This is a genomic window from Ralstonia sp. Ralssp135, assembly GCF_047304345.1.
In the GTDB taxonomy this organism is placed as follows: domain Bacteria; phylum Pseudomonadota; class Gammaproteobacteria; order Burkholderiales; family Burkholderiaceae; genus Ralstonia; species Ralstonia chuxiongensis.
The window spans coordinates 172596-284924 of record NZ_JBGLYZ010000001.1; the positions used below are offsets into that span (position 1 = coordinate 172596).

A 112329-nucleotide genomic window follows, 5' to 3' on the forward strand; every position below is an offset into this window, starting at 1 on the left:
CCGTCCTGCCCGGACCTACCCCCCAGGAGAACCCGCATGGCCCTGCACCGCACTTTGGCCGCCGTCACCCAGCGCATCATCGACCGCAGCCGCGGCCCCCGCCAGGCCTATCTGGACGTCACCCGCAAGAACGCCGGCCGCAAGGTCGAGCGTACGCTGCTTTCGTGTACGAACCTCGCCCACGGTTTTGCGGCCATGCCAGGCGAAGCGAAGATCCGCCTGAAAGCGCTGGAACGGCCGAACCTCGGCATTGTCTCGGCGTACAACGACATGCTGTCGGCGCATCAGCCGCTGGAGGCGTTTCCGGCGTGGCTCAAGCAGGCCGCGCTGGATGCCGGCGGCACCGCACAGTTTGCCGGCGGCGTGCCGGCCATGTGCGATGGCGTCACGCAAGGGCAGGATGGGATGGAGCTGTCGCTGTTCTCGCGCGACACGATTGCCCTGTCGACGGCCGTGGCGCTGTCGCACCAGATGTTCGATGCGGCGCTGTACCTGGGCGTCTGCGACAAGATCGTGCCAGGGCTGGTGATCGGTGCACTGTCGTTCGGCCACCTGCCCGCCGTGTTCGTGCCGGCCGGCCCGATGACCACCGGCATCAGCAATGATGAAAAAGCCCGCACGCGCCAGCTGTACGCCGAGGGCAAGCTCTCGCGCGCCGACCTGCTGGAAGCCGAATCCAAGTCGTACCACGGCGCCGGCACCTGCACGTTCTACGGCACGGCCAACTCCAACCAGATGCTGATGGAGGTGATGGGCCTGCACCTGCCGGGCACCGCCTTCATCAACCCAAACACGCCGCTGCGCGAAGCGCTCACCCGTGAATCGGCGCGCCAGGCGCTCAAGCTCGTCTTCAGCGGCGACCAGTACACCCCCATTGCCGACGTGCTGAATGAGCACGCCTTCGTCAACGGCATCGTCGGCCTGCTGGCCACGGGCGGCTCGACCAACCACACGCTGCACCTCGTTGCCATGGCGCGTGCGGCCGGCATCCTGCTCACGTGGGACGACTTCAACGATCTGTCGGGCGTGATTCCACTGCTGGCGCGTGTGTACCCGAACGGCAAGGCCGACGTGAACGAATTCCAGGCCGCGGGTGGCCTCTCCATCGTGATTCGCGAACTGATCGATGCGGGCCTCCTGCACGACGACGTGACTACGATCATGGGCAAAGGCCTGCGCCGTCATTCGCAAGAACCCTTCCTGGACGGCGACAAGCTGGTCTGGCGCGATGGCGCTGCCGCCTCGCTCGATACCAACATCGTGCGCGGCGTGGCCGAGCCGTTCTCGCCGGACGGCGGCCTGCGCGTGCTCGATGGCAACATCGGGCGCTCGGTCATCAAGGTGTCGGCGGTCAAGCCGGAACATCGTTTTGTGGAAGCGCCGGCGCGCGTGTTCCTTGCGCAGGACGATCTGATCAATGCATTTAAGGCCGGCGAACTGGAGCGCGATTTCGTGGCCGTGCTGCCGTATCAGGGCCCGGCCGCCAATGGCATGCCCGAGCTGCACAAGCTCACGCCGACGCTGTCGGTGCTGCAGGAGCGCGGGTTCAAGGTCGCGTTGGTGACGGACGGCCGCATGTCGGGCGCGTCGGGCAAGGTGCCGGCCGCCATTCACATCACGCCGGAAGCGCTCAACGGCGGGCCGCTGGCGCGCGTGCGCGATGGCGACATCGTCGTGCTGGATGCCGAAGCGGGCACGCTCTCGGTGCGCGTACCGGAGGCGGAGTGGAATGCCCGCCAGGTCAGCGTGCCTGATCTGTCGCATTACCACGCCGGCGTTGGGCGGGATCTGTTCTCGGGTTTCCGCCGCAATGTGTCCGCGGCGGAAGAAGGCGCCTGCACGTTGTTCGTATCGGCAGGCGCATAAGCTGAAGGCAAACCGACCGGCCCCGCCCGATACGGGCGGCCGGTTGCGTCTACAGCACCGACTTGTCGATCGAGATACCCAGTTCACCGGCCATCTGCTCGACTAGCGCCTGAAGCCTGGCCACCTTGTCGGTCAACTGCTTCTGCTCCGCCTTCAGCGCTTCAAACTCAGACGGTGCGATGGACTCGTCAATGCCGTCGCCCTGCCGCATATCGGCTTGCGCAACTTCACCGCAGAGCAGGTGCATCCAACGGCTTTCTCGCTCCCCTGGCATACGCTGCAGCTTGACGACATAGGGCGGATCGTTCTCAGCCAGCTCATCCAGAAACGCTTCAACGGATGAAATATCGGCAAAGGCGTGGAACCGCGCGGCGTTCAGTCGCAGCTCGGCTGCGGTCTGCGGACCGCGCAGCAACAGCACGGTAAGCAACGCGACCGATTGGCTCGGCACACCAAGCACGCGGTTCATGTTGTGCTCGAAGCGCGGCACGCGGCTGCTGCTGCCTTCCATGACCAGGCTCATCGATTTCAGCCCGTCGATGGCCGTAAGGATCTCGGCTTCGGTGACGGACATGACCGGCGCACGTGCGGTTTTCTGATTGCAGCCGGCCGCCAGCGCATTGAGCGTCAGCGGATAAGTGTCGGGCACCGTGTGCTGCTTTTCGACCAGAACGCCGAGCACGCGTCCTTCAAGTGCGGTGAGGGTGCGGATGGCGCGACGCTGCACAGCGTCGGGATTGATATTCATGATGGGGCGGCGACGGATACGCTGGGTTGGGGCAAATCGAATCCCAACATCATATCCGGCACCCGCAGGCAGGAAGCCCTGCCTGCGCAACGACAGCGAAACTCAGCCTTTGGCCGGGCCGCGCACCAGCAACACCGGCGTGGTCGCCTGGCGGATGAACTTCTCGGCCACGCTGCCCAACATCGCATGCGCCAGCCCACGGCGGCCGTGCGTGCCGATCACGACCACATCGGCGCCACTGCGCGCCGCTTCGCCTTGCAGAGCGGCAGCCACATCCTCACCCACGTTCTGCGTTTCCACCAGCACCGTTTCCTGCTGCAAACCGGCAGAGGTGAGCGTTGCGGCGGTGTCGGCCAGCAGCGCGGTGCCGGCCTGGATAAACGACTTGCGCAGCTCGGTCGGGTCGTAATAGCCGACGTCAAACAGCATGGCCGGGCTGTCGACGATATAGACCGCGCGGACAGTGCTCTGGAATGCCTTGGCCAGGCGCACGGCCTCGGCCAGGGCCAGCTTGCTGGTTTCGCTGCCATCAATGGCGACCAGGATCTTCTTGTACATGGTTCAAGCCTCGCAGGGGAGTGGTTGTCGGAATACTGTGTTGACTGTGCTGACTGTGCTGGGGCAGCGTTCGGGCCACCCACACGCTATTCTGTGACATCGAACGCCCTTTTGCGTTGCGCCAAATCAGATGGCCGCGACCATGCGACGCAACAATGCACCGTCATCCGCCCGCTCCCGCACCTGAGTTGATTGCCGCTTACCGCAGCGCGCGGTATCGCGTCAGCGCACCGCAGGGCGACGTGCTGCTGCGCATCGATGCCGTCAACCCATGCGTGGCGGCTCTGCTTGCGCAAGCCAATGCACCGTGGGCCGTCTTCGTGACGGCGCATCAGCCTTTCTCCCACCCGGTGTCTGCCGATGAAAACGCTGCGCGGCAGGCCGAACTGCTGGCCTGGGCCATCGCGCGCGGCATGCCCTGGCTCTCTGGCGAAGGCGGCCCGCCGGAAGATGCCCCGGCGAACACGTGGTCGCCCGAGCCGAGCCTGCTTCTGTTCATCGAAGACCCGGCCATCGCCGACACCCTGATGCTCACGTTCGAGCAGAACGCCGTAGTGCTGTGCGATGCGCATGGATTTTGTACCTTGCGTTGGCACCCGTATCTGCCAGACTGATCTTGCACAAGGCACTTGTCGCACAGCGCTTTGCAGCACCGTAAGTGGCGCTTCCGATTCCTAAGTGCTTGCGTAGATACATCAGCAGGAGGTTCGTATGGAACTGCACATGCAATCGCATCATTGGGAGCGCCGCATGCCTGACTGGCTCGCCGCCAGCGTGGCCGGCCTCGTGGGCGGCGCACTGGTCATCGTGCTCGAATTCTTCTGGTCGACCATGGTGCTCAATGAAAGCCCATGGCGCCCGACCCACAAGATCGCCGCCATGGTCATGGGCCGGGGCGCACTGGAAGAGATGTCCCTGTTCAGCTACAGCATCGTCGTGACGGCGCTCGTGCTGCACTTCGTGCTGGGCGCCATCATGGGGATGATCCTTGGCGCCATCATCGCGCCGTTCCACTTCGATTCGAGCCCGGGCATGCTCGCGGCCGTTGGCGTGGTCTTCGGGATCGTGGCGTACGCGGTGAACTTCTACGGCATGACGGCCGTGTTTCCGTGGTTCGTGTCGGAGCGCGGCTCGGGGCCGCTACTGGCGAACCTGCTGTTTGGGGTGGCGGCGGCCATCACCTACGGCATGCTGGAGCGGCGCGTACGCGAACCGATGCACTGACACGCCCCTTTTTCCTGCGGCGCCGCAAGCTGAGCGGCGCCATCAGGAGGCGGCCGCCTCTGGCAACACATGCCGGAGGCGGCCGTTTTGCATTGCGGCGCAGCACGCAGATGCCACATCGGCGCTATCTGTACGCTGGGTGCGCCTCGTCCTTACGTTGCCTTGCACGATCCGAGTGCGCGACCTAGCCTGTCTTTAGCGTGTTGAGGGAATCCCTCGCCGGGAGGTGCCCATGGCCCTTGCGATTGCGCTCGTGCTGATCGTCGTGCTGGCGGTGGGGTTTCACTTTGCCAGCCCGTGGTGGATCACCCCGATCGCCTCCAACTGGGTGCGCATGGACGACACGCTGACGATCACCATCGTCATCACCGGCGTGCTGTTTGTCGCCATCAACCTCTTCGTCGTCGCAGCGCTCCTGCGCTATCGCCATCGCGATGGCCAACCCAACCAACGCGCCGCCTACGAGCCGCACAACACGCGACTGGAATGGTGGCTGATCGGCGTCACCAGTGTGGGTGTGGCAGCGCTGCTCGCGCCCGGCCTGTTCGTCTATGCCGATTACGTGCGCCCGCCAGCGAACGCCCTGCAGATGGAAGTGCTCGGCCAGCAATGGCAATGGCGCTTCCGCTTTGCCGGCCCCGGCGGCAAGCTCGGCACGACCGACGTGCGCTACATGAGCAACGACAACCCGTTCGGCATGAACCCGGCTGACCCGAACGGACGCGACAACTACCTGATCGAAACCCCCGAACTGCACCTGCCGATCAACCGCCCGATCCAGGTGCTGGCGCGCTCGCGCGATGTGCTGCACGACTTTTATGTGCCGCCGTTCCGCGCGCGCATGAACATGGTGCCGGGCATGATCACCACGTTCTGGTTCACGCCCACCAAGGCAGGCCGCTACGACATCCTGTGCGCGCAGCTCTGCGGTATCGGGCACTCCAACATGCGCGGTGTGGTGGTCGTGGAAGACGAGGCATCGTTTGCCCGCTGGCTCGCGCGGCAGACCACCTTCGAGCAGAGCCAGAAGGCGAAAGTGCAGGCCGCCCCCGCCGCTGCGGGCGGCAGCGCACAGGCTCTGGTGGAGCAAGGCCACACGCTCGCGCAGGCCAAAGGCTGCGTCGCCTGCCACACGGTGAATGGCACTCCTGGCGTCGGCCCGACATGGAAGGGCTTGTACGGCTCCACACAGACCATGGCCGACGGCTCAACCGCTGTGGCCGATGAAGCCTATCTGCGTGCCTTCATCCGCGATCCGAAAGCGCGTGTGGTCAAAGGCTTCGCGCCCATCATGCCGAACTTCGACCTGAGCGAGCAGGAACTCGCAGCGCTGGTGGCATACATCAAAGCGCAAGGTGGCGACGCTGCGGCGACCGCTGCAAAACCGTAGCGAGGAGAAACCATGTCCTACGGACACGCCGACGCCGACCACGCCCAGGGTCACGCACCTCAAAGCTTCTGGACACGCTACGTCTGGAGCCAGGACCACAAGGTCATCGCGGTGCAGTATTCGCTCACGGCCATCGCCATCGGGCTGGTGGGGCTCGTGCTGTCGAACCTGATGCGGCTGCAGTTGGGCTTTCCGGGCAAGTTCGCCTTTATCGACGCCAACCACTACTATCAGTTCGTCACCATGCACGGAATGATCATGGTGATCTACCTACTCACGGCGCTGTTCCTCGGTGGCTTCGGCAACTACCTGATCCCGCTCATGCTGGGCGCGCGCGACATGGTGTTCCCGTTCCTGAACATGCTCAGCTACTGGGTCTACCTGCTGGCCGTGCTGGTGCTGGTGGCGAGCTTTTTCGTGCCGGGCGGGCCCACCGGCGCGGGCTGGACGTTGTATCCGCCGCAGGCGATCCTGCCCGGCACGCCCGGCACCGAATGGGGCATTGTGCTGATGCTGGTGTCGCTGGCGATCTTCATCGTGGCGGCCACCATGGGCGGGCTGAACTACGTGACCACCACGCTGCAGGCGCGCACGCGCGGCATGACGCTCATGCGCATGCCGCTCACGGTATGGGGCATCTTTACCGCGACCGTGCTGGCGCTGCTGGCGTTTCCGGCGCTGTTCGTGTCGGCCATCATGATGCTGCTCGACAAGACGCTGGGCACCAGCTTCTTTGTGCCGGCGGTGGTTTCGATGGGGCAGCATCTGCCGCATGCCGGCGGCAGCCCGCTGCTGTTCCAGCACCTGTTCTGGTTCTTCGGGCACCCCGAGGTGTACATCGTCGCGCTGCCCGCCTTCGGCATCGTGTCGGACCTCATCAGCACGCACGCGCGCAAGAACATCTTCGGCTATCGGATGATGGTGTGGGCCATCGTCATCATCGGTGTGTTGTCGTTCGTTGTCTGGGCGCACCACATGTTTGTTTCGGGCATGAACCCGTACTTCGGCTTCTTCTTTGCCACCACCACGCTCATCATCGCCATCCCGACGGCGCTCAAGGTCTACAACTGGGTGCTCACGCTGTGGCATGGCGACATCCACCTGACCGTGCCGATGCTGTTTGCCATCGGCTTCATCAGCACGTTCCTGATTGGCGGGTTGACGGGGCTGTTCCTGGGCAACGTGAGCGTCGACATCCCGCTGTCCAACACGTACTTCGTGGTGGCGCACTTCCACATGGTGATGGGCGTGTCGCCGATCCTGGTGGTGTTCGGCGGGCTGTATCACTGGTATCCGAAGGTGACGGGCCGCATGCTGAACGACACGCTGGGCCGCGCGCATTTCTGGATCACCTTCATCGGCACGTACCTGATCTACTTCCCGATGCACTACCTGGGCTTGCTGGGCATGCCGCGGCGGTACTACGCGTATGAGGGCTACAGCTTCATCCCGCACTCCGCGCAGACACTGAATACGTTCATCACCGTCATCGCCATCATCGTGGGCGTGGCGCAGTTGCTGTTCCTCTTCAACCTGGCGTGGAGCCTCGTACGCGGCAGAAAGGCCGAAGCCAACCCGTGGCGGGCAACCACGCTCGAATGGCAGACGCCGCAGACGCCGCCCGTGCACGGCAACTGGGGGCCGACGCTGCCAGTGGTCTATCGCTGGGCATACGAGTACAGCCCGCCCGACCGTGTGGATGATTTCGTGCCCCAGAACGAACCGCCCACCGGCGCACCCGACATGGGTACCGAAGCGGCGCCGGGAACCGACATCCTCCACACCAGCGGGGTGCGCACATGACGACCCTGCCCCGCCACTTTGTTCCCGAAACCCCGCCTGTATTGCCCCACGCCGGGCGCATTGGCCTGCGCGTCTTCATGGCCGTGGTGACGGCGCTGTTCTCGCTGCTGATCCTGGCCTATGCCATGCGCATGCGCGAGCCGGATTGGATGCCGGTTCCTCACCCCGTGCTGCTGTGGTGGAACACCGGCGTGCTGGCGCTGGCCAGCGTGGCCATGGAACTGGCACGACGCGCGGGAGCACGCCGCACGATCTGGCTGCTCGCGGGCGGCGCGCTTGCCGCGCTGTTCGTCTTTGGCCAATGGGCAGCGTGGCAGCAACTGTCCGCCACCGGGCAAGGCGTGGCAGTCAACCCATCCAACAGCTTTCTATATGTGTTCACCGGCCTGCATGCTGCGCATGTCATCGGTGGGCTCGTCGTCTGGGCGGTGACGGTCGCACGCCTGCGCAAGAACGCCGAGCGCACCCAGCGTGCCGTTGCCCTCTGCGCGGCGTACTGGCACTTCCTGCTGGCCGTGTGGCTCGTGCTGCTGGCAGCAATGTGGTGGATCACGCCCGCATTCGTCAGCGCCATCTGCGGGCCGTTGTACGGAGCCACGCCATGATCAACCCCACGCTCCCCACCGACTCGGCCAACGCCTTGCCCGAAGGCTGGCCCGGCGTCGTCAACGACTGGTCGGGCGACCGCGAAGCCTTCAAGGTGCCGTGGGGCAAGGCCATGATGTGGATCTTCCTGCTGTCGGACACCTTCGTCTTCAGCAGCTTCCTGATCGGCTACATGACCGTGCGCATGTCGACCACAGTGCCATGGCCCGACACGGCCGAAGTGTTCGGCATGAAGATCGGCGGCGTGGAGGTGCCGTTGCTGCTGATTGCCATCATGACCTTCGTGCTCATCAGCAGCAGCGGCACCATGGCCATGGCCGTCAACTTCGGTTACCGGCGCAACGCCAGGCGCGCCGCCGCGCTCATGCTGGCCACGGCATTGCTGGGGGTCTGCTTCGTCAGCCTGCAGGCATTCGAGTGGACCAAGCTGATCGTGCTCGAAGGCGTGCGCCCCTGGGGCAACCCGCTGGGTGCGGCGCAGTTTGGCGCGTGCTTTTTCATGATCACCGGGTTCCATGGCTTTCACGTGACCTGCGGCGTGATCTACCTGCTGCTGGTCGCACGCAAGATCCGGCAGCCGGGCTTTGCCGAGCACGGCAACTTCCAGATCGTGGAGATCGCGGGCCTCTACTGGCACTTCGTCGATCTCGTCTGGGTGTTCATCTTTGCGTTGTTCTACCTGTGGTGAGGCAGCCATGAACCACACCGACCCATCCTCCACGCCAGCGGTGCCCGACACCCATGGCCAGCAGCACAGCATCAGCGTCTACCTGAAAATCTGGGGCCTGCTGTTCGTGCTCAGCACGCTGTCGTACTTGGTGGACTACTTTCGCGTGGAAGGGCTGACGCGCTGGGTGCTGATCGTCGTGCTGATGATCGCCAAGGCCGGGCTGATCGTCTCTGTGTTCATGCACATGATGTGGGAGCGGCTGGCGCTGGTGTACGCCATCCTGATGCCGCCACTCGCGTTACTGGTGCTGATGGTGCTGATGGCCGCAGAGGCACATCACACGTTCGGGATGCGCATGTTGTTCTTCCACTGAGCCGCCTCTCGGCTGTCGTTTGACCGGCCGCCCCAGGCCGGCCCCGCCTACCTTTTCCGTCCAGTATCAATCTGGTGAATGTCGCGCATTCACCAGCCGACTGGCGTGCCTCCTCGGTGCCCGCTACCTTCAGCGCACACCTACAAAAAACTGAGGAGACACCATGCTGCCCCACCCTTCAACCATCGACGTGCGAGCGTGGCTCGACGGCCAACGCTTTTCTGCCTTCCAGTGGCGCGTCGTTGCGCTGTGCTTTTTCATCGTCGCCATTGACGGCTTTGACACCGCCTGCGTCGGCTTTATCGCGCCGGCGCTCGTGCAGGACTGGCACGTCACCCCCGGCGTGTTGGGCACTTTGTTCAGTGCCGGCCTCGCGGGGCTGATGGTTGGCGCGCTCGCCTTTGGCCCATTGGCAGACCGCATCGGGCGCAAACGCACGCTGCTGATTACGGTGGCGGCGTTTGGCGTGGCCACCGTGGCATCGGCGTTTGCACCCAACGTGAGCGCGCTGATCGCGTTGCGGTTCCTGACAGGCCTCGGCCTGGGCGGGGCCATGCCCAACGCCATCGCCCTCACGTCTGAATACTGCCCGGAGCGCCGGCGCTCCTTCCTCACCACGGTCATGTTCTGCGGCTTTACGTTGGGCTCGGGCTTTGGTGGCATCGTCGCGGCGCAACTGGTGCCGGATTTTGGCTGGCGCAGCGTGCTGCTGTTTGGCGGCGTCGTGCCACTGGTGCTGGTGCCGTTGATGGCCTTCGCGCTGCCGGAGTCGGTGCGCTACTTGGTGTCCAGTGGTGCAGACAACACCGCAGTCGGCAAGCTGCTCAACCGCATTGCGCCGTTGGACGTCACGCCCGATACCCGCTTCGCGCTGCATGAGGCCAAGGCGTTGGGGTCGCCGGTGCGGCAGCTCTTCCTGCCGGCGTTCCGCACGGGCACGCTGTTGCTGTGGACGGTGTTCTTCATGAGCCTGCTGATCGTCTATCTGCTGACGAACTGGCTGCCGACGCTGATTCACGCGGGTGGCGTGTCGCTCGCGCTGGCGTCGCGCATTGCGGTGATGTACCAGGTGGGCGGCACCATCGGCGCGCTCATCATCGGACGGTTGATGGATCGGTATCCCGCGACGATCGTGCTGTGCGGCACCTACGGCCTGGGCGCCATATTCCTCGCCCTGACAGGCGTGACGCAAGGCACGATGCTCGCCTTTGCCGTCACGGGTGTGGGCTTCTGCATCAGCGGCTCGCAAATCGGCGCGAACGCATTCGCAGCGCAGTTCTATCCCACTGCCAACCGTGTGACGGGCATCAGTTGGGCACTGGGCGTGGGCCGTCTGGGTTCGGTGTGCGGTGCGCTGGTGGGTGGCGTCTTGCTGACGGCAAACATCGGGTTCCAGCTGCTGTTCCTGATCGTGGCGGTGCCGGCAGCAATTGCGGCGGTGGCCATCTTCCTATGCGGCAGCCAAGCCAAACGTACCGGCGGCGGGCAGGCATTGCCCGTTGCCCCGTAAGGCAAGTAAGCGTTCCGCCCTTTGAGGGTGGATTACGGACCTCAAACAGTGGAGTGTCGCTGTTTGAGGTCCAAAATTTCGACCTCCGAGCGCGGCGTTCGACAGTCCGAGAGTGGAACGCCAGCCTCAATCTGCCGAGCACGACGGTCCGAGGGCGGAGTGCGAGCCTCGGAGCACGGAAGGATCGAATGTTTCAGGGCGGAGCGCGAGCCTCCAACAGTCGCGTTCGAGCCTTCGAGACTGAAGCGTCACCCTCCAAGCGCGGCAATCGAATGTTTGAGAATGACGCACGCCCCTCTGACCGTGGAGTGTGTCCCTCAGAGGGCCATCGTCGAGCGATCGAGCCCGATGCTCGACCCTCGGACGTTGGAGCGCCAGTGTTCGAGCCTCAGTCCTGACGCTCCAAAGGTGGAATTCGAGTGTTCGACGGTGGAGCGCGATGCTCCAGCACTCGCAGGCAACGAGGCGGCATACCCTTGCAGCCTGCCTAGATCGCAAACATCTCGAAAAGCAACTGCCGCAGCCATTGATTGGCCGGCTCGCGGTGATTGCGTCCGTGCCACAGCACATTGATGGTGATATCCGGAATCTTGGCCGGGCACGGTGCCGTGGCCAGGTCAAACGGTTTGAGCGTGCGCGTGGCATAGGCCTCGGGCACCACCGCAATCATGTCGGTCGACTGCAGGATGTGCCCCAGCGCCACAAAGTGCGGCACACGCAGGCTCACCCGCCGCGGCATCCCTGCCCGCAGGATGGTTGAATCCACCATGCCGTGGCCCGTTCCCTCCGCCACGATCGACACGTGCTCGGCTTCCAGGAAGCTCTTCATGGTCATGCCGTTCTTGGCGAGCGGATGGCCCTTGCGGAAGAGGCACACATAGCGCTGCTTGAACAGCCTGCGCTGGAAGAAACCCGCCTTCAGGTCCGGCAGAAAGCCAATGGCGAGATCCACACGGCCGGCCTCCATCTCGTCGCGCAGCGTGTCGGCATGGTTGCGCACCGTGCTGATGGTCACCCCGGGGGCGTCCTTCTCCAGGCGGCGCATCAGACTGGGCAGAAAGTAGATCTCGCCGATGTCCGTCATCGCAATGGTGAAGGCACGTGTGCTCGTCTTGGGGTCGAACTTGGTCGTGGCGTTGAGCGAGTTGTAGATCGCCCCGAGCGCGTAGGCGATGGGCTCGGCGAGTGTCTCGGCAAAAGGCGTCGGCACCATGCCCTTCGATGTGCGGATGAACAGCTCATCTCCAAACAGCTTGCGCATGCGGTTCAGCGCATTGCTGATGGCCGGTTGCGAGATGCCCAGTGTTTCCGCCACGGCAGAGACACGACGTTGCCGAAGCAATTCATTGAAGACGACCAACAGGTTGAGGTCGATGTCCTGCAGTTCCACCGCGTGTCTCCTCGTGTTCTCGCATTATCACTGCGAGTGATATGAGACATCAGGTTGCTTCTATTTATGTATGTGGTCAAGCGAGCCATGATGCTTCCACACAGAAAAACGACTAGCCCGGAGACACGGCATGGACATCACCGTCACCCCACTGCAGCGCATTGTCAGCGCGCGCTCGGGCGATAACCTGCTCGAAGTGCTTCGCACCAACGAAGTCCCCATCTCGTATAGCTGCATGGCCGGCCGCTGCGGCACGTGCCGCTGCCGCGTCGTATCCGGCAATGTGGCGGTCACGGGTGGAGCCGATATGAACAGCCCCTCGGCCTCCGGCCAGATCGTGCTGGCCTGCCAGACCACGCTGGTGGAAGACTGCGCGATCGAATTGCCGGAAGTGGACGAGGTTGTCGTGCACGCCGCCCGGATCGTCAAGTCGAAGGTCGCGTCCATCGAAGACATGACCCACGACATCAAGCGCATCCGGCTGGACCTCGCCAAGCCGCTCGATTACTCGCCCGGCCAGTACGCCACGCTGCAGTTCACGCCCAAGCATGTGCGGCCGTATTCGATGGCCGTCGCCAACGAAGGGAACACCCTTGAGTTCCATGTGCGTGTGGTACCGGATGGCCGTGTCACTTCGTACATTGCCCGCGAGCTCAAGGTGGGCGATGACGTGCGCGTGAGTGGCCCGCTGGGCACGGCGTATCTGCGCCGCCGGAATGCAGACCCGATCCTTTGCGTCGCGGGCGGCACCGGCCTCGCGCCCATCCTCTCCATCCTGCGCGGTATGGCCGATGCGTGCATGACCAACCCGGTACACGTGTACTTCGGGGTGCGTTCACCCATCGACGTGTACGGCACGCATTGGCTGGATGCGCTGCGCGAGCGCCTGCCGAACCTGCACACGCACGTCGTCATCACGACATCCAATACAGACCACCGCTACCGCTCGGGCGTCGTGACCGACGCCGTGGCGAGCGACTGGTCGAGCCTTGTGGGCTGGCGCGCCTATCTGGCCGGCGCGCCCGTCATGGTGGACGCCGCGAGCCTGCTGCTGCGCCAGCGCGGCGTGCTGCCCGAACACATTTACGCGGATGCCTTCTACGCCGTTGGCGTCTGAAGCAGCACGCCCATTACAAGCCTCGGAGACACCCATGAAAGAGTCGACCCTCACGTTCTCCAGACCCGTCTGGAAAGACGATGGCTCCAGCCGGATTCCATTCCGCGCCTACACCGACGACGAGATCCACCAGCGCGAGCTGGAGCGCCTGTTCTACAACGGGCACTGGTGCTACGTCGGTCTGGAAGCGGAGATACCCAACGCGGGCGATTTCAAGCGCACGGTGGTGGGCGAACGTTCGGTGATCGTCACCCGTACACCGGACGGCGCGGTTGCCGTGGTGGAGAACGTCTGCGCGCACCGCGGCGTGCGCTTCTGCCGCGAGAAATCCGGCAACCGAAAAGACTTCACCTGCCCCTATCACCAGTGGAACTACGACCTGAAAGGCAACCTGATCGGCGTGCCGTTCCGGCGGGGCGTGAAGTCTGAAGGCAAGGTGCAGGGCGGCATGCCTGCCGATTTCGATCCGAAGGAGCACGGGCTCACGCAGCTCAACGTTGCCGTGCGCAACGGGGTCATCTTTGCCTCGTTCGACCATGACCTGCCGTCTTTGGAGGACTTTCTTGGGCCCACCATCCTTGGCTATTTCGACCGCGTGTTCGATGGTCGCAAGCTGAAGATTCTTGGCTACAACAAGCAGCGCATTCCGGGCAACTGGAAGCTGATGCAGGAGAACATAAAAGACCCGTATCACCCGGGGCTTTTGCACACATGGTTCGTCACGTTCGGGCTCTGGCGGGCGGACAACAAATCAGAGCTGAAGATGGATGCGCTGCATCGCCACGCCGCAATGATCTCCACACGCGGCACTGGTGGTAAAGGGGCCGTCACCAGCGGCGTCACCAGCTTCAAAGAGAAGATGACGCTGCACGACGACCGCTTTCTCGATGTCGTGCAGGAACCCTGGTGGGGTGGCCCCACGGCCGTGATGATGACCGTCTTCCCGAGCGTGATCATCCAGCAGCAGGTCAATTCGGTGTCGACGCGACACATCCAGCCCAACGGCCACGGCTCGTTCGATTTCGTCTGGACCCACTTCGGTTTTGAAGACGACACCGAAGAGATGACGCAGCGCCGTCTGCGCCAGGCCAACCTGTTCGGGCCCGCCGGCTTTGTCTCAGCAGACGACGGCGAGGTCATCGAGTTCTCGCAGGAAGGCTTCGAACAAAAGCCTGGCCACCGCACCGTGGTCGAACTCGGCGGCCGCGAAGTGGGCGACACCGACCACATGGTCACGGAAACGCTCATCCGCGGCATGTACGAATACTGGCGCAAGGTGATGGAGATCTGACATGGCTGACGCGACTGACACACTCGATTTCTCGACCTACCAGCAACTGCTAGCGCTTTACACGCGCTATGCCAGCGCCGTGGACAACGCAGCGTGGGATCAATGGACCGACCTCTTCGTCGACGACTGCACCTACAAGGTCCAGCCTCGCGAAAACTACGAACGCGGCTTTCCGCTCGCCACGCTGTCGTTTGAAAGCAAGGGCATGTTGAAGGACCGCATCTACGGCATCACCGAGACGATCTTCCACGACCCGTATTACCAGCGCCATGTGGTGGGCCTGCCCGAAGTCACGCACGTGGAAGGCGACTGCATTGAAGCGCAAGCCAACTACGCCGTGTTCCGCACCAAGCCCGATGCGCTGTCGACGGTGTTCAACGTCGGCCGCTACATCGACACCATCGTCCGCACCGAAACGGGATTGAAGCTGAAATCGCGCACCTGCGTGTTCGACAGCGAAATGATCCCGAACTCGATCATCTATCCGATCTGAGGTCTGCCCATGAGCAATACATCAACCACCACCTGGCTCAAGCTCATCAGCGTTGACGACCTGCCGGACGACGACGTGATTGCCGTCAGTGCGGGCGATGCAGAGATCGCGGTGTACCGCGTTGCCGGTGAAATCTTCGCCACCGACAACGTCTGCACGCACGGCCACGCGCGCCTGTGTGACGGCTTTCTCGACGGCTACGAGATCGAATGCCCGCTGCACCAGGGCAAGTTCGACGTGCGCTCGGGCAAGGCGATGTGCGAGCCGCTCACGACCGACGTGCGCACGTTCCCGATCAAGATCGAAGACGGCCACGTCTTTGTCGAGCTGTAAGGGGATGGCCATGACATCAACCACGCTGCAGACCGAGCGCGGCGCGTACTACGCGCAACTCAATGACAAGCAACTGGCGCCGCTGTGGGAATCGCTGCATTCGCTGGTGCCGCGCGAGCCCAAACCGCGCATCGTGCCCGCCATCTGGAAGTACAACGACGTGCGCCCGCTGGTCATGCAGGCCGGCGCCGTCATCAGCGCGGAAGAGGCCGTGCGCCGCGTTCTGATCCTGGAGAACCCGGGGCTGCCGGGCAAGGCCAGCATCACGTCCACGCTGTACGCGGGGCTGCAGTTGATCTTGCCGGGTGAGATCGCGCCGAGCCACCGGCATACGCAATCGGCGCTGCGTTTCATTGTCGAAGGCCGTGGCGCGTGGACGGCCGTCAACGGCGAACGCACCACGATGCACCCCGGCGATTTCATCATCACGCCTTCATGGACGTGGCACGACCACGGCTGCCCGACGCTTGAGGCGGGTGGCGAACCCGTCGTCTGGCTGGACGGCCTCGACATTCCGCTGGTGCAACAGTTCGACTGCGGCTTTGCCGAGAACTACCCCGAGGCGCAACAACCCGTGATGCGCCCGGAAGGTGACAGCTACGCGCGCTTCGGCCACAACATGGTGCCGGTGCGCCATCGCGTGACCGACCCCACATCACCAATCTTCAGCTACCCGTATGCGCGCACGCTCGAAGCGCTGGACACGCTCTACCGACACGGCGAACTGGACCCCTGGGACGGCGTGAAGCTGCGTTACGTGAATCCCGCCACCGGCGGCTGGCCGATGCCCACCATCGCCACCTTCATGCAGTTCCTGCCCAAGGGCTTTGCGGGCAAGACCTACCGCAGCACTGACGCCACCGTCTACAGCGTGGTGGAGGGTCGCGGCACGGCACGCATTGGCGACGTGCAATTCGAGTTCGAGCCGCGCGACGTGTTTGTCGCGCCGTCGTGGGCACCGGTGCAGCTCAACGCATCGGAGGATGCGGTGCTGTTCAGCTATTCCGACCGGCCCGTGCTGTCAGCACTGAATCTGCTGCGCGAAGCGCGCACCTGAAGAAAACCCATTCCATTGCTCTTGCGGCGTGCCGGAGGCACCGCCGCTGGTCTTGCACACCCGAACGATTTAGCCACCCGACAGAAGCCAACATGACCTACGTCTTCACGCCCCCTGCCCTCACCACCGTGCCCGTTGCAGGCAGCAGCGACCAATTTGCCGTGCGCCGCGTCTATTGCGTGGGCCGCAACTACGCCGCCCACGCCCGCGAGATGGGCTACGACCCCGACCGTGAACCGCCGTTCTTCTTCTGCAAGCCCACCGACGCCATCGTGCCGGTGGCGGATGGTCAAACGCTTGAACTGCCGTATCCCTCGCAAACGCTGAACTACCACTACGAAGCCGAGCTGGTGGCCGTGATCGGCAAATCCGGCGCAGACATCTCCGTAGACAACGCGCTCGACCATGTGTGGGGCTACGCCGTCGGGCTGGATATGACACGCCGCGACCTGCAGATGAAGATGCGTGAGATGGGCCGCCCATGGGAAATCGGCAAGGCGTTCGATGTCTCTGCCCCGATGGGGCCCATCCACCCGGCCAGCAAGATCGGCCACCCGCAACAAGCCGGCATCTGGCTGACCGTGAACGGCGAGACCAAACAGCGCAGCGATGTATCGCACCTGATCTGGTCGGTGGCGGAAACGGTGGCGTACCTCTCGCAGTTCTTCCGTCTGGAACCCGGCGACGTGATCTTTACCGGCACGCCGGAGGGCGTGGGGGCCGTGAAGCGCGGCGACAGCATCGTCATGGGCGTCGATGGCCTGGGCGAGCTGAAGGCCTGCATCGTCTGAGCGGGCGCGCCATGCAGCTCTACAGCTTCTTCAACAGCTCGACGTCGTATCGGGTGCGCATTGCGCTGGCGCTCAAGGGGCTGCCGTACGAGACGCTGCCGGTGAACATCCGCACCGGCGAGCATCGCGCGGCAGGCTATGTGGAGCACATCAACCCGTCGGCGGGCGTACCAGCGCTCATCGACGGCGAGATGCAATTGAGCCAGTCGCTCGCGATCATCGATTACCTCGATGTGCGCTACCCCGAGCCACGGCTCATTCCGCTCGAACCATTGCAGCGCGCACGCGTGCTGGAACTGGCCAACGCCATCGCGTGCGACATCCACCCCATCAACAATCTGCGCGTGCTGCGCTATCTGCAAGACGTGCTGAAGGTCACGCCCGAGCAGAAGGACGCGTGGTATCGCCACTGGATCGACGAAGGCATGGCGACCGTCGAGCGCTTGCTCGCGCGCTACGGCGCCGGCCCATGGTGCTTTGGGGATGCGCCGACGCTGGCCGACGTGGCGCTGGTGCCGCAGGTTGCCAACGCACTGCGCATGGGGTGTTCGCTGGAGCGGTACGAGCGCGCGATGGCGATCTACCAACACGCCAGTGCGCATCCGGGCTTCAAGGCAGCCGCGCCGGCACAACAACCAGATTTCGCCGCCTGATGCACGTCACGCATCGCTGAAAAACAATCACAACGGAGGAGACCACATGAACCTGCGCCACCTGGCGTTTCCCTTGCTGCTGGCAGCGCCCGCGCTTGCCGCCGCACAATCAGCAGCCCAGTCCGTGACGCTGTACGGCGTCATCGATACGGGCGTCGAATACGTCAATCGCATCGGCTCGACCGGCAATAGCGTCGTGCGCATGCCCAACCTGAGCGGCACGGTGCCCTCGCGCTGGGGCCTGCGCGGCACCGAAGACCTGGGCGGCGGCGCCAAGGCGCTGTTCACGCTGGAATCGGGCTTCGCGCCCGACAGCGGCACGAGCAACCAGGGCGGCCGCCTGTTCGGTCGGCAGGCGTGGGTGGGCCTGTCCAACAACTGGGGGCAGATCAGCCTCGGCCGTCAGTACACGATGCTGTTCTGGGCTTCGCTCGATACCGACCTGCTCGGCCCCAACGCGTACGGTTCCAGTTCGCTCGACACCTACCTGCCCAACGCCCGCGCTGACAACGCCATTGCCTACAAGGGCAAGTTCGGTGGGTTCACGGTCGGGGCGACCTACAGCTTTGGCCGCGATGCCGTCAACGCCGGGCCCAGCCCATCCGGCACCAATTGCGGTGGAGAGAACCCGGCTGACACCCTGGCCTGCCGCGAGTGGTCGGCCATGCTGATGTACGAGACCGGCAAGTGGGGCGTTTCCGCCGCGTATGACTCACAGCGCGGCGGGCCCGGCGCGTTTGCCGGGTTGACGTCAAGCGCGCTCAAGGATGACCGCATGGCGTTGGGCGGCTATGCGCTGTTCGACCGCGCGAAGGTTGGCCTGGGCTGGATCGGCCGCCGCAATGGCGCATCGGCCACGCCGCGCAGCGACCTCTTCTACGCCGGCGCCGCATACGACCTGACACCGGCGCTCACGCTCTCTGGCGAGGTGTTCCACCTGCGGTTCCACAACAGCGCCAACAAGGCATGGCTGGGGGCGGTGCGCGCCAGCTACGCGTTCAGCAAGCGCTCGTCGGTGTATGCCACGGTCGGCTATATCGACAACCGCGGCAGCCTGGCGCTGTCTGTAGATAGTGCCGCCACGGGCGCGGCACCCGCTGCCGGCGGAAACCAGCTCGGCACGATGGTCGGCATCCGGCACGTGTTCTGACCTGCCATGAAAAAGGCCCGCCACTCTGTACGAGCGGCGGGCCTTCAAACTGCAAAACCAGAACGGTGCCGGCTCAGCCGATGGCCGTAGCGTCCAGCGCCTGCGTGAAATCCGCCAACAGATCGGCCTCATCCTCAATGCCGACCGACACGCGCACGAGCGAATCGGCAATACCCATCGACGCGCGGCGCTCGGCACCCATTTCCCAGTAGATGGTCGGCGCCACCGGAATCACCAGCGTACGCGTGTCACCCAGGTGCGTGGCGCGCACGGCGTAGCGCAGGTGGTCGAGCATGTCGACGTAATCCGCGCCGTCCACCAGTTCGAAGCTCAGCAGGCCGCCGTAATGGCGGAACAGCTCTGTGGCGCGGGCGTGCTCGGGGTGCTCGGGCAGACCGGGGTAGTAGACGCGGGCCACCTTCGGGTGCACAGCCAGCGTTCGGGCCAGCTCCAGGGCGTTGCTGCAGGTGCGGTCAATGCGCAAAGCCATCGTTTCAGCGCCCACGGCAATGCGGTGCGCGGCATCGGCAATCAACGTCGCGCCCTGGTCGCGCAGGCCCTTCTTGCGAATCTGCTGGATGCCCTGCATTTCCGGCTTGGCCTTGCGGTATGCCGGGTAGATGTTCGGATACGCCGTCCAGTCGAACAGGCCGGTATCGACCACCGCGCCGCCCAGCGCGTTGCCGTGCCCGCCGATGTACTTGGACAGCGAATGCACCACCAGGCTCGCCTGCGCATCACGCGCGCGGAACAGCCACGGCGAGGTCATCGTGCCGTCGACCACGTAGATCAGGCCGCGTGCCTTGCACACCTCGCCAATGCCCTTCAGATCCGCCACCTGGGTGCGCGGGTTGGCAATGGTTTCCACGAAGACGAGGCGCGTGTTCGGCTGCACAGCGTCGGCCACGGCCTGGGCAGACGTGGCATCGACGAATGTCACTTCCACGCCCAGGTTGCGCAGCGTCTCGAACACGCTGTTGGTGTTGCCGAACAGGAAAGCGCTGGAGACCACGTGGTCGCCCGCGCGCAGCATGGTCGAAAACACCGCCATGATGGCCGCCATGCCGGTGGCGAAACACGCGGTGGCCACGCCCGCTTCCATCATCGTGATCTTGGCTTCCAGTGCGGCCGTGGTCGGGTTGCCCTGGCGCGCGTAGGTGTAGCCGGGCTTGCCCTGGAACACGTCGATCAGCTCGCGCGTATCGGTATAGCCGTACGTGGTGGACGTGTGCAGCGGCTTGTGGATGGCGTAGTGCTCGACGCCGGCTTCACGGTCGGCGTGCAGGAGGGCGGTGGTCAGTCCGGTCATGGCAAGGGCAGCAAGAAGGCGGGAAAAGCGAGGAGGCGCAGGAAACAGCAGGAAAGTCATGCATTATCGCGCGATTCCGGGGCCACCTGGGCGCCAGAACGCTGGCGGGCGTGGAACGTGGCTTGCTTCGCACCTCGCGTTGCAAGACTGACCGGATTCCACCTCTTGTGGCGAGCGCACCTCCTGCACCGTCCCAGCTCGGGCGGCGCCTTCTGATCTGCGATGTGGAGCGCGGCACCACGGGCATGTCTTCCAGACGGATGTCGCCAACGCCGTGGAATACGACAGCTTTCATGATTGACCCCTTGTTGGAAAACAGGACACCGCGCCTGCTGCACGGTTTCGCCCAAGGCACGCAACCCCGGTGCTTGCGCGCAAGCCGACCGCTCTTTTACGAACCGCGCACAGCCAGCACAAAGAGCAGCAACGTACTGGCGCACATGCACAGGGTCGCAACCCACGCCGTGCCATGCAGCAGCCGAGAGCTGCGGAACGGCCCCATCACGGACTTGCGGCGCGACATCAACTGCAGCATCACCATGACGGGCGTAGCCGCCACGCCATTGAGCACCGCAGCCCAATACAGCAGCTTGAAAGGCTCGATGGGCAGGAACACCAGCACCGTGGCCACCGCCATCACAAGCGCCAGAAACAGATAGAACTTGGGCGCGCGGTGCACCTTGGCCTCCAGGCTGCTGTGCCACTGGAAGGCCTCGGCAGCGGCATAGGCGGCGGAGCCCGCCAGCACCGGCACCGCCAGCAGCCCCGTGCCGATCACGCCCACGGCAAACAACGTCTGCGCAAAGCGCCCGGCCACGGGCTTGAGCGCTTCAGCGGCCTGGGCGCAGGTCTCGATTTGCGTGACGCCGTGCGTGTGCAGTGCGTAAGCGGCCGTCAGCATGATGCAGAAGGCGATCAGCGCCGACACCACCATCCCGACCGTGGTGTCGATGCGGATGCGTGCGAGCTGATCCTTCGCCTGCCAAGGCGCTTTCTTGAGCGGCGCTTCGTCTTCGGCCAGCCGCGTCTCTTCGACTTCGCCCGCGGCCTGCCACACAAACAGATAGGGGCTGATGGTGGTGCCGAACACCGCCACCAGCGTCATTGCATAGTCTTTCGACCAATGCAGCCGGGGCACCACGGTGTCGTGCAGCGCGTGCGCCCAGTCCACTTTCACGACAAAGGCCGTGGCCACATAGGCCAGCAGCGACAGCGCAGTCCATTGCAGATAGCGCGCATAGCGGCGGTACGGCATCCACACTTGCAGCACGAGCGTGAAGACGGCAAACAGGCATGCATACCATGCTGTCGAGCCCCCCAGAAGCAGGCGCACGCTGTCGCCCATGGCCGCGATGTCGGCACCCACGTTGATGATGTTGGCAAGCGTCACCAGCGCCACAAATGCATAGGCGAGCCATGGCGACTGATGCCGCCGGATGTTGGCGACCACGCCCCGGCCGGACACACGCCCCAAGCGGGCGCTGACGAGCTGGATGGAGATCATCAACGGCAGCGTTAGCAATAGCGTCCATAGCATGCCGGTACCCATTTGCGCGCCGGCCTGCGCATAGGTGGCGATCCCGCTCGGATCGTCATCGGCGGCGCCGGTGATCAGGCCGGGCCCCAACCGGCGGTACCACGGGGCGTCTTCTGCGGCAGGCACGTTGCGCTCAGCTGCGGTTATCTGTGGGCGAAGCGTCCGGCGTCTGGTCTCCGGGGTCGTGCAGCTTGTCACGCGTGATGCCGGGCGGCACCTCACCCTGACGCATGCGGCGCAGCGTGTCATGCCGGCTTTGCGGCTGGGGTGCCATGCTGCCGGAGCGGCCCACTTCCGCATTGGCTAGCCGGTCGCCTGGTTTGCGATGCGATTCGGCTTGTTCCCAATCGGCCTTGCGTTGTTTGGCGTCTCGGCTTCCCTTCTGTTGCTTGTCTCGCATGGTCGGCTCCGGTGTGCGGGTGCGGGTGTGCAAAATCAGCGGCGTTTGCGGATCAGGCTGACCTGTCCGTTGCGCTCCAGGATGGCGGCTTCTACATCATCGAGCGTGCGCGAGCCCAAGGTCTGGCGCACGCTCTCTTCCAAGTCGCCCACGGTGATGAGCGCTGCATCCATCTGGCCTTGGTCGAAGCGCCCTTCGCGATAGACCTCGCGCTCGCGGCCCGCGATGAGCCGGTCGAGCTTCGGCAGCCGCACGCAGGCCCAGCCCAGCAGGCGGTGCACGGCCACCAGCGCGAGCGAGGCCGACACCGTGGCCACAAACGGCGAGGCCCCGACAATCGCGCGACTCAGCGTCGCCCCGAGCAGCACGGCGACAACGAAGTCGAACGGCGCACGCTGCCCGAACGAGCGTCGGCCCGACAGACGCACCAGCGCCAGCCCGATGGCGAACACAACGACCGCGCGCATCGCGGTTTGCAGCGGGTTGAGATCCTTGCCTTCGCCAAACAGGAACAGCAGCGTGTCCATGGCGCCTCCCGTCGTCGATGTGGAGTCTGTTCCACCAGCAGAGCAAGCGGCGTGCCGCAGGGCATGCGCGCGAGAGTGCACCCCAAGCCACGTTCGAGCGCAATGGCATGCCGCGTGCTGAAAGCCGTGTATCCACTCTTTCATAGCGAGCCCGCCATGCCCGACCAGCCACAGCAGCAACCACCACAGCATCAGGACCGCCAGCCCGGCACCGAGGGCGACATGACGCCGCATCCCCGCGCAGAGATGGAGGATTACGTCGGCAGCGGCAAGCTGGCCGACAAGGTGGCCATCGTCACGGGCGGCGACAGCGGCATCGGACGCGCCGTCGCCATCGGCTTCGCCAAGGAAGGCGCCGACGTGCTGATCGCCTACCTGGACGAACACGACGATGCCAACCAGACCTGCCGCCTCGTACGCGCGACCGGCCGTCGCTGCGAAGCCATTGCCGGCGACCTGGGCGACGAAGCGCATGCCCGCGCGGTGGTCACGCAGGCGGCGGCCATGTTCGGCAAGATCGACATCGTGGTCAGCAATGCAGCAGAACAGCATCCGCAGCAGAGCCTGGCCGACATCGATGCCGTGCAACTGGAGCGCACGTTCCGCACTAACGTCTTTGCGATGTTCTATTTGATGCGAGCGGCGCTACCGCACTTGCATGAAGGCGCGCGCATCATCACGACAACGTCGGTCACGGCGTTTCGCGGCAGCGGGCACCTCGTGGACTACGCCGCCACCAAGGGCGCGATCGTGGCGTTCACGCGCTCACTGGCGCAGCAATTGGCGGACAAGGGCATCCTGGTAAACGCCGTGGCACCGGGGCCGATCTGGACACCGTTGATCCCATCCACCTTCGATGCCGAGCAGGTCGCCAAGTTTGGCAGCAAGGAGCCATTGGGCCGGGCCGGGCAGCCGGATGAAGTGGCCCCCTGCTACATCTTTCTCGCGTCTGCCGATGCGAGCTATATGACGGGGCAGACGCTGCATCCGAATGGGGGGGAGATCGTCAATGGGTGACGGGGTGACGGTGCTCCCCCCCTTCCACATCATCAAAACGCCGTCCGCATCCCAACCATCGCGCCGAGCTGGTTCACGCCCTTGGCGGGCGTGGTGCCGCCCCCTCCGCCACTGACGGAATACTGCGCGTTGGCGCTGTTCCAGAGATAGCCCGTCTGCGCGTACAGCGCAGTGCGCTTTGACAACGCATAGACGCCGCGCAACACGGCCATCGTTGCGCTACGGCTCTGATCGGCATTGACGATACGGAGCAGGCCGGCATCCAGCGTGAGCGCACCCGTTAGCGGATAGCTGCCGTTGACGAAGTACAGGTTGGAGCGCACGTCGCCAGCCGCGGCTTGCAGGTGGCGGCCGATCCAGCCGACGCCAAGCTTGGCGTTGCCGAGTTTCACGTAGCCGTTGGCGACGATGCGGCGGTCCTTGTCACCCGCATCGCTGAACGCGATGGGCGCGCTGCCGTTGAAGAACGATGCAGTGGCTCCGGTGCCGCCGCGCTGCTCTTCGTAGGCGCCGGCCACACCAAAGGTGGCAGCGTCGTACTTCACCATGGCCGACATGGCGCGGCACGCCGATGCATTGCCCGCTACCTCTCCCGCACAGGTGCCGGACGCCGGCACACCGCCCGCCGCATCGCGGCCGAACGAATACGTGGCGCCCACCGTGAGGCCGCTGAAGGTGCCCTTGTAGGCGATCGTGTTGTCGGTACGTGCGTTCGGAATGTAGGCATCCAGTGACCCGATGGCATATTGGCTGGGGCCGAGAATGTCAGCATCGGCCAGCGACAGAAACACCATGCTGTACTGCCTGCCCAGCGTGACGGTGCCGTAATCGCTTGCGAGCCCGACCCACGCCTGCCGGCCGAAGAGACGACCGCCCTGGCCGGAGGTGCCGGTGTCGGTGTTGAAACCGCTTTCCAGCGTGAACACGGCCTTCATGCCGTTGCCCAGGTCTTCAGCGCCGCGCAGGCCCCAGCGCGAAGGCAGCGTTCCCGTCACGGAGGGGATGCGCGTGAGGCCATTGCCGTTGGCATTGGCATGGCTCACGTATTCAATGCCGGTGTCGATCAGGCCGTAAAGCGTGACGCTCTGGGCGTTCGCGGTGCCGCTGGCGAGTGCGCACGTAGCCGCTGCCAGTGCGAGACAGTGCGTGCGCAAGGTGGTGGTTTGCATGTGGGGCCCCTCCTAGGGTCGAGCCGGTCCCGCCCCCCATGTCTGGCGAGCCGGCAGTTTGGAATGCATGGAAGGCGCCATCCGGGCGGACGGCGCGAGAAAGAAGAACCGCTATGTCAGTCCTGCACGCGCGGCCGCTTGAGCAGCAGCAACGCCGCCAGCGCCGCAACAACGGTGACGGGGATGCTCGCGCCGATGATGGTGGTGGCGTGCTGCCCCATCGCAAGCAGCTGGCCCGCCAGCAGCGGCCCGGCGATCGAGCCCAGCCGGCCCACCGCCACCGCCGCGCCCACGCCGGTACCGCGCACGACGGTCGGGTAGTAGGCTGCCGCCAGCGCATACAGCACCGACTGCGCGCCGATCACAAACAGCCCGGCCATGAAGGCCCCCGCCGACATCGACGCCATGCCGCCCGCAGCGGCCAGCAACGACAGCGCCGCGATGATGCCGACATACATGCCGGACACCACCCAGCGCGGGCGCGCCGCGTCCATCAGCATGCCGATACCCAACGCACCCGCACCGCCACCGATGTTGAACAGGATCTGCACCATGCCCACCTGCGGCCGGCTCAGCCCCTGAGCGGCCATCAGCGAAGGCAGCCAGTTGAGCAGGAAATACAGCACGATCAGCGTGAAGAAATAGCTGACCCAAAGGAACAGCGTGGCGGTCGTGCGGCGCTCGCCAAACAGTGCCCATGACACGGGCGGCGGCTGAATGGCACCACGCTGTGCGCCGTCGAACCGGCGCGATTCCTGCAGCGTCAGCAGCAGCGGCACCACCACCAGCGGGCCGAAGCCGCCCACGTAGAAGATGTGGCGCCAGCCGGAATCGCCCGCGCTCAACATGCCGACCACCGCGGCGATAGCGCCGCCAAACGGGATGCCGCAATACATGATGCTCACGGCGGTGTTGCGCAGGCGTGTGGGTACTGCCTCAGCACACAGCGCGATCAGGTTGGGCATGGCGGCACCCAGGCCGATACCGGTGGCCACGCGGATCATCAACAGGCTGTTGAAATCCCACACGTGCGCGGTGGCGATCGAAAAAATGCCAAACAGCGCCGTGGCCAGGATCAGCACCCGCTTGCGGCCGATGCGGTCGGCCAGGCGGCCGCCCAGCATGGCGCCCGGCAACAGGCCGAACGTGCCGGCACTGAAAGCCAGGCCCATCTGCCCGACCGATAGGCCGAACTCGCGCGCCATGCGCGGCGCGGCCACACCGATGGATTGCAGATCGAGCCCCTCAAGCAGCGCAACGATGAAGCACAGCCCGAGGGTCATGGCGACACCGGGGCCAACGTTCTCCCGGGTCAATGTCGTGGTGGTGGTTTGCATGGCATCTCCTTCCGGATGTTGGGCGGCCGTCATTGGCAACTGAAGCTCGAGGCGTCGTTGATGTTGCCGGTGCCCGTATAACGGGCGTTCTTCGGGTATGCGCACAGGGGGCGTGTGCGGTCGTGGCCAGCGGAATTCCAATCGCTGGGCACTTCGGTATTGGGCACGGCGTTGGCAGGGCCGCGCGCCGTGGCGACCACGCTGTCGGGCGCCACGCCGTGTTCCACCCAGGCCACCAGCGGCGTGAGCATGTCGAACTGGTCGGCGGTCGGGCCGCCCGCGCAGTGGTTCATGCCGGGCACCGGATAGAACCGCGCGAAGTTGCTGGCATCGCCGCCGTTGGCGGCTGCCAGGCGCTGGTACCAGTCGGTCGTGTCGTCGGACGAGAACACGGGGTCGCTCGTGCCGTGATAGACCATCAGCTTGGCGCCGCGCCCCTTGAGCGTGCCGAGGTTGGTCTCATCGGGCGGCGTCATGAACGACCAGGCGGATTCGGTGTACGTGGCGTCGGTGGCGAAGATCTTCGGCGCGTCGGTGTCCATGTTGAACGCCAGGCCATACGCGGTGAGTGACGTGATGGCGGACGCCGGCTGCGGTGTGGTCGTAAACACGAACGCCAGCGCTGCCGGGTCGAGCTGGATCGAGTTGCCCTGCTTCCAGGCCGCCCAGTTGCTGCCGCTGATGCCGGCGTCAAACGAAAAGCCCGAGTACAACGCCTGCCCTGCGCTGTTGTGCGCGCCGGCAAACAGATTGGTCATCACGGTCTTCTGCGCGGCGGTCAGGCAGGTGCCGTCACGTGCGCCGGTGCAGGTCGGCACATCGTTGGCGAGGCTGAATGCGGTCTGGCACGCCTTGAGGTTGTTGATCATGCCGTCGGCTGTGCCATCCAGCGCATCGCACTTGGCGAGCACGTGGCTGGCCACCATGGCGCGCTCCGTTGCGCTCAGGGACGTGGTGATATCCGGAAAGCCGGCGCCGGTGTTGGCCGTGGCCACCGTCGCCAGTTGCTGCGCGCTGTACACCTCGTTGATGGCCGCCTTGGGCAGATGGAAGCCCGGGTCGCCGGCCACGATGCCGTCGTACGCATTGGCCGACCGTGCGGCGGCCACCATCGCATGGCGCCCGCCGTTGGAGCACCCGCCAAAGTAGCTGCGGTCCGGCGTCTTGCCGTACACCTGCGCGATCATCGACTTGGCCATCGGCGTGAGCGTCGCGACGGCGTTGTAGCCGTAATCGAGGCGCGCCTGCGGGTCGCGCCCGAACAGCGGCACCTGGCTGCCGCTATGCCCGGCATCCGAACTGATCACGGCAAACCCCGAGCCCAGCGCACTGCTGACCGGCCCGCCACCCAACGCGCCCAACGCAGTGGCCACCGAGCCATCCAGCCCGCCGTTGGCCTGATAGAAGAAGCGACCGTTCCACGCCTTGGGCAGGCGCATTTCAAAACCGATGGCGTAAGTCTTGCCGTCTACCGGGCTCACGCGGGTGTTCATGGTTCCGGTGATCAGGCAATGCTCGGGCACGGCGTTGCCGCCCACGCTCAATGTGCCTGCCGCCACGGTGGAGATGGCGGTGATGCTGGTGTTGGCAAAACTCAGCTTGCCGGCAAAGCTCTCGCACGCGGTGGCGAGATTCAAACCGGTGGCAGGCGTGAGTTGTGGCAGTTGCGATGCTTGCGACGTTGATGCGTCGCCTGTGCTGTCGTCGTTGCAGCCGGCGCAGCTCAACGCGAGGGCGAGCGCGGCCAGCGCCATGCCCCGTGACATGACGGTCTTCATGAGTCTCCTCCTGGGTGGATGAACCAGTCTTTGCCGGTTGGTCGTATTGCTGCGTTGGGATCAGCCCGCGCGGATCACAGCGGGATCGCCATCGCGATACAGCGTGTCGACCCGCTCTGCACGGTGGCTAAGCACGGCACGCTGGTTGAGCGTGCCCTTGTCTGTGATCTCGCCACGGTCCAGCGACGGCGGCGCGTCAAGCAAGAGCAGCCGCGCCACGCGCGTGGCGCTGCCGGTGGCGGTGGCATTCAGTTCATGCAGCAGCGCCGAAAACGCGGCATGCACGGCGGGGGCGGCCAGCACCTCGGCCACACTTGCGGTGGGCGGCAGGCCAGACAAGCCGCGGCATCGCTCCATTTGCGGAAACACCAACAAGCCGATGTCGTCGCGGTTCATGCCGGCAATCACCACGTCCTGCACGTACGGCGCGCCCCCCGCAATCACGCGGGCACGCAGTGGCCCCACGCTCACGAAGGTGCCGGAGCTGAGCTTGAAGTCCTCCGCGATGCGGCCATCGAAGACGAGGCCTTTCTCGGGGTGCTCCGGATCGTAGAAACGCAGCGCGTCGCCGCTGCAGTAATAGCCGTCTTCGTCGAAGACCGGGGCGGCGGGCTCCTCGCCTAGGCGCCAGTAGCCACGCATGACGTGCGGCCCGCGAAAGCGCGCCTCCAGCTTGTCGCCCACCGGCACGAGCTTGAGCTCACACCCCGGCGCCGGCGTACCGACATAGCCGGAGCGCATGATCGGCGCGGTGGTGAACAGGCAGCACGGCGAGGTCTCGGTCATGCCCAGCCCGGCCATGATGCGAATGCGCTCGCCGCAGTGCTGGCCGGTCACGCGCTCCAGCCTGTCCCATGCCTCTTGCGACAGCCCGGCGCCACCAAAGAAGTAGAGCTTCACGCGCGAGAAGAAGGTCTCGCGCAGGGCCGGGTCCCGTTCCAGCGCCAGCGCGAGTTCTTCCCACCCCTTGGGCACGTTGAAATACGCGGTGGGCGCAATCTCGTGCAGGTTGCGCAGGGTCTCGTCGAATTTGCCCGGCACGGGGCGGCCGTCATCGATATACAGCGTGCCGCCGTTGTAAAGCACGATGCCGACGTTGTGGCTGCCGCCAAAGGTGTGGTTCCAGGGCAGCCAGTCCACCAGCACCGGCGGCTCCTTGGCAAATTCGGGAATGGTCTGGCGCAGCATCTGCTGGTTGCTGCACAGCATGCGGTGCGTGGTCGGCACAGCCTTGGGCGCGCGTGTCGAGCCGGAGGTGAAGAGCACCTTCACCAGCGTATCGGGGCCGGTTGCGGCCTGCGCGGCGTCCGCGGTCGTTACAGGCGTCTGCAGCAATGTGTCGAACGCCGTGGCGGTGCGGCCAGGCAGTACGCCGTCGCGCGTGATGACCTCCACGCCCTCCGGCACCACCGCATCGATGGCTTTGGCGAAGGCCGCGCCATCTGCCGCATAGACGAGCCCCGGCGTCAGCACGTCAAACACGTGGCGCAGCTTGCCAAAATCCGTCGACACCAACGCATACGGCGGCGACACCGGCGCATACGGCACGCCCGCCCACATCGCACCCAGCGCCAGCTGCAGATGCTCAAGATCATTGCCGGACAGAATCGCCAGCGGGCGCTCGGTGGAGACACCGCGATCCAGCAACGCCTGGCCGATGGCTCGGGTACGCTCGAGCATCTCGCGATACGTCAGCTTGATCCACGCGCCGTCTGCCCCTCGACGTGCTGCCAGCACACGATCCGGGTGGCGGTGCGCGCCCGCGACCAGGCAGTCGGTCATGCGTTGCGGATGCTCGGCAAGCGCCTCGGTATTGCGCACGTGCCAGACGGTGGCGTCGCGCTCGTCCGTCTCGCAACGCGCAGGGGCATCGCTCACGGCGACCTGCCTGTATGGGTGATTTGGCACACCTGCCGGGGGCGGCGTGTGATGCCCGGGTTGAACCTGCCGGCCTTGAGCCTGCATTTCGACGTGATTCACGTCTTGTCTCCTGAATGCGCCGCCCGTTTTATGGTTGTGGTGGGCGGCTGCCGAACTTCAGATCGGTTAAATCGGATAGTGGCGCGGCGTATTCTGCAAAGTGATCCAGCGCAGCTCGGTAAATTCCGCAATCGACGCCTTGCCGCCAAACCGGCCATAGCCGCTGCTCTTCACGCCGCCAAACGGCATCTGCGCCTCATCGTGCACGGTGGGGCCGTTGATGTGGCAGATGCCCGATTCGATGCGCTGCGCAACCCGCATGGCGCGCGACACATCGCGGCTGAACACGGCGGCCGACAAGCCGTATTCGCTGTCGTTGGCCAAGCGGATCGCCTCTTCATCGCCGTCCACGCGCGCCACCGTCACCACGGGGCCAAACGATTCCTCGTTATACAACCGCATGGCAGGCGTCACGCCATCCACAATGGCCGGCTGCACGATGGCGCCATCCATGTGCAACCCCACGGGCAGCGCAGCGCCGTGGGCGCGGGCATCTTCCACCAGCGCCTGCACGCGCTTGGCCGCATCCACGCTCACCATCGCGCCCAGTTGCGCGGTGGCGTCGGTCGGGTCACCCGCGCGAAGCGTGCGCGCCTTGGCGGCCAGCTTGTCGACGAGGGCATCGGCAACCTTGCGATCGACGATGACGCGTTCGGTCGACATGCAGATCTGGCCCTGGTTGAAGAACGCGCCGAAGGCAATCGCATCCACCGCAGCATCCAGGTCTGCATCGTCCAGCACCAGCACCGGCGCTTTGCCGCCCAGCTCCAGCAACGCTGGCTTGAGATGCCGCGCGGCGTGCTGCGCAATGATGCGTCCCACGTGCGTCGAGCCTGTGAAGTTCACACGCCGCACGGCCGGATGCGCGATCAGGCGTTCCACCACCTGGGCCGCATCGGCCGGCGCGTTGCTCACCACGTTGACCACGCCATCGCCCAGACCAGCCTCTTGCAGCACGGTGCCGATCAGCCGGTGCACGCCCGGACACATCTCCGATGCCTTGAGCACGACCGTGTTACCGCACGCCAGCGGCATCGCCAGCGCGCGCGTGCCCAGGATCACCGGCGCGTTCCACGGCGCAATGCCGAGCACCACGCCGCACGGCTGGCGCACGGCCATCGCAAAGTTGCCCGGCATATCCGACGGGATGACGCTGCCGTCGATCTGCGTGGTCATGGAGGCAGCTTCGCGCAGCATGTTGGCCGCCAGCATGACGTTGAAGCCGATCCAGTTGGGGCTGGCGCCGGTTTCGGCCGCGCCTGCACGAATGAACGTCTCGGTGTGCTGGTCCATCAAGTCGGCCGCCTTGAGCAAGCGCTTGCGGCGCTCACCCGGCGGCAGGGCTGCCCACGCGGGGAATGCATCGGCGGCGGCCTGCACGGCGGCGTCCGCATCCTCCAGCGTGGCAGCCGCCGCGCGCGAGGCGACCGCGTCGTTGACTGGGTTGCGGCGCTCGAAGGTGGCACCGTTTGCGGCTGGCCGGCTTTGACCGCCGATCAGCAGGGTCACAAGCTGAGTCACGTCAGGCATGGGTTCGTCTCCGGGGGCGTTGGAGGGAGCGGGTCAGGCGCGCTTGTATGCCTGCAGGCCCGGCTTGATCGACTTGTCGTCCAGGAACTGCTTCAGGCCCTGCTCGCGGCCGCCCTCCGGGTCCCGCAGCGTGGCCTGGTCAAGCTTGGCGTACAGATAGTCCTCGTTCTGCTCCCAGGTCAGCTCGCGGCTACGCTTGAAGCCGTGCTTGGCGGCACGCAGCACCACCGGGTTCTTTTCCAGCAGCTTCTCAGCAATCGCCACGGTGCGGGCGCGCAGATGGGCACGCGGCACGCTCTCGTTGACGAGGCCCATGGCGGCGGCCTGCTGGCCGGTGAAGGTCTCGCCGGTCATGATGTAGTAGAGCGCCTGGCGGTGGCCGACGGTATCCGCCATCGCCTTGCTGACGAGGTTGCCCGGCGGGATGCCCCAGTTGATTTCCGACAGGCCGAAGGTGGCCTCGTCTGCGGCAATCGCCAGATCGCACGCCACCAGCGGCGAGAACCCGCCACCGAAGCACCAGCCGTTGACCATCGCGATGGTCGGCTTGGCGTACATGCGCAAGAGCTTCCATTGCCACTGGCAGGCGTCGCGGCGGATCTTCTCCTGCAGGATCTCGGGGCCCGCGTCCACTTCGCGGAAGTATTCCTTCAGGTCCATGCCCGCAGTCCAGGCATCGCCCGCGCCGGTCAGCACCAGCACCTTGGCATCGGCATCCAGCTCCAGCGCTTCGAGCACCTGGATCATTTCCGCGTTGAGCGTCGGGCTCATTGCGTTGCGCTTCTCGGGGCGGTTGAACGTCACCCATGCAATGCCCTGGTCCACCTTCACGTCCACGGTCTGCCAGCGTCCTTGGTAATCAGCCATTTCCATCTCCTTGATCTGTCGGCTTGCTTCGAAACTCCCGCCGCCTGAAGTGCGGCGCGTCTCAGCTTGGTGCCCATTTAATATCAGGTAGCCTGATATCACAAGGAGATTATCATTGCCGTAAACCCTGATCCGAACGACACGTAGCAGAATGTGCGCATCTGCAAAGGTGCACACCCACTCACATCCATGGCGGCCACAAGAACCAAACGCAATACACCTCAGCCCGCGCACGAGGGCGCCCCGGCAACGTCTGCCCGACTGCCCTACCTGATCGGCCGCACCGACCGCATCGTCAAGCGCCGCCTTGGCGAGGCGCTGGCGCCGCATGGGCTGACGGTGCCGCAGTTCACCGCGCTGTCTGTGCTGCACGCGCGCGGCAGCCTGTCGAACGCGCAACTGGCGGAACGCTCGTTCATGTCGCCGCAATCGGCCAATGAAGTGGTGAAGACGATGGAGGCGCGGGGCTGGGTGACGCGCACGCCCGATCCGACGCACGGCCGCATCGTCATGCTAGGCCTGACCGATGAAGCGCTCGCGCTGCTGGCGCTGTGCGACGAGGCCGTCAGCCGGCTGGAGAAGGAAATGTTGCAGGGAATCGACGTCGCGCACGCGGCATTGCTGCACGATCTGCTGCTGCAATGTGGGCGGAATCTGCGCTGAGCGGGCGCCTTCAGTTGCCCCGGCCGCCGCCGTTATTCAATGTAATAAAGTCTGATCATAGGAACATTCTGATCGACACCCCTCGGCGATAGAATGGCTGGTCGCCGCCGTTCGAGCGGCCTTCGCCCCCTCCTTCAACGCACCGCGGTTCTGAAACGCCTCCATGTGGATTGTCCAACTCGCGCTGCGAAGGCCGCTGACGTTCATCGTCCTCGCCCTGCTGATCCTGCTGGCGACGCCGTTTACGCTCATGCGTACGCCCACGGACATCTTTCCGGAAATCGACATTCCGGTCGTCAGCATCATCTGGAACTACAACGGCCTGCCTGCCAAGGAGATGGCCGACCGCATCGTGTCAGTCACGGAGCGCAGCCTGACGACCACCGTCAACGACATCGAGCACATCGAATCGCAATCGTTGAACGGCATCTCGATCGTCAAGGTGTTCTTCCAGCCGACGGCCAACATCCAGACCGCGCTGGCGCAGATCGTTTCAGTGTCGCAAGCGCAGGTGCGGCAGTTGCCACCGGGGACGACTCCGCCGCTGATCATCAAGTATTCGGCGTCGAGCATTCCGATCCTGCAGTTGGGCCTGTCGAGCAACACGCTGTCGGAACAGGAACTCAATGATGCGGCGCTGAACTTCCTGCGCCCGCGCCTGATTACGGTGCCCGGCATCGCCGTGCCGTTCCCGTATGGTGGCAAGAGCCGGCAGATCACGGTCGATCTCGACACGCAGAAGCTCCTGGCGCAGGGCCTGACGCCCGTGGACATCGTCAACGCGGTGGGCGCGCAGAACCTCATCCTGCCGGCCGGCACGCAAAAGATCGACGCCACCGAATACGGCGTCACGCTCAACGGCACGCCCGGCAGCATCGCCGCGCTCAACGCCATTCCGGTCAAGACCAGCAACGGCGCCACGCTCTACCTGGGCGACGTAGCCCATGTGCGAGACGGTTTCTCGCCGCAGACCAACGTGGTGCGCCAGGACGGCCAGCGCGGTGTGCTGCTGTCCATCCTGAAGAACGGCGGTGCATCGACGCTGGATATCGTCAGCAACATCTACAAGCTGCTGCCCACCGCCGCGGCGGCGCTTCCGCAAGACATCAAGATCACGCCGCTGTTCGACCAGTCGCTGTTCGTGAAAGCGGCCATTGAAGGCGTGATTCGCGAGGCGCTCATCGCCGCGTGCCTGACGGCCGCCATGATCCTGCTGTTCCTCGGCAACTGGCGCAGCACGGCCATCATTGCGGTGTCGATTCCGCTGTCGATCCTGTCGTCGATCATCGTGCTGCATCTGCTGGGCGAGACCATCAACCTGATGACCCTCGGCGGCCTGGCGCTCGCGGTCGGGATTCTGGTGGACGATGCCACCGTCACCATCGAAAACATCGAGCGCCATCTGCACGAAGGCAAGGAGCCCGTCACCGCCATCCTGGACGGCGCCGCCGAGATTGCCGTGCCGGCCTTCGTGTCGACCCTCTGCATCTGCATCGTCTTCGTGCCGATGTTCTTCCTCACAGGCGTGGCGCGCTACCTGTTCGTGCCGATGGCCGAAGCGGTGATCTTCGCCATGCTGGCGTCGTATGTGCTGTCGCGCACGCTGGTGCCGACGCTGGTGATGATGCTCATGACCGGGCACACGCAAGACGCCAAGAAAGCCGACGCAAAACCGAGCACGTTCGGCCGCATCTACCGGGCGTTCAACACGCAGTTCGAGCACATGCGCGGCAACTACGCCGCCATCCTCGGCGGGTTGCTGGAGCGCCGCCGCGTGTTTGCGCTGTCGTTCCTGGGCTTCTGCGTGGCGTCGTGTGCGCTGTTCCTGGTGCTCGGCCGCGATTTCTTCCCCGATGTGGATGCGGGCCAGATTCGCCTGCACATGCGGGCACCATCGGGCATGCGCATTGAAGAGACAGCGCGCCTGGCCGACGAGGTGGAAACCACCATCCGGCAAATCATTCCCAAGAAAGAGCTGTCGACCATCCTCGACAACCTGGGCGTGCCCAACTCCGGTATCAACCTGTCATACAGCAACGCAGGCACCATCGGCACGCTTGACGGCGAAATCCTGATCGCCCTGCACAAAGGCGAGCGCAAACCCAGCGCCGAATACATCCGCCGCCTGCGCGAAGAACTGCCGAAACGGTTCCCGGGCGTGGAATTCGCCTTCCAGCCCGCAGACATCGTCAGCCAGATCCTGAACTTCGGCCTGCCGTCGGCCATCGACGTGCAGTTCTCGGGCGCCGACGTGGCCACCAACAAGCAGCTCGCGGGCATGCTGGCCAACCGCATCAAGCAGATTCCGGGCGCGGTGGATACACATGTGCACCAGCGCTTCGACCAGCCCACGCTGGCCTTGAACATGGACCGCACCCGCATCCAGCAGGTGGGCCTGGAAGGGCGCGACGTGGCGCAGAACCTGCTGGTGTCGCTCAGCTCGAGCTTCCAGACCTCGCCCACGTTCTGGTTGAACCCGATTAACGGCGTGGTGTACCAGGTGGCCGTGACGAGCCCTCAGTACCGCGTCGACTCCCTTGACGCGCTGCTGCGCACGCCGGTGGCGGGCTCGCGCGGTGGCACCGCACAGGCGGGCGGCCCGCAACTGCTGGGCAATCTTGTGCAGGTAAGCCCTGCCGTGCAACCGCAGGTCGTCTCGCATTTCAACATCACCCCCGTGGTAGACGTGTATGCCGCCGTGCAGGGCCGCGACCTGGGCGCCGTCGCCAAGGAAGTGCAGAAGGCCGTTGACGACATCCGCCCCAAACTGCCGCGCGGCGCGCAGGTGACGATTCGCGGCCAGGTGCAGACGATGGAATCGTCGTTCCTCGGCCTGGGTGTGGGGCTGGTGATGGCGATCGTGTTGGTGTACCTGCTGATCGTCGTGAACTTCCAGTCGTGGATCGACCCACTCATCATCGTGACTGCACTGCCGGCAGCGCTTGCGGGCATCGCCTGGATGCTGTTCGTGACGGGGACCACGCTGTCGGTGCCCTCACTCACGGGCGCGATCATGACGATGGGCGTGGCGACGGCCAACTCGATTCTGTTGATCTCGTTTGCGCGTGAGCGATTGGCCGAAGGCATTGCGCCTGTGCAGGCGGCGCTGGAAGCGGGTGCCACGCGCCTGCGCCCGGTGCTGATGACGGCCCTGGCGATGATCATCGGCATGGTGCCCATGGCATTGGGCCTGGGCGAAGGCGCAGAACAGAACGCGCCGCTTGGGCGCGCGGTGATCGGCGGTCTGCTGTTTGCGACCGTCTCGACCCTCTTCTTTGTTCCGGTGGTGTTTGCCAGCGTGCACAACAGATTGCAGCGGCGCGCCGCCCGGCGTAGTCACGATTTGCGGGGAAGCGAAGGACATGTCTGAACAAACATCCGGTGCCCATTCTGGGCCGCATTCTGGGTCGCATTCAGGGCACCTCGCAGGCGGCCCGCCGCACCACGTCGTCACGGTGGACCCGATCGAACAGGTCGACCGCGGCCCCGCCATGCGCCGCGCACGCTGGGTCGTGATTGCCGTGGTGGTGGTGCTGGCGCTGGGCGCTGCGCGCACGCTGGTCGGCCGCTATTACAACGCGCATGCGCTGGAGCGGCAGGTGAACGCGCAGACCAGCCGCTACGTCACCACCATCGCCCCCAAACCGGCCCACACCAATCGCGAACTGACGCTGCCAGGCACGCTGCAGGGCTACGTTGAATCGCCCATCTATGCGCGCACCAGCGGTTACGTGCTGCGGTGGTTCAAAGACATTGGTGCGCACGTCGACAAGGGCGAAGTGCTGGCGCTGCTGGACACGCCGGAAGTGGACCAGGAACTGAACCAGGCGCAGGCCACGCGCAACCAGGCCGCCGCACGCAAGGCACTGGCGCAGACCTCGCTCACGCGCTGGCAGAACCTGCGCCAGAAAGACGCCGTCTCGCAACAGGAACTGGACGAGCGCACCAGCGCCGCCAACCAGGCCCAGGCCGACCTGGCTGCCGGAGAAGCCAACGTGCGCCGCCTGCAGGAACTGCAAGGCTTCCGCCGCGTGGTGGCCCCGTTTGCGGGCGTGGTGACCAAGCGCAATGTCGATGTCGGCGCGTTGGTCAACGCCGGCAACGCGGGCGCCAACCGCGAGCTGTTTACGCTTGCGCAGACCGATCCGCTGCGCATCTACCTCTATGTGCCGCAGGCGTATTCGCAACAGGTGAAGGTCGGGCAGGACGTGGCCGTGACGCTGGCCGAGCTGCCGGGCCAGACCTTCCACGGCACCATCGCGCGCGCCTCCGGCGCCATCGACGCCACCACGCGCACCATGCAGGTGGAAGTGCAGCTGCCCAACAAGGACGGGCGGCTGCTGCCCGGCGCCTATGTGCAGGTCGCCATCAAGGGCAAAGCCACCGGCGACGAAGCCGGCGCCAGCGCGAAGGCAGACGCACCGGTTGCATTCACGGTGCCGACCAACACGCTGCTCTTCCGCAAGGAAGGCCCGCGCATCGCCGTGGCAGAAAACGGCCACGTCGACCTGCGCCCCGTCACCATCGGACGCGACTACGGCCGTACGGTAGAAATCATCTCCGGCCTGAAGGCGACGGACGCGCTGATCCTCAACCCGGCCGATTCCATCGAGCAGGGCGAAGCGGTCACCATCGTCACGCCGGCCCCGGCATCAGCGCCCGCGGCGTCTGCGCCGCACGCATCATGACCCGGTTGCGCACCACCACGCTGGCGGCATCGATGATCGCCGCGCTGGCCGGCTGCTCGCTCGCGCCGACCTACGAGCGCCCGGCCATGGACGTGCCCGCGCACTGGCAGACCGAAGCGCCCTGGCGCGCCGCGCAACCCGCCGACGCCGCGCCCAAAGGGCCATGGTGGCAGCGCTTCAACGATCCGCAGCTCGACAAGCTCGTCACGCAGGCGCTGGCGCACAACCAATCGCTCAAGGTTGCGTTGTCGAACCTGGAGCAGGCGCAGGCTCAGACGCGCGTGGCCCGCGCAAGCCTGTTGCCGACCATCACGGCCACCAACAACGACACGCGTACGCGCACGTCGTCGGAACGGCCGCTCTCGTCGTACACGAGCCCAACGATGTCAACGGTGCAGAGCGATTTCGTCCTGCGCGCCGACGCGAGCTATGAAGCCGATCTGTTCGGCCGCGTGCGCAATACCGTCGCCAACGCCGCCGCCAGTGAAGAGCAGGCCGGCGCCAATCTCGAGAATTTCCGCCTGCTGCTTGCCGCGCAGGTCGCCACCACCTGGTACAACCTGCGCGAAACCGATGCGGAAATCGCCGTGGTGCAGGAAGGTCTGGCGCTGCAGCGCAAGGCGCTCGATTTTGTTACCTCGCGGCACCAGGACGGCGTGGCGTCGGGGCTCGATCTGGCGCAGCAACAGGCGCTGGTGGACAGCACCGCCACGCAGGCCGAACTGCTGACCAAGCAACGCGCGCAGTACGAACACGCGCTGGCGACGCTGGTCGGTACACCGGCCCCGGCCTTCCATCTCGCCCCCGCGCCACTTGCAGGCACGGCGCCGCAGATTCCGGTGGCGCTGCCCTCCGACGTGATCGAACGCCGCCCAGACGTAGCAGCGGCTGAACGGGGCGCTGCTGCCGCCAACGCGCAGGTGGGCGTGGCACGCGCTGCGTTCTTCCCGAGCGTGATGCTCAACGGCGGCGCCGGTTGGGAAAGCCGCGATCTGGCGCTGCTGTTCTCTGCGCCCACGCTGCTGTGGTCGTTCGGCACACAGATCGCCCAGACGGTGTTCGACGCCGGCCGCACGCGAGCGCGTGTGGACTTTGCCAACGCGGCCTACCAGGGCGCGATCGCCAACTACCGGCAGACGGTGCTGGGCGCGTTGCAGGAAGTGGAAGATGGCCTTGCCGGGCTGCAATCGCTGGACCGTGCGGCAAACCAGGCGCGCCATGCCGTGGAAAGCGCCCGCAAGGTCTACGACATTGCGAGCGTGCGCTACGAGGGCGGGCTCGCAACCTCGTTGGACGTGATCACCGCGCAGCAATCGCTGTTGAACAACCAGCGCACGGCGGTGCAGATTCTTGGCCAGCAGATGACGACGAGCGTGTTTCTCGTCAAGGCGGTAGGCGGCGACTGGAACCACGCCGCAGCCGCGCCCACGGCCACGCGGTAGACGTCAGGCAACGCGGCGCAGGAAACCCGCGCCAACAAAGAGGCCACCCAGCCAGCTCAGCGTGAGTGCCACGGCAACGAGCAGTTCAAGCAAATCGGTGCCGTCGCCGGGCACGCGCAGCGCCAGCGCAATCACCGCGGCCATCAGCACACCCGCGGCCAGCAGGCTTACCAGCAGCGCGCCAAGCCCGGTCGACAACGTGCGCACGACCGGCGGATGCACATGCGCCGGCGGACACAGCTCTGACATGCGCGCACGCACATAGGCCGCCGTGCGGGTGCCGTCGGTGGCGTCGGCGTGATGCCGCATCACGTGCATCCAGGTTCGGGTGTCCAGCACCCCGGAACTCAGTTCCTGTGCAACGCGCCGCAAAGCCGCGCGTTCGCGTGCGTGGTCGGTGGCGTCAGAGGGCGTTTCATTGGGGGCGGGCTTGTCGAACACGGCCGGTGCCGCAGCAGGATCGGTCAGCCGCACCTCATGCCGATAGGTCACGCGCACGCGGCGCGAAAACCAGATGTACGCTGCCGAGCCGATGAGCAGCAGCGCCTCCGCTGCCAGCAGCAGCGTGATTGGCATGCGCCCTGCCGTACCGCCGGAGGCTTGTGTCGTCCACGCATGAATGCCGCCGCTCATGGCCAGCGTGGCCAGCAGTTGGAGCACGCCGTATCCGAGCCACACCATCGGAAACCAGCGCACACGCAGGAAGGCCAGGGTGACGAGCCCCAGCGGAAAGACGAGCCCGGCCAGCGCCGGCGCCGCCCGGGCTGGCCCACCGCTGGCCTCGCCGAGCGTGAGCATCATGCCCATCGCCAGCACGATCGCCAGCGCCGGCAGCGTGTTCAGCCACAGCAGTGTCACGAGCCAGCCGCGCACGCCGTACAGGCGATGCGCCCGTGCGCGCGCCGCCGAAATTGCCATCCAACTCTCTTGCATGAAGCTCCCCGACCGGGTCCGCCATGCGTCGCATGTGGCGCAGCATGACTTCTGAATTTTCGCGATTGTGTCACCGGGGGAAGTCAGTTGCCCCCCTCCAAAGTGGGGACAGCGGCACATTGTTGCCAATGTCTTGCTACATCCAATGCTGGCAAGGCTTTGCGGGTGATTAGTTGTTCTTAATTCAGATATTGAAAACGCTGAGTGTTGTATTGGCGCCTGTGCGCCAGCGCTCCAGCACCGCGAAGCCCTGCAAGTCCGCTCCGCATACCGGGCCGAACCTTTTGCATGTCATGTGGGCCACAATGCGCTCGCTGGTCTGGTCAGCCAGCGCACGCACCGCTGAGATCTTCGGCATCAAGATCGCGGCACCGTGCAGGCAGGCAAGTTTGCTGATCTGGTCATCTTCGACCCCGCCACCTACGCCGACCGTGCGAGCTATGAACAGCCGGGGCTGCCGCCCGTGGGCGTGCACTGGGTGCTGGTCAATGGCACGCTGGCGGTGGCCGACGGCAAGGCTGTGCCGGATGTTTTGGCGGGCCGGGCCCTACGCAAGCGAGCCGCTCAGATCACGTCGCCAAGCTCGCGCACATCGGTGCCGGTGCAGCACGCGAGTATCTCGGCGTCTTCCTTGCTGACGGACAGATAGACATGCCCGACTGCGCTGTCGAAGTACAGGCTGTCGCCGGGTGCCAGGCGGAAGGCGTCGCCGTTTTCGAAGCGCAGTTCGATCTCGCCGCCCAGCACGAAGACGAATTCCTCGCCGGGGTGGCGGATGTAATCGGGAAAGTCGTCGACCGAGCGCGCCCGGATGTGCGCGCGCATCGGCAACATGCGTTTGCCGGTCAGCGCGTCGGCCAGCATGCCGTATTCGTAATTCGGCGTGTCATAGATGACTTGGCCGCCCGAGGGCGTGAAGGTCGGACGTAATGGTCCGGCATCCGGCGTACGGCGCCGGCCGAGCAGTTGCTCGAACTCCAGCCCGAGCGCCTGCGCCAGCCCGGCGAACTTTTCATACGTCAATGCAATGTCGCCGCGCTCGGCCTTGGAGATGGTGGACAGCGCCACGCCAGAGCGCTCCGACAACTCTTGCAGGGTGAGCCCGCGCGCCTTGCGTGCCTCGCGAATGCGCGCGCCAACTTCTTGGTGATTGAGCTGCGCCGGTGCCTCGTCGATTGGATGGGCCTGGATAGCCGCTTTTGCGCTGGATGCCACGCATGTCTCCGGGTTTTCTCGTATACGAGAATTTGATTTTTCTCGTATACGATAACTCAAACCCTCCCCAGCCTCCAACCTAGGAGAGCAGCCCGTGTCGACACTCGCCCTCGACAGCCGCCCCGCGCTGTCACGCACGCAAGTCATTGCCGCCACCACCATCGGCACAGCGCTGGAGTTCTACGATTTCACGATCTACAGCTACTTCGCCATCCAGATCGGGCAACTGTTCTTTCCATCGGCGTCGCCGGTGAACCAGTTCCTCCTGTCGATCGGGGTGTTTGGCGTGGGCTTTGTGGTGCGGCCGCTGGGCGGCGTCATCATCGGTGCCTATGCTGACCGCGTTGGCCGCAAGAAGGCGATGGTGCTGACCATCATGATGATGGCGCTGTCGTGCGCGCTCATCGCCACGGCACCCACGTACGCCACGGCGGGCATCTTCGCGCCGATGATCGTGCTGGCCGCGCGCCTCATGCAGGGCTTTGCAGCGGGCGGCGAATTCGGGCCCGGCACCACGCTGCTGGTCGAATACGCCAGCGACCGCACGCGGGCGTTCTTTGCGAGCTGGAACTTTGCGGCAACCGCACTGGGGCTCGCGCTAGGCGCGGCGGTCGCCACGCTCATCAACGTGACGCTGTCCAAAGAGGCGGTGCTCGCCTGGGGCTGGCGGCTGCCATTCCTGCTGGGCATTTTTGCCGCGCCAGCCGGCATGCTGATCCGCCGCCGGCTGGAAGAAACGCTCGACCGCCGCGATGCGGCGCCCGGCCACGTCAAACCGCGGGGCGCGCTCAAGGCCGCGCTGACCACGCATCTGAAGCTGACCATTCTCGGCACCTTTGCAGAGCTTGGCGGCTCGGTGTCGGTTTACATCACCGCGTTCTTCCTGCCGAGCCACGCGGTGCGCACGCTGCACATGTCGCCCACGGCGGCGGTGGCTTCCGGCGTGGTCAGCTCGCTGGTGCTGTTTGTGGCCGCACCGATTGCCGGGCGCCTGGCCGATCGCTACACCCGCAAGCGCTTGCTGGTCACCTCGCGCATCATCATGCTGCTGGCGGTGTACCCGGCGTTTGCCTTCCTGGGCGCACATCCAACGCCGCTGGCGCTGTACGCGGTATCTGCATTGCTGGCGGTGTTCGTGGCCGCACAGATCGTGCCCGTGCTGGTGATGATCCCGGAGCTGTTTCCCAAGCATGTGCGCGCCACCGGCATTGCGCTCACGTATGTGGTGAGCGCATCGTTCTTCGGCGGGTTCTCGCCGTTCATCGCGAGCTGGCTGGTGGAGCGCACGGGCAACCCGCTGGCGCCCGCCTGGTATGTGGCCGCAGCATGCCTGGTGTCACTGGTGCCGGTGATCTGGCTGCGGGACCGCACGGGCGAAGCGCTTTAAAGGAAATGTTCATGTCGCACAACGACACACTCGTCAGCCGTTCTGCAGTGGAGCTGCGCCGGCTGATCGGCGCCAAGGAAATCTCGCCCGTCGAGTTGCTCGACGCCTGCATCGAGCGGATCGAAACCATCAACCCAGCCGTGAATGCCATCACGGCGACGTGCTACAGCCAGGCCCGCGACGCCGCCCGCGCAGCCGAGCGCGCCGTGCTCAATGGCGAACCGCTCGGCCTGCTGCACGGCCTGCCGCTGGGCGTGAAGGATCTGGAAGACACCGCCGGCCTGCTCACCACGTACGGCTCGCCCACCGCGCGCAGCAATGTGCCGACGCAGGATGTACTGCTGGTCGAGCGCTTGCGCGCTGCGGGCGCCGTGCTGGTGGCAAAGACCAACGTGCCGGAGTTCGGTGCTGGCGCCAACACGCGCAACCCTGTGTGGGGCGCGACAGGCAACCCGTTCAACCCGATGCTGAATGCGGGCGGTTCGTCCGGCGGTGCGGCAGCCGCGCTGGCGTGCGACATGCTGCCCGTCTGCACAGGCTCCGACACCGGCGGCTCGCTGCGCATTCCGGCATCCAAATGCGGTGTGGTCGGCTTTCGGCCATCGCCGGGGCTGGTACCGAATTCGCGCAAGAAACTTGGCTGGACGCCCATTTCGGTGGTCGGCCCCATGGGGCGCACAGTGGCTGAAGCCTGCCTGCAACTGGCCGCCACGGCGGGCCTGTCGGCAAGCGATCCGCTCAGCTTTCACGTCGATCCACTGAGCTTTGCCACGCCCGCGCCCATCGACCTGTCCTCGCTGCGCGTCGGCTGGACGGAAGACTTCGGCTGCTGCGATGTCGATGCCAGCATCCGCGCGGTCTTCCGCGAGCGCATTGCCGCCATCGCGCCGATATTCCAATCGTGCGAACCCGTGCAGTTCGATCTGGGCGAGGTGCATCGCTGCTTTGACGTGATCCGCGCAGAGAGCTTCGTCGCTGGCCTGCATGAGGCCTACACGCGCGACCCGGCCTCGATCGGCCCGAACTCACGCGCCAACTACGAGCTGGGCGCCGCCATGACGCTCGCTGACTGCGCGTGGGCCCAGGCGGAGCAAACACGCATCCTCAAGCGCTTCCAGGCGGCCTTCGGCGAGTACGACGTGATCCTGTCGCCGACGACGCCGGTATCGCCGTTTCCGTGGAGCGAGCTGTATGCCACGCACATCGACGGCCGCGCGCAGGAGAACTATTACCGCTGGCTGGCGCTGACGTACGTCGTCACGCTGACCACGCACCCGGCGATCTCATTGCCATGCGGTGTTGACCACGCGGGCATGCCGTTCGGCCTGCAGATCGTCGGGCCCTTCCACGGCGACCGCAAGACGCTTGCCGTGGCGCACGCGCTTGAGCAGGCTTTCGACGCGTCTGCTACGCTGCGGCGGCCGCGCCCGGACCTCGCCAAGCTCACGCAGCCGACGCCGGCACTTCAATCCATCATCACCGCGCCGCCGGTGTTCGATGCCGCCACGAGCGGCATGGGCACCTCGGCCGTCTGAACCTACAACGACCTCCTCGACATGACCGATATCCAACGCCTCCACACCAACGCCCGCATGAGCCAGATCGTGATCGCCAACGGCATCGTGCATCTGGCCGGGCAAGTGCCCGACGTCGATTTCAAGTCGGTGACGGAGCAGACCAACAACATCCTCGAGCGCATCGACGCCCTGCTGGCCGAAGCCGGCGTGGACAAGACGCGACTGATTTCCGCCAACATCTGGCTGACCGACGCCATGTACTTTGCCGAACTGAACGCCGCCTGGGAGGCCTGGGTGCCGGCCGGCCACGCACCCACGCGCGCCTGCGTGCAGTCAGGTCTGATGCGCCCAGGCATTGACGTCGAGATCGCCGTCACGGCGTTGGCCAAGGGTTAAGGAGCCGGTCGACATGCGCTTTGACACCCTTGTGCTGGGCGCCGGCATTGTCGGCGTATCGGTGGCGGTGCATCTGCAGAAACGCGGGCGCGCCGTCGCGCTTGTGGACCGCCGTGCACCGGGCTTTGAGACGTCGTTCGGCAATGCCGGGCTGATCCAGCGCGAGGGTGTGTATCCGTATGCGTTCCCGCGCGACCTGTCGACGCTGTTGCGTTATGCGAGCAATACGTCGGCGGACGTGCATTACCACCCGGGCGATCTGCCCCGGCTGCTGCCGTTTCTGTGGCAGTACTGGCGCAACTCGCACCCCACGCGGCACGCGGCGATTGCACGTGCGTATGCACCGCTCATCGCGCACAGCGTGAGTGAGCACCGCGCGCTGGCCGAAGCCGCCGGCGCCACAGGGCTGATCCGCCCCAGCGGCTGGATCAAGGTCTTCCGCAACGCGGCCACGCAGGACAAGGAAACGCGCAACGTCGAGCGCTGGCAACGCGAGTACGGCGTCGCCTTTGAAGCGCTCGACCCTGCGCGCCTGCGCACGGTCGAGCCGCATCTGGACACATCGCTGCTGGGCGGTCTGCGCTACACAGAGGCCGATTCTGTGAGCGACCCCAACGCGCTGGTGACTGCCTATGCGAAGTACTTCGAGCAACTCGGCGGCCGCCTGTTTGAAGCGGATGCCAACACGCTCACGCCCAACGCGCCGTGGCTGCTGCAAACCAAGGAAGGAGAGCTGCGCGCTGACAACGTCGTCATCGCCATGGGCCCCTGGGCGGACGTCATCACTTCGCGGCTGGGTTACAGCCTGCCGCTGGCCGTCAAGCGCGGGTACCACATGCACTACGCGCCCGCGCAAGGTGCGCAGTTGAACCATCCCGTGCTCGATGCCGACGGCGGTTATGTGCTGGCGCCGATGGCGCGCGGCATCCGCCTGACCACCGGCGCGGAGCTCGCACACCGCGATGCGCCCAAGACGCCCGTGCAACTGGACGCCGTCGAGCCAGTCGCCCGCAAGCTCTTTCCGCTTGCAGAACGGGTGGATGCGGAACCCTGGATGGGCGCCCGCCCATGCACGCCCGACATGTTGCCGATCATCGGGCCGGCGCCGCACCACGCAAACATGTGGTTCGCGTTCGGCCATGCACACCATGGCCTGACGTTGGGGCCGATTACCGGGCGATTAATTGCAGAAATGATGACGGGCGAGACATCCACCGTGGATGTTCGCCCGTTCCGTGCGCAACGCTTCTGGGATTCAGCGCGCTAGTTCAGCCCGCCCTGGCACAGGTACTTGATCGACAGATAATCGTCGAGCCCGTACTTGGAGCCCTCGCGACCGTAGCCCGATTCCTTCACGCCGCCAAAGGGCGCCGCCTCGCTGGCAAGCGCGCCTTCATTGATGCCGACGATGCCCGCTTCCAGCGCGCGTGATACACGCTCAATGCGGCGGATGTCTTGCGTGTAGAAGTACGAAGCCAGCCCGAACGGCGTGTCGTTGGCGGCCTGCACGGCTTCGGCTTCATCGACAAAGCGGAACAGCGGCGCAACGGGGCCGAACGTTTCTTCGCCGCACAGGGCCATGCTGCTGTTGGCGTCGGCCAGCACGGTGGGCGCATAGAAGTGTTCGCCAACTTCCGGCAAGCGCTTGCCACCGGCCAGTACGCGTGCACCGTTAGCAACGGCGTCCTGCACGTGGCGTTCGATCTTGTCGACGGCGCGAGCGTTGATCATCGGGCCGATCTGCGCATCCGGATCGGTGGCGGGTGCGACTTTCAGCGCGGAAACCCGCTCGGCGAGCATGGCGCCGAAGCGCTCATACACGCCAGCCTGCACGTAGACGCGATTCGGGCACACGCAGGTCTGGCCGCCGTTGCGGAACTTGGCCGCCAGCAAACCCGTGATGGCCGCATCGAGGTCCGCATCGTCAAACACGATGAACGGCGCGTTGCCGCCCAGCTCCAGCGACAGCTTCTTCAGCGTGCCGGCAGATTCACGCGCCAGATACTTGCCCACCGGCGTCGAGCCCGTGAAGGTGATCTTGCGCACGCGGCTGTCTTGCAGCCAACCGGCCACGGCCTCGATGCCGCGCTCACGCGAGGCCGAGATCATGTTCAGCACGCCCGGCGGCAGCCCCGCTTCCTGCGCAAGCTGCGCGAGTGCCAGCGCCGTGAGCGGCGTGTCTTCCGCCGGCTTGGCGACAACGGTACAGCCTGCCGCCAGCGCCGGCGCGATCTTGCGCGCAATCATCGCCAGCGGGAAATTCCAAGGCGTGATGGCCGCCACGATACCGACGGGCTCCTTGACGGCGCTCATGCGCTTGCCGCGCTGCTGCTGCGGAATCAGATCGCCGTAGATGCGCGTGGCCTCATCGGCAAACCAGGCGACGTACGAGGCGCCGTACATGACCTCGCCGCGCCCTTCGGCAAACGGCTTGCCCTGCTCCAAAGAAATCAGCCGCCCCAGTGCATCGGCATTGGCGACGATGGCCGCGTGCCAGCGGCGCAAGATGGCAGCGCGCTCGGCAGGCAGCGTGTCGCGCCATGCGGGAAAGGCGCGTGCTGCCGCGTCGGTGGCGGCACGCGCATCAGCAGCGCTGCTGTCAGGCACGTTGGCGATAAGGCTGCCGGTGGCGGGGTCCGTCACGGCAAAGCGCGCGCCGTCGGTGCCGTCCACCCACTGGCCGTCGATCAGGTTGTCGGTGCGCACGAGCCCCGTCTGGCGGAGTTGGTCGAAGCTGAAAGCCATCGTCGATTCCTTCAAGCCGCTCAACCGAGGTGCGCGGCAATCGCCTCGCCCACCTGCGTGGTGTTGGCCGTGCCGCCCAGATCCGGTGTGCGCGGGCCTTCCTTCAACACGGCTTCGATGGCCGCGACGATAGCGTCGTGCGCGGCGCGCCCTTCGCCCTGGCCTTCGGTCAGGAAATCCAGCATCAGCGCCGCCGACCAGATCATCGCGATCGGGTTGGCGATGTTCTTGCCATAGATGTCCGGCGCCGAGCCGTGCACCGGCTCGAACAGCGACGGGAACGTGCGATCGGGATTCAGGTTGGCGGAAGGTGCCAAGCCGATCGTGCCGGTGGTGGCGGGGCCAAGATCGGACAGGATGTCGCCGAACAGGTTGGTGGCGGCCACCACATCAAAGCGACCCGGCTGCAGCACGAAGCGCGCGGTCAGGATGTCGATATGTTGTTTGTTCAGCGTGACGTCGGGGTAGCTTTGCGCGACTTCATCCGCGCGCTTGTCCCACCACGGCATGCTGATGGCGATGCCGTTGCTCTTGGTGGCGAGCGTCACGTGCTTGCGCTCGCGGCTCTGTGCGAGGTCGAAGGCGAACTTCAGCAGCCGCTCCGCGCCCTTGCGCGAGTAGACCGACTCCTGGATCACGATCTCGCGGTCGGTGCCTTCGTACATGATGCCGCCGAGCGACGTGTATTCGCCTTCGGTGTTCTCGCGCACGACGTAGTAATCAATGTCACCGGGCTTGCGGTTGGCCAGCGGGCACGGTACGCCTTCAAACAGGCGCACCGGGCGCAGGTTGATGTACTGATCGAACTCGCGGCGGAACTTGAGCAGCGAGCCCCACAGCGAAACGTGATCGGGCACCGTGGCCGGCCAGCCGACCGCGCCGAACAGGATGGCGTCCATGCCCTGCAGTTGCTGCTTCCAGTCGTCCGGCATCATCGTGCCGTGCTGCTGGTAGTAATCACAACTGGCCCAGTCGATGTGCTGGGTTTCGAGGCTGATACCGAAGCGGCGCGCGGCGGCTTCGAGCACGCGCAGGCCTTCGGGCATCACTTCGCGGCCGATGCCGTCGCCGGGGATCACGGCGATCCGGTAAGTCTTGCGGGTCATGTCAGATCCGGTAAGAAGAGGAAGAAGAATCAGGCACCTTGCGGCGCGATGAACTCACGGGCGAGCTTGCGGGCGCCGTTGGCGAACATCAGGATATCAACACCGGTGGCGACGAAGGTGCAGCCCAGCTCCAGATAGTGACGTGCAAGCGCCGCATCGGACGTCAACGTGCCGGCGGCCTTGCCCGACGCAACAATCGTGCGCACGGCGTTGTCGATGGCAGCCTGCACATCCGGGTGGCCTGCATTGCCACGGTGGCCCATCGACGCTGCCAGATCCGCCGGGCCGATAAACACGCCGTCCACGCCATCCACATCGCAGATGGCTTCAAGGTTTTGCAGCGCGGTGACGGTCTCCGCCTGGACGAGCAGGCAGGCTTCGTCATCGGCAATCTGCAGGTAGTCGGTGCGGGCGCTCCAACGCGATGCGCGGCCCACTGCGCTGCCCACGCCGCGAATGCCGCGCGGGGGATAGCGCACCGCACGCACCAGTTCGCGCGCCTCTTCCGCCGTGTCGACCATCGGCACAAGCAGCGTGCGCGCGCCAATGTCGAGCAGGCGCTTGATGAGCGACGGATCGCCGTTGTACGGGCGCACGATGGGCTCGGCGCGGTACGGCGCCACGGCCTGCAGTTGCGCGAGGATCGTGCGTACGTCGTTCGGGGCGTGCTCGCTGTCGATCAGCAGCCAGTCGAAGCCGGCGGTGGCGCTCACCTCGGCCAGGTACGGATCGCTCATCGCCAGCCAGAAACCGATCTGGCGTTGCTTGGCGGCCAGCGCGGCCTTGAAACTGTTCGGGCGGTTAAGCGCGGGCGTTTGCATTGCGTTGGTCATGCGAAGGACGTGTTTCAGAAGTGGGCTCGAAGCTGATGGGTTCCACCTTGCCGAGCAGGAAGAGGTAATTCAGGATCGCCAGGCCGATCAGCGCGGCGGAAAACACCAGCGCCGGAATGAACGAGCCCGTGGCACCCACGATAGCGCCGGTGACGATCGGGCCAACCACGCCGCCCATGTTCGACACGCTGTTCTGCAGGCCTGCGACCATCGACACGTTGTTGCCAGGCGCCACGTCTGCTGGCAGCGCCCACACCTGCGACGCCGCTACGGTCGTGCCCGACTTGGCGATGCACAGCAGGATGACCGCCACCACGGCCGATTGCGCGAACGCGGCCAGCCCGATGCTCGAAGCCATCACCAGCCCGACCACGAGGAAGAGCTTGCGCGTGGCCGTGAGCGAGAGCTTGCCCGACGCATACACGCGGTCCGACGCCCAGCCTGCAAACACCTCAACAAACATCGACACGAACAGCGGCAGCGACGCCATGAAGCCCATTTCCATCAGGCCCATGCCGCGTTCCTTGACGAGGTACGTCGGCAGCCACGTGATGAAGAAGTACGAGTTGTAGTTGATCATGAAGAAGCCGATGCACATCGCCCAGATGTTCCGGTGCGTGAGCAGCTTCGTCCAGGGCACCTTGGGTTCATCCTTGCGGGCTGGCGGCAGGCCGCGCTGGATGTGGGCCAGCTCGGCGGCGTTCACGCCCTTGTGCGTTTCGGGCGTTTCCTTGAACACCGCCCACCACACCACCGCCCACACGATGCCCAGCGCGCCCGTTACCGCAAAGGTGATCTTCCAATCGAACATCACCAACAGCCAGGCAATGAGCGGCAAGGCGACAGCGCTACCCAGCTTGGAGCCGCTATCGAAAATGGCCGCCACCGTGGCACGTTCCTGCTTGGGGAACCAGCGCCCCGTGATGCCCGCGCTGCTCGGATACGCACCTGCCTCGCCAATGCCCAGCGCCACACGCAAGCCCACCAGCGACTTGAAGCCGTTTGCCAAGCCCGTCAACGCCGTCGCAACGGACCACCACAGCACCGCAAACCCGAGCACCTTCTTCTGCCCGAAACGATCGGCCAGAATGCCCGCCGGCAACTGCAGCAGCGCATACGACCAGAAGAACGCGGACATGACGACGCCCAATTCCACCGCACTCAGGTGGAACTCTTTCTGGATGTGCGGCGCGGCGGCCGACAGCACAGTACGGTCGATGTAGTTGATGGCAATCGCCGCCCACATGAGGCCGGCGACAACCCAGCGCACTTTGGAACGCGGGCCGCCTTGTGACGTGTCCTGCATGGTTTGTCTCCTGTTTTGTAATAGGTGATGCGTGCCTTCGAGTCGAGGCGCTAACTCACGATGCCCATGTGCCAGGGCACGAATTCATGGTCTCCAAGGCCGAGCAGTTCGCTCTTGGTGCGCTCGCCCGAGGCGGTGCGCAGGATGTGCTCGAAGATGTCCTGGCCCATTTCTTCCACCGAACGTTCGCCGTCGAGAATGCGGCCGCAGTTGATGTCCATGTCTTCTTCAAGCCGGCGGAACATGGGCGTGTTGCTGGCGAGCTTGATCGTCGGTGCGGGCTTGGAGCCGAACATCGAGCCGCGCCCCGTGGTGAAGCAGATCAGGTTGGCGCCGCTGGCAATCTGGCCCGTCACGGCAACGGGGTCGTAGCCGGGGGAATCCATGAAGACGAAGCCCGCGCGGTCGATGGGCTCGGCGTACTCGTACACGGCCTGCAGCGGCGTGGTGCCGCCCTTCATTGCCGAGCCGAGTGATTTTTCGAAGATGTTGGCCAGACCGCCCTGCTGGTTGCCGGGCCCAACCACGCCGTTGAACTGGCCGTTGTGGCCGCGCGTGTAGTTCTCCCACCAGGCGAGCCGATCGAGCAGCTTCTGGCCGACTTCCGGCGACACCGCACGGCGCGTGAGCATGGTTTCCACACCGTGGATCTCCGGCGTTTCCGACAGGATGGCCGTGCCGCCGTGGCGCACCAGCAGATCCATCGCGGCACCCAGCGCCGGGTTGGCGGTAATGCCCGAGAAGCCATCGGAGCCGCCGCACTCCAGGCCGATCTTGATATGGCTGGCCGATACCGGGCGGCGAACGATGTCGTTGGCCGCCGGCAGCATCTTCTGGATGGCGGCGATGCCCGCCTCGATGGTGGCGCGCGTGCCGCCGGTGTCCTGCATCACGAGCGTGTGCATCAGCTTGCCTGTTTCCAGCCCTTGGCTGGCCATCAAGTCCGCCACCTGGTTGCGCTCGCAGCCCAGGCCGACGATCAGCACACCCGCCAGGTTCGGATGCCGCGCATAGCCCGCCAGCGTGCGGCGCAGCACATCGAAATGCTCGGATGGCGACGACATCCCGCAACCGCTCGTCTGCGCAAATGCCACCACGCCATCCACATTGGGAAATAGCGCCAGGCGCTCCGGCGTGAACCACGCCGCAATGTTCTTGATAACGGTGGACGAGCAGTTGACCGACGCGAGGATGCCGATGAAGTTGCGTGTGGCTACACGGCCGTCGGGGCGGACGATGCCATTGAACGTTGCGCGCTGTGCCTCCGGGATGTAATCGACCGGGCGCACATCCAGGCCAAAGCCGGGGTCGCGTGCGTAGTCGATCAGCTCCACGTTGTGCGTGTGAACGTGCTCGCCCGCTTCGATATCGCGCGCTGCCCGGCCAATGATCGTGTCGTACTTGCGAATGAATTCGCCCTGCGCGATCCGCTGCGCGGCGATCTTGTGACCGGCCGGCACCTGCGCGCGCAGGCGCACCGCGGTCCCGTTGATCGACAGGTTCGCCCCAAGCGACAGCCCTTCGCGCGCAATCAGCACGTTGTCTGCCGCGTTCAACTGAATCAGCGGCCCAGCGTACGCTGGGGTTGCCTGCAACATCCTTTGCTCCTCCGGGCTGTCTTCTGGTGCAGCCGTCGTCTATCGTCAGTTTTGATGTTACCGGTTTATGTAACCGGTAACATTTGCGCAATCGTAGTCGGGTTTTGCGATAATTGCTAGCCCCTTCGTTCCCCTGTGTTTCCCTAATCGGCCTCTCGATCACGTGACCAAGTCCCCCGCCGTGTCCCTCTTAGAAACCGCGCCCGCCGCCGGACGCCGTGCGCGCAAGAACACCGGGCGCGTCACATTGAGCGACCTTGCCAAGCTGGTGGGCGTGACCAAGGTGACGGTGTCACGCGCGCTGAACACGCCAGAGCTGGTGTCAAGCGACACGCTGGAACGCGTGCGCGAAGCGGTGCGGCAGACGGGCTATACGCCGGACCTGGTGGCCGGATCACTGGCGTCCAACCGCAGCCGGTTGATCGTCGCGCTCATCCCCACGATTGCGGGCAGCGTGTTCCAGGAAACGGTGGCCGCACTCACCACGGAACTTGCGGCGGCGGGCTATCAATTGCTCATCGGCCAGAGCGGCTATGACGAATCACGCGAAGATGCGCTGCTCGATGCCATCGTCGGACGGCGCCCTGCGGGCATCGTGCTGACCGGCGTGGTGCACTCGGCCAGCGTGCGGCAAAAGCTGCAGGCCGCCGGCGTGCCGGTGGTGGAAACGTGGGACATCACGCGCAACCCGCTGGACATGCTGGTGGGCTTCTCACACCAGAAGGTGGGGCAAGCGGCGGCGCGCTATCTGAAGCAGCGCGGCGCAAAGCACCCCGCCGTGATCACGCCGAGCGACCGCCGCGCGCAGGCACGCGCGCAGGCCTTCGTGAAGGCGTTCGGCCCGGATGACGACATTCCCGTGATTGCCGCTGAATCCCCCGCCAACCTGGGGGACGGCCGGCGTGCGCTGGGCGAGTTGCTCGCGCGGCATCCGGACACCGATGCCATCTTCTGCGGCGCCGACATCCTTGCGCTCGGGGTGCTGATGGAAGCGGAACATCGCGGCATTGCCGTGCCCGGGCAACTTCGCGTGGTCGGCTACGGCGACCAGGTGTTCGCCAAGGACACCACGCCTGCCCTCACCACGATCCGCATCGACGGAACGGGCATCGGCAAGCTGGCGGCAACGTTGCTGATCGATCGCATCGAACACGGCGATGAAGAACGTCGCACGGTCGACGTGGGCTTTACCCTCGTTGAGCGCGACAGCGCGTAGCGCTCAGGCAGTCGCCGCTTCCGCATCGAGCGGAAACACGGGCCGCAGCACCTTCGCAAACGGAAAGCGCGCGTAGTCTGAACTCGTTACGCCGCCGCCGTCACACTCCACCACGGCTTTTGCGATGGGCACGAATACGGGCCGGCAATACATGCGCGACTTCAGCAGCACGAACCGCGCGGCATGCGGGTCTACACCGATGTGCGTGAAGATGCCGAGGTCCCAATGCTCCTGCGGCGTCTCAGTGACGACCACCTGCGCCGCGCCAATGTCCAGCAGCGCCGTGCGCCCCATGCGGATGCGTTGCCCGGTATAGGTCGGCCCCGTGATCGTGTATTCGCCGTCGCTGATGGCCGCGACCTTGCCCGTCAGCGCGCGCGGCACCGGGTAGATACCCAGTTGCGCGAGCGGCACCTTGTCGCCCACGGGTAGCGTGACGGTGGCGCCCACGCCCGCCTCGATCATCGCAGCGACGGCTTCCGGGTCGCACACAGGCCCAACAGCGATGCCACTCAGGCCTTGCTTCAGCGCTTCGTGCAGGACGTGCATGTCGTCGCACGTGCCGCCGGACATGCAGTTGTCGCCATGGTCGAGCAGCAGCACGGGGCCGCTGCCCGGCGCGTCCGCCAACTTGGCTGCGCGCGTGATCGATTCGGTGAGCGGTTCAGAGCGGTAGACGAACCCTTCGCGGTCGGCCCAGATGGCATCAGCAATGCGTTGCGCCGCAGCGTCGGCAGCATGCTTGTCGCCGTTGCCGACCACCACGATGGAAAGGCACGGCGCGGCAATGTCCGCCAACCCGAATCCAGCCAGGATCGACACGGCCAGCATGCCGTCCTCCTCCGCCTGCTTGGCCAGCGCCACGGCGCCGTGCATTGCACCTTCATCGGTGCGGCTGCGCAGCGTGTGCGTGACCATCGGCAAGCGGCGCCACGCGAGCACCGGGTTCGCGCGGCCGGCCAGCTTGTCGAACAGCAGGCGGCCCGCGTGCTCGCCAGTTTCGTACATGTCGACGTGCGGGTACGTCTTGAAGCTGACTGCGATGTCGGCCAGGTCAATGAACTTCTGCGTGAGATTGCCGTGCAAGTCGAGCGCGACAGCAATCGGCACATCGGGCACGACTGCGCGCAAGCGTTCGAGCAAGTCGCCCTCGCCGTCGTCGCTGTTCTCGGCAACCATCGCGCCGTGCAGATCGAGCAGCAGCGCATCGCACCCGGGCGCAGCCGCGACAATCGCGTCGCACAACGTGGTGTAGGCCTGCGCTGCCACACGCCCGCTGGGGTTCGCCCCGGCAACGACGGGCACGACGATTTCCGCGCCGGCCGCCTCGGCCAGATCGATGAACGCACCGGCCGCTGTGCGCGTGCCCTTGACGGCGCGATAAGCGTCATCACCGTAGTGCGGATGGAACGATGCCAACGGTGTCGGCACTGGCGAGAACGTATTGGTCTCGTGATTGAAACGAGCGATCAGGATGCGCATGGGCAGTCGGGTGGTGGTGTCAAACGCGGCCGGCGGCTTGCAGCATCGCGTGCAGCAGCACGTTGGCCCCGGCTTCGAGATGTTCTGGGCGGGCGTCTTCGATCTCGTTGTGGCTGATGCCGTCCTTGCACGGCACGAAGATCATCGCGGTGGGTGCCACACGGGCGAGGTAGACCGCGTCATGGCCTGCGCCGCTGATCACATCCATCTCCGGCAAGCCTAGCTGGCGGGCGCCGTTGCGCACTGCGTTCACGAGCGTCGCGTCGAACGGCTGCGGGGGGAAGTAGACGACCTGGCGCAATGCGATGTCGATGCCGCTCCGTGCGGCCAACGCCGCCACGGCGTCATGGAGTGCAGCGTCCATGTCGGACAGCATCGCATCGTCGGCAGCACGAAAATCGATCGTCATCGATACGCGGCCTGGAATCACGTTGCGCGAATCCGGATGCACGCTCAGGCAGCCCACCGTGGCGCGCGCGTGCGGCGGGCGCTCCAGCGCGATTCGGTTGGCAATGCCGACAAGCTCCGCCGCCGGCAGCAACGCATCGCGGCGCAGCTCCATCGGCGTGGGACCTGCGTGCGCTTCCATGCCGGTCAGAACCGCGTCGTACCAGCGTTGGCCCAGCGCGCCAGTCACCACACCAATCGTCGTGCCGTGCGCTTCGAGCACCGGCCCTTGCTCGATATGCGCTTCGAAGTAGGCACCGACCTGCCTGCCGCCAACCGGCTCGGCGCCCGCGTAGCCAATGCTGCGCAGCGCCTCGCCCACGGCCACGCCATCGCGGTCCTGCGCGGCCAGCACGGCGTCCAGTGCAAACTCGCCGATGAACGCGCCGGAGCCCATCATCACCGGCACGAAGCGCGAGCCTTCTTCGTTGGTCCACACGGCCACTTCAATGGGCGCTTCGGTTTGAATGCCCGCGTCGTTGAGCGTGCGCACGACTTCGATGCCGGCAAACACGCCGTAGTTGCCGTCGAACTTGCCACCGGTCGGTTGCGTGTCGATATGGCTGCCGGTCATGACCGGCGGCAGCGCATTGTTGCGCCCGGGGCGGCGTGCGAACAGATTGCCGATGGCATCGACGCGCACGGTGCACCCGGCAGCCTTTGCCTGCGCAACAAAGAAGTCACGCCCCTGGCGGTCGAGATCCGTCAGCGCCAGGCGCCGCACGCCACCTTTGGGCGTCGCGCCAATGCTGGCCTGCTGCATGAGCGTGTCCCACAGGCGCGCGCCGTTGATACGAAGTTGAGTCTCTGTCGTCATCATTTCTCGCGAGTTCATGCGGCCAGGCCGACGCCAAGGTAACGGTCCTTGATAGCGTCGTCGGCGCGGAAGGCTTCGTTGCTGCCGGTGTAGACCACGCGGCCCTGTTCAATGATCACGTGCCGGTCGGCCAGCTGCGTGCAGACCTCCAGGTTCTGCTCGACCAGCAAGATGGACACGCCCGCCTGCTTGATCATCTTCAACTGCGCGACGATCTCTTCGACGATGACGGGCGCCAAGCCCTCCACCGGCTCGTCCAACATCAGCAGGCGCGGGTGGTTCATCAGCGCGCGGCCAATGGCCAGCATTTGCTGCTCGCCACCGGAGAGGTTGGCGCCACCGTTGCGCCGCCGCTCGTGCAGGCGCGGGAAGATGCGGTAGATGTCGGCCAGCTGCCACGGAGAATCGCGCCGCGCGCCGAGCTTCAGGTTCTCTTCCACCGTCAGCAGCTTGAAGATGCCGCGATGCTCGGGCACGAGGCACAAACCCTGCGCGGCAATGCGATGCGCCGGTTGTCCGGCAATGTCCTTGCCCCGAAAGCGCACATGCCCATGCGGCGCCACCACGCCGGCAATCGTCTTGAGCGTGGTCGACTTGCCCGCGCCATTGCGGCCAAGCAGTGTCACCAGTTCGCCCTCGCCCACCGATAGCGCCACGCCCTGCAGCACGTGGCTCTTGCCGTAATAGCCGTGGAGGTCTGCAACGTCGAGGATCGCCGTCGTCGTCATTTCTTGCCTCCCGTAATCATGTTGCCGAGATACGCGGCGCGCACGCGCGGGTCCGCTCGTACGGCATCGGGCGTGCCTTCCATCAGCACCTTGCCCTGCTGCATGACGGTGATGGTGTCGGAGATGTCCATGACGATGTCCATGTTGTGCTCGATCAGCACGACGGTGTGGTCCTGCGCCAGGCCGCGAATGAGCGCCTTCATGGCGGGCAGATCATCCACGCCCATGCCGGAAGTCGGTTCGTCGAGGAAGATCGCGCGCGGGTTGGCAGCCAGTGCCATGCCCACCTCCAGCCGGCGCTGCTGGCCATGCGAGAGTGCGGCGGCCGGTGTGTCGGCCAGGCGTGGCAATTCAAGCCGATCGAGCACGCGGTCGACCGTGTCGCTGCAGGCCAGATCGCCCTGCGGCAGGCGCCAGCCGTGCATGGCACGACGCGGCGTCGTGCCCAGCGTCGCGAGGCGCAGGTTCTCGCGCACGGACAGGCTCGGGAACAGGCTCGTCACCTGGAACGAACGCGCGATGCCGCGCTGCACACGCTGGAAGTCGGCCTCGCGCGTCACGTCGTGGCCATCGAAGACGATGGTGCCGCTGGTGATCATGCGCGTGCCCGTGAGCATGTGGAACAGCGTGGTCTTGCCCGCGCCGTTGGGGCCGATGACGGAGTGCACCGTACCGGGCATCACACGCAAATCGACGCCACCCAGTGCGGTGAACTTGCCGTATTGCTTAACGATGCCGGTGGCTTGCAGGATGGGCGTGGTGGTCATGCGCGTTCCTCCTGCACCGCCGGTGCATTACGCGGTGCACGCACGCGTTGCCACAGCTTCTGCCCAAGCCCGAACAGCCCGCGCTGCATGAACAAGCTCACTGCAATCAGCAGGAAGCCGAGCAACATAAGCCAGCGCGGCCACAGGCTGGAGAGCCAGTCCGACAGCAGCACATAGAACGCCGCGCCCAGCACCGATGCAAACACGTTGCCCGTACCGCCGATGACGGTCATCACCAGGATCATTTCGCTGACGTGGTAATCGATATTGGCCAGCGGCGCGATGCCCGTGAGCATGGCGTGCAGCGCGCCGGCCAGGCCCGTGACGGCGCCCGAGATAACGAACGCCAGCAGCTTGAACGCGCGTACGTTGTAGCCAACGGCAAGCGCGCGTTCTTCGTTGTCGCGAATCGCCAGCAGCGTGCGGCCGAATACCGATTCCGTCACGCGCTGCACGAGGAAGAACACCACAAGGAACAGCACCGCCACGAACGCATAGAACGCCCAGGGTGAACCGGCAAACGCCGGGCGCGGAATGTCGAGCAGGCCGTTATCGCCGCCCGTGAGCGACGGCGTGGTGTAGGCCAGGAAATAGAACATCTGCGAGAAGGCCAGCGTGAGCATGACGAAGTACGTCCCGCGCTGGCGGATGGCAAACCACCCGACCACCGCCGCCACGACCGCGCCGACCACAACGGCCAGAACAATCGCCACAGGCATCGGGAGCGCCAGTTGCGTGAGGCCGACGCCCACGGCATAACTGCCCAGCCCGAAGAAGATGCCCTGCCCGAACGACAGCAGCCCCGTGTAGCCGAGGAGCAGGTTGCAGGCCATGACGGCCATCGCGTAGACGAGCACTTCGGTGGCCAACGTGCCGGACGTCAGCACCAGCGGCAGCAACAGCGTCACGCCCAGCGCCAGCCACCAGAAGCGGTAGCGCGAAAGTCCATGGAATGCGGCTTGCATCATCCCCTCCCCAGCAGGCCGTGAGGGCGCAGCAGCAGCACGGCCGCCATCGCCACGTAAATCATCAGCCGCGCGCCTTCGGGCCACAGCGTGCTCATCAGGCTCTGCACGATGCCCACCAGCAGCCCGCCGACCAGCGCCCCCGCAAAGCTGCCCATGCCGCCCACCACCACGACAACGAACGCGATGCCCAGCGCCTCCACGCCCATGAACGGCTCCGCACCGCGAATGGGCGCAGCCAGCACACCCGCCATCGCGGCCGTGCCTGCACCGAGCGCAAACATCACGCTGAAGAGTCGGAAAACGTTGATGCCGAGCAGCGACACCATCTCGGTCGATTCGCTGCCCGCGCGCACCGCACTGCCCAGCCGCGTACCTTCCAGCAGCCACCACAGTCCGAGCGCCAGCACGGCGGTAAAACCGATCACGAACAGGCGGTATTTCGGGTAGACGAAATCGCCCCACATCACCACGCCCTGCAGCGCATCGGGCGCAGGCACATCCACGCCCAGCGGCCCCCACGCCACGATGATGAGTTCCTGCACGACCAGCGCCAGCCCCACGGTGACGACGATGTGGAATTCGTGCGCCTGCGCATACACATGGCGCAGCAGCACCTTCTCTGTCACCCAGGCAAGCGCGCCGATGACGATGGGCGCGAGCACGAGCGCCAGCCAGAAATTCATGCCCATCTGCAGGGCCTGAAAGCAGAGATACGCACCGAGCGCATAGAACGCGCCGTGGGCGAAATTGACGAAGCGCAACAGCCCGAAGATGATCGACAGCCCCACCGCCAGCAGGAAGTAGAGCATGCCGATCCCCACGCCGTTGACGACCTGGAGCAGGTAGACGTTCATTGCGTTGATCGAAATGACACTCAGAAAGACAGGCACCCGCGCTTCAGCGACCGAAGGCGGGCGAGCGGCAGATCAGACCCTCAGGCCAGCTTGCACTGCGTCTGTTCAACCGGCAGGAACGCCTTGCCAACCGCCACCACTTCGGCAAAGTCGTCCTTGTCTTTCATGCGGCTCTTGGGCTTGCCCTTGAGCAGGTAGTAGTTCTTGAGCACTTGGTGGTCGGCCGCGCGAATCTCTTCCGGGCCCGTCAGGCCGTCGTACTTCATGCCCTGCAGCGCGGCGATCACAGCCTTCGGATCGGCGCTGCCAGCCTTGGCCATCGCGTCGAGCAGGATCTTCGTGCAGGTGTACGAGCCTGCGAGGCTGTAGTTCGGATTGGATTTGAACGCGGCCTGCGTGCGTTTCACCAGATCGCGGTTGGCGGACGTATCAACGTCGTGCCAGTACTGCGCGCCGAAGTAGACGCCTTCGCACAAGTCCGCACCGAGCGATTCGAACTGCTCCAGGCCAGATGCCCACGCCACCAGAATCGTCGTGTTCTTCTTCATGCCGAAGCTCACCGCCTGGCGCAGTGTGTCGGACGACTGCGAGCCGAAGTTCAGGATCAGCAGCACGTCGGGCTTGGCCGCCATCGCGTTGGTCAGATAGCCGCTGAATTCCTTTTCGGTGAGCGCGTGGTAGCTGTTGCCCACATGCTCGATGCCCTTTTCCTTGAAGATGTTTTTGGCGGCTGACAGCAGCCCGTCGCCAAACACGTATTGCGGCGTGATGGTGTACCAGCGCTTGGCCTTGGGCATCGATTCGATCAGCGGGCGCACGGTGCGCTCGATGGCGCCGTACGTCGGCACCGACCAGCGGAACGTCGCGCGATTGCAGTCCTTGCCGGTAATTTCATCCGCCCCCGCGGTGGTGATGAACACGCCGCCGAACTTCTCGGCCTCCTTGCCCATCGCGAGCGATTCCGACGAGAGGATGCCGCCCGCGAAGTAGCGCGCATTCTTCTGCTGCGCAAGTTCCTGCACCTTGCGCACGGCCGTGGCCGGCTTGCCCTCGGTGTCGAGCACGCTGTACGCCAGCGGCCGGCCAAGCACCTTGCCGTATTGCTCCACGGCCAGCTTCATGCCCAGGTCGGCAAACTTGCCGTTGGCAGCGAACGGGCCAGACATCGGCACCGGGCAGCCCAGTTCGATGGCATCGGCAGCAAACGCAAGGCGGGCCTGCAGCAGCGACGTGGGCACGGCGGACAGCGCCGCCAGTTTGAGCAAGTCTCGACGATTCAAAGCGCACTCCTTGGGGTTCGTGTGGATTCAGAACAGCGCTTGGAGCCACCACCGGCGGCAGCTTCCTCTTGGCCTTGACCGGCGAGGTTTTCGCCGACCATCGAGTCGAGCAAGAACCAGACCAGTTTCTTATATTTGTTATGATAAATAGGCGAAATCATCATAGAAGCCGCGTCCGCGCCGCGTCAACGATGAAGAGGTCGGTGTTTACGCCAAGGTGTGCGTGATGAAGATGCCGGGTGACGATGCGGGAATGCGGTGCGTGCGCACGATCGAAGGGCATGCATGCACCACGCCGGACAGCCGGGTGACACAACCCTGAAGTTAGAATGCGCGCAACAAGGAACGGACATCCATGGCCACACTCGGACCAGGCAAGACGGCGTCGATCGGCATCCGCAAGCAGAAGCGCGCCGACCTCGTGGCCGAAGAACTCAAGCGGCTGATCACGCAGCGCAACCTCAAGCCCGGCGACAAGCTCCCGCAGGAGATCAAGCTGCAGGAGACTTTCGGTGTGAGCAAAGGCACCATCCGCGAGGCGCTGAAATCATTGGAGGTGCAGGGCCTGGTGAGTGTGAGCACGGGCCCGGCCGGCGGCGGCACCATCGTCGAGGTGCCGTTGGACCGCACGTTCCAGCTCATGCAGAACTACCTGTTCTTCAAAGACATCGGCATTGCAGACGTCTACACCGTGCGTCGGCTGCTGGAGCCGGAGCTTGCCGCCGGGGCGGTGCCGCATCTGACCGAAGACGACTTCCGCGCGCTCGAACACACCATCGACCTGTGCGACCCGGCTTCTGCCAAGGCCGCCGCGCCGCTCGATCAGCGACAGGAAGACCTGAGCTTTCACGACATCCTGGCTGCGGCCAATCCCAACCCGATGCTGCGGTTCTGCTGCGAGCTGATCAACGAAATGATTCGGCAGCTTGTGGTGTTCGGCAACGAAACCTCGCAAAAGGACCACGCCAAGTTCGGCGCGTCCAACGTCAAGTTCCACCGGCAGATTCTGGATGCGGCACGCGCGCGCGACGCAGAGACCGTGCGCAAACTCATGAGCACGCACATGGAAGACTGCACGCATCACGTTACGCGCATGAAGGGCCGCGTGCACGGCCGTCTTGTGCTCGATTCCGAGATGCCGCGCCGCAATCGGCCGCAGCTGGACGACCACGACGACAGCGACGACGGCGCGTGACGGCTCAGTAGGTCTTGTAGGGCAAAAACTTACCGCTCATGACGATGCGCACGCGATCGCCCTTGGGATCGGGCTCGCGCGTGAGATCCATGTTGAAGTCGATCGCGCTCATGATGCCGTCGCCAAACTCTTCGTGGATCAGCGCCTTGAACGTCGTGCCGTACACGCTGATGAGTTCATAGAAGCGGTAGATCAACGGATCCGTTGGCACCGCGGTTGGCAGCGAGCCCTTGTACGGCGTCACCTGCAGCGGCGCGATGGCCTCTTCGGGCAGATCCAGCGCTGCGCCAACGGCCTTTGCCTGCGCTTCGGTCAGCGTCATCTGGCCGAGCAGCGCGGCGGTGCTCCACTCCTTGCTGTGGCCAATGACCTCGGCCAATTGCGTCCACGTCAGTTTCTTTTTGATTTTCTGCAGGACGATCAGATCGGTTACGTCTTCGCGGTGCATGGTGGCTCCCTGGGTTGGGTGAGAAAACAGCACGCGACATGAGCAAGGTCGATGCCAACCCGGGAACGCCGCCCCTCGCGGGGTCGCGCAGATGACGGCCATGCCGCCATCGCGCTTGGGACTTCGACGCGAAGCGCGTCAGAACCAGTGCATGATCCCGGTGTACACACCTTGCTGGCCAGAACCCGGGGCCGGCTTGCCGCCACCCGCCTCAACCGAGAAGGACGCATTGCTGCCGTTCATTACGGTACCGATGGTGCCGTACAGCAATGTGCGCTTCGAGAAGTAATAGTTGGCGCCCACGGTCAGCAGCGTGCCGTTTCCGCCGCCTTGGTTGCGGTTTGCCCTGTATGCACCGCCGATCAGCGTCAAAGCCGGGGTGATCTGATAGTTGGCCCCCAGCCAATAGGTTTGCTGGTGGGTCGCGCCGCTCGGGTTGTCCGCGTCCGCAACAGTGGCGCCGCCCGACTGGATACGGCTATAGCCACCGAATAGCTTGAGGTCGCCAATCTGGTAGGTACCGCCGGCCGTGAACAGGCGGGAAGCGGTATAGAGGTTGGTGAACTCGCCGTTGGTGTCGCGAATTTCTTCGTAGAAGGCCTTAAGCATCAGCGGGCCGTTCTGGTAGGCCATGGCACCGGCAAGCTGCCTGCCAGCGTTGAAGTGCCCCGCCGTTCCGTTCAGGCCGGCTTGCGCGCGGAACGAGAAGCCACCCCAGGTCGGCGAGTTGTAGGTGATCGCCTTCTGGCGTGAGCCCCAGGTGCGGTTGGCCTGCAGCGTCTCGGCGCCCATGTTCTGCAGACCCATCGGGTCAATCGACCATGTCTCGCCATCGGGAATGCCCATGGCCCGACCGAGCAACAGCGTGCCGTATGTGGTGCTCGACAGCCCCACGACAGCGAAACGATTGAACAGCGCATCAGATGAACCGGAGCCGGAATTGAAGCCGTTCTCGAGGTTCATCACAGCAGACAGCCCGCCACCCAGATCCTCAGAACCCTTGAGGCCCCACATGCTGGTCCCCCACTGGTTGCCGCCGTACTGCAGGTTGCTGGCGGTGCCGTTCGCAGTCGCAATCTTGTTCGTGTAGTCGATGCCGCCGCCGACGCGGCCATACAGCGTGACACTGCTCTGCGCGGCAGCCAGGCCGCTAGTGGCTGCAAGCAGGGCTGCAGCGGCCGCGATGGCAATCCGCTGGGATGGGTTCTTGATACGCATAGCTTTCGTCTCCTTGATTTGGCGTTGTCTTTGTTCGTTCGAGCCGAGTCTCTTGGCGGGCCCGGACAGGAGAATGAGGAGAATTGACAGCGCTGTCAATGTAGGGAGTTGCCCTAGTTTTTAGCCAAGGCACGTCACTGCAAGGCGTTGGAGACAATCGCGTATGGTGCCTTAGACCTAGGGCAAATCCCGAGATTGACAGCGCTGTCAATTTTGACCATTCTGCAGTCCCAACCGGCCCGTAAACCGGATGCCGGTGCCGGCCAGAGCGTCCTCGTACGTGATGGCGACGAATCTCCATGTGCGCAAGCCGTCCTGCAGCTAGCCACACGAGCCGTCGATGTACTACCGTCCTAATCTGCAGTACATCTTGCATCCGGACGGCACCAGCCAGAACAAGAACGCGTTCGTCATCGGGCTGACAGCCGGCATAGCGTTCTGAACGACAACATCAATGAAGAAGGAGACATTCATGCTTTTCCGCGTACTGAACACCATTGCCGCTGCAGCGGTCCTCACTTTCGCAGCCACCTCGGCCCACGCCAGCAAGGAAGCACCGGTGATCGGCTTCTCGATCGACGACCTGCGCGTCGAGCGCTGGACGCACGACCGCGACTACTTTGTCGAATCGGCCAAGAAGCTGGGCGCGACCGTGAACGTGCAGTCGGCCAACGCCAACGAAGCCAAGCAGATCGCCCAGATCGAAAACCTGATTGCCCAGAACGTCGACGTGCTCGTGATCGTTCCGTTCAACTCCAAGGTGCTGGGCAACGCCATTGCCAGCGCCAAGAAGAAGGGCATCAAGGTTGTGTCGTATGACCGCTTGATCCTGAATGCCGACATCGACGGCTACGTGACCTTCGATAACGTGAAGGTGGGCGAGCTGCAGGCGCAGGGCGTGGTGAAGGTCGCGCCGAAGGGCAACTACTTCCTGCTGGGCGGCGCCGCAACCGACAACAACGCCCGCCTGCTGCGCGAAGGCCAGATGAAGGTTCTCAAGCCGTACGTCGACAAGGGCGACATCAAGATCGTCGGCGAGCAATGGACCCCTGAGTGGGACCCCTCCAAGGCGCAAAACATTGTTGAGAATGCGTTGACCGCAAACAACAACAACATCCAGGGCATCGTCGCGTCCAATGACGGCACGGCAGGCGGCGCCATCCAGGCGCTGGCACGCCAGAAGCTGGCGGGCAAGGTGCCGGTGTCGGGCCAGGACGCCGATCTGGCCGCCGTGCGCCGCGTGGCTGAAGGCACGCAAGCCATGACGGTGTACAAGCCGATCAAGGAAATTGCCGCCACCGCCGCCGAGATGGCCGTCGACTTCGTCAAGGGCACCACGCCCAAGTTCAACACCAAGCTGAACAACGGCAAGAAGGATGTCGATACCGTGCTGCTGACCCCGACGCTGCTGACCAAGGACAACCTGGATAGCACTGTCGTCAAGGACGGCTTCTACACGCATCAGCAGATCTTCGGCAAGTAAGCAGCCGATGCAGCAGTCGGTCGTCGGTCATCGGCGGTCAGTGGTCAGTCGTAGTAAGTAGGAGAACGCCATGAGCAGTAACGGCACCCTGTTCGAGATGCGCAACATCGTGAAGTCGTTCTCCGGTGTGCGCGCGCTCGACGGCGTCAGCCTGGCAGTGAAGCCAGGCGAATGCGTCGGTTTGTGCGGGGAGAACGGCGCCGGGAAATCGACCCTCATGAAGGTGCTGTCGGGGGTCTACCCCTACGGCACCTTCGAAGGCGAGATCCTGTGGGAAGGTGAGCCGCTGCACGCGCATTCCGTGCGTGACAGCGAGCGCGCAGGCATCGTCATCATCCATCAGGAGCTGATGCTGGTGCAGCAGCTCTCCGTCACGGAGAACATCTTCCTCGGCAACGAGATCACCAAACCGGGTGGCCGCATGGACTACGACGCCATGCACGCCAAGGCCGAAGAACTGCTCGCCCGCCTGCGTCTGACCGACGTGAACGTGGCCGCCCCCGTGATGAACTACGGTAGCGGCCACCAGCAGCTCTTTGAGATTGCCAAGGCGCTCGCCAAAAACGCGCGCCTGTTGATCCTGGACGAGCCGACGTCATCGCTGTCCGCCAAAGAAATCGAGGTGCTGCTGTCCATCATTGACGACCTCAAACGCAGCGGCGTGGCGTGTGTGTATATCTCGCACAAGCTCGATGAGGTGAAGCGCGTGTGCGATACCGTCACCGTCATCCGCGACGGCAAGCACATCGGCACGCGCCCCGCCGCCGACATGACCATCGACAACATCATCACGATGATGGTCGGCCGCGAAATGACATCGCTCTTCCCCAAGGTGGAACACACCGTGGGCGAAGTGGTGATGGAAGCGCGCAACGTCACCTGCTGGGATGTCACCAACCCCAACCGCAAGCGCACCGACAACGTGAGTTTTGCCGTGCGCCGCGGTGAGATTCTCGGCATTGCCGGTCTGGTGGGCGCCGGGCGTACGGAGATGGTGTCCGCGTTGTTCGGTGCTTATCCCGGCCGCTCCAGCGCCGAGATCATCATGGAAGGCAAGCCTGTCAAGGTCAGCACACCCGCGCAGGCGATTGCCAACGGCATCTGCCTTGTGCCCGAAGACCGCAAGCGCCACGGCATCGTCCCGCTGATGGCCGTGGGCGAGAACATCACGCTCGCCACGCTGGCTCAGTACGCGCGTGGTTTGCGTGTCGACAAGGGCGCCGAACTCTCCACCGTCGACCGCGAAATCAAACGCCTGCGCATCAAGACCGCAAGCCCGGCACTGGCGATTGCCAGCCTATCCGGCGGCAACCAGCAGAAGGCCGTGGTCACGAAGATGGTACTGGCGATGCCGAAGGTGCTTATCCTCGATGAGCCGACGCGCGGTGTCGACGTCGGCTCCAAGTACGACATCTACAAGATGATTGCCGACCTGGCCGCCAGCGGCGTGGCGATCATCATGGTCTCTTCCGAGATGCCGGAAATCCTTGGCATGAGCGATCGTGTCCTGGTCATCGGCGAAGGCCAGTTGCGCGGCGACTTCGTCAATCAAGGCCTGACCCAGGAGCGCATCCTGGCTGCTGCAATCAACGCTGAACCCGGCCGCCAAGCGGCTTGAATTGCCATGTCCAATATCCTGCAATCCCAACTCGCCCGCCAAAACGGCGGCAATGGCGGCCCGCGTCTGGATAGCCGCGCCATCCAGCAATTGTTCGTGCGCTACAAGGTGCTGGCGCTGCTGCTGGCCGTCGCACTCATCTGGATCTTCTTCTACTTCCAGACCAACGGCACATTCCTCAAGCCCAACAGCATCTCCAACCTGTTCCTGCAGATGTCAGTCACAGGCATGCTGGCCTGCGGCATGGTGTTCGTCATCATCGCGGGTGAGATCGATCTTTCAGTCGGCTCGCTGCTGGGCCTGCTGGGCGGGCTGGTCGCCATCCTCACCGTCAACCTGGGATGGAACACCTGGCTGGCCGTGGGCACGGTGCTCGTGGCAGGCGCGGCCATCGGCGTGGTCAACGGCTTCATCACGACCAAGCTGCGTGTGCCGTCGTTCATCGTTGGCCTGGGCGGGATGCTGGCCTTCCGTGGCTTGCTGCAGTGGAGCACCGACAGCGTGACGATTGCCCCGGTGCCCGATGACCTCGGCAACCTCGCGCAGGGCTTCGTGCCGGCATGGCTGTCGTGGTCGCTGGCCGCCATCATCGTTGTGGGCTCGGTCGTGCTGACCGTGCGCCGGCGTCACGAGCGTGCCCGCCTGTCGCTCTCGCGCACGCCGATCTGGGCTGACGGACTGAAGCTGCTGGCCATCGCTGCCGCCTCGTTCGGCTTCGTCGCGGTGCTCAACGACGCCAGCGGCGTGCCGCTGCCGGTGCTGATCCTGCTGGTGCTGCTGGCCATCTTTTCGTACGTCGCTACGCAAACCGTCTTCGGCCGTCATGTCTATGCGGTGGGCGGCAACATGGAAGCCACGCGCCTGTCCGGCGTGAACGTCGGCCGCGTCAAGCTGCTGGTATTCGTGCTGATGGGCCTGATGTGCGCTTTCGCGGGCATCATCACCACGGCACGTTCGGCCGCGGGCTCGCCGTCCGCCGGTGTTGGCGGCGAACTGGATGCCATCTCCGCGTGCTTCATCGGCGGCACGTCGATGCGCGGCGGCTCGGGTACGGTGTACGGCGCACTGATCGGCGCACTCGTCATGGCCAGCCTCGACAACGGCATGCAGCAGATGAACGTCGACGCCTCGTGGCAGATGATCGTCAAGGGCGTGGTGCTGGTGGTCGCGGTGCTGATCGACGTGCTGTCGGGCTCCAATCGCGGCTGACCTCGGCGGCTGACCCGTCGGCAAACGCCACACAACTCCTGGGCCCATCCGGCCCCCTTCCTGATCTGGAACGACACGGCGGCGCGCGATGGTGTTGCAGCGCCAGCCGCCGGTCGCGCCTTTCTATCCTTCATCCCGAACGGAATTCCACATCGTGGCTGACTACCAAACCCCTGCTCGCGTTCTTGTGACCGGCGTAGCTGGCAACCTAGGCCGCAAGGTCGTCGAGGCACTGGCCTCCGCCCCGTGGTGCACCTCCATCGTCGGCATCGACTGGGTGGCACAGAACGTCGAGTTTTCGCCGCAAGCGGCCCAACGTTTCCAATGGGTCAAGGCCGACCTCACGCAAGCCGATGGTGCATGGACGGATCTGCTGAGCAACGTCGATGCGGTCATCCACTTGGCCGCCATCCACTCCACGCCAGACGCAACGTGGGAGCAAGCGCTGGCCTCCTACGGCATGACGCTCAATGTGCTGCAGGCCGCTGCCACGCACGGCGTGCGCCGCTTCGTGTTCGCCTCGTCCAACCACGCGATGGGCGCGTACAAGGACCAACCCCTGGCCGGCACCATCGGCCCTGGCAAACTCACCGCCGAGCTGGCGCCCGCCCCAGGCACGCGCTGGAATAACGGCACAGAAGACGTCTACTCACTCGCCTACGGAACGTCCAAGGCCATGGGCGAACGGCTCTGCAAAGCAGTGGGCGCCGTCTCCAAAGCCAACGGCGGCAAGCTGTCGATCGTGTCGCTGCGTATCGGCTGGGCATTGCCCGACGAAAACGACCCCAACGAGATCAACTATTCCGGCACCGCCGACACGCCCGTGCCGACCGAGTTGCCCGATGAAGCCAGCCACGTGGCGCTGCGCTGGTTCCGCAACATGTGGCTCTCAAATGGGGATTTGCGCCGGCTGTTCCTCTGCTCGATCACGGCAGACCCGGCGCGCTGGCCTGCACCGGCCATCGTCGTGAATGGCGTGTCGAACAATCGAGGGATGGATTGGGGCCTGGAGACCGGGCGCGAGTTGCTGGGGTATGACCCGCAGGATGATTTGTATGCGTTGATCAAGCAATCGCAGTGAGGCGCATGAAAAAGCCCGGCGCTAATGGCCGGGCTTTTCGTTGGAACGTAGGAAAATCAGGCGACTTGAACCGGCCGCAGGCTCTCTCCTTCCGATCCCAGCTCTTCATCGAACGCGGGATTGCCACGACCAGCCTTAAAAGCACGGAGCTTGTCCAGTAGCAGCACGCTCAGGGTCCCGAGCGCGACTCCGCCGATGAGCGACAGCAGCGCCAGCGCCAGCGAACTTGGCCCCGAACGGTATTCCGGCAAAGTCGGGCCCGAAACGAAGCGTGCCTCTGTGATGTGCTTGTTGCGCATCTGCTCGGCAATCACCATTAGCTGGTTATAAATCTCGCGGGTTTTGTCGTCTTTAAGATCTTTGCCCGTGAACACAGCTTGAGCCGTCTTTACAAACTCGGCCAGCAACGCGCTACCGGTCTTAGCTTGGCGGGTACCTTGGTCGATGCGTTCGTAGAATTCATTGCGCAGAGCGTTCTGCTCGGCGTCGCGTTCCAGCAAAGTGAGTTGCGATTTCAGGTCAGCAATTTCGGTTTCAATGCCAACGAGCTGCGCAACGGGAGACAGATAGCGCGACGCGTTGGCGTCACTGCCGGTCGAAAGCAGTTGGCGCGCTTCCATCTTCGATGCTTCAGGGTACTTGCCCGCGATCAAGCGGGCCGCTTCGAGCCGGCTGGAAGCCTGGGTCAGGGCCAGCCTCTTCTGGATGATCAGGTTGTCGATCTGTTGCTTTTTCGCCTTGGCTTCGCCAGCTTTGGTATAGATCGTATCCAGCAGATCTTCACTCAGCATGGTGTCCTTGATGTAGTCCCCCATTAGTTGAACACGGGCTTGCGCGTTCTCCGCCGACCGATCCTTGAACGTGATCGAGAAACCTAGGATTCCGATGGTGTCGAGCATCCCCTTAGCGTCGGTGATGTAACGCAGATCATCTTTCGACAACGGCAAAACCGCGTGCACGTGCGCCTGGACGAAGCGTTCGCTCAAACTTCCCAACAAATACTGACCGTTGACATCGCCGATTTTCTTGTTGTCTTCGAGATAGCGATGTAGCGTCTCGCGATCCCAGAACGCAGCCTTCTGGACGTTGTATTCCGCAAACTTGCGGGGCGCGCGCATGAACCCTTCGCTGGAGTACTGACGGCCAATCCAAAATGAGAACGCAAGAATCAGTAAGGAGAATACGGTCGCAAACAGAATGATCTGTCGTCGTAGTTCCCAGCAGCGCGCAATGAAGGCTTGCAAATCAAAATCGAATGGATCGCCGTCGTCATACGCCGCAGGATTAATCTTCTTCATTACCTCTACCGTCCTAAAAAATTGCCAACTGCTTGCAGGCAGGTGCACCAGGGGTCACCTAATGCATTTTTTTGTTGCGCCGGCTTCGGCGCAGCGCTGTGGGCCGCCCCACCCAATATGAGGCTGTAAAAATCGTTACAGCTTAGTGACGAACTGGACAATTGGAATGAGAAATGGACGAAATCAAATACGCGCTTTGCGCCCCACCCCAAATGATTGCCCAGTCAAGGTGATTCTCGGCAGTTTTGCACCCGACATCAAGGTCTGCAGCTGCGCGACGAGGCAAAATTCGGGCACGGAACGATAATGGCTTAGGTTTTTGGCCAGTACCCTCCACCGTGTGGGTTGACTAATGTGGGACTTGCAGACAGAACGGAAGTGCATCCCCGTGGACAAGCGGCGTGTTTTCCAATCGACAGTGGTAACGCCGCGCCTTACGCCGGCGCACAAGTCGATTCCCGAATCACCAACTCATACTGCAAGTTTTCGTGCACCGAATGCGGCTTCAGGCCCGGTAGATGCGGGCGGTGGATCGCAATGAGCTGTTCCACAGCCGCATGCGCCATGGCCTGGATCGGCTGACGCACGGTGGTGAGCGCCGGCCAGAGCTGGCGTGAGAGCGGCGTGTCGTCGTAGCCGCAAATGGAGAGTTCTTCCGGCACCTTGATGCCGCGCGCCTGGGCCACCCGCAGCACGCCGGCGGCCATGTCGTCGTTACCTGCGAAGATGGCAGTCGGACGCGGCTCGCAGGACAGCAACCGCTCAGCGCAGGCAACGCCGGACTCGAACGAGTGTTCGCCCTGCTCTACCAATCGCTCGTCAACTTCGATGCCAGCTTGCGCCATCGCGTCGCGATAGCCGAATACGCGCTGATACGCCGCGCCATGGGCAGGATCGCACACCACGAAACCGATGCGACGATGCCCGAGCCCGATCAGGTGCAGCGTCATGTCGCGCGCGGCAGCGCGGTCTTCGGTGTTGACAGACAACCCTTTGTGCTCGCGGTCGGCGGGGGCCAGGCGCACGTAGTCGATGCCGGCTTCATCCAGCGCCGTGATGAGCGACGGCACATCCGACACCGGTGGCGTCAGGATGATGCCGGCCAGCGCACGCTGGCGCGCGCTCTGGATGATCTGCTCGGCGAGGTTCGGGTCGCGGTAGTTGCAAGGGGTCAGCAGCAGGCTGTAATCGAGCGCCTGGCAGGCTTCGAGCGCGCCGTGCTGAATGTTGACGATGTAGTTGTCGGAGGGGTTGTCGTAGACAAGCGCGATGATGTCGGCGCGCTTGCTGGCCAGTCGCCGGGCAGCCGGGTTGGGCCGATAGTCGAGCGTCTGCATCGCCTCGACCACCTTCGCGCGCGTCTTCTCGCTGATGTTGGGCTCGTGGTTGAGGACGCGCGAGACGGTCTTGATGGACACGCCCGCATGCGCGGCAACATCATCGACGGTGACAGCTCCTGCGTTGCGCTTCATGGTCTGACGATGGTCTGGCGAGAGTGGTTCTGGAACACGGAACGGGCGCCATCACGCGCCCGCCAATGTGTTCGATTTTACCGCCAACCCCCAAGCCGCGCGGCCAAAAAAACTAACGGGCGCTCAATCCCGAACGGCCGATCGGCAGCCGAACGATGCCTTGCGCCAGGCTCACGCCCAGCAGAACGAGGCCGCCGCCGATCCAGTGATAGCCGTGCACGGTCTCTCCCAGCATCACCGCAGCCATTCCTGCCGTGAAGACCGGCATCAGGTTCATCAACACCGCCGTACGCTCGCTGCCGATGCGCTTGAGCCCCTGCATCCACAAATACGATGCGACGATCGACGAGGCAATGCCCGCAAACACCACCAGCCCGATGCCCTTGGCCGGTACGGCCAGGCTGTGCGCGGTCATGGCCACCGGCACAAGCATCACGACAGCCACCAGCACCTGCACGTACAGATTGAGCCACTGCCCGAACGGCAGCGCCCAACGTCGATAGAGGATGTTGTACAGCGCATATGCAGTGGCGCCGGCAAGCACCAGCACATCGCCGTGGTTGATGCCGCCATCGAACAGGTTGGCAGGTTCTCCGCGCCCCAGCAGGTACAGCACGCCAAGGAGCGACACCACCACGCCCGTCACTGCCTGCGCCCCGACAGGCTGACGAAATACCAGCACGTTCAGGATCAGCCCCAGCATCGGGATCAAGGCACCGATCACGCCCATGTTGGTCGCGCTCGTGCTGTGCGCCGCGTAATACGCCAGGCATTGGTACATCACCATGCCGAGCAGCGCGAGCACCGCAAAGCGGCGCCACTGCGCCAGCACAGCCTGACGTTGGCGCCACAGCGGCCGCACGCAGAAAGGTGTCAGCACGATGGCCGCCAGCAACCACCGGTAGAACGAAATGGCCGCCGGGTCCACCACGCCGGCCGCGGCCTTGGAGACGATGGTGTTGGCAGCCCAGATCAGCACCGCCAGCAAGGGATACAGCACAGGCACGGCGGCCTCCTCGAACAATGGAAGACCGCAGTTTAGTAATGGCTGGTTCAAAACATATACTTCAAACCAGACAACATCACCCCTCGAAAGCGACAACCGTGGCTGACACCCTGTACACCGCCTACCGCGAAGCCGATCTACGGGTGCCCAAGGGGGCTCCGTTCTACTTTCGCTACGACCATTTCGAGCCCGAAACCGATATCGAGCCGCACACGCACCCGTGGGGCCAGATCAACCGCATCAGCTTAGGTTTGATGGAAGTGGTGGTCGATGGCCGCCGGCTGACCGCGCCCGCCGAATACGTGATCTGGGTGCCGGCCAACCAGCCGCATTCGGCATCGATCCGGCAGGCGACGGACTTCCTCTCGGTGTACTTGGCCGAACCGCTTGCGCAGCGGTTGCCGCCCATGGCCTGCCTGATTCCGCAAACGCCGCTGGTGCGCGCGCTGTTCGAAGACTTCGCCACGCGCCGCGTCGCCGCCATGACCGACGCGTGGGACCTGCGTCAGTTCGAGTTGCTGGTGGAAATGTTGGCGCGTGCCGGCCACGCCGACAGCTACCTCCCCGACAGCACAGATCGCCAGCTCGAGCCCATCCTGCACGCCATCCGCCTGGACCCCGCCGACATCACCACACTGCAGCAATGGGCCGAACGCGTCCACAGCACCGAGCGCACACTCGCACGCCGCTTCCAGACCGAGCTGGGCATGAGCTTCGTGCAATGGCGCAACCGCGTGCGGCTGCTGCGCGCGCTGGTGTGGCTCAAGGAAGACAGCCCCGTGCAGGACATTGCGCTCGCGCTCGGGTATGGAACACCTTCGGCGTTTATTGCGATGTTCCGCAAGCAGGTCGGGTTTTCGCCCGAACGCTATCGCCGGCAAATGGGCGGCGAGACCGAACGCCCCGCCGCATAGGCCATCGGCACCACGCGGCCGAAGCGCGCGGCAGCGTGCGCGTGCTGCGACGGTTCGAACCGCAACCCTGGACGCTCCACGTGTATCGGTCGCAAAGAGGCCCGGTATCGACACGGGTGCGGGTGGTTTTAATGCGGTGGCCACGCAGTTGAAGGCGCTTTGCCCAGGCTGAGCACTAACGACACCGCGCCGCTACAACTAAAAACAATTGTGAGAAACCGCGCCGCATCGCCGTTTGCGGGCCACGGTGTCCTTTAGAATTCGCTCTGTTGCAGATTTGGAAGTCCACACATGCGCACACCTCGGTTCGCATCTGCCCGAATGCTGGGCAGCGCGCTCACCCTGAGCACGTTGGCACTCAGCGGTTGCAGTTCACTGATGTCGGAAGGCACGACCACCGCAGCGGGTATCGGCGGTGCAGCCCTCGCAGCCAAGGTGACCGACAACGCGGCGGTGGCCACCGGCATCGGCTTGGGCGTACAAGCCGGCGCACGGGCTGCGTTGCAACACAGCCAACGTGTCATCCACACTGAAACTCAAGACCACATCGCGCAGATCGCTGGCGCGCTGGCCGACAACACCGTCGGCAACTGGCAGGTCAAGCACCGCATCCCCTTGGAGCCCGACGAACATGGCCGCGTGGTGGTCACGCGTTCGATCAACGGGCCGCTCGTCAACTGCAAGGAAATCCTCTTTACCGTCGACGGAATGGAAGATGGCGCTGCAAAGGTCGACTTCTTTGTCGCCTCCATCTGCCACGACGGCAAGCAATGGAAGTGGGCGACCGCGGAACCGGCCACGGCGCGATGGGGTTCGCTGCAATGAGCCGCGCGCGCTGGCTTATAGCAGGGTGTGCGGGCCTGATGGCCGGCTGCTCGTCGGTGGGGCCGTTGACCGGCGCGGCGGCGGGCGTGGCCACGGGCACTGTCACGGGCAACCCGGCGGTGGCCTATGGCGTGGCCGTGTCGGTCAACGCCGCGACCGATGCGTCCATCAAATACGCAACGCGCAAATGGGCCGCCAGCGAGCAGGATGCGCTCGCGATGGCAGTCGGGCGATTGAGCGACAGCACGCCTTCGCTCAACTGGTCGCTCGAACGCATGATGGGCTTGACCAAGGCGCACGGCCAGGTCGTTCTGGTGCGCACGTTCACGACGCCGCTGGCCACCTGCCGAGAGGCCATCCTGACCGTTCAGGAAGCCCTGGCGCCCAAGAACGCGCCCGGTGCCGGTTACACGATCTTTGCGTGCCAGAACGGCACCACATGGCAATGGGCCAACGCCGAGCCCGCCGTGCCACGCTGGGGCAACTTGCAATAGCACGCCTCGTACGTCAGGACTTGGCGGCAAGGCGCGTCACGGCGTCCTGCAGAAACCGCTTGCTCGCCTCGACAATCGTGCGCTGCATGGCCTCCTCCGGCATGGCCCGCGCAATATGGATGGCACCCACCAGCTGCGCAATCATCGCCCACGCGGCATCGTCGTCACCCAGACGCTGCGCCAGGATCGCGTGGCCTTTGCGCATCTCTTCCTGATACAGCTCGCGCACTGAGGCATCTGCGCGCGCGATCTCGGCGGCAAGGCCGGGCACGGCGCAACCTGCCTCGGGATGCTTCACGTGGGCAAGGCACAGGTAGCGATCCAGCTCGAAGCGCAGCCAATCTTCGGCCGTATCGTGCGGATTGCCGGCCCACATCTCGCGGCTGGCGGCCAGTTCGGCCTCGATCAACGCTTTGAGCCAATCCGATTTGGAGCCGAAGTGGCTGTAGAACGCGCCGCTGGTCATGCCGGCTGCCTGCGCAAGCGCATCCACACCGGTCGCGGCAAAGCCATTCACCTTGACCTTGCGGCCGGTCGCCTTCAGCAGCTCCTTGCGCTTTTCTTCCTTGTGGCCGGGCTGGTATCGCATGTTTTCCCCTGCTTTTTCCCGCTTGACACTATGCAACCAGTAGCATAATTTTCTTTTCAGTAACGATCGTTATTCTATAAACGAGGTGGACATGGAGACAAGCAACAACAAGGCGGCCCTCGTCATCGGCGCGGGAGATGCCACGGGCGGTGCCATCGCCAGGCGCTTTGCCCGCGAGGGCTACATCGCCTGCGTGACGCGCCGCTCGGCCGACAAGCTGCAACCGCTGGTCGAGGCGATCCGCGCGGAAGGCGGGCAAGCGCAGGGCTTTGCATCCGACGCGCGCAAGGAAGACGACGTCATCAAGCTCGTCGACGACATCGAGCGCGACGTCGGCCCCATCGAGGTGATGGTCTTCAACATTGGTGCCAACGTGCCGAGCAGCATCCTGGACGAGACCGCGCGCAAGTATTTCAAGATCTGGGAGATGGCGTGTTTTTCGGGCTTCCTGGCGGGGCGCGAAGTGGCCAAGCGCATGGTCACGCGGGGGCGCGGCACGATCCTTTTCACCGGGGCGACGGCCGGCATGCGCGGCGCGGCCAACTTTGCGGCATTCGCAGGTGCCAAGCATGCGTTGCGCGCGCTGGCGCAGAGCATGGCGCGCGAGCTGGGCCCCAAGGGGATACACGTGGCGCATGTGGTGGTCGATGGTGCGATCGACACGGCGTTCATCCGCGAGAACTTTCCCGAGCGCTACGCGCTGAAAGACCAGGACGGCATCCTCAACCCCGAGCACATCGCCGAGAACTACTGGTATCTGCACACGCAGCCCCGCGACGCGTGGACGCATGAGCTCGACCTGAGGCCCTGGATCGAGCGCTGGTAGAAGCCTGTTCCTCGCCCATCGCAACATCACAAAACCAGGAGACACACGCATGAAGCAGGTCGAATTCTTCTTCGATGTGGGCAGCCCCTACAGCTACCTCGCGTATCACCAGTTGCCGAAGATCGCGCAAGCCCAGGGCGCGGACATTGTCTGGCGGCCGATGCTGCTGGGCGGGGTGTTCCAGGCCACAGGCAACAGCAGCCCGGCGACGATTCCCGCCAAGGGCCGCTACTCCAACGTGGATCTGGAACGCTGGGCAAAACACTTTGGCGTGCCGATCCAGCAGAACCCGCACTTTCCGATCAACACGCTGCAATTGATGCGCGGTGCGGTGGGCATGCAGTTGCGCAGCGACGCGGAATTCCACCGCTATCTCGCCGTCATCTTCAGCGCGATGTTCGAGCACCCCCGCAATCTCGGTGATCTGCAGGAACTCGCTGCGGTACTGGAAGCGGCCGGCATCTCCCCCGCGCTCATGCTGGAGCTTGTGCAGGACGACCACATCAAGCAGACGCTGCGCAAGACGACCGAAGAGGCCGTGGCGCGCGGCGTGTTTGGTGCGCCCACGTTCTTTGTCGGCGACGAGATGTTCTGGGGGCAGGATCGTCTGCACTTCGTCGAGGCAGCGCTGTCCTGACAACTTCGCATGCGCCGGCGATGAGGGCCGCCGCATGCTCCTCCCATCTCCCCTTCCCTTACGAGGTCATATTGCCTCGCCTTGTTTTTTTAATACGAATCATTATTATTTGCATTCTCAACAAAACTGAACACTGCCATGCACGGAATTGCCCTCCTGTTCGGGCTGCTCGCGGCAGGCTGCCTGTATGCGGCCGCGCCCAACCAAGTGCTGCTCGCGCGCGCTTCGCGCCTGCGGGGGCGCGTGCTGTGTAGCGTTGCCGTTACGTTGTCGGGCACTGCCGCCGTGCTGTGGAACGACGCGCTCGGCTGGCCGGGGGCAACCATTGCGGTGGTGCTGGTGGTGACGGGGGCCTTGTCGCTATGGCCCATGTTGGGTGCGTGGACACAGCAACGGCGTGCAGGCTTTGAGGCGCGGTCATGAACGGCATGGGCACCAAATGGCTGGCCGGTACCGTGCTCGGGCTGCCGCTGTCGGTTGCGCTGTGCACGCTGGCGATACTGCGGCTGCCGGGCGGCTGGGAAAGCGGCGTCATCGGCGCGCTGCTCGCGTGCCTGCCACTGTGGGCCGTGATCATCAGCGTGAGCGTGCTGTTTCGGAGCAGCGCCCATGCGTGGGGCGTGCTGGCGGCAGCCAACGCGCTGTCGTTCGGCGTGCTGTGGCTGCCGCGCCTGTTGGTGGCCTGACCTCGCCATGAAATCGACGACCTTACGTCTGTATCAGACGCTGCATACCTGGGTGGGCCTGATAGCGGGCTGGGCGCTGTTCATCGCGTTCTTTGCGGGCGCGCTCACCGTGTTCCATGAAGAACTGCATGCGTGGCAGAACCCGCTGCGCGCCGACCATGCCGCCGTTGCCATCAAGCCGGTCGACATCGATCACTTCGTGAACGCGCTGGTGCGCACGCACCCGGCCGCTGCCGCAAGCGCGTACGTCATCTTCCCCAACGAGGGCGAGCCGGAGTTCTCCGCGTACTGGCAGAACAGCAAGGGCGATTGGCAAGTGACGACCCGCAGTGGGCTCGCTGCGGGCAGGACCTCGCCGAAAGATCTGTCGATCGAGCCATCGAAAGGCGAACTGGCCAATTTCCTCAACCGGCTGCACTACTCGCTGGGGCTGGAAGAGCCGGGCATGTATTTCATGGGCGTGATCTCAGTGCTCTATGGCGTGGCGCTCATCTCGGGCGTGCTGCTGCACCTGCCCCGCCTGAAGAAGGATCTGCTGGCCGTCCGCCCAGGGCGCAATCTCAAGCGCTTCTGGATGGACATGCACAACGTGCTGGGGCTGTTCAGTCTGCCCTTTCATCTGATCTTTGCGATCACCGCGCCGGTGCTGTGTCTGAGCATCGTGCTGATGACCGTATTCAACACCGTAGCGCTCAACGGCAAGCTGTTCGATGCGGTGCCGCGTGTGACGACGGCAGCCGGCACGGTGGTTGCGGCCAATCATGCGGCGTCGATGTTGCCGGCTGAGCAACTGCTCGCCCGTGCACGCGAATTGGCCGACCCGAACTTCACCGTCAAATCGATCCACTACCAGCACATTGGCGATGCGAATGCCGTGGCGGAAGTGCGCGGCAGCAGCACGCGAGCGGTCGGCGACTACGGCTCCGTAGCGATTCATGCGGCTGCCAATCAGCCCGACAGCGGCAAGCTCGTCGGCAGCCAGACGCCCGATGCGCGCGACACCAACCACGCCATCTACAGCCTGGTCTACGGCCTGCACTTCGGCACCTACGGCGACATCGTCCTGCGTCTCGCGTATCTCGTGATGGGGCTGGCGGGGGCGTTCGTCTTCTATTCGGGCAACCTGCTGTGGATCGAATCGCGCCGCAAGCAGCGCAAGGCCGATCAGCCACGCGTGCATCAGCTGCTGGCGCGCGCCACGGTCGGCGTGTGTATCGGGTGTTGCGTCGGCGTCATGGCGACTTTCCCGGCGGCGCTGCTGTGGCCCGAGCGTTCGGCCGGCGTGACGTACTACACCGTGTTCTTCGCGGCGATTGCCTGGGCGATGCTGCGGCCGCCAGCACACGGCGCCGTCGAACTGCTGAGCGCTGCCGCCATTGCAGCGGTGTTTGCGCCCATCACCAATGCCGTCGTCACCGGTGACCACCTGCTGCGCACGATGGCGCGCGGCGATTGGATGGTGGCCGGTTTCGACCTGGGCGCACTGGCGCTCGCGTGCGGCTTTGTCGGCCTTGCGCGTGCGACGCTGCGCCGGGCGCGCCACGGTGCGCCCGATTCTGTCTGGGCCATGCCGGTACGTGAATCGCGCGTCGGCAACGATCTGCACCCGAGCGTCGCCAGAGAGCCATAGCTCCACACGCTCCGCACCAAATAACCACAACCACCCGCACAGACTCCGCGCATGCCGCCCGCCGGCTCGCGCGGGACTGCGCACGCCTGCACACAACATTGATCCAGGGGAGCTTGATCATGCGAGCCGTTGCTTTATTACCCGCTTCACGCCGTCCTATCGCCTTCCTTCGTCCAACGCCGTTGGTGCGCCGGCTCGCGCTGGCATTCGCTGCCATGGGTGCAGGCGCATCGGCGCAGGCACAGCAGACCACCACGCAGGTCGACCTGCCCGCCACTCAGGTCACTGCAGGCAAACCTGCTGCCTATGGCGCGAAGCAGGCCAGCACCGGCGCACTGGGCGACAAGGCTGTGCTCGACACACCGTTCACCATCAACGTTGCCACGCAAGAGCTGATTCAGAACCGGCAGGCGCAGACCATCGGCGAGGTGTTCAAGGGCGATCCAGCGGTCACCGCCAACAACGACGGTTATATCGGCGAGGCATCGAACATCACCATCCGCGGCCTGCAACTGGATCTGCTGGAGGGCTACAAGGTCGACGGCCTGGCCGTGCCCAACTGGGGCAGCGATGTTCCGCTCGAACACTTCGAACGCGTCGAGCTGCTCAAAGGCCTGTCGGGATTCATGTATGGCTTCGGCACGCCCGGCGGCATCGCCAACTTCGTGACCAAGCGCCCCACCAACACCTTTGGCGGCAGCGCCACGTTCGGCTTTACCAGCGGCGGCACGCTCAAGGAATCGGTGGATGTGGGTGGGCGCTTCGGCCCGACCAAGGCGCTGGGCGCCCGCGTTGGGGTGGTGCATGAAGAAGGCGACACCTTTGTCGACGGCGGCCATATCAAGCGCGACTCCGCATCGTTGGCGCTCGATGCGCGCATCACGCCGGATCTCCAGTGGTCATTCGACGGCCTGTACATGCAGCGCAACGTGCAGGGTGCGTACTACGGCATCATCCCCGGCCAGGATTTTGGTGTGCCAGTCACGGAATTCGTGCGCACGCCGCGCGCCATTGACGGTAGCCAGCGTGTGTCATCACCAGGCTCGTATTACGAGACCGAGATCAAATCCGTCGGCACCGAACTGAACTGGGCCGCCACGCCCGACTGGAACGTGCGCGCCGCCTATCGCTACACGCAGCAGAACCGCGGCAACGCCGACAGCGCGATCCAGCTGACCGACAACGCAGGCAACTTCAGCGAGTTGCAGTACAGCTCGTACCAGCGCTACCAGTACAGCCAGGCGCAGGTGATGGCCAACGGCAAAGTGCGCACGGGTTCGATAGAGCACGACCTCGTCTTCGGCACGTCGTGGCAGAGCCTCACACAAGCCACGGGCGGCTTTGCTTCCACGTTGCTCGGCACGGGCAATCTGTACGACACGTCGGCGTTTGTGTCGTCTGGGGCGACACCGATGCGGGTGCCCTCGTCCGACGGTCTGGCTCGCACATCCCGTATCGACCAGACTGCCGTCTTTGCCAGCGACACGGTCAAATTCAGCGAGCATTGGTCGGTGCTCGGCGGGTTGCGCTACACGCGTTTCAACCAGACCGGGTACAACGCCGACGGCAGCACCTCAGCCAAGTACAACCGCGAGCCGATCACGCCCACGCTGGCGGTGATGTTCAAACCCGTGCAGCCGGTGACGCTGTACACGAGCTACGTGGAATCGCTTGAAGCGGGCGCCAGCGCACCGATCACAGCAGTCAACGCGGGCACGGTATTCGGGCCGCTCAAGAGCAAGCAGGTCGAGGTGGGCGCCAAGGCCGAACTGCACGACTGGACATTCGGCGCGGCGCTGTTCCAGGTGCAGCGCGGACTGGCGTATCTGCGGCCGGACAACGTCTATACGCAAGACGGCATGACGCGTTATCGCGGGCTCGAATTGAGCGCACGCGGCAAGCTCGCACGTGACTGGACGCTGCTGGGCGGGGTGCTGTTCATGAATTCGGAGAACACGGAGTCCGATGCCTCCGTGCTGGGCAAACGCGCCTATGGGTCGCCGCGCTTCAAGGCGACGGCGTATGTGGAATATGCCGTGCCGCCGGTGCCGGGGCTCGTGCTGTCAGCGGGCGGCCAGTACGTCGGCAACTCGGCGCTGGAGGCTAACAACAGCAACATCGTGCCGGGGTATCACACGTTTGATGTGGGGGCGCGGTATTCGACCAAGGTGAGCGGCAAGCCGGTCACGCTGCGGTTCAATGTCGACAACCTGACGAATGAGAAGTACTGGTTGCCGAGCTGGGGGTTCATTCTTGTGCAGGGGGCGCCTCGGACGTTTAGGGCTAGTGCTACGGTTTATTTTTGAGGTCTTTTTTTGATGGTGTTGGTGCATCCCCTGTTTCATCCCCTGCCGGGGCTGACTCACTTTCTTTGTCTTGCCAAAGAAAGTAAGCAAAGAAAGGCGCGCCCGATGCGGCGAACCATTCCTTGAATTTCCGTGACCGGGCGGGGAAGGAGGCAAACTCGCTACGCTCAGACAAGCCTCCTTCCTTTTTCCGCCCGGTCACAAAAATTCAAGGCGCCGCATAGGGCAGGGAAAGTCAAAGGCCAAACCATCTCAGTGCAAGCCCAAACGAGAAAGGCCAACCGCGCGATGGGTTGGCCTTTTTCTTTTGACGTTGAGCCCTTGATGGCGCCTTGGATTTTTGTTGCGGGGAGGATTAAGGAAGGAGCCCTGTCTGAGCGCAGCGAGTTTGGCTCCTTCCCCTCCCCGCGACACAAATCCAAGGGGAAGTCGCCATCTCGGGCGCGCCTTTCTTTTGCCTACTTTTCTTTGGCAAGACAAAGAAAAGTAGGTCGGTCCCGGCAGGGAACGAAAGAGAGGTGGACCAACAACACAAAAAAACAAGTTGCATATCTAACCATCAGCAACTATCATCCACTTCACCATGTTCGACCACTGCCTCTACTTCAACACCACCGCCCTGGCCCGCAAGCTCGACCGCGTCTGGGCAGACGCCTTCGCGCCTTTCGATCTCACGCCGCCGCAAGGCTTCATGCTCCGCGCGATCGTCGACCGGCCGGGCATGTTGCAAAGCGAGTTATCGAAAGCGATGTCCGTCACGCGCCCCACGGCAACGCGCTCGCTCGATGGCCTAGAAGCCAAGGGCCTGATCGAACGCCGCAAAACGGAAGCCGACGGCCGCGAGACCGCCATCTTTCCGACGCGGGAAGCGGTCAAGATCGGTGCAGCGTTGAATGAGGCGAGCGGCGCCGTCACCGCAAGGTTGAAGCGCGTGTTGGGCAGCAACGAGTTCACCGATACGGTGACAAAGATCCGAGGTGTGCGCTCCACCCTGACATGAGCGTCCGTTTTTTTTGATTAAATAATTGCATTGCTAACTAATAAGGGAAACGATCATGCCCATCCTGAACGTCAAAGTCAGTGCCCAGCGTTCTGCAGAAATGACGCAGAAGATCTCCTCCACGCTGCTGGAACTCACCTCCCGCATCCTGGGCAAGGACCCGAAGGTAACGGCCATCGCCATCGACTATGTAGACCCGGAAGACTGGATAGTCGGCGGGCAGACGCTGGCCGCACAAGGCAAGAACAGCGTCTATTTCGACATCAAGGTGACGGACGAAACGAATACCAAGGCGGAGAAGGCGCAATACATCGCCGAGGCGTTCACGGCTTTTGCTGAGCTACTCGGCAATCTGCATGAAGAGAGCTATATCTATGTGCAGGACGTTCGCGCCGCAACTTACGGCTACGGCGGCAAGACGCAGGAGTACCGCTACCAGCACGCGTAAATGTGCCGGTCGCACCGCCCCCACCCAACAAAGAACAGGTGAAATCATGAACCGCATGAGCGCTTTCTTCGCGGCCAGTTGGCTGGCCGCCGCCTTGCTGTACTTTGGCCAACATTCGTTGCCGCTGACCGCGCTCTCGGGTGTGGTGTTGCTGGCTGGCTTCGATCTTCTGCGTCCGTGACGCTTCAGCGCGTGCGCTGTTGCGCCCGGTATTGCAGGGGGCTGCAACCCTGGCCGGCAGAAAACGCGCGGCTCAGTGCGCTGACACTGCCGTAACCGCATTCATCGGCAATGTGATCGAGGGGCAGTCGGCCCGTGCGCAGCAGAAACGCTGCCAGTTCCAACCGCAACGCCGCCACGTAACGCCGCAGGTTGCTGCCCGTGGCGGCGGCAAAACGGCGCGTCAAGGTTCGCTCGCTCATCGCTGCCTGGGCTGCCAGTTCCGCCAATCCGGGCGGCACGGCCAATTCCCGCTCCAAGATTTCCTGGATGGCCAGGATGGCCGCATCGCCGTGGCGCTTGAACTGCGCCGTCCACACGGCCATGTGCTCGTACGACGGGAGGGATTGCGTGAGCGCCGTGCGCAACATCCGGCGAGAGGCGCCCACCCCACAGCAGTGATCGATGACGTACGCGCAGGCGTCCACGGCGGGGTTGATGCCGCTGACGGTGATGATGCGGCCATCCACTGCCAGAGGCTGGTCCGGCGTATAACGCACGTCGGGAAAATGCCGGGCAAACCAGGCGCGCTCACTCGCCAGCCCGGTCGCTCTACAACCATCCAGCAGTCCAGCCTTGGCAAACAGCGGCGCCGCGTTCATGCCAACCACCAGGGCGCCGGCGTCATAGCGCGTGCGCAGCCAACCGGCGATGCGCGCCTCTTCCACGTCCAACGCCGCCTCCGGGGCGAACTGTGCGGGAACGATCACGACGTCGTAAGCGGTATCGACCAGTGCGGCCGTGGCGGGTACGGGCATATCGCCAAAACTCGATACGGGGGCACCGTCGGCGGACAGCAGATCGATGTCGAAGAGCCGACTGCCCATCACATCCACGCTGCGCGCCTGCATGGTGCCGGCCACCAGCAGCATCTCTTGAGTGAGAAACACGTAGCCGGCAAACAGGCGAGGCGGCAGCAGAATGGCGATGCGGGCCCGCGCGTGCACACCGTGGCGTTTGGAGGCTGCTTTCGGCTGGCGCTTCATGTCAATAAAGTGGCTATCTGGATCAACCGGAATTGTCGCGGCCTTGTTGAAATACGGCAACCCATCCGCCGCCGATCCAGAGCCGCCATCAGGAGCCGCCATGATTGCCCGCACGCTGTTCGACGCTGAACACGACACCTTCCGAGAATCCGTCCGCCGCTTTATCGACGCCGAAGTCCTGCCCCACCACGAGCGCTGGGAAGACCAGGGCTACGTCGACCGCGCCATCTGGGAGAAGGCGGCCGCCGCCGGCTACCACTGCGCCAGCATGCCCGAAGCCTACGGCGGCGCTGGTGCCGACATTCGCTACAGCACCGTGCTGATGGAAGAGATTGCCCGTGCGGGCGCCACGGGCCTGGGCTTCGGCCTGCACTCGGAAATCGTCGCGCCCTATCTGTTGCACTACGGCAGCGAGGCATTGAAGCAGCATTACCTTCCCAGACTGGCGAGCGCAGAGATGATCGGCGCGATTGCCATGACCGAACCCGGCGCGGGCTCCGACCTGCAAGGCGTGCGCACCACCGCAACGCGTAGCAGCGACGGCAGCCACTACGTTCTCAACGGCTCAAAGATCTTCATCACCAACGGCTGGCACGCCGATATGGTGATCGTGGTGGCGCGTACCACGCCCGAAGGCGGCGCCAAGGGCACGAGCCTCTTCGTGGTCGACACGAGCATGGAGGGCTTCAGCAAGGGCAAGCGCCTGAAGAAAGTTGGCATGAAAGCGCAGGACACCGCCGAGCTGTTCTTCGACAACGTGCGCGTGCCGGCCGGCAACCTGCTCGGCGAGGAACACCGCGGTTTTGCCTACCTGATGCAGGAGCTGCCGTGGGAGCGCCTGCAGATTGCCATCGGCGCTATCGCTTCGGCCGAGGGCGCGCTTGAATGGACGCTGCGCTACGTGCGTGAGCGCCAGGCCTTCGGCAAATCCATCCTCGATTTCCAGACCGCGCGGCACGCACTGGCGGAACTGAAAACCGAAGTGCAGATTGGCCGCGTGTTTGTTGACCAGTGCATCGCGCTCAAGCTGGCCGGCAAGCTTGATGCCGCCACCGCATCGATGGCCAAGTACTGGACCACCGACCTGCAATTCAAGGTGATGGACCGCTGTGTGCAACTGCACGGCGGCTACGGCTACATGTGGGAATACCCCATCGCCCGCGCGTGGCGCCGATTCGCGCGTGCAGCAGATCTACGGCGGCACCAACGAGATCATGAAAGAGCTGATCGCCCGCACCCTTTAACGAGCACGACCTTCAGGACGCAACGCTATGGAAGCCTATATCTACGACGCCGTTCGCACCCCGCGCGGCAAAGGCAAGAAGGACGGCAGCCTGCACGGTGTGACGCCGCTGCGCCTGGCCGCAACTGCCCTGCGCGCCATCCGCGACCGCAATCAGCTCGACACATCGCTCGTGGATGACGTGGTGCTCGGCTGCGTGGAACCCGTGGGCGAACAAGGCGCGTGCATTGGCCGCGTGGCAGTGCTGTCAGCCGGCTATGCCGAGACGACGGCCGGCGTGCAGATCAACCGCTTCTGCGCCTCGGGCCTGGAGGCCTGCAACATGGCCGCCGCACAGGTCATGGCCGGGCAGAGCGACTTCGCCATCGGCGGCGGGGTGGAGAGCATGTCGCGCGTGCCGATGGGCGCCAGCGGTGGCGCATGGCCGGTCGACCCGGCAGCCGCGATCCCGCTGTACTTCGTGCCGCAAGGGGTATCGGCCGACACCATCGCCACCAAGTGGGGCTACAGCCGCCATGACGTCGACGCATACGCCGCCGAGAGCCACCGCCGTGCGCATGCAGCCAGCACCGCCGGCTGGTTCACGGGTTCCATCGCGCCGGTGCGCGACCAGAACGGCCTGACCATCCTCGACCGCGACGAGATGATCCGCCCGCAAACCACCGTCGACACACTCGCGCAGCTCAAACCCTCGTTTGCGGAATTGGGCGAGCAATACGGCTTTGACGCGGTGATCCGCCAGCGCTATCCAGAGCTTGAGCGCATCGAACACGTGCACCACGCGGGCAACAGCTCGGGCATCGTCGATGGCGCCGCGGCTGTGCTGATCGGCAGCCGCGAGGCCGGCAAGCGCGCGGGCCTTAAACCGCGTGCGCGCATCCGCAGCTTTGCGAGCATTGGCTCGGAGCCGTCGATCATGTTGACCGGCCCCTCCTACGCAGCAGAGAAGGCGCTCAAGCGCGCCGGTATGTCTGCATCCGACATCGACCTGTACGAACTCAACGAAGCCTTTGCCTCCGTCGTGCTGCGCTTCATGGAGGTGCTGGCCGTGCCGCATGACCGCATCAACGTGAACGGCGGCGCCATTGCGATGGGCCATCCGCTCGGCGCCACGGGCGCCATGATTCTCGGCACGCTGCTCGACGAGCTGGAGCGGCGTGGAGCGAGCACGGGCCTCGCCACGCTGTGCGTCGGCGCCGGCATGGGCACCGCCACCATCATCGAACGCGTTTAAGGAGCGTGCTGACATGATCGACATCACCCTCGACACCGACGGCATCGCCACGCTGACGTGGAACCAGCCGGGCCGCGCGCAGAACGTGCTTAACGGCGAAACCTGCGCCGCCTTCTTTGCCGCCATCGACCGCGTGTGCGCGGATGCAAGCGTCAAGGGCATCCTCGTCACTTCCGCCAAGGCGGATTTCATTGCCGGCGGCGACCTCGAATGGCTGCAGGCCAGCGACGATGCAGCCACGTTGTTTGAACGCACGTGCGAGCTGCACCGCATGCTGCGCAAGCTGGAATCCTGCGGCAAACCCGTGGCCGCCGCACTGCCAGGCTCCACGCTGGGCGGCGGGCTGGAGATTGCGCTCGCTTGCCACTACCGCGTGGCGGCCGACAACGCCCGCGCGCGCTTCGGCCTGCCAGAAGTCACGCTCGGCCTGTTGCCGGGTGGTGGCGGCACGCAGCGTTTGCCGCGCTTGATTGGTGTGCAGAAAGCGCTGCCGATGCTGCTTGAAGGCAAGCGCATCAAGGCTGCTGAGGCGCTCAAGCTCGGCATTGTCGATGCGGTCGTCAACGCGGGCGAAGAAGCCGATGCTGCGCGCGCGTGGCTGCTGGGCGAAGGCCAGACCCGCGCGAAGCAACCGTGGGACATCAAGGGCTACAAGGTGCCCGGAGGCGGCATCTCCAGCCCCGCCGTGCAGCAGCTATTCACTGCGGCCAACGCCTTGCTGCGGCAGAAAACCTACGGCAACTATCCGGCAGCGGCCAGCATCCTGTCGTGCGTGTACGAAGGGCTCATCACCGATCTTGATACGGGCCTCAAGACCGAGGCACGCTACTTCGTGCAAGCGGTGCTATCGCCGGAGGCCCGCGCGATGATCCGTACCCTTTTCTTCAGCCTGAACGCGGCCAACAAACTGGCCGCGCGTCCCGCCGATGTGCCGGTGCGTCGCTACGCCAAGGTGGGCGTGTTGGGCGCGGGCATGATGGGCGCCGGCATCGCCTACGTCACGGCCAAGGCCGGGCTGCCCGTCGTGCTGCTCGACACCACGCAAGAAGCCGCCGAGCGCGGTAAAGACTATTCGCGCAAGCTCGTCGAGAAACAGGTACAGCGCGGCCGCCTGCATGCCGACCAGGCTGAAGCGCTGCTCGCGCGCATTCAGCCCACCACGTCCTACGCCGACCTGGATGGCGCGGGCCTCGTCGTTGAAGCCGTGTTCGAGCAGCGCGACATCAAGGCCGACGTCACGCGCCAGGCCGAGGCCGTGCTGTCCCCCGATGCCATCTTCGCGTCCAACACGTCCACGCTGCCGATCACGGGGCTGGCCGAAGCAAGCCAGCGGCCGGGCAACTTCATCGGGCTGCATTTCTTCTCGCCAGTCGACAAGATGCCGCTGGTGGAGGTGATCGTCGCCCGGCAAACCACGCGGGCCACGCTGGCGCAGGCGCTCGATTACGTGAAAGCCATCGGCATGACGCCCATCGTGGTCAATGACAGCCGCGGCTTTTATACGAGCCGCGTGTTTTCGACCTACGTGCTCGAAGGCCTGGCGATGCTCGCCGAAGGCGTGGCGCCTGCGCTGATCGAAAACGCCGGGCTGCTGGCCGGCATGCCGGTGGGGCCGCTTGCGCTGATCGACGAGGTTTCCAGCGAACTGATCCACAAGGTCAACCAGCAGACCCGCGCCGACCTCGGTGTCGCCTACATCGAGCGCCCGGGTGAAGCCGTGGCCGAGCGCATGGTCGCGCTGGGCCGCATCGGCCGCAAAGCCGGCCAGGGCTTTTACGACTATCCGGAAAGCGGCAAGAAAACGCTGTGGCCCGGGCTGGCGACCGAATACCCAGAAGCCGCCGCGCAGCCCGACGTGCGGACGCTGGTCGATCGCCTCATCACCGTGCAGGCCGTGGAAACGGCACGCTGTCTGGATGAAGGCGTGGTGACCGACCCGCGCGATGCCGATGTGGGCGCGCTGCTGGGTTGGGGATTCCCGGCATTCCGGGGCGGACCGGTGTCGCACATCCATCGGATGGGGGTAGGCGCCTTTGTCGAGCTGTGCGACCGGCTGGCTGCGAAACACGGCCGCCGGTTCACGCCGCCCGCACTGCTGCGTGACATGGCAGATAAAGGCACCGCGTTTTACGAGCGCTGACCTCTCCAGCACCGCGCGAGCCAAGTTCGCGCGGTGCCTCACACGGCAAGCGTTGCGCCCAAGCACCAACCCGGGTGCCGCCCAGGGTTGCCCACCCAGAAGCAAACGATTGCGCATCCAGGCGTTGATCTGACCGTTCGGCTTAAGACACATGTGCTTCGCTCCGATATAGAGTGGAAGGCACATAAAATTGCCGACATCAGGCACGCTGCGCGCGTGCCCGAGCCAACTGGACACGCAAACGCTGGAGTGGGGATGCCCGCAGAGCAATCGAAGGGTTCTTCTGATGGCACGACTGATAACACGCCCGAGCAAGGATGGCGGCAGAGGCTGCTGTCGCCGCTGAACGTCGGTGCGGCGATGGTCTTGTTGTTCATTTGGACGTTCACGTTCCATCAACTCACGCAAGAACGCGACAGGCTGATCCGTGATGCGCAGGCGCGCACCCAGGTTGAAGCCCGGGCATTTGGTGAGTACTCACTTGGCAGCGTGCGGCGCGTGTCCGAGTTCCTGCTCGATCTGCGCGCGAGCTGGCTGTCCGGTCGCGACGTGTTCGAGCACGTCATCCACGAACGGCAGGAGGCGGTGCGCGACCTGACCTTCCAGGTGGCCGTGATCGACGAGAACGGAATGCTGGTCTACTCCAGCATCGGCCCCACAACAGAACGCCTCGACCTGAGCCAGCGCGAGCACTTTCGCGTGCACAAGGAATCGGGCGGACGCGACGTGCTGTTCATCAGCGACCCGGTGCAGGGCAAGGTCTCGAAAAAGTGGTCGATCCAGTTCACGCGCCCCATCCTCAGGGCTGGGCAGTTTGCCGGTGTGGTCGTGGTGTCGGTCAGCCCGGAACAGTTCGCCAGCTTTGCGAATACGCTTGCGATTGGCAAGGACGGGGCTGCCACGATCATCCGCGAGTCTGGGCAGGTCCTGGCCCGCGTGCCCAACCCGACCGCGGGTATCGAAAAACCGCCGCGCGCCCGGCAGTTCAACAAGCCGGGTGCACTGGGAACAGGTAACTACCGCGTGGTATCGGGCACCGACGGCGTGGAGCGCATCATCGGCTATCACCATGTGCCCGAGATCGGGCTCTACTTCCTGGTGGGCGAGTCGGTGGCCTCGGTGCTGGCGCCTTACGACGGCTATCGGCGCACTGCGCTGGTGGAGGCGGCCGGCTCCACCCTGCTGCTCGCGCTGCTGTATTTCACGCTTCGCTACCAGGGGGCCGAGCGCAAGCGGCACATCGAAGAGATGCGCCTGGCCTCCATGGTCTATGCATCGAGCAGCGAAGCGATGATGGTGACGACGCTTGATGGGCGCGTGATCGACGTGAACCCTGCCTTTACCGTCACCACGGGCTATTCGGCGCAGGAATTCAAGGGTCAGTCCAGCGACGCCATCCGCTCCGAATGCAACGAGCGGGCTGTGATCGAAGCCATGCGCGAGGGCGTTGCAACCAAGGGGTCGTGGAGCGGCGAATACCTGATCCGCCGCAAGGACGGCAGCGAATTCCCCGCGCTGCTCACGATCGACACCTTTGCAGACAGCACGCTGGGCGAGCCACGCCGGGTTGCGCTCATCCACGACATGACGGAGAAGAAGCGCGCCGAAGAGGTGATCTGGCGGCAGGCGAATTTCGATGCGCTTACCGATCTGCCAAACCGGCATATGTTCTACAACCGCCTGCGGCAGGAGATTGCGCGGGCGCGGCAGACGTCTACACAACTGGCGTTGCTGTTCATCGATCTGGACCGTTTCAAGGAAGTGAACGACACGCTCGGCCATGACCAGGGCGACGTCCTGCTCAAGGAGATCGCCCGGCGCATCTCCGCCATCGTGCGCGGCACCGATACGGTCGCGCGGCTGGCGGGCGACGAGTTCACCATCATCCTTCCGGACCTGTCCGATGCCGGGGCGGTCACGCCCATCATTCGCAGCCTGCTCGCGCGCATTGCCACGCCGCTGCAGCTTGGCCAGGAAAGCGTGGAAGTGTCGGCCAGCATCGGGGTGGCGCTGTACCCGCGCGATGCCGACACTGCGGAATCGTTGCTCGTGCGCGCAGACCAGGCCATGTTTGCGGCCAAGAGCGCGGGACGCAATCAATGGGCCGTCTTTACCCCGGCCTTGCAGCGTGCCGAACAGGAACGCCTGCGCGTGACCAGCGACTTGCGCGTGGCGCTCGCGCACGGGCAGCTTGCGGTGCACTACCAGCCCATCGTCGATCTGCTCACGGGCAAGGTCCGCAAGGCAGAGGCGCTGATCCGCTGGACGCACCCCGTGCGGGGCGAGATCGATCCGGCGGATTTCATTCCGGTGGCTGAGGACACCGGGCTGATCGTCGAGATCGGCAAATGGGTGCTGAACAGAGCGCTGGACCAGCTCACGCACTGGCAGGCCACGCTCGACAACACGATGCAGGTGTCGGTCAACAAGTCGCCGTTGGAGTTCCGCGCGCACCAGTCGAGCACCGAATCGTGGCCCAAGGTGGTGGAGCGCCGGGGGCTTCCGCCGCACAGCCTGGTCGTCGAAATTACCGAAGGCTCATTGATGGCCGACAGCGCGGAGGTGATCGAGCACCTGCACGAATTCCGGCGCGCGGGCGTGGACATTGCACTCGACGATTTCGGCACGGGGTATTCGTCGCTCTCGTACCTGAAGCGCTTTGATATCGACTACATCAAGATCGACCAGTCATTCGTGCGCAGCCTCGCGCACGACCCAAAAGACATCGCACTGTGCAGCGCCATCGTAAGCATGGCGCACGCGCTGCGCATCAAGGTCATTGCCGAAGGGATTGAGACCGAGGAGCAGAAGGCGATCCTGGTGGCGGCGGGCTGTGACTACGGCCAGGGCCACCTCTTCTGCCCGCCGGTGCCGCCCGCCGCGTTTGAAGCCTTTGTGGCCAAAAGCCAGCTTGCCGAAACCTAGGTACCACGGCGCAGGCCGCTTCGATCATTCGGCCCGTATGGCTTGCAGCAACTAGACGCCCCGGGCCGCACGTGAACCCGCGCCCACCACGGTGCGGTTCTTGCCTTCGTGCTTGGCCTGATACAGCGCAAGGTCGGCGGCTTCGATCAGCGTGGTGGTCGGCACGTCGTGCACCGGATTCACCAGCGCGCCGCCGATGCTGACCGTTACGTAGTCGCCAGTGGACGAATGCAGGTGCGGCACCTGCAGGGTCTCGATCGCACCGCGGATCTTCTCTGCCAACTGCTTCAACCCCTCGGCACTGTTGCCGGGGAGCACGACGGCAAACTCCTCTCCGCCAAAACGCGCCGCCAAGTCACCAGGGCGGCCCAGGCACGCTTCCACCGTGCTACCGATGCGCTTGAGCACCTCGTCCCCGGCCACATGGCCGTAGGTGTCGTTGTAGAGCTTGAAGTTGTCGACATCGATCATCAGGAACGACAGCGTCGTGCCCTCGCGTGCGCCGCGCCGCCATTCCGCGCTCAGGTATTCGTCGAGATAGCGGCGGTTGGCCAAGCCGGTCAGGCCATCGGAGTTGGTCAGGCGGCGCAGTTCCAGATTGGCTTCGAGCAACTGCTGCTGCGACTGGCGCAGCGCGCGGTACGCCTCGTCACGCTGCAGCAGGTTGACGTACGAGCGCGAGTGGTAACGGATGCGCGCCAGCAATTCGATGCGGTCCGGCAATTTGACAAGGTAGTCGTTGGCGCCCGCTGCAAACGCAGCGCTCTTGATGACCGGCTCCTCCTTGGTCGACAGCACGATGATCGGCACGTCGCGCAGCACCGGGTTGGCGCGATAGTCGCGCACCAGCGTCAGGCCGTCGGTGCCCGGCATCACCAAGTCTTGGAGGATGACGGTGGGACGCGTCTGGATGGCGGCGATCATCGCCTCGTCCGAGCGCGCGCAGTAGTGGAAATCGATACGATCTTCACTGCTCAGCGCCTGACGAATGGCCTCGGCCACGATGGCCTGATCGTCCACCAGCAGCACCATCACTGGCACATCGGCAGCTGCCGGTGTACGCAACAGCGCGCGTGCGGCCTCCAACGCGGCTTCCGCTGCAGGCATGGGCTTATTCTGGTCAGCACCATCCGGATGATCCGGAATCTCAGGTGGTTGGTTGGTCATGTGATGCTCCCCGTTTCTGGTTATGTGTGTCATGGCGATGGCTCGTGCGTGCTTCAGGCGCGCACGAGCGCGATGAGTTCGTCGGCGATGCGGTCAAGCGGCAGGATGGCGCGCGCCGCATCCAGCGCAGCCGCGGCCTTGGGCATGCCGTACACCGCGCTGGTGGCCGCGTCCTGCGCGATGGTGTGGTAACCCTTGGCGCGCATTGCCTTCAGGCCGATGGCGCCGTCGCGGCCCATGCCCGTAAGCAGTACACCGATGGCGTTGCCCCGCCAGTGCTCGACCACGCTGTGGAAGAACACGTCGACCGACGGCCGATAGGGCGTGCTGGCCGGCTCATGCGTGTAGCCGAAGGTACCGCCGGACAGCACATGCATGTGGTCATTGGTGGCCGCGAGCAGCACCTCGCCTGCATGCGGGCGGTCGCCTTCCACGGCCACGCGCACTTTCAGGGCAGTCTGGCCGTTCAGCCATTCGGCCATCCCGGCTGCGAAGGCCTGGTCAACGTGCTGAACCACGGCAATGCCCGCGGCAAACTCCGCTGGAAGTTTGCCCAGCACGGCGGCCAGCGCGGTGGGCCCACCGGCAGAGGCGCCGATGGCCACCAGAGGCACCGCGCCATCACGCGCGGGGGTGCCCGCACACGGCCTCGGCACCACGGGTTTATCCAGCAGGCGGCCGATCTGGTCGATCTTGGTAAGCAGCGGGTGGTTGGCGCCGGCATCCGGACCGCCGCCGAGCGTGGGCGTATCCACGGCGTCCAGCGCACCGGCGCCCATCGCCTCGTACACGCGCCACGCGTTGGCACCCACGCTGCTGGTCACCACCAGGATCGCGCACGGGTTGCGCGACGCCATGATCCGTCGGGTGGCTTCCACGCCATCAAAGCGGGGCATGATCAGATCCATCAGCACCACGTCGGGCGGCTGCGCAGCGCAAAATTCCACGGCCTGCGCCCCATCGATCGCCACCCACAGCACGCGGTGCTCGGGCCGGCGTGCGATCGTGCGGCGCATGGCTTCAACGGCCAGCGGCATATCGTTGACGATGCCGATATTCATGTCCGCGCTTCTCCAATCAGGTCGCGCACTGCGTCGAGCAGCGCTTCATCGTGGAAACTGCCTTTGGCGAGGTAATAATCCGCGCCGGCATCCAGGCCACGGCGGCGGTCTTCCTCGCGGTCCTTGTAGGACACCACCATCACGGGCAGCGCCTTGAGCGCGGCGTCGCGCTTGATGAGCGTGACAAGTTCGATGCCATCCATGCGCGGCATATCGATGTCGGTAACGACAAGGTCGAAGTCTGCGCCGCGCAAGGCGTTCCAACCGTCCATGCCGTCTACGGCCACGGTGACGGCGTAGCCGCGTTTTTCCAACAGCTTGCGTTCCAGCTCGCGCACCGTGAGCGAATCATCCACCACCAGCACGTGCTTGCGCTGCTGCACGGTCACGCCCTGCCCACGCTGCACCTTGTCGAGCTGGCCGCCGCGCACGAGCTTGTCGACTGAACGCAGCAGGTCGTCGACATCGACGATCAGCACGGCATCGCCGTTTTCCATCAGCGCACCGGCGGCAATGTCACGCACCTTGCCAAGCCGAGCATCCAGCGGCTGAACCACCAGCATGCGCTCGCCCAGGAAGCGGTCGACAGCAATGCCGTATGTCTCCGCGCCCTCGCCGATGACGACCACCGGCACGCTCTCGCGCGCTTCGCCCGGGGGTTGCGTACCGAGCAACTGGTGCGCCGTCACCAATCCCGTCGGGCGGCCCTCGAAGCGGAAATGTTGCTGGCCTTCGAGCATGTCGATCTCGGCGCGGGCCAGCTCAAGCGTGCGCCGCACGTAGGCCAGCGGAAACGCATACGCCTCGCCGCCCACATCCACCAGCAAGCTGCGGATCACCGATAGCGTGAGCGGCAACTGCAGCATGAAGCGCGTGCCACGCCCCGGCTCATTGTGGATGCGGACGGTGCCACGCACCGCCTTGACCATCTCGTGCACGGCATCGAGCCCGACACCACGTCCGGACACATCCGTCACCTGCTCGCGCATCGAGAAACCCGGCAGCAGCAGGAAGTCGAGCAACTCGTGATCCGACAGGCGGCTGGCGGTCTCGGCATCGGACAGCCCGCGCCGTACCACCGCTGCACGCACCGCCTCCAGGTCGATACCGGCGCCATCATCTGCCACGGTAATCAGCAGTTTTCCCGCGCTGTGGCGCGCTTCCAGCGTGATGCCGGCTTCCGCTGGCTTGCCTTGTGCCTCGCGGCTTGCGGGCGTTTCCACGCCATGGTCGACGGCGTTGCGCAGGAGGTGGCCAAGCGGTGCGTCAAGCATGTCGAGAATGTCACGGTCGACCTGCGTGGCCTCACCGACGATGGTGAAGCGCACCTGCTTGCCCAGTGAGCGTGCCAGGTCGCGCACCACGCGCGGGTAGGCATGCGTAGCATCGCCGAACGGCCGCATGCGGCACTGCAATGCCTCGTCGTACAACTGCTGAGCAAGGTGTGTGCTGCGCCGATCGAAGCGGTCAAGATCGTCGATGTGTTCGCCCAGCGTCTGCTGCATGTGGCTGAGCATCTGGCGCACGTCGTTCAGCGCAGCGTGCATGTCGGCGTCGGCATGCCGGTCGAGCCGCTCGACCAGCGTTTCGTAAAGCGTATCGAGCGCCAGCGCTGCCGCACGGTGCGTGCGTTTGACGCGCAACATCGATTCGCCAAACGGCTTGAGCCAGCGAGACTCCACCAGCGATTCACCCGACAGGCTCAGCAGACGATCGAGGTTGTCGGCGCGCACGCGCAGCATGCGATGCGAATCGCTCGTGCTGCCGATGGGCGCACGTTGCCGTGCGGGTGCAGCGGGTTCGGGTGGCGGCACCGGAGGCGTAGAGAGCGCCGTCACCTCGGCATTGAGCAGCGCCATCGCGGCCTGCAGCGTGGCGTCTTCGGTGGCGGGCTCCGGTTCGGCAAACGTTGTAGCTGCGCGTGCGGCGGCGGCGCTCTCCGGCGCGGAAAACGCAGCCAGCACGGCATCGACCTCCGCTCGCGGCACCTGACCGCCCGTAGCAGGCAGGCCGACACGCAGCAGAAGATCGGTGCCACGCAGCAGCACGTCGATATGCGCAGCGCTGAGTACCAGCGTGCCGTGCTGCGCTGCTACGAACCATTCTTCCATGCGGTGTGCAACGTCTACACCGTCCTGCAGGCCGACGATGCGCGCCGCGCCCTTGAGCGAATGTGCCGCACGCATGCAGGCTTCGAGCGCGGCGGCATCGGCGGGCGTACGCTCCAGCGTCAGCAGTCCGGTGGACAGCACACGTGTCTGCGTCTGCGCTTCTTCATGGAACAGCGCCAGCAACGATTGGCGGCCCAGATCGTCATCCATGCTCATCGCAGGCTCCGGGCAATCGAGTCGAACACGCGGTCGGTATCAAGCAGGCCAATGGTGGCATCGCGCCACGCCAGCACGCCGCGTGCGTGGGCCGTGGTCGCGTGCGTGAGCGTGGACGGCACCGGCAGCAGCGCGGTGGCCGGAAAGCGCAGCACGCCTTCCACTTCATCCACCGGGAAGACGGCCGGTTCATCGCGGTGTGCAGCCACCAAGAGCCGCGCATAACCATTGCGCCCGGCGTGCTTGCTGCCCGCTTGATCCAGCCCCAGCAACTCGCCAAGCGACACCGCCACCGTCAGCGCCCCGCGAATATTGACCAGCCCCAGCACCACCCGGTTACGCCGATGCGGCAACGTGTGGATGGCGCGCGGTGTATCGATCTGCCGCAGCGCGGTTGCCGGCAGCGCGAGCCATTCGTCGGCGATACGGAATGCGAGCACGGCCAGCTCCGCGCCCGCCTGCTCCAGCGTACGCAGCGGCGCGGCAGTGCGATGCGCCAGCGCCGCGGTTTCCAGGTCGGCATCGCTCAGCGCGCGATCCAGCAGCGCAGCGGCCCCCTCTTCAAAGATGGGGCAGTTCAGGCAGCGCGCGTACTCAGGCAGGCGCGGGCAGGATTGATCGCCACGCGTGCCGATGCGGTTCCAGCAGTCATCAACGAGCGTGGTAACGCCCGCGTGGTCATGGACGGCGTGCGCCATGCGTTCCTCGTGAGTGCTCCGGGGTTCCGGAGAGTGCAGATGGGGTCTTGTCCTGGCGCGCCAGGGCGCGCTCCGCACGCAGCATGAGCTGGCGTGCGCCCACGGTATCCCCGGCAACGTCGAGCAGCGCGGCCAGGTGGGTCAGCGCTTCGTAATGCGCGGGTTCGAGGTACAGCGCCTTGCGGTAGAAATTCCCCGCATCTGCCTGGCGCCCGCGCGCATCGGCAATCAGGCCGAGGAGGTAGAACGTATCGGCTTCGGGTGCGCGCAGGTTGGCGATCTCCAGCGCCACACGTTCGGCTTCGTCAAGATTGCCGGCGTCGGCCAGCCGCCGTGCGTCGGCCACGGTGGGCGGCTCGCGCAGCACGGTGTCGATCTCGGGAATGGTCGGACGCGACGGCCGCTCGGCAAGGCTGGGCCCAGGATTGTGCCTGGAGGGCGCAGGCGCGCGCACCGCTACAGGGCGCACAGGCACCGACGGCAACGCCACGCCGGGCAACCCCACCACCGGAGCCGCATGCTCGGGCGGCAGTGGCAAGCGAAACGGCAACGGCGCCCGAACACCTGTTTCACTGGCCGCCGTGCGTTGAAACGCAAACGCCAGCGGAATGCGCGCAGAGCTCATCGCATGACGCATCATCAGGCCCGTTTCAGCGGGGCCGACGAAAATCATGCCGTCTTCCGCCAGCTGGGAATCGAGCCGGCGAATCGCCTGATCCTGCGCATCGCGGTGGAAGTAGATCAGCACGTTGCGGCAGAAGATGAAGTCGTAGCGTGTGTCATCGGCCGGTGCGTCCGACAGGTTGGCCTGAGCAAAGCGCACCAGCCCGCGCACGGTGTCGCTCAACTGCCAGCCGCCGTCGACGTCGGTGAAATGCCGGTCGCGGAAGGTCAGCGGGTGGCCTCGAAAAGCATTGCGCCCGTACACCGCACGCCTTGCCTGTTCAATGGCGCGCGCGCTGATGTCGATCGCGTCAATGGTAAAGCGCGCGGGGTCGATGCCTGCATCGAGCAAGGCCATTGCCGCGGAATACGGCTCTTCACCGGTCGAGCACGGCGCACTCAGAATGCGCAGTACGCGCATCGGCTCGCGCGCAAGTTTTTCGCCCACCACGCGGGCAAGCGTGACGAAGGCCTCGCGGTCTCGGAAGAACCACGTCTCGGGCACGACCAGCGCTTCGATCAGGGCCTGCCGTTCTTCGGGGGCGGTGTTCAGGCGCAGCCAGTACGCGTCCAGCGCCGCTGCGTCCACGGTGTTCAGCATGCCGCGCTCGGCCAGCATTGCGCGCGTGCGGTCCAGCACGGCGCGCTCCAGCGTGTTCGCACCAAGCGACGGCGCGTCAATGCCCGTCTCGTGCGAGAGCCAGGCTTCAAAGCGGGGATCAACGGCCACCATGACGATCAGCCAACGGTGGCCGGAAACAGCAACGCACGCACGCGCGCGTCGAGCATCGCCTCGGTATCGACCCGCTGCACGAGGCCATCGCCCAGGCTTGCCACGGAACCGAGCCAGCGCGCATTGGGCGTGGCGACACCGCTGTCGGCAAAGTGCGCATCATCGATACGTCGCGTGTGCGTTGCGTGCTCGAGCATCAGGCCCAGCAGCGGTGCCTCGTCGCCACGGATGGCGGATTCATAGCGCACCAGCACCAGACGCGTGGAGCGCAACGGCCGCGCACGGCGGCCCAAGGCAAGCTGCGGCACGTCGATCACCGGCACGGGCGCGCCATGCCGTTCGATCACGCCCGCCACCCACGCTGGCGCACCCGGAATCGACTTGGTGGCGGCCAAGGGCAGCACTTCAGCAATCTGCGCCACGTTGAGCGCATAGCGGTCGCCATCGAGCTGGAACAGGAGATAAAGCATGGCGATTCTCGCTACAGCAAAAACACCTCAATGCGGATGCGCGGCGGGTCAGGCTTCGATCTTGAAGCGCGACACGCCGGTACGAAGCTGGTTGGCCACCAGCGTCAGGTCATCAATCGCCTGCGACGACTGGCGCAGCGATTCCGCCGTCTGCTGCGCGGCTTCGGACAACTGCGACAGCGCCTGCGTAATCTGCTCGGCGCCGGTGGCCTGCGTCTGCATGCCCTCGTTCACCATCTGGAAGCGCGGCGCCAGCGTCTGCACTTCGGTAATGATCTGGGAGAGCTGCGTGCCGACCTGCTGCACGTCACGCATACCGCGTCGCACCTCTTCCGAGAACTTGTCCATGCCCATCACGCCTGCGGAAACGGCCGACTGGATTTCCTTGACCGTCTGCTCGATGTCGTAGGTGGCAACCGCCGTCTGGTCAGCCAGTCGGCGGATTTCCGTGGCCACCACCGCAAACCCACGGCCGTACTCGCCAGCCTTCTCCGCCTCAATAGCCGCGTTGAGCGACAGCAGGTTCGTCTGGTCGGCCACCTTGGTGATGGTCGACACCACCTGGTTGATGTTGGTCGCCTTTTCATTGAGGATCGCCAACTTGGCGTTGACCGAACCTGCAGCTTCCATCACGCCGCGCATGGTGTCTTCCATGCGCGTGAGGCCGCTCTGGCTGGCACCGGCCAGCGTGGCGGATTGCTCGGCCACGCTCGATACCTCGTTCATCGTGCGCAGCAGATCGCGCGAGGTGGCAAAGATCTCACGCGAGGTGGCGCCGATCTCGGTGGTCGTCGCGGCGGTCTCGGCGGCGGTGGCCTGCTGCTCCTTGGAGGTGGCGGCAATCTCGGCCACGGACGTCGTCACCTGCAGGGAAGATTTCTGCGCCTGCGACACCAGGCTCGCCAGCTCTTCGGCCATGCGGTTGAAGCCTTCTTCCAGCGTGCCGAATTCATCGTTGCGGCGCAAATCGAGCCGGCCAGACAGGTTACCGGTGCGCATGTCATCGTGCGCATCCACCACACGGGCCATCGGCACCGTAATCGCCTTGAACAGCGCATAGCCCAACGCCAGCGCGGCGAGCAACACCACGCCAAGCGCCACGGCCAGCGTCACCTCGGTGCTCTGTACGGAGCTGCGAATCTGCTGCGCCGATTGGTCGGCTGCTGCGCGGTTGTCGGTCACGAGCTGTTCGGCAACCTTCACGGCCTCTTCCCAGGCAGGAATGGCACGTTGCGCCGCAACCTGTGCAGCCGGCCGGGATTTGGCCGCCTGTTGCACAGCGTCGTTGAACATGACCAGGTATTTGTCGATGGCGGCGCGATACACGCGGAACCGCTGGCGGTCATCCTCGCGGAAGATGGTGGCATCGTAGGCGGTCGAGTATTGATCCAGCTCCCGCACGCTTTTGGTCGCACGGTCCAGGTCGCGCCGCACGGCATCTGCATCGGTATCGACAAACAATGCACGTTCGAGCATCGCCTGGCTACTGCGCGTTGCCGCGCGCAGCGATGTCGACAAATACAAACCCGGTACCGAATCGCGCTCCAGGCTCATGGCCTCTTCGTCAATCGCGCGGAGCCGCGTGTACGACACCGCCGCCATGATGACCATCAAAATGAACAGCACACCGAAGCTCAAGACGATGCGGTTGCCGAGTGAGAAGCGGCCGCCGCGAAGCATGCCTGACAGGGTTGCGTTGCTGATGCGGGGCGTCGCAGAGACCATGTTTGAAACCTAGAAGAAACCGACAAGAAAGCCGTGGCGAAAAGGACGTGAAAGCGGCCCAGAGCGCGCCACACAGGAGTGTATGGAATGGTAAAGGAACGTATCGGTCACCGGAACCGAAACCTGTGTGATTCCGCGTCAATACAAGGGTAAGCCCCTGCCGGGTCAAGGGTGAAGCGTCGCCCATTGAGCACAGGCGAGCACTCGGAGCCCTCCCCGCCGGAGCCCTCAGCCGCCGCGCACTGCCCGCGCAAACGCTTGCACCACGTCGGCAGACGCGTCGGTGATGGCCCAGTAGCCCATGCCGGCGCTGCGCCAGACCATCAACTGGTAGCCGCGCTCGGTGCGCAGCGCGGGTTCGGTGTCGCTGCCGGCTTCGGGGCGTACGTACAAGTCCACCGGATGCTGCGCTGAGCGGTAGACCAGCACCGCTACCGGGCGGCCGTCGATGTAGTCCAACCGGCCGCCGATGAGCGGGAACCCGCGTGCGGCAAGGTCGGTAACGGGCGGCGCATAGTCGATGCGGCCGTTGAACCACGGCTTGACCGTGTGCCGATCGGACGACAGCACATCCGTTTCCCGCGCGCCCAGCAGCGCCCGCACATGACTGGCCGTGATGTCGTGCGCGGTGAGCGCAGCCGTATCGGGCCGGCCCACCAGCACGCCGACACCAAGTGCTACAGCCGCGAGCGCGCCGGCGCCCAATCCCAAGCCGAGCCCCCGGGACGGCGTGATCAACCAGTTGGCCAAGCGCCGCCATGGCGATTCCGTCTGGCGCGGCGCGCGCGGGCGGGGCGATTCGGGGCGCACGCCAGCCTCCGCCTGCACGGCCTGCACCGCTTGCAATACGCGATTGCTCAAACCCACCGGCGCCTTCATGTAGAGCGCCGGCGCACGCAAGCCCTGCCGCAGCGCACGCACCACGCCATCGTGGCGCTCCGCAATGTCGGTGCAAGCGGCACACGTGGCCAGATGCGCTTCCATGCGCAGGCTGTCGGCCGCTCCAAGTTCGCCATCGGCGCGGGCAGCCAGCAACGCGCGGATGTCGTCACAGTTCATGGCGGAACTCCTTGGTGCTGTTTCCCAAACCGCCCGATGCGCGGATGGGCGTCACATTGGCGCGCGGTTGCGCGTTGTCTTCCGTGAGCAGGCGTGCGAGCTGCTGCCGACCACGCGCCAGCCGCGACATGACCGTGCCGATGGGCGCGTCCACCACGGCGGAAATGTCGCGGTACGGCAGGTCTTCCAGCTCGCGCAGCACGAGCACCTCGCGATACGGCACCGGCAACTGCGCCAGCGCGGCATGCACGCGGCGCACATCGTCGATGCGGGCGAGCAGCGCGGCGGGGTCGACGCCAAAGCTGGCGTTGTCGTCGTTCGCCTGGCCAGCGGCCGCGTCGTCATCCCACGGCTGGGCCGGTGCCTGCTTGCGGCGCGCGCATTCCGAAAACCACGTGTTGCGCACGATGGCCAGCAGCCACGGGCGGCCGTCGCCGCCGCGAAACCCGCCAAACAGCCGGAACGCGCGCAGGCAGGCTTCCTGGACGATGTCGTCGGCGTCTTGCGCGTCGCCCGAGAGCCAGCGCGCCAGGTTGTAGGCGGCGTCGACATGCGGCAGCACCGCCTGCGCAAAGCGCTGGGCGTCGGTGGGCGAATCGAGCGGGGTGTCTGACAGGTCGGGCATGACGGCCTGGAGGCAGTTGACCTCCGTATACCGGGGCGCAATCCAGTTTATTCCCGCACCGAAGAAATTTTGTGGAAACGCCAATCTTGTGGAATACGCGGGCACCCCAGCCGGTATGACAGGCAGGACCGGCGCTTCCTTCATTGCCATTGCGCTGGGCCGCTACCCAACTCGGTCATCTATTGCAGGGGACACCCATGAGCAAGCAACCCGGACGACGCCAGTTCCTGCAACTGGCCGCGGTCGGCGGTCTGGTGTACGCATCCGGCCTGCCCGGCTGGCAGGCGATGGCGGCCACCACGCGCGCCGCCGGCACCAAGCAGGACGATTTCTACTTCGTGCAGTTATCCGACACCCACTGGGGCTTCAAGGGCGCGCCCAATCCGGATTCGCAAGGCACCCTGCCCAAGGCGATCGCGGCAGTGAATGCGTTGTCGCCCGCGCCGGACTTTGTCATCTTCACGGGCGACCTGAGCCACATCAGCGACGACCCTGTCGAGCGCCGCAAGCGCCTGGCCGAGTTTCGCGATATTGCCGCCAAGATCAAGGTGCCGGTGGTGCATTACATGCCGGGTGAACACGATGCCTCGCTCGACAACGGCGAGGCCTATATCGAATTCTTCGGCCGCACGCATTATTCGTTCGATCACAAGGGCGTGCATTTCATCGCCATCGACAACGTGTCCGACCCATCGGCGCGCGTGGGCGAGGCACAGCTCGCGTGGCTGGCGGCGGATGTGCGTTCCGTGCCCGAGCACACGCCCATCGTCGTGTTCACGCATCGGCCGCTGTTCGATCTCTACCCGCAATGGGACTGGGCCACGCGCGACGGCCAGCAGGTCATCGACCTGTTGATGCCGCACCCGAACGTGACGGTGTTCTACGGCCACATCCACCAAGAACACCATCACATGACGGGGCACATTGCGCACCATTCGGCACGCTCGCTGATGTTTCCGCTGCCCGCGCCACCCGCGCCGGGCTCGCAAGCAAAACGCAACCCGATCCCGTGGGATGCCGCAGCGCCGTATCGCGGCCTGGGCTGGCGCAGCATCACCGAGCACGGCCAGCAGGACACCGCCACCTGGGCGCTGGCCGAACAGCCGATCCAGGCGAACAGCGAAGCCAACACCACCACCAAGACGCCGGAGACCACCTGACATGCGCCCCTTCATTGCACACAACCCCAAGCGCCGCTTGGCGCTGCGTCAGTTCACCGTGCTTGCGGCGGGTGCGGCACTCGCCTGTGTCGCGCATGGCGAGGGGCCGACCGTCATCCGCGTACACGCGCGCAAGTTCACCTTCACACCTGACAAGATCACGCTCAAGCGCGGCGTGCCCGTGGTGTTCGAGCTGACCGGGCAAGACATCCTGATGGGCTTTTCGATTCCGGATTTCAACGTGCGCGCCGACGTCGTGCCGGGGCAGACCGTGCGGGTGGCGCTCACGCCCGACAAGACGGGCACGTTTGATTTCCTGTGCGACATCTTCTGCGGCTCGGGCCACGAGACGATGAATGGAACATTGACCGTCACCTGAAGCGCAAAGAGCAAAGAAGAAAGCGAAGTGAAACGCCCCGACCTGTTCGGGGCGTTTTCATTGACAGGATGCACGCATGACGTGCTTGCAGCGGCATACACATTCTTTACGACGCGCGGGAATAAACCGTCGGCCTACGGTGTTTACTCCACTAGCACGCCATCGACCCGCACTCTGGAGGACCTACATGTCGTCACGTTCGAAGCGTCGTCTACGCACGTTGCTGTTTGCCGTGTTCACACTCATGTCAGGCATCGGGACGCACGCTGCAGTTGCGCAGGAGGCGCCGCCACAGGCCAATCGCGAGCAGGCCTTCCTCGCCGAAAACGATGTCGCCATGACAAAGATGATGGACGGCATGGCCGCAAAGCCCAGCGGCAACATCGACCAGGATTTCGTCGCAATGATGACGCCACATCACCAGGGCGCCATCGACATGGCCGTGGCCTACCTGCGCTACGGCCAGAACGAACAACTGCGCCGCATCGCGCAGGAAATCGTCGTCGCGCAACAGCAAGAGATTGCAGCGATGCGCTTGGCGCTTGGCCAGCCGCCGCCCCCGTCGGCACCGGTCCCCACGCAGCTCCGCCCGGCCTCCGCAACGACTGCGCCCGCATCCCATGCGGCGCATCACGCCCACACCATCACCCCCCAACAGGAAGACCGATGACGAACCGACTGTTTGTTGCCACGGCGCTTGCCGCAGCGGCCATCACGTGCGCCGCGAGCGCCAGCGCCGGGCAGGCACCCGCATCCCTTGCCTCGCCTGACATTCCCATCAGCCACAGCGATCGCGTCTACGCGGCCGAGCAATTCTCGAACACGGTGTCCGTCACGGACCCCGCCAGCAACACGCTCCTGGGTGTGATCAAGCTGGGCGATCCTGCGCCCGGCAACTTCAGCCCGCTCTACCGCGGACAGGTGCTGGTGCATGGCATGGGCTTCTCGCCAGATCACCGGACCTTGGCGGTGGTCTCCGTCGGCTCCAACTCGGTCACGTTCATCGATACGCAGACCAACGCCGTCAAACACACCACGTATGTTGGCCGCTCGCCTCACGAAGCGTTCTACACGCCGGATGGCAGCGAGGTCTGGGTGACCGTGCGCGGCGAAAACTACATCGCCGTGCTCGACGCCAATACCTATGCAGAGAAGGCGCGCGTTACCGTACCGGCGGGCCCCGGCATGCAGATCTTTTCGCCGGACGGCAAGTACGGCTACGTGTGCTCGTCGTTCAATCCGGAAACGGTCGTGATCTCGACGGCCGATCACAAGATCGTGGGACACATCAAACAGGAATCGCCGTTCTGTCCCAACATTGCCGCCACGCCGGATGGCAAGCAGGTGTGGTTCACATTGAAGGACATCGGCAAGGTGCAGGTATTCAACGCCCGCCCGCCGTTCAATGCGATCACGTCGTTCGAGACCGGGCCCATCACCAACCACGTCAACTTCGCGCATAACGCCAAGGGCACGTTGGCCTATGTGACGATCGGCGGCACGAACCAGGTCAAGGTATTCCGGACCGACAATTTCGAACAGGTCGCGACGATTCCCGTCGGCAAGCTTCCGCACGGTCTATGGCCGTCCGGTGACGGCACCCGCATCTATGTCGGCCTGGAGAATGACGACGCACTGGCCGTCATCGACACACTGACGAACAAGGTGGTATCGACTGTTCCGATTGGGCAGGCACCGCAGGCGCTGACGTACGTGCCGAACGCTGTGCCTGATGGCAACGGCACGGAGAACCTGCAACCGCTTGGCACAGCGGGGCAGGTCAGCCATCTCGCACTCGTGCCGGCCGCCGCAGACAAGTCCGACGCATCGGCCGCCCCCACCAGCGTGGCGCTGTTCGATCAGGGGCTCGTCCAGGTGTTCCAGGCATCGGTGACCGGATTGCAGCCGAAGCAGACCTATGCGATTGCCTTGTCACAGAATGCGGATGGCAGCGGCCCGCTTGAGACCCTGGCGAGCTTCATGACCAACCCGGCCGGTGTCGCCATCGTCAACTCGATCGGGCAGATTCGGCAGGTGGTCACGCCTGGCAACGCGGACGCTGGCAACACGCGCCGGTATCTTGTGATTGCACCGGTGATGTCCGGCAAGCTTGCGACTGCGGTGCAGATTCAGGCGCGCTAGGCAATGTGCGCCCCTGCGGCGTTCGTGCCGGGGCAGACCGTGCGGCTGGCGCTCACGCCGGACAAGACCGGCACGTTTGATTTCCTGTGCGACATCTTCTGCGGCTCGGGCCACGAGACGATGAATGGAACATTGACCGTCACCTGAAGCGCAGCGGCCAACGCCCGACGCCCAACGCAAAACGCCCCGAACAAGTCGGGGCGTTTTCATCTGCGAGCGCTGCCTCAGGCCAGCGCGTCTGGCACGGCCAAGGTGAGCAGCAGTTCGTCGAGCCGCTCCATGGTGGAGGTCATGCCGTCTTTCATCCCCATGTCGATGACCTTCTGCACATCTTCCGGCGAGTTGTACAGCACCACAGTCGTGACGAGGGTGCGTTCGTTCGCATCGGCAAAGGTGACATCCCAGCGGGCGCGAGGCATATGCGGATTCACGGCGCCGGTTTCATCAGAAAAACCATCAATGGCCGCATAGCTGTCGATCGGGTTGATCTTCTGATAGTCCAGACGGCTCCAGAATGACTCTCCATCGGGCGTGATCATGGCGTAGTGCCAGTAGCCGCCTTCCTTGAATTCCATATGCTTGGTCTTGGTGGCGAGCGGCTTGGGCGCAAACCACTGATCGAGCAATTCGCGCTTTGTATGGCAATCCCACACTAGCTGGCGCTTCGCCGCGAACTCTCGCCTCACGGTGAGGCTGCTCTTTTGCATGTCGACGAGGAAATCAAACCGAAGATCAGCCTTCATTGTTTTCTCCTTGGAGTTTCTCTAAGAGGTTGTCCAGATTGCTGTACCTGCTCGCCCAGATCGCGTGCTGCTTCTCAAACCAGCGCTCGGCTGCGGCCAGCTTCTTGCGCTCGAGGGTGCACGTCCGGATTCGGCCGCTCTTCTGCGAGCTGACCAGCCCGACGCCTTCCAGCACCCGCATGTGCTTCATGAATGACGGCAGCGCCATGTCGAATGGCTCTGCCAGCTCACTCACCGTCGCGGGCCCTTCGCCGAGCCGCTGAATAACCGCCCTGCGCGTTGGGTCCGAAAGCGCGTGAAATACCGCGTCTAGCGCAATTCCATTGTTATCCATTTGGCTAACTATATACGTGAGAATGCGTTGATGCAACCGGGTTCGACAGCATGTTGTAACGCAGGCGGGTGGCCGGTCAGCATGCACACACACCCATGCTAGGATGACCTTCCCCCCGGCAGCAGCCACACCGCACATGACGACCATCTACGCGACACTCGGCGTGCAGCCGGACGCGACCCTGGACGAAATCAAGCGCGCTTACCGCCGCGCCACGATGAAGTGGCATCCCGACCGCAACCTCGGCCGCGAAGCCGAGGCCTATGCGGCGTTCCAGGAAATTCGCGAAGCCTACGCCATCCTCTCCGACGCTGAACAGCGCCGCGTGTACGACGAGGTCTTCGCGCAGGAAATGCAGCGCTGGCAAGCGGAGCGTGATGCGCAGGAAGCACAGGAGCGGGAAGCGCAACGCGAGCGCGAGCGCCTTGCGCAGGAGCATTACGAAAAGATGGTCGCCACGGCCATGCGCTTTGCCGACGAGGGCCACAATCGCGACGTCCTGTTCGGCGTGCTGCTTGGCCGGGACTGCGATGCAGAACTTGCCGCGCGCATCGCCGACAGCGTGTGGGCCTTGCAGGAAGCACGGCGCAACACCGCGGCCACCACAGACACGCCCGACAGTGAATCGACGATCCAACCCGATGAAGCGACTTCGCCCCAGCGGCACTCAAGCGCGTTCGAGACGTTCTGGCAAGGGTTGTTTGGCCTGCGTCAATAGCTGCCGAGTTTTCACGAGCGTAGAGCGTCGGGACACATCCGACCGGGCATACGCCGATTCTGATTTATAGTTTCGCCCCTGCTCAGACGAAGCAGCCATCGGTACACTCTGCGCCATCGCTTTCCGTGCCATAGAGAAAGCGATCGAGGCTTGGAACCCTCGGACATAACGGGCAAGCGCCGGGCATAGGTGCTTGTCCTCAACCGCTATGGCTTGGCTTCGTCTCCCTCATTGGGCGAGCCAGGCTTGTACGGCTTCGGCCGTGCCGATCGTTATGTCTCGGTGTTCCAAACCTGCCTGTGCTCGCCCACCCCTCCCAAGGGTTGGGCGCGGTTCCGCTCATCACATGAAGAGGAATGCCGTGACCCGCTCGATCTCCCACGCCACCAACTCACCTGCTGGCGACGCGCTTAGCGAATATCAGAAAGGCGTGCTGTCTGCGCGTAGATTCCTGCGCGCGATGTTCAGCCGCAACGCCGCGGGCAACACGTGCGATACAGGCGCGACGCCTGCGCCAGAACATCCGGATCAACAACGCTGACTTCATGGGCGACCCAGGCGCATGAGGTCTACTCGCGCCGATGTTGCAGCATCGGTGCGGGGCTTGCCTGGGCTCGCCCACCCATCACCCTGAAGCTTGGTGCGCCGCTCGGCCCGCGCTACCTCGCGCCCAGCAAACGACACTCCGCCGACAACGCCAACAGGTTCGGATCGCGCTCGCGATTGCGCTGCATCACCAGCACGATGTGCTGGCTGATCGCATAACGCGCGGCCAGCGGAATCAGCTGCACCTTGGGGCTGAAATCAGCCACGCGACGGGGCAGCAACGCGTAGCCGATGCCGCCGCTAACGAGGTTCATGAGCGAGAAGATATCGCCCACGCGCAGGGCAATCTGCGGCGCAAAGCCGGCCTTGTCGAAGGCGGCCATGAAATCGTGATACGTCGCAAAATCGTCGCCGAGCGCGACGAACTTTTCGCTGCGCACGGTTTGCAAGTCAATCTCCGCTGACGACGCATACGGCGAGCCGAGCGGCGCGGCAAACAGGATCTCGTCGGCAAACATCGGCACGGTCAGCAGATCGGGATTGCGCAGCGGCTCGCCCAGTGCGATGACGATGGCGTCGAGCTGGCCGTCTTCCAGCTTGGCGAGCAGGCTGCGGTTTGAGCCCAGCGTGAGTTCGATGTCGAGCGCGGAGCGGCGCGTCTTCAGGCCCGCAAAGATGCGCGGCAACGTGCCCACCGTCATCGAATACAGCCCGCCGATCTTCAGCGTGGTCGAAGAGAACCCCGCCGCTTCGCGCGTGCGGCGCACACCGGCTTCGCACTCGGCCAGGATGCGCTCCACGTGTTCTGCAAACACATAGGCGGTCGACAGCGGAATCAGCTTGCGGCCATCGCGCTTGAACAGCGGGCAGCGCAAACCTTCCTCCAGCGAATGCAGCGCGCGGTGCACGCTCACCGTGCTTTGCCCGAGCGCTTCCGACACACGCGCCATGTTGCCCAGCGTCATGAACGACTGGAACACCTCCAGCTTCTTCAGGGTGATGTCTTCATCGATTGCCATGGCTGGGTCTTGTCCGGGCGCGTTCTGTCGGCGCGCTGCTATCAGAATCGGCCATTGTTTCATTAACTTCAAGTTAATGAAACTGCGTCTAGGTTGATTGAAGCGCACGGGGTTCCCGCCTACGGTACAGGGCATCAAATCAATCAAGGCTGGAGACGCCACCCAATGCAACCGATGCCCACCCAATCGGCAAACGGGGCCAACGCACCCATCCCGCCCCAATGGCGCCGCCGGCGCGATGAGAAAGAACGCCGCCTGACTGCAGCCCGGCGTATTGCCAACGGCAAGGTCATTCCCACCAGCGATATCGTCGCCGCACTCGAAGCGCTGCTCGCCCCGGGCGATCGTGTCGTGCTGGAAGGCAACAACCAGAAGCAGGCAGATTTCCTCTCGCGCTCGCTGGCCAAGGTCAACCCCGAGCGCCTGCACGATCTGCACATGATCATGCCGAGCGTGAGCCGGGCCGAACACCTCGACATTTTCGAAGCCGGCATCGCTCACAAGCTGGACTTCTCGTTTGCGGGGCCGCAGAGCCTGCGCATCAGCCAGTTGTTGGCCGACGGGCTGCTGGAAGTTGGCGCCATCCACACCTACATCGAGCTGTATGCGCGGCTGGTGGTGGACCTGATTCCCAACGTGTCGCTGGTGGCCGGCTTCAAGGCCGACCGCGACGGCAACATCTACACCGGCCCGAGCACCGAAGACACGCCCGCGCTGGTTGAGCCCACCGCGTTTTCCGACGGCATCGTCATCGTGCAGGTCAACGAGATCGTCGATGATCCGGCCGGCTTGCCGCGCGTCGACATTCCCGGCTCGTGGGTCGACTTCATCGTGCAGGCCGACAAGCCGTTCTACATCGAGCCGCTGTTCACACGCGACCCGCGCCTCATCAAACCCGTGCACGTGCTGATGGCGATGATGGCGATTCGCGGCATCTACCAGCGGCACAACGTGCAGTCGCTCAACCACGGCATTGGCTTCAACACCGCCGCCATCGAGCTGATCCTGCCGACGTATGGCGAGCGCCTGGGCCTCAAGGGCAAGATCTGCCGCAACTGGACGCTGAACCCGCACCCGACGCTCATTCCCGCCATTGAATCGGGCTGGGTGGAAAGCGTGCACTGCTTCGGCACGGAACTCGGCATGGAACGCTACGTGGCCGCGCGCCCCGATGTGTTCTTCACCGGCCGCGACGGCTCGCTGCGCTCGAATCGCATGCTGTGCCAGCTCGCCGGCCAGTATGCGGTCGACCTGTTCATTGGCGCGACGCTGCAGGTAGATGGCGACGGGCATTCGTCCACCGTCACGCGCGGGCGCCTGGCCGGCTTTGGCGGCGCGCCCAACATGGGCCACGACCCGCGCGGCCGCCGCCACGCCACGCCTGCGTGGCTCGACATGACCGAACCGGTGACGATGCTCGAGCGCGGCAAGAAGCTCGTCGTGCAGATGGTCGAGACGTTCCAGGAAGGCGGCAAGCCGACCTTTGTCGACACGCTCGACGCGGTGGCCGTGGCCAAGCAAAGCGGCATGCCGCTCGCGCCCATCATGATCTACGGCGACGACGTCACGCATCTGCTCACCGAAGACGGCATTGCATATCTCTACAAGGCGCGCTCGCTGGAAGAGCGGCGCGCCATGATTGCCGCCGTGGCGGGCGTGACGTCGATCGGCCTGCGCCACGACACGTCCAAGACCGAGCAGATGCGCCGCGACGGCCTGATCGCCCTTCCCGAAGACCTCGACGTGCGCCGCAGCGATGCCAGCCGCGAGCTGCTTGCCGCCAAGAGCATCGCCGACCTGGTCGAATGGTCCGGCGGCCTGTACGAACCGCCCGCACGCTTCCGGAGCTGGTAATGGAGAAGACATTGCAACGGCCTCTGCCAGCCAGCCCGAAAGCGCGTGCAAAGCGGTTGGCCGCGCTGGTCGAGTCCGCCCTCATCGACGAGGTAACGCTGTCGCCCAAACCCGGTCTTGTGGATGTGCGTGGCAACGGCGCGCATCACGATCTCGACTGGACGCTAATGGTGCACTCCGCCCAAACCCTGCGCCCGGCGTTTGAAGCCATGGCGTTGGCCGGCGCACAGATCGAAACGCAAGCCGGCGCACAACTCGCGCTGCGCGAGCGCATCGGCCGCCTGGGGCGCGAAGGCGAAGCGGCCATGCTCGATGCCACGGGCGGCATCAACACGCACCGTGGCGCCATCTGGGCGCTAGGCTTGCTGGTGACGGCTGCGAGCCAAGCGCCGCATGCGTTGGGCGCGGCCGCTGTTGCAAGCCGCGCGGCACGCCTGGCCAACATTCCGGATCGCTTTGCGCCTGTCTCCACGGGCCACAAGGGCGAGCGCGCCTGCAATGACTATGGCGTCGGCGGTGCGAAGGGGCAGGCCAGCGCCGGCTTCCCGCATGTGATCAAGGTGGCGCTGCCGGCGTTGCGCCAGGCGCGTGCTGCAGGCATTCGCGAAGACCATGCACGCGTAGATGCATTGCTTGCCGTCATGGCCGCGCTTGACGACACCTGCGTGCTCGCACGCGGCGGCGCCAAGGCACTGCACGTCGTGCAAACCGGTGCGGCCACCGTGCGCGCAGAAGGCGGCTTGGCAACAGCACAAGGCCGCCGCGCTTTCCGCACGCTTGAACAAGACATGCTGGCGCTGCACGTGTCACCCGGCGGCGCGGCCGACTTGCTGGCTGCCGCACTCTTCCTCGACCGCCTGCCCGCAAGCGCGCACGCCGCGTCCGACATCGAATCCGCTCATCAGGAAACCGAA

General features: G+C 64.7%; 102 protein-coding genes and 3 pseudogenes (1 of these 105 cut by a window edge). 58 read left to right on the forward strand and 47 right to left on the reverse strand.

The window, feature by feature from the left end:
• Nucleotides 1–36 precede the first annotated feature (36 nt).
• Complete coding sequence (gene edd / locus ACCD03_RS00755) at nucleotides 37–1866, forward strand: phosphogluconate dehydratase (RefSeq protein WP_413410511.1); 1830 nt, start codon at nucleotides 37–39, stop codon at nucleotides 1864–1866.
• A 49-nt stretch (nucleotides 1867–1915) separates the two neighbouring features.
• Here edd and ACCD03_RS00760 read toward each other — a convergent pair whose 3' ends face one another.
• Both ACCD03_RS00760 and ACCD03_RS00765 read right to left on the reverse strand, forming a co-directional pair.
• The gene (locus ACCD03_RS00760; RefSeq protein ID WP_413410512.1) at nucleotides 1916–2614 is read right to left on the reverse strand and encodes a YceH family protein; all 699 of its coding nucleotides are present in this window, start codon (nucleotides 2612–2614) and stop codon (nucleotides 1916–1918) included.
• Nucleotides 2615–2716: 102 nt separating this feature from the next.
• Nucleotides 2717–3172, reverse strand: coding sequence for a universal stress protein (locus ACCD03_RS00765; protein WP_413410513.1), 456 nt, complete (start codon nucleotides 3170–3172; stop codon nucleotides 2717–2719).
• Nucleotides 3173–3327: 155 nt separating this feature from the next.
• Here ACCD03_RS00765 and ACCD03_RS00770 point away from each other — a divergent pair, with 155 nt between their 5' ends.
• The 8 genes from ACCD03_RS00770 to ACCD03_RS00805 all read left to right on the forward strand — a co-directional run bounded on the left by ACCD03_RS00770 (nucleotide 3328) and on the right by ACCD03_RS00805 (nucleotide 10748).
• Nucleotides 3328–3786, forward strand: coding sequence for a DUF3293 domain-containing protein (locus ACCD03_RS00770; RefSeq protein ID WP_413410514.1), 459 nt, complete (start codon nucleotides 3328–3330; stop codon nucleotides 3784–3786).
• Nucleotides 3787–3883: 97 nt separating this feature from the next.
• Nucleotides 3884–4396, forward strand: a complete 513-nt coding sequence (locus ACCD03_RS00775; RefSeq protein ID WP_045205726.1) for a hypothetical protein — start codon at nucleotides 3884–3886, stop codon at nucleotides 4394–4396.
• Nucleotides 4397–4628: 232 nt separating this feature from the next.
• On the forward strand, nucleotides 4629–5786 hold the full coding sequence (locus tag ACCD03_RS00780; RefSeq protein ID WP_413410515.1) for a c-type cytochrome: 1158 nt from the start codon (nucleotides 4629–4631) through the stop codon (nucleotides 5784–5786).
• Nucleotides 5787–5798: 12 nt separating this feature from the next.
• On the forward strand, nucleotides 5799–7589 hold the full coding sequence (ctaD, locus tag ACCD03_RS00785; RefSeq protein ID WP_413410516.1) for a cytochrome c oxidase subunit I: 1791 nt from the start codon (nucleotides 5799–5801) through the stop codon (nucleotides 7587–7589).
• A complete protein-coding gene (locus tag ACCD03_RS00790) occupies nucleotides 7586–8194 on the forward strand; it encodes a cytochrome c oxidase subunit 3 (protein WP_413410517.1) in 609 nt (202 codons plus the stop codon). Before ctaD ends, ACCD03_RS00790 begins: the two co-directional genes overlap by 4 nt.
• Entirely contained in the window at nucleotides 8191–8883 is a 693-nt protein-coding gene (locus ACCD03_RS00795) for a heme-copper oxidase subunit III family protein (protein ID WP_413410518.1), read from the forward strand. The genes ACCD03_RS00790 and ACCD03_RS00795 overlap by 4 nt, the downstream gene beginning before the upstream one ends.
• A 7-nt stretch (nucleotides 8884–8890) precedes the next feature.
• Nucleotides 8891–9238 (forward strand): cytochrome C oxidase subunit IV family protein, encoded by a 348-nt coding sequence (locus ACCD03_RS00800; RefSeq protein WP_024977949.1) that lies wholly within the window; start codon nucleotides 8891–8893, stop codon nucleotides 9236–9238.
• 163 nt (nucleotides 9239–9401) lie between these two features.
• On the forward strand, nucleotides 9402–10748 hold the full coding sequence (locus ACCD03_RS00805) for an MFS transporter (protein ID WP_413410519.1): 1347 nt from the start codon (nucleotides 9402–9404) through the stop codon (nucleotides 10746–10748).
• A 487-nt stretch (nucleotides 10749–11235) separates the two neighbouring features.
• Here the strand turns inward: ACCD03_RS00805 and ACCD03_RS00810 are convergent, their stop codons facing one another.
• Nucleotides 11236–12138, reverse strand: a complete 903-nt coding sequence (locus tag ACCD03_RS00810) for a LysR family transcriptional regulator (RefSeq protein WP_112186891.1) — start codon at nucleotides 12136–12138, stop codon at nucleotides 11236–11238.
• 130 nt (nucleotides 12139–12268) lie between these two features.
• Here ACCD03_RS00810 and ACCD03_RS00815 point away from each other — a divergent pair, with 130 nt between their 5' ends.
• From ACCD03_RS00815 to ACCD03_RS00850, 8 genes are all read left to right on the forward strand, one after another.
• Nucleotides 12269–13255 carry an FAD-binding oxidoreductase gene (locus ACCD03_RS00815; protein WP_413410520.1) on the forward strand — a complete coding sequence of 329 codons (987 nt, stop codon included), beginning with the start codon at nucleotides 12269–12271 and terminating at the stop codon, nucleotides 13253–13255.
• A 34-nt stretch (nucleotides 13256–13289) separates the two neighbouring features.
• Nucleotides 13290–14546 (forward strand): aromatic ring-hydroxylating dioxygenase subunit alpha, encoded by a 1257-nt coding sequence (locus ACCD03_RS00820; protein WP_413410521.1) that lies wholly within the window; start codon nucleotides 13290–13292, stop codon nucleotides 14544–14546.
• A gap of 1 nt (nucleotide 14547) precedes the next feature.
• The gene (locus ACCD03_RS00825; RefSeq protein ID WP_413410522.1) at nucleotides 14548–15039 is read left to right on the forward strand and encodes an aromatic-ring-hydroxylating dioxygenase subunit beta; all 492 of its coding nucleotides are present in this window, start codon (nucleotides 14548–14550) and stop codon (nucleotides 15037–15039) included.
• Between the two features lie 9 nt (nucleotides 15040–15048).
• Nucleotides 15049–15372: a non-heme iron oxygenase ferredoxin subunit gene (locus ACCD03_RS00830; protein ID WP_413410523.1), complete on the forward strand. Its 324-nt coding sequence runs from the start codon at nucleotides 15049–15051 to the stop codon at nucleotides 15370–15372.
• A 10-nt stretch (nucleotides 15373–15382) separates the two neighbouring features.
• Complete coding sequence (gtdA, locus tag ACCD03_RS00835) at nucleotides 15383–16429, forward strand: gentisate 1,2-dioxygenase (RefSeq protein ID WP_413410524.1); 1047 nt, start codon at nucleotides 15383–15385, stop codon at nucleotides 16427–16429.
• A 92-nt stretch (nucleotides 16430–16521) separates the two neighbouring features.
• Nucleotides 16522–17220, forward strand: coding sequence for a fumarylacetoacetate hydrolase family protein (locus ACCD03_RS00840; RefSeq protein ID WP_413410525.1), 699 nt, complete (start codon nucleotides 16522–16524; stop codon nucleotides 17218–17220).
• A gap of 11 nt (nucleotides 17221–17231) precedes the next feature.
• Entirely contained in the window at nucleotides 17232–17873 is a 642-nt protein-coding gene (gene maiA, locus ACCD03_RS00845) for a maleylacetoacetate isomerase (RefSeq protein ID WP_413410526.1), read from the forward strand.
• A gap of 46 nt (nucleotides 17874–17919) precedes the next feature.
• On the forward strand, nucleotides 17920–19023 hold the full coding sequence (locus tag ACCD03_RS00850; protein WP_413410527.1) for a porin: 1104 nt from the start codon (nucleotides 17920–17922) through the stop codon (nucleotides 19021–19023).
• A gap of 73 nt (nucleotides 19024–19096) precedes the next feature.
• Here ACCD03_RS00850 and ACCD03_RS00855 read toward each other — a convergent pair whose 3' ends face one another.
• From ACCD03_RS00855 to ACCD03_RS00870, 4 genes are all read right to left on the reverse strand, one after another.
• Complete coding sequence (locus ACCD03_RS00855; protein WP_413410528.1) at nucleotides 19097–20332, reverse strand: cystathionine gamma-synthase family protein; 1236 nt, start codon at nucleotides 20330–20332, stop codon at nucleotides 19097–19099.
• A gap of 391 nt (nucleotides 20333–20723) precedes the next feature.
• Nucleotides 20724–21995 (reverse strand): Nramp family divalent metal transporter, encoded by a 1272-nt coding sequence (locus ACCD03_RS00860; protein ID WP_413410529.1) that lies wholly within the window; start codon nucleotides 21993–21995, stop codon nucleotides 20724–20726.
• A 7-nt stretch (nucleotides 21996–22002) separates the two neighbouring features.
• Nucleotides 22003–22269 (reverse strand): hypothetical protein, encoded by a 267-nt coding sequence (locus tag ACCD03_RS00865; protein ID WP_413410530.1) that lies wholly within the window; start codon nucleotides 22267–22269, stop codon nucleotides 22003–22005.
• A gap of 35 nt (nucleotides 22270–22304) precedes the next feature.
• Nucleotides 22305–22796, reverse strand: coding sequence for a DUF421 domain-containing protein (locus tag ACCD03_RS00870; protein WP_413410531.1), 492 nt, complete (start codon nucleotides 22794–22796; stop codon nucleotides 22305–22307).
• Between the two features lie 156 nt (nucleotides 22797–22952).
• Between ACCD03_RS00870 and ACCD03_RS00875 the strand changes: the two genes are divergently transcribed.
• On the forward strand, nucleotides 22953–23813 hold the full coding sequence (locus ACCD03_RS00875; protein WP_413410532.1) for an SDR family oxidoreductase: 861 nt from the start codon (nucleotides 22953–22955) through the stop codon (nucleotides 23811–23813).
• Between the two features lie 32 nt (nucleotides 23814–23845).
• On the opposite strand, the gene ACCD03_RS00880 is transcribed toward ACCD03_RS00875, so the two are convergent.
• The 6 genes from ACCD03_RS00880 to ACCD03_RS00905 all read right to left on the reverse strand — a co-directional run bounded on the left by ACCD03_RS00880 (nucleotide 23846) and on the right by ACCD03_RS00905 (nucleotide 32474).
• On the reverse strand, nucleotides 23846–24982 hold the full coding sequence (locus ACCD03_RS00880; RefSeq protein WP_253540575.1) for a porin: 1137 nt from the start codon (nucleotides 24980–24982) through the stop codon (nucleotides 23846–23848).
• A gap of 116 nt (nucleotides 24983–25098) precedes the next feature.
• On the reverse strand, nucleotides 25099–26319 hold the full coding sequence (gene mhpT / locus ACCD03_RS00885; RefSeq protein ID WP_045205706.1) for a 3-(3-hydroxy-phenyl)propionate transporter MhpT: 1221 nt from the start codon (nucleotides 26317–26319) through the stop codon (nucleotides 25099–25101).
• Nucleotides 26320–26348: 29 nt separating this feature from the next.
• Nucleotides 26349–28097 (reverse strand): tannase/feruloyl esterase family alpha/beta hydrolase, encoded by a 1749-nt coding sequence (locus ACCD03_RS00890; RefSeq protein WP_413410534.1) that lies wholly within the window; start codon nucleotides 28095–28097, stop codon nucleotides 26349–26351.
• A 60-nt stretch (nucleotides 28098–28157) separates the two neighbouring features.
• Nucleotides 28158–30062: a feruloyl-CoA synthase gene (locus ACCD03_RS00895; RefSeq protein ID WP_413410680.1), complete on the reverse strand. Its 1905-nt coding sequence runs from the start codon at nucleotides 30060–30062 to the stop codon at nucleotides 28158–28160.
• An 81-nt stretch (nucleotides 30063–30143) separates the two neighbouring features.
• Complete coding sequence (locus ACCD03_RS00900) at nucleotides 30144–31607, reverse strand: aldehyde dehydrogenase (protein WP_413410535.1); 1464 nt, start codon at nucleotides 31605–31607, stop codon at nucleotides 30144–30146.
• A gap of 33 nt (nucleotides 31608–31640) precedes the next feature.
• Nucleotides 31641–32474: a p-hydroxycinnamoyl CoA hydratase/lyase gene (locus tag ACCD03_RS00905; RefSeq protein ID WP_253540594.1), complete on the reverse strand. Its 834-nt coding sequence runs from the start codon at nucleotides 32472–32474 to the stop codon at nucleotides 31641–31643.
• A gap of 189 nt (nucleotides 32475–32663) precedes the next feature.
• Between ACCD03_RS00905 and ACCD03_RS00910 the strand changes: the two genes are divergently transcribed.
• The 4 genes from ACCD03_RS00910 to ACCD03_RS00925 all read left to right on the forward strand — a co-directional run bounded on the left by ACCD03_RS00910 (nucleotide 32664) and on the right by ACCD03_RS00925 (nucleotide 39267).
• A complete protein-coding gene (locus ACCD03_RS00910; RefSeq protein ID WP_316678389.1) occupies nucleotides 32664–33137 on the forward strand; it encodes a MarR family transcriptional regulator in 474 nt (157 codons plus the stop codon).
• A gap of 163 nt (nucleotides 33138–33300) precedes the next feature.
• Nucleotides 33301–36507: an efflux RND transporter permease subunit gene (locus ACCD03_RS00915; protein ID WP_413410536.1), complete on the forward strand. Its 3207-nt coding sequence runs from the start codon at nucleotides 33301–33303 to the stop codon at nucleotides 36505–36507.
• Nucleotides 36500–37825, forward strand: coding sequence for an efflux RND transporter periplasmic adaptor subunit (locus ACCD03_RS00920; RefSeq protein ID WP_413410537.1), 1326 nt, complete (start codon nucleotides 36500–36502; stop codon nucleotides 37823–37825). Before ACCD03_RS00915 ends, ACCD03_RS00920 begins: the two co-directional genes overlap by 8 nt.
• A complete protein-coding gene (locus ACCD03_RS00925; RefSeq protein ID WP_413410539.1) occupies nucleotides 37822–39267 on the forward strand; it encodes an efflux transporter outer membrane subunit in 1446 nt (481 codons plus the stop codon). Before ACCD03_RS00920 ends, ACCD03_RS00925 begins: the two co-directional genes overlap by 4 nt.
• A 3-nt stretch (nucleotides 39268–39270) precedes the next feature.
• Here the strand turns inward: ACCD03_RS00925 and ACCD03_RS00930 are convergent, their stop codons facing one another.
• The 3 genes from ACCD03_RS00930 to ACCD03_RS00940 form a co-directional block, all read right to left on the reverse strand.
• The gene (locus tag ACCD03_RS00930) at nucleotides 39271–40185 is read right to left on the reverse strand and encodes a hypothetical protein (RefSeq protein ID WP_413410540.1); all 915 of its coding nucleotides are present in this window, start codon (nucleotides 40183–40185) and stop codon (nucleotides 39271–39273) included.
• 199 nt (nucleotides 40186–40384) lie between these two features.
• Nucleotides 40385–40675 carry a hypothetical protein gene (locus ACCD03_RS00935; RefSeq protein ID WP_413410541.1) on the reverse strand — a complete coding sequence of 97 codons (291 nt, stop codon included), beginning with the start codon at nucleotides 40673–40675 and terminating at the stop codon, nucleotides 40385–40387.
• A gap of 89 nt (nucleotides 40676–40764) precedes the next feature.
• Complete coding sequence (locus ACCD03_RS00940; protein WP_413410542.1) at nucleotides 40765–41415, reverse strand: helix-turn-helix domain-containing protein; 651 nt, start codon at nucleotides 41413–41415, stop codon at nucleotides 40765–40767.
• 94 nt (nucleotides 41416–41509) lie between these two features.
• Between ACCD03_RS00940 and ACCD03_RS00945 the strand changes: the two genes are divergently transcribed.
• From ACCD03_RS00945 to ACCD03_RS00960, 4 genes are read left to right on the forward strand one after another with little or no spacing between them, the layout of a single operon-like run.
• Complete coding sequence (locus ACCD03_RS00945) at nucleotides 41510–42802, forward strand: MFS transporter (RefSeq protein WP_413410544.1); 1293 nt, start codon at nucleotides 41510–41512, stop codon at nucleotides 42800–42802.
• Between the two features lie 11 nt (nucleotides 42803–42813).
• Nucleotides 42814–44337: an amidase gene (locus tag ACCD03_RS00950; RefSeq protein ID WP_413410545.1), complete on the forward strand. Its 1524-nt coding sequence runs from the start codon at nucleotides 42814–42816 to the stop codon at nucleotides 44335–44337.
• 21 nt (nucleotides 44338–44358) lie between these two features.
• Nucleotides 44359–44715: a RidA family protein gene (locus ACCD03_RS00955; protein WP_413410547.1), complete on the forward strand. Its 357-nt coding sequence runs from the start codon at nucleotides 44359–44361 to the stop codon at nucleotides 44713–44715.
• A gap of 13 nt (nucleotides 44716–44728) precedes the next feature.
• Entirely contained in the window at nucleotides 44729–45982 is a 1254-nt protein-coding gene (locus tag ACCD03_RS00960) for an NAD(P)/FAD-dependent oxidoreductase (RefSeq protein ID WP_413410548.1), read from the forward strand.
• Here the strand turns inward: ACCD03_RS00960 and ACCD03_RS00965 are convergent.
• Genes ACCD03_RS00965 through ACCD03_RS00985 form a run of 5 tightly spaced genes read right to left on the reverse strand, consistent with a single transcriptional unit; the run spans nucleotide 45979 to nucleotide 52303 of the window.
• Nucleotides 45979–47460 (reverse strand): NAD-dependent succinate-semialdehyde dehydrogenase, encoded by a 1482-nt coding sequence (locus ACCD03_RS00965; protein ID WP_413410550.1) that lies wholly within the window; start codon nucleotides 47458–47460, stop codon nucleotides 45979–45981. The genes ACCD03_RS00960 and ACCD03_RS00965 overlap by 4 nt on opposite strands.
• A gap of 20 nt (nucleotides 47461–47480) precedes the next feature.
• Complete coding sequence (locus ACCD03_RS00970) at nucleotides 47481–48566, reverse strand: tartrate dehydrogenase (RefSeq protein ID WP_413410551.1); 1086 nt, start codon at nucleotides 48564–48566, stop codon at nucleotides 47481–47483.
• A gap of 29 nt (nucleotides 48567–48595) precedes the next feature.
• Nucleotides 48596–49399, reverse strand: coding sequence for a 4-hydroxy-2-oxoheptanedioate aldolase (gene hpaI / locus ACCD03_RS00975; RefSeq protein WP_413410553.1), 804 nt, complete (start codon nucleotides 49397–49399; stop codon nucleotides 48596–48598).
• Nucleotides 49368–50705 carry an MFS transporter gene (locus tag ACCD03_RS00980; protein ID WP_253540619.1) on the reverse strand — a complete coding sequence of 446 codons (1338 nt, stop codon included), beginning with the start codon at nucleotides 50703–50705 and terminating at the stop codon, nucleotides 49368–49370. The genes hpaI and ACCD03_RS00980 overlap by 32 nt, the downstream gene beginning before the upstream one ends.
• A gap of 50 nt (nucleotides 50706–50755) precedes the next feature.
• Nucleotides 50756–52303, reverse strand: coding sequence for an altronate dehydratase family protein (locus ACCD03_RS00985; RefSeq protein ID WP_316678417.1), 1548 nt, complete (start codon nucleotides 52301–52303; stop codon nucleotides 50756–50758).
• Between the two features lie 163 nt (nucleotides 52304–52466).
• On the opposite strand from ACCD03_RS00985, the gene ACCD03_RS00990 reads away from it, so the two are divergent.
• The gene (locus ACCD03_RS00990) at nucleotides 52467–53519 is read left to right on the forward strand and encodes a LacI family DNA-binding transcriptional regulator (RefSeq protein ID WP_413410554.1); all 1053 of its coding nucleotides are present in this window, start codon (nucleotides 52467–52469) and stop codon (nucleotides 53517–53519) included.
• Between the two features lie 3 nt (nucleotides 53520–53522).
• Here ACCD03_RS00990 and ACCD03_RS00995 read toward each other — a convergent pair whose 3' ends face one another.
• The 7 genes from ACCD03_RS00995 to ACCD03_RS01025 form a co-directional block, all read right to left on the reverse strand.
• A complete protein-coding gene (locus ACCD03_RS00995; RefSeq protein ID WP_413410555.1) occupies nucleotides 53523–55001 on the reverse strand; it encodes a M81 family metallopeptidase in 1479 nt (492 codons plus the stop codon).
• 19 nt (nucleotides 55002–55020) lie between these two features.
• The gene (locus ACCD03_RS01000; RefSeq protein ID WP_413410681.1) at nucleotides 55021–56265 is read right to left on the reverse strand and encodes a Zn-dependent hydrolase; all 1245 of its coding nucleotides are present in this window, start codon (nucleotides 56263–56265) and stop codon (nucleotides 55021–55023) included.
• 14 nt (nucleotides 56266–56279) lie between these two features.
• Nucleotides 56280–56993: an ABC transporter ATP-binding protein gene (locus ACCD03_RS01005; protein WP_413410557.1), complete on the reverse strand. Its 714-nt coding sequence runs from the start codon at nucleotides 56991–56993 to the stop codon at nucleotides 56280–56282.
• A complete protein-coding gene (locus ACCD03_RS01010; protein ID WP_413410558.1) occupies nucleotides 56990–57760 on the reverse strand; it encodes an ABC transporter ATP-binding protein in 771 nt (256 codons plus the stop codon). The genes ACCD03_RS01005 and ACCD03_RS01010 overlap by 4 nt, the downstream gene beginning before the upstream one ends.
• Entirely contained in the window at nucleotides 57757–58725 is a 969-nt protein-coding gene (locus ACCD03_RS01015) for a branched-chain amino acid ABC transporter permease (RefSeq protein ID WP_413410682.1), read from the reverse strand. The genes ACCD03_RS01010 and ACCD03_RS01015 overlap by 4 nt, the downstream gene beginning before the upstream one ends.
• A complete protein-coding gene (locus ACCD03_RS01020) occupies nucleotides 58725–59582 on the reverse strand; it encodes a branched-chain amino acid ABC transporter permease (protein WP_316678430.1) in 858 nt (285 codons plus the stop codon). Before ACCD03_RS01020 ends, ACCD03_RS01015 begins: the two co-directional genes overlap by 1 nt.
• Nucleotides 59583–59662: 80 nt before the next feature.
• The gene (locus ACCD03_RS01025; RefSeq protein ID WP_413410560.1) at nucleotides 59663–60862 is read right to left on the reverse strand and encodes an ABC transporter substrate-binding protein; all 1200 of its coding nucleotides are present in this window, start codon (nucleotides 60860–60862) and stop codon (nucleotides 59663–59665) included.
• Between the two features lie 355 nt (nucleotides 60863–61217).
• Here ACCD03_RS01025 and ACCD03_RS01030 point away from each other — a divergent pair, with 355 nt between their 5' ends.
• The gene (locus tag ACCD03_RS01030; protein ID WP_413410561.1) at nucleotides 61218–62057 is read left to right on the forward strand and encodes a FadR/GntR family transcriptional regulator; all 840 of its coding nucleotides are present in this window, start codon (nucleotides 61218–61220) and stop codon (nucleotides 62055–62057) included.
• 4 nt (nucleotides 62058–62061) lie between these two features.
• Here the strand turns inward: ACCD03_RS01030 and cynS are convergent, their stop codons facing one another.
• Both cynS and ACCD03_RS01040 read right to left on the reverse strand, forming a co-directional pair.
• Nucleotides 62062–62505: a cyanase gene (gene cynS, locus ACCD03_RS01035; RefSeq protein WP_413410562.1), complete on the reverse strand. Its 444-nt coding sequence runs from the start codon at nucleotides 62503–62505 to the stop codon at nucleotides 62062–62064.
• Nucleotides 62506–62643: 138 nt separating this feature from the next.
• A complete protein-coding gene (locus ACCD03_RS01040; protein ID WP_413410563.1) occupies nucleotides 62644–63723 on the reverse strand; it encodes a porin in 1080 nt (359 codons plus the stop codon).
• Nucleotides 63724–64057: 334 nt separating this feature from the next.
• On the opposite strand from ACCD03_RS01040, the pseudogene ACCD03_RS01045 reads away from it, so the two are divergent.
• The 5 genes and pseudogenes from ACCD03_RS01045 to ACCD03_RS01065 form a co-directional block, all read left to right on the forward strand.
• Nucleotides 64058–64165: pseudogene (locus ACCD03_RS01045) on the forward strand (carbohydrate porin); the annotation flags it as partial.
• Between the two features lie 30 nt (nucleotides 64166–64195).
• Nucleotides 64196–65206: a D-xylose ABC transporter substrate-binding protein gene (gene xylF / locus ACCD03_RS01050; RefSeq protein ID WP_413410564.1), complete on the forward strand. Its 1011-nt coding sequence runs from the start codon at nucleotides 64196–64198 to the stop codon at nucleotides 65204–65206.
• Between the two features lie 70 nt (nucleotides 65207–65276).
• The gene (locus tag ACCD03_RS01055; RefSeq protein ID WP_413410565.1) at nucleotides 65277–66824 is read left to right on the forward strand and encodes a xylose ABC transporter ATP-binding protein; all 1548 of its coding nucleotides are present in this window, start codon (nucleotides 65277–65279) and stop codon (nucleotides 66822–66824) included.
• 6 nt (nucleotides 66825–66830) lie between these two features.
• On the forward strand, nucleotides 66831–68033 hold the full coding sequence (locus ACCD03_RS01060; protein WP_253540644.1) for a sugar ABC transporter permease: 1203 nt from the start codon (nucleotides 66831–66833) through the stop codon (nucleotides 68031–68033).
• 154 nt (nucleotides 68034–68187) lie between these two features.
• Complete coding sequence (locus ACCD03_RS01065) at nucleotides 68188–69114, forward strand: NAD-dependent epimerase/dehydratase family protein (RefSeq protein ID WP_413410566.1); 927 nt, start codon at nucleotides 68188–68190, stop codon at nucleotides 69112–69114.
• Nucleotides 69115–69170: 56 nt separating this feature from the next.
• On the opposite strand, the gene ACCD03_RS01070 is transcribed toward ACCD03_RS01065, so the two are convergent.
• The 3 genes from ACCD03_RS01070 to ACCD03_RS01080 form a co-directional block, all read right to left on the reverse strand.
• A complete protein-coding gene (locus ACCD03_RS01070) occupies nucleotides 69171–70412 on the reverse strand; it encodes a hypothetical protein (RefSeq protein ID WP_413410567.1) in 1242 nt (413 codons plus the stop codon).
• A 434-nt stretch (nucleotides 70413–70846) separates the two neighbouring features.
• On the reverse strand, nucleotides 70847–71884 hold the full coding sequence (locus ACCD03_RS01075; protein WP_253540650.1) for a LacI family DNA-binding transcriptional regulator: 1038 nt from the start codon (nucleotides 71882–71884) through the stop codon (nucleotides 70847–70849).
• Nucleotides 71885–71996: 112 nt separating this feature from the next.
• Nucleotides 71997–72890, reverse strand: coding sequence for a DMT family transporter (locus tag ACCD03_RS01080; protein ID WP_413410568.1), 894 nt, complete (start codon nucleotides 72888–72890; stop codon nucleotides 71997–71999).
• Nucleotides 72891–72988: 98 nt separating this feature from the next.
• Between ACCD03_RS01080 and ACCD03_RS01085 the strand changes: the two genes are divergently transcribed.
• The 3 genes from ACCD03_RS01085 (at nucleotide 72989) to ACCD03_RS01095 (ending at nucleotide 75123) form a co-directional block, all read left to right on the forward strand.
• Nucleotides 72989–73804: an AraC family transcriptional regulator gene (locus ACCD03_RS01085; RefSeq protein WP_413410569.1), complete on the forward strand. Its 816-nt coding sequence runs from the start codon at nucleotides 72989–72991 to the stop codon at nucleotides 73802–73804.
• 291 nt (nucleotides 73805–74095) lie between these two features.
• Complete coding sequence (locus ACCD03_RS01090; protein WP_413410570.1) at nucleotides 74096–74629, forward strand: hypothetical protein; 534 nt, start codon at nucleotides 74096–74098, stop codon at nucleotides 74627–74629.
• The gene (locus ACCD03_RS01095) at nucleotides 74626–75123 is read left to right on the forward strand and encodes a hypothetical protein (RefSeq protein WP_413410571.1); all 498 of its coding nucleotides are present in this window, start codon (nucleotides 74626–74628) and stop codon (nucleotides 75121–75123) included. Before ACCD03_RS01090 ends, ACCD03_RS01095 begins: the two co-directional genes overlap by 4 nt.
• Nucleotides 75124–75136: 13 nt before the next feature.
• Here the strand turns inward: ACCD03_RS01095 and ACCD03_RS01100 are convergent, their stop codons facing one another.
• Nucleotides 75137–75712, reverse strand: coding sequence for a TetR/AcrR family transcriptional regulator (locus tag ACCD03_RS01100; protein WP_045205669.1), 576 nt, complete (start codon nucleotides 75710–75712; stop codon nucleotides 75137–75139).
• A 91-nt stretch (nucleotides 75713–75803) separates the two neighbouring features.
• Here ACCD03_RS01100 and ACCD03_RS01105 point away from each other — a divergent pair, with 91 nt between their 5' ends.
• The 9 genes from ACCD03_RS01105 (at nucleotide 75804) to ACCD03_RS01145 (ending at nucleotide 83426) form a co-directional block, all read left to right on the forward strand.
• Nucleotides 75804–76538: an SDR family oxidoreductase gene (locus ACCD03_RS01105; RefSeq protein WP_413410572.1), complete on the forward strand. Its 735-nt coding sequence runs from the start codon at nucleotides 75804–75806 to the stop codon at nucleotides 76536–76538.
• Nucleotides 76539–76587: 49 nt separating this feature from the next.
• Nucleotides 76588–77175, forward strand: coding sequence for a 2-hydroxychromene-2-carboxylate isomerase (locus ACCD03_RS01110; RefSeq protein ID WP_413410573.1), 588 nt, complete (start codon nucleotides 76588–76590; stop codon nucleotides 77173–77175).
• A gap of 138 nt (nucleotides 77176–77313) precedes the next feature.
• The gene (locus ACCD03_RS01115; protein ID WP_253540717.1) at nucleotides 77314–77598 is read left to right on the forward strand and encodes a hypothetical protein; all 285 of its coding nucleotides are present in this window, start codon (nucleotides 77314–77316) and stop codon (nucleotides 77596–77598) included.
• Nucleotides 77595–77861 (forward strand): hypothetical protein, encoded by a 267-nt coding sequence (locus ACCD03_RS01120; RefSeq protein ID WP_413410574.1) that lies wholly within the window; start codon nucleotides 77595–77597, stop codon nucleotides 77859–77861. Before ACCD03_RS01115 ends, ACCD03_RS01120 begins: the two co-directional genes overlap by 4 nt.
• A 7-nt stretch (nucleotides 77862–77868) precedes the next feature.
• Nucleotides 77869–79491 carry a PepSY-associated TM helix domain-containing protein gene (locus ACCD03_RS01125; RefSeq protein ID WP_413410575.1) on the forward strand — a complete coding sequence of 541 codons (1623 nt, stop codon included), beginning with the start codon at nucleotides 77869–77871 and terminating at the stop codon, nucleotides 79489–79491.
• A gap of 119 nt (nucleotides 79492–79610) precedes the next feature.
• Nucleotides 79611–81797 (forward strand): TonB-dependent siderophore receptor, encoded by a 2187-nt coding sequence (locus ACCD03_RS01130; RefSeq protein ID WP_413410576.1) that lies wholly within the window; start codon nucleotides 79611–79613, stop codon nucleotides 81795–81797.
• Between the two features lie 583 nt (nucleotides 81798–82380).
• On the forward strand, nucleotides 82381–82797 hold the full coding sequence (locus ACCD03_RS01135; protein ID WP_413410577.1) for a MarR family winged helix-turn-helix transcriptional regulator: 417 nt from the start codon (nucleotides 82381–82383) through the stop codon (nucleotides 82795–82797).
• A gap of 55 nt (nucleotides 82798–82852) precedes the next feature.
• Nucleotides 82853–83245, forward strand: coding sequence for a tautomerase family protein (locus ACCD03_RS01140; protein ID WP_413410578.1), 393 nt, complete (start codon nucleotides 82853–82855; stop codon nucleotides 83243–83245).
• Nucleotides 83246–83291: 46 nt separating this feature from the next.
• A complete protein-coding gene (locus ACCD03_RS01145; RefSeq protein WP_004632518.1) occupies nucleotides 83292–83426 on the forward strand; it encodes a hypothetical protein in 135 nt (44 codons plus the stop codon).
• Nucleotides 83427–83430: 4 nt separating this feature from the next.
• Here ACCD03_RS01145 and ACCD03_RS01150 read toward each other — a convergent pair whose 3' ends face one another.
• The gene (locus tag ACCD03_RS01150; RefSeq protein WP_413410683.1) at nucleotides 83431–84450 is read right to left on the reverse strand and encodes a GlxA family transcriptional regulator; all 1020 of its coding nucleotides are present in this window, start codon (nucleotides 84448–84450) and stop codon (nucleotides 83431–83433) included.
• Nucleotides 84451–84550: 100 nt separating this feature from the next.
• Between ACCD03_RS01150 and ACCD03_RS01155 the strand changes: the two are divergent.
• The 4 genes and pseudogenes from ACCD03_RS01155 (at nucleotide 84551) to ACCD03_RS01170 (ending at nucleotide 91992) form a co-directional block, all read left to right on the forward strand.
• Nucleotides 84551–85694, forward strand: a pseudogene (locus tag ACCD03_RS01155) (acyl-CoA dehydrogenase family protein).
• 27 nt (nucleotides 85695–85721) lie between these two features.
• A complete protein-coding gene (locus ACCD03_RS01160) occupies nucleotides 85722–86927 on the forward strand; it encodes an acetyl-CoA C-acetyltransferase (protein WP_413410579.1) in 1206 nt (401 codons plus the stop codon).
• A 13-nt stretch (nucleotides 86928–86940) separates the two neighbouring features.
• Nucleotides 86941–89067 carry a 3-hydroxyacyl-CoA dehydrogenase NAD-binding domain-containing protein gene (locus tag ACCD03_RS01165; protein WP_413410580.1) on the forward strand — a complete coding sequence of 709 codons (2127 nt, stop codon included), beginning with the start codon at nucleotides 86941–86943 and terminating at the stop codon, nucleotides 89065–89067.
• Nucleotides 89068–89322: 255 nt separating this feature from the next.
• Nucleotides 89323–91992: an EAL domain-containing protein gene (locus tag ACCD03_RS01170; RefSeq protein ID WP_413410581.1), complete on the forward strand. Its 2670-nt coding sequence runs from the start codon at nucleotides 89323–89325 to the stop codon at nucleotides 91990–91992.
• Between the two features lie 51 nt (nucleotides 91993–92043).
• Here the strand turns inward: ACCD03_RS01170 and ACCD03_RS01175 are convergent, their stop codons facing one another.
• The 9 genes from ACCD03_RS01175 to ACCD03_RS01215 all read right to left on the reverse strand — a co-directional run bounded on the left by ACCD03_RS01175 (nucleotide 92044) and on the right by ACCD03_RS01215 (nucleotide 102520).
• Nucleotides 92044–93099: a diguanylate cyclase domain-containing protein gene (locus ACCD03_RS01175; RefSeq protein WP_045205921.1), complete on the reverse strand. Its 1056-nt coding sequence runs from the start codon at nucleotides 93097–93099 to the stop codon at nucleotides 92044–92046.
• Between the two features lie 113 nt (nucleotides 93100–93212).
• Nucleotides 93213–94220: a chemotaxis response regulator protein-glutamate methylesterase gene (locus ACCD03_RS01180; RefSeq protein ID WP_413410582.1), complete on the reverse strand. Its 1008-nt coding sequence runs from the start codon at nucleotides 94218–94220 to the stop codon at nucleotides 93213–93215.
• The gene (locus ACCD03_RS01185) at nucleotides 94217–96547 is read right to left on the reverse strand and encodes a hybrid sensor histidine kinase/response regulator (RefSeq protein WP_413410583.1); all 2331 of its coding nucleotides are present in this window, start codon (nucleotides 96545–96547) and stop codon (nucleotides 94217–94219) included. The genes ACCD03_RS01180 and ACCD03_RS01185 overlap by 4 nt, the downstream gene beginning before the upstream one ends.
• Entirely contained in the window at nucleotides 96544–97245 is a 702-nt protein-coding gene (locus ACCD03_RS01190) for a chemotaxis protein CheW (protein ID WP_413410584.1), read from the reverse strand. The genes ACCD03_RS01185 and ACCD03_RS01190 overlap by 4 nt, the downstream gene beginning before the upstream one ends.
• The gene (locus ACCD03_RS01195) at nucleotides 97226–98641 is read right to left on the reverse strand and encodes a CheR family methyltransferase (RefSeq protein WP_413410585.1); all 1416 of its coding nucleotides are present in this window, start codon (nucleotides 98639–98641) and stop codon (nucleotides 97226–97228) included. The genes ACCD03_RS01190 and ACCD03_RS01195 overlap by 20 nt, the downstream gene beginning before the upstream one ends.
• Before the next feature lie 5 nt (nucleotides 98642–98646).
• Nucleotides 98647–99111, reverse strand: coding sequence for a chemotaxis protein CheW (locus tag ACCD03_RS01200; protein WP_413410586.1), 465 nt, complete (start codon nucleotides 99109–99111; stop codon nucleotides 98647–98649).
• Between the two features lie 48 nt (nucleotides 99112–99159).
• Nucleotides 99160–100836, reverse strand: a complete 1677-nt coding sequence (locus ACCD03_RS01205) for a methyl-accepting chemotaxis protein (protein ID WP_413410587.1) — start codon at nucleotides 100834–100836, stop codon at nucleotides 99160–99162.
• 228 nt (nucleotides 100837–101064) lie between these two features.
• The gene (locus ACCD03_RS01210) at nucleotides 101065–101895 is read right to left on the reverse strand and encodes an anti-sigma factor family protein (RefSeq protein WP_413410588.1); all 831 of its coding nucleotides are present in this window, start codon (nucleotides 101893–101895) and stop codon (nucleotides 101065–101067) included.
• On the reverse strand, nucleotides 101885–102520 hold the full coding sequence (locus ACCD03_RS01215) for an RNA polymerase sigma factor (protein WP_413410589.1): 636 nt from the start codon (nucleotides 102518–102520) through the stop codon (nucleotides 101885–101887). Before ACCD03_RS01215 ends, ACCD03_RS01210 begins: the two co-directional genes overlap by 11 nt.
• Nucleotides 102521–102717: 197 nt before the next feature.
• Here ACCD03_RS01215 and ACCD03_RS01220 point away from each other — a divergent pair, with 197 nt between their 5' ends.
• From ACCD03_RS01220 to ACCD03_RS01240, 5 genes and pseudogenes are all read left to right on the forward strand, one after another.
• Nucleotides 102718–103680 (forward strand): metallophosphoesterase family protein, encoded by a 963-nt coding sequence (locus ACCD03_RS01220; protein ID WP_413410590.1) that lies wholly within the window; start codon nucleotides 102718–102720, stop codon nucleotides 103678–103680.
• 1 nt (nucleotide 103681) lies between these two features.
• Nucleotides 103682–104059 (forward strand): cupredoxin domain-containing protein, encoded by a 378-nt coding sequence (locus tag ACCD03_RS01225; protein ID WP_413410591.1) that lies wholly within the window; start codon nucleotides 103682–103684, stop codon nucleotides 104057–104059.
• Nucleotides 104060–104246: 187 nt separating this feature from the next.
• Nucleotides 104247–104729, forward strand: a complete 483-nt coding sequence (locus ACCD03_RS01230; RefSeq protein WP_413410592.1) for a DUF305 domain-containing protein — start codon at nucleotides 104247–104249, stop codon at nucleotides 104727–104729.
• A complete protein-coding gene (locus ACCD03_RS01235) occupies nucleotides 104726–106201 on the forward strand; it encodes a YncE family protein (RefSeq protein ID WP_413410593.1) in 1476 nt (491 codons plus the stop codon). The genes ACCD03_RS01230 and ACCD03_RS01235 overlap by 4 nt, the downstream gene beginning before the upstream one ends.
• Nucleotides 106202–106216: 15 nt before the next feature.
• Nucleotides 106217–106348: pseudogene (locus ACCD03_RS01240) on the forward strand (cytochrome c oxidase subunit II); the annotation flags it as partial.
• Nucleotides 106349–106425: 77 nt separating this feature from the next.
• Here the strand turns inward: ACCD03_RS01240 and ACCD03_RS01245 are convergent.
• Nucleotides 106426–106944 carry an SRPBCC family protein gene (locus tag ACCD03_RS01245; protein WP_045205646.1) on the reverse strand — a complete coding sequence of 173 codons (519 nt, stop codon included), beginning with the start codon at nucleotides 106942–106944 and terminating at the stop codon, nucleotides 106426–106428.
• On the reverse strand, nucleotides 106934–107278 hold the full coding sequence (locus ACCD03_RS01250) for an ArsR/SmtB family transcription factor (protein ID WP_252694031.1): 345 nt from the start codon (nucleotides 107276–107278) through the stop codon (nucleotides 106934–106936). The genes ACCD03_RS01245 and ACCD03_RS01250 overlap by 11 nt, the downstream gene beginning before the upstream one ends.
• Before the next feature lie 136 nt (nucleotides 107279–107414).
• Between ACCD03_RS01250 and ACCD03_RS01255 the strand changes: the two genes are divergently transcribed.
• On the forward strand, nucleotides 107415–107996 hold the full coding sequence (locus ACCD03_RS01255) for a J domain-containing protein (RefSeq protein WP_413410594.1): 582 nt from the start codon (nucleotides 107415–107417) through the stop codon (nucleotides 107994–107996).
• A 361-nt stretch (nucleotides 107997–108357) separates the two neighbouring features.
• Nucleotides 108358–108537, forward strand: a complete 180-nt coding sequence (locus ACCD03_RS01260) for a hypothetical protein (protein ID WP_253540776.1) — start codon at nucleotides 108358–108360, stop codon at nucleotides 108535–108537.
• Between the two features lie 118 nt (nucleotides 108538–108655).
• Here ACCD03_RS01260 and ACCD03_RS01265 read toward each other — a convergent pair whose 3' ends face one another.
• The gene (locus tag ACCD03_RS01265) at nucleotides 108656–109561 is read right to left on the reverse strand and encodes a LysR substrate-binding domain-containing protein (RefSeq protein ID WP_024978032.1); all 906 of its coding nucleotides are present in this window, start codon (nucleotides 109559–109561) and stop codon (nucleotides 108656–108658) included.
• A gap of 165 nt (nucleotides 109562–109726) precedes the next feature.
• On the opposite strand from ACCD03_RS01265, the gene mdcA reads away from it, so the two are divergent.
• Both mdcA and ACCD03_RS01275 read left to right on the forward strand, forming a co-directional pair.
• Nucleotides 109727–111415, forward strand: a complete 1689-nt coding sequence (gene mdcA, locus ACCD03_RS01270) for a malonate decarboxylase subunit alpha (protein ID WP_253540779.1) — start codon at nucleotides 109727–109729, stop codon at nucleotides 111413–111415.
• On the forward strand, nucleotides 111415–112329 hold the 5' portion of the coding sequence (locus tag ACCD03_RS01275; protein WP_413410595.1) for a triphosphoribosyl-dephospho-CoA synthase. 15 nt of this gene lie beyond the right edge of the window; only the first 915 of its 930 coding nucleotides appear in the window; the start codon lies at nucleotides 111415–111417; its stop codon lies off the right edge, out of view. Before mdcA ends, ACCD03_RS01275 begins: the two co-directional genes overlap by 1 nt.

What these genes read in the sequence shown, in the direction of transcription:
- edd (WP_413410511.1), top strand. Translation starts at nt 37, where the DNA reads ATGGCCCTGCACCGCACTTTGGCCGCCGTCACCCAGCGCATCATCGAC.
- ACCD03_RS00760 (WP_413410512.1), bottom strand. Translation starts at nt 2,614, where the DNA reads ATGAATATCAATCCCGACGCTGTGCAGCGTCGCGCCATCCGCACCCTC.
- ACCD03_RS00765 (WP_413410513.1), bottom strand. Translation starts at nt 3,172, where the DNA reads ATGTACAAGAAGATCCTGGTCGCCATTGATGGCAGCGAAACCAGCAAG.
- ACCD03_RS00770 (WP_413410514.1), top strand. Translation starts at nt 3,328, where the DNA reads ATGCACCGTCATCCGCCCGCTCCCGCACCTGAGTTGATTGCCGCTTAC.
- ACCD03_RS00775 (WP_045205726.1), top strand. Translation starts at nt 3,884, where the DNA reads ATGGAACTGCACATGCAATCGCATCATTGGGAGCGCCGCATGCCTGAC.
- ACCD03_RS00780 (WP_413410515.1), top strand. Translation starts at nt 4,629, where the DNA reads ATGGCCCTTGCGATTGCGCTCGTGCTGATCGTCGTGCTGGCGGTGGGG.
- ctaD (WP_413410516.1), top strand. Translation starts at nt 5,799, where the DNA reads ATGTCCTACGGACACGCCGACGCCGACCACGCCCAGGGTCACGCACCT.
- ACCD03_RS00790 (WP_413410517.1), top strand. Translation starts at nt 7,586, where the DNA reads ATGACGACCCTGCCCCGCCACTTTGTTCCCGAAACCCCGCCTGTATTG.
- ACCD03_RS00795 (WP_413410518.1), top strand. Translation starts at nt 8,191, where the DNA reads ATGATCAACCCCACGCTCCCCACCGACTCGGCCAACGCCTTGCCCGAA.
- ACCD03_RS00800 (WP_024977949.1), top strand. Translation starts at nt 8,891, where the DNA reads ATGAACCACACCGACCCATCCTCCACGCCAGCGGTGCCCGACACCCAT.
- ACCD03_RS00805 (WP_413410519.1), top strand. Translation starts at nt 9,402, where the DNA reads ATGCTGCCCCACCCTTCAACCATCGACGTGCGAGCGTGGCTCGACGGC.
- ACCD03_RS00815 (WP_413410520.1), top strand. Translation starts at nt 12,269, where the DNA reads ATGGACATCACCGTCACCCCACTGCAGCGCATTGTCAGCGCGCGCTCG.
- ACCD03_RS00820 (WP_413410521.1), top strand. Translation starts at nt 13,290, where the DNA reads ATGAAAGAGTCGACCCTCACGTTCTCCAGACCCGTCTGGAAAGACGAT.
- ACCD03_RS00825 (WP_413410522.1), top strand. Translation starts at nt 14,548, where the DNA reads ATGGCTGACGCGACTGACACACTCGATTTCTCGACCTACCAGCAACTG.
- ACCD03_RS00830 (WP_413410523.1), top strand. Translation starts at nt 15,049, where the DNA reads ATGAGCAATACATCAACCACCACCTGGCTCAAGCTCATCAGCGTTGAC.
- gtdA (WP_413410524.1), top strand. Translation starts at nt 15,383, where the DNA reads ATGACATCAACCACGCTGCAGACCGAGCGCGGCGCGTACTACGCGCAA.
- ACCD03_RS00840 (WP_413410525.1), top strand. Translation starts at nt 16,522, where the DNA reads ATGACCTACGTCTTCACGCCCCCTGCCCTCACCACCGTGCCCGTTGCA.
- maiA (WP_413410526.1), top strand. Translation starts at nt 17,232, where the DNA reads ATGCAGCTCTACAGCTTCTTCAACAGCTCGACGTCGTATCGGGTGCGC.
- ACCD03_RS00850 (WP_413410527.1), top strand. Translation starts at nt 17,920, where the DNA reads ATGAACCTGCGCCACCTGGCGTTTCCCTTGCTGCTGGCAGCGCCCGCG.
- ACCD03_RS00855 (WP_413410528.1), bottom strand. Translation starts at nt 20,332, where the DNA reads ATGACCGGACTGACCACCGCCCTCCTGCACGCCGACCGTGAAGCCGGC.
- ACCD03_RS00865 (WP_413410530.1), bottom strand. Translation starts at nt 22,269, where the DNA reads ATGCGAGACAAGCAACAGAAGGGAAGCCGAGACGCCAAACAACGCAAG.
- ACCD03_RS00870 (WP_413410531.1), bottom strand. Translation starts at nt 22,796, where the DNA reads ATGGACACGCTGCTGTTCCTGTTTGGCGAAGGCAAGGATCTCAACCCG.
- ACCD03_RS00875 (WP_413410532.1), top strand. Translation starts at nt 22,953, where the DNA reads ATGCCCGACCAGCCACAGCAGCAACCACCACAGCATCAGGACCGCCAG.
- ACCD03_RS00880 (WP_253540575.1), bottom strand. Translation starts at nt 24,982, where the DNA reads ATGCAAACCACCACCTTGCGCACGCACTGTCTCGCACTGGCAGCGGCT.
- mhpT (WP_045205706.1), bottom strand. Translation starts at nt 26,319, where the DNA reads ATGCAAACCACCACCACGACATTGACCCGGGAGAACGTTGGCCCCGGT.
- ACCD03_RS00890 (WP_413410534.1), bottom strand. Translation starts at nt 28,097, where the DNA reads ATGAAGACCGTCATGTCACGGGGCATGGCGCTGGCCGCGCTCGCCCTC.
- ACCD03_RS00895 (WP_413410680.1), bottom strand. Translation starts at nt 30,062, where the DNA reads ATGCAGGCTCAAGGCCGGCAGGTTCAACCCGGGCATCACACGCCGCCC.
- ACCD03_RS00900 (WP_413410535.1), bottom strand. Translation starts at nt 31,607, where the DNA reads ATGCCTGACGTGACTCAGCTTGTGACCCTGCTGATCGGCGGTCAAAGC.
- ACCD03_RS00905 (WP_253540594.1), bottom strand. Translation starts at nt 32,474, where the DNA reads ATGGCTGATTACCAAGGACGCTGGCAGACCGTGGACGTGAAGGTGGAC.
- ACCD03_RS00910 (WP_316678389.1), top strand. Translation starts at nt 32,664, where the DNA reads ATGGCGGCCACAAGAACCAAACGCAATACACCTCAGCCCGCGCACGAG.
- ACCD03_RS00915 (WP_413410536.1), top strand. Translation starts at nt 33,301, where the DNA reads ATGTGGATTGTCCAACTCGCGCTGCGAAGGCCGCTGACGTTCATCGTC.
- ACCD03_RS00920 (WP_413410537.1), top strand. Translation starts at nt 36,500, where the DNA reads ATGTCTGAACAAACATCCGGTGCCCATTCTGGGCCGCATTCTGGGTCG.
- ACCD03_RS00925 (WP_413410539.1), top strand. Translation starts at nt 37,822, where the DNA reads ATGACCCGGTTGCGCACCACCACGCTGGCGGCATCGATGATCGCCGCG.
- ACCD03_RS00930 (WP_413410540.1), bottom strand. Translation starts at nt 40,185, where the DNA reads ATGGCAATTTCGGCGGCGCGCGCACGGGCGCATCGCCTGTACGGCGTG.
- ACCD03_RS00950 (WP_413410545.1), top strand. Translation starts at nt 42,814, where the DNA reads ATGTCGCACAACGACACACTCGTCAGCCGTTCTGCAGTGGAGCTGCGC.
- ACCD03_RS00955 (WP_413410547.1), top strand. Translation starts at nt 44,359, where the DNA reads ATGACCGATATCCAACGCCTCCACACCAACGCCCGCATGAGCCAGATC.
- ACCD03_RS00960 (WP_413410548.1), top strand. Translation starts at nt 44,729, where the DNA reads ATGCGCTTTGACACCCTTGTGCTGGGCGCCGGCATTGTCGGCGTATCG.
- ACCD03_RS00965 (WP_413410550.1), bottom strand. Translation starts at nt 47,460, where the DNA reads ATGGCTTTCAGCTTCGACCAACTCCGCCAGACGGGGCTCGTGCGCACC.
- ACCD03_RS00970 (WP_413410551.1), bottom strand. Translation starts at nt 48,566, where the DNA reads ATGACCCGCAAGACTTACCGGATCGCCGTGATCCCCGGCGACGGCATC.
- hpaI (WP_413410553.1), bottom strand. Translation starts at nt 49,399, where the DNA reads ATGACCAACGCAATGCAAACGCCCGCGCTTAACCGCCCGAACAGTTTC.
- ACCD03_RS00980 (WP_253540619.1), bottom strand. Translation starts at nt 50,705, where the DNA reads ATGCAGGACACGTCACAAGGCGGCCCGCGTTCCAAAGTGCGCTGGGTT.
- ACCD03_RS00985 (WP_316678417.1), bottom strand. Translation starts at nt 52,303, where the DNA reads ATGTTGCAGGCAACCCCAGCGTACGCTGGGCCGCTGATTCAGTTGAAC.
- ACCD03_RS00995 (WP_413410555.1), bottom strand. Translation starts at nt 55,001, where the DNA reads ATGCGCATCCTGATCGCTCGTTTCAATCACGAGACCAATACGTTCTCG.
- ACCD03_RS01000 (WP_413410681.1), bottom strand. Translation starts at nt 56,265, where the DNA reads ATGACGACAGAGACTCAACTTCGTATCAACGGCGCGCGCCTGTGGGAC.
- ACCD03_RS01005 (WP_413410557.1), bottom strand. Translation starts at nt 56,993, where the DNA reads ATGACGACGACGGCGATCCTCGACGTTGCAGACCTCCACGGCTATTAC.
- ACCD03_RS01010 (WP_413410558.1), bottom strand. Translation starts at nt 57,760, where the DNA reads ATGACCACCACGCCCATCCTGCAAGCCACCGGCATCGTTAAGCAATAC.
- ACCD03_RS01015 (WP_413410682.1), bottom strand. Translation starts at nt 58,725, where the DNA reads ATGCAAGCCGCATTCCATGGACTTTCGCGCTACCGCTTCTGGTGGCTG.
- ACCD03_RS01020 (WP_316678430.1), bottom strand. Translation starts at nt 59,582, where the DNA reads ATGAACGTCTACCTGCTCCAGGTCGTCAACGGCGTGGGGATCGGCATG.
- ACCD03_RS01030 (WP_413410561.1), top strand. Translation starts at nt 61,218, where the DNA reads ATGGCCACACTCGGACCAGGCAAGACGGCGTCGATCGGCATCCGCAAG.
- cynS (WP_413410562.1), bottom strand. Translation starts at nt 62,505, where the DNA reads ATGCACCGCGAAGACGTAACCGATCTGATCGTCCTGCAGAAAATCAAA.
- ACCD03_RS01040 (WP_413410563.1), bottom strand. Translation starts at nt 63,723, where the DNA reads ATGCGTATCAAGAACCCATCCCAGCGGATTGCCATCGCGGCCGCTGCA.
- xylF (WP_413410564.1), top strand. Translation starts at nt 64,196, where the DNA reads ATGCTTTTCCGCGTACTGAACACCATTGCCGCTGCAGCGGTCCTCACT.
- ACCD03_RS01055 (WP_413410565.1), top strand. Translation starts at nt 65,277, where the DNA reads ATGAGCAGTAACGGCACCCTGTTCGAGATGCGCAACATCGTGAAGTCG.
- ACCD03_RS01060 (WP_253540644.1), top strand. Translation starts at nt 66,831, where the DNA reads ATGTCCAATATCCTGCAATCCCAACTCGCCCGCCAAAACGGCGGCAAT.
- ACCD03_RS01070 (WP_413410567.1), bottom strand. Translation starts at nt 70,412, where the DNA reads ATGAAGAAGATTAATCCTGCGGCGTATGACGACGGCGATCCATTCGAT.
- ACCD03_RS01075 (WP_253540650.1), bottom strand. Translation starts at nt 71,884, where the DNA reads ATGAAGCGCAACGCAGGAGCTGTCACCGTCGATGATGTTGCCGCGCAT.
- ACCD03_RS01090 (WP_413410570.1), top strand. Translation starts at nt 74,096, where the DNA reads ATGCGCACACCTCGGTTCGCATCTGCCCGAATGCTGGGCAGCGCGCTC.
- ACCD03_RS01095 (WP_413410571.1), top strand. Translation starts at nt 74,626, where the DNA reads ATGAGCCGCGCGCGCTGGCTTATAGCAGGGTGTGCGGGCCTGATGGCC.
- ACCD03_RS01100 (WP_045205669.1), bottom strand. Translation starts at nt 75,712, where the DNA reads ATGCGATACCAGCCCGGCCACAAGGAAGAAAAGCGCAAGGAGCTGCTG.
- ACCD03_RS01105 (WP_413410572.1), top strand. Translation starts at nt 75,804, where the DNA reads ATGGAGACAAGCAACAACAAGGCGGCCCTCGTCATCGGCGCGGGAGAT.
- ACCD03_RS01110 (WP_413410573.1), top strand. Translation starts at nt 76,588, where the DNA reads ATGAAGCAGGTCGAATTCTTCTTCGATGTGGGCAGCCCCTACAGCTAC.
- ACCD03_RS01115 (WP_253540717.1), top strand. Translation starts at nt 77,314, where the DNA reads ATGCACGGAATTGCCCTCCTGTTCGGGCTGCTCGCGGCAGGCTGCCTG.
- ACCD03_RS01120 (WP_413410574.1), top strand. Translation starts at nt 77,595, where the DNA reads ATGAACGGCATGGGCACCAAATGGCTGGCCGGTACCGTGCTCGGGCTG.
- ACCD03_RS01125 (WP_413410575.1), top strand. Translation starts at nt 77,869, where the DNA reads ATGAAATCGACGACCTTACGTCTGTATCAGACGCTGCATACCTGGGTG.
- ACCD03_RS01130 (WP_413410576.1), top strand. Translation starts at nt 79,611, where the DNA reads ATGCGAGCCGTTGCTTTATTACCCGCTTCACGCCGTCCTATCGCCTTC.
- ACCD03_RS01135 (WP_413410577.1), top strand. Translation starts at nt 82,381, where the DNA reads ATGTTCGACCACTGCCTCTACTTCAACACCACCGCCCTGGCCCGCAAG.
- ACCD03_RS01140 (WP_413410578.1), top strand. Translation starts at nt 82,853, where the DNA reads ATGCCCATCCTGAACGTCAAAGTCAGTGCCCAGCGTTCTGCAGAAATG.
- ACCD03_RS01145 (WP_004632518.1), top strand. Translation starts at nt 83,292, where the DNA reads ATGAACCGCATGAGCGCTTTCTTCGCGGCCAGTTGGCTGGCCGCCGCC.
- ACCD03_RS01150 (WP_413410683.1), bottom strand. Translation starts at nt 84,450, where the DNA reads ATGAAGCGCCAGCCGAAAGCAGCCTCCAAACGCCACGGTGTGCACGCG.
- ACCD03_RS01160 (WP_413410579.1), top strand. Translation starts at nt 85,722, where the DNA reads ATGGAAGCCTATATCTACGACGCCGTTCGCACCCCGCGCGGCAAAGGC.
- ACCD03_RS01165 (WP_413410580.1), top strand. Translation starts at nt 86,941, where the DNA reads ATGATCGACATCACCCTCGACACCGACGGCATCGCCACGCTGACGTGG.
- ACCD03_RS01170 (WP_413410581.1), top strand. Translation starts at nt 89,323, where the DNA reads ATGCCCGCAGAGCAATCGAAGGGTTCTTCTGATGGCACGACTGATAAC.
- ACCD03_RS01175 (WP_045205921.1), bottom strand. Translation starts at nt 93,099, where the DNA reads ATGCCTGCAGCGGAAGCCGCGTTGGAGGCCGCACGCGCGCTGTTGCGT.
- ACCD03_RS01180 (WP_413410582.1), bottom strand. Translation starts at nt 94,220, where the DNA reads ATGAATATCGGCATCGTCAACGATATGCCGCTGGCCGTTGAAGCCATG.
- ACCD03_RS01185 (WP_413410583.1), bottom strand. Translation starts at nt 96,547, where the DNA reads ATGAGCATGGATGACGATCTGGGCCGCCAATCGTTGCTGGCGCTGTTC.
- ACCD03_RS01190 (WP_413410584.1), bottom strand. Translation starts at nt 97,245, where the DNA reads ATGGCGCACGCCGTCCATGACCACGCGGGCGTTACCACGCTCGTTGAT.
- ACCD03_RS01195 (WP_413410585.1), bottom strand. Translation starts at nt 98,641, where the DNA reads ATGGTGGCCGTTGATCCCCGCTTTGAAGCCTGGCTCTCGCACGAGACG.
- ACCD03_RS01200 (WP_413410586.1), bottom strand. Translation starts at nt 99,111, where the DNA reads ATGCTTTATCTCCTGTTCCAGCTCGATGGCGACCGCTATGCGCTCAAC.
- ACCD03_RS01205 (WP_413410587.1), bottom strand. Translation starts at nt 100,836, where the DNA reads ATGGTCTCTGCGACGCCCCGCATCAGCAACGCAACCCTGTCAGGCATG.
- ACCD03_RS01210 (WP_413410588.1), bottom strand. Translation starts at nt 101,895, where the DNA reads ATGAACTGTGACGACATCCGCGCGTTGCTGGCTGCCCGCGCCGATGGC.
- ACCD03_RS01215 (WP_413410589.1), bottom strand. Translation starts at nt 102,520, where the DNA reads ATGCCCGACCTGTCAGACACCCCGCTCGATTCGCCCACCGACGCCCAG.
- ACCD03_RS01220 (WP_413410590.1), top strand. Translation starts at nt 102,718, where the DNA reads ATGAGCAAGCAACCCGGACGACGCCAGTTCCTGCAACTGGCCGCGGTC.
- ACCD03_RS01225 (WP_413410591.1), top strand. Translation starts at nt 103,682, where the DNA reads ATGCGCCCCTTCATTGCACACAACCCCAAGCGCCGCTTGGCGCTGCGT.
- ACCD03_RS01230 (WP_413410592.1), top strand. Translation starts at nt 104,247, where the DNA reads ATGTCGTCACGTTCGAAGCGTCGTCTACGCACGTTGCTGTTTGCCGTG.
- ACCD03_RS01235 (WP_413410593.1), top strand. Translation starts at nt 104,726, where the DNA reads ATGACGAACCGACTGTTTGTTGCCACGGCGCTTGCCGCAGCGGCCATC.
- ACCD03_RS01245 (WP_045205646.1), bottom strand. Translation starts at nt 106,944, where the DNA reads ATGAAGGCTGATCTTCGGTTTGATTTCCTCGTCGACATGCAAAAGAGC.
- ACCD03_RS01250 (WP_252694031.1), bottom strand. Translation starts at nt 107,278, where the DNA reads ATGGATAACAATGGAATTGCGCTAGACGCGGTATTTCACGCGCTTTCG.
- ACCD03_RS01255 (WP_413410594.1), top strand. Translation starts at nt 107,415, where the DNA reads ATGACGACCATCTACGCGACACTCGGCGTGCAGCCGGACGCGACCCTG.
- ACCD03_RS01265 (WP_024978032.1), bottom strand. Translation starts at nt 109,561, where the DNA reads ATGGCAATCGATGAAGACATCACCCTGAAGAAGCTGGAGGTGTTCCAG.
- mdcA (WP_253540779.1), top strand. Translation starts at nt 109,727, where the DNA reads ATGCAACCGATGCCCACCCAATCGGCAAACGGGGCCAACGCACCCATC.